A 115,343-nucleotide genomic window follows, 5' to 3' on the forward strand; every position below is an offset into this window, starting at 1 on the left:
TCGGAATAGATCAACTGTTCCACGAAACATTCGACAACTCCAATTCCCAAATAGAGCGGAATGAATTGCATCCATCCGATTTTGCCTTCAATGATAATCCCGAAGCCCCACAGGAAGATCATATTGAATAGCAAATGAAAGAAGCCCCCGTGCACGAAGTTGGAAGTGATCCACTGAAAGGGAGTCAATCCACTGCTGTGCTGCAATCCATACCGCTCGATCGCGGTTTCGATATTGCCCCCAATCACCAGATAAATGGCGACATTCAAGACGATGAGCGCCAACGTCCCGATCGGGCGGTAATAGATAGGGGCGTCGGTTGAAATAGGGATCAGAATCATCGATCAATTCACCCGGACGCGATAGCGAAATCCTTGCGATGTTGACTCCCCGCAAGTGAGAGGAATCCTTCCGCTCTCACCAGAAATCAGACCGACTTCAAAAAGAAACGTCTTCCGGATCAATTCCGGCAGACGTCATAGCTCTCTCGGGAAGCTTTCCTTAAGGATTGGAACGAGATGCCTGAGACATTCGATCAAAATCTCTCCGTGGATTCCCGCGCAATCAACGTGTTTGACGACATCCTTGTAATAGTTGAGAACCGGAGCTGTCTCCCGATGATAAACTTCGAAACGTTTTCGAGTGACCGATTCGCTCGCGTCATCGATCCGGTTTTCGAGCACCGCCCGGCGTCGAATCCGGTCAATCATCGCCTCTTCATCCTTGCAGTCAAAGTGAAGCAGAGCTTTGACGTCCACGTAATCTTTCAGCATTTCACATTGCTGAACGGTGCGAGGCAGACCGTCGAGCAGCAGAAGCTGGTCGCGCGGTCGAAATCGCTCTGCTGCTCTTTGAGCTTCCAACCAGTTCAGAAAAATCCGGATCGTCAAATCGTCAGGAGCAAGTTCTCCTCGGGCGCTATATTCGCGAACGATCTGTCCCTCTTCGGATTTCAGATCGAGTTTGCGGAAAATCACTCCACTGGAGAGATGAAAGAATCCGGGCACATTCGTCAGGATCTCGCCCTGAGTTCCTTTTCCGGCTCCGGGGACTCCAAAGATCAAGGCTGCTGGATAAGGGTAACCTCGCTTACTCTTGGAAACCGGCTTTACTTCAACAGATGACATTACAGCTTTCTTCTTGAGTTCGGCGACAGCTGCTGAACTGGCAACTGGGCATCACAGTTCGAATGCGAGCGGCAAACGCGAACAAGTTACTCCATCAGGTTGGAGAATGCGATCGAAGAATTATCGCTGCAATCGGCTTCGTCGATCAACCCAGGGGTCATTGATCGACTTCAACCGGTTATCAAGAAAGGTCAGGATCGGGGTATAAGCGATTTCGATACGTTGTTGAAGAAGGCCAATTCCGCTGTCTTTCAAACGAGGTTCCAGAAAAACCGCTCGATCCTCATTGGCTTTGACGACTGCGAACGTATTGAAGATGGCTTTTGCGTTTCGGTAGTTTTGCGTATCGTCTTGTCCAACGATCACCATCAATGAGATGTTCATTCTCGGATTCTTCAGGAATCCGATCGCTCGATTCGAATGCACTTTTCCTGCACTCGTCTTCGGAGAAATCATGACGATTGCCCGCACGTCTTGTCCTCGCGGTGTTCGTTCCGCAGGAATTGCGTGGTCGTCGAATGGCTTTCGCTTCCAGTCAAACTCTGCAAAACCAGCGGCGATCGGGGCACCCAACCCACTGCCAATTACGCCTAGCTTGCGCATGTTCAGCTTTTGTTCCTGATGCAGCGTGAAGATGAATTCCTTCACAGCTTCGAGATCGCCGAGAACCATTCTCTCATAATCCGTCGGACGAATTGGCTCTTCCCGGCCTTCGATGACGCTTTCTCCGGACTTTCGGAGATCGACCGTGATGACTGCATATCCACGTTGTTGCAATTCAGCTGGCAGGGTTTTCGGCGCATTTCGCGGACCAGCCCCCTTATCCCAGGCGATTCGGGTTTCTTCCAGATCGGGAACGATCACGACGACAGGGGCATCTTTCGGGGGACCGGCGTCGGGGTTCGCTGGGAAATAGGTAATGTGGATTGGAAAACGGTCTCCGACTGCCTCGAGAGCTACAGCCGTCGATCCGTCTTGGGCACTGCAAATCCCATGGAAAGAGAGTCCAACGATGAGTGCCAGGGCCAACTTTGATCGCATCATGGGGTTGTGCTTTGTCTGGAGTTGGAAATTGAATAGAACAATTCGTTTGCGGCATTCCGGACGTGAGAACCAGTCCGTATTCGCAACGAACATGACTGATTGGTTGAATACCTCTCTTCAAGTCTAAATCTCAAAGCAAGATCGGTCAATTCGTTGATCGATCGATCACGACGTCAGGGGCGATCTGAACGTTTTGAATCCCTATCAGACTTCTTATCGGAAACGTTGAACACGATCGAGCGGATGGCATTTCCTCCATCTTTCTTGAAGCGAAAGAAACTCCAACTTTGATTCTTCTGCAAAATCGATCAAACTGGTCGACCACACTGTGGAAGGAATTCGGAATGCGTGGACTTTTGATAACCGGAACGGACACCGACGCGGGAAAAACTTACGTCTCGTGCGAAATCATTCGCCAGCTCCGAGCTCTCGGGCATCGAGTCGGGGCGTATAAACCGGTCTGTTCCGGGGCAACGATCCGGGAAAATCAGGAGGTCGTCTGGGAGGATCTCGAACAACTCTCGTCTGTGATCGGAGCAGAGTACGAGAAGAATCTGATCTGTCCGCAGAGATTTCATGCGGCGCTCGCTCCGCCGGTCGCAGCCCGTGAGGAGGGATCGAAAGTCGATTCCGAGACGCTCTATGCCGGTCTCCGCGACTGGTCGAATCGGGTCGAAGCGGTTGTCGTCGAAGGAGTGGGAGGATGGTTTTGCCCTATCTCGGAAACGGAGACGATCGCCGATTTTGCGAAGCAGCTGCGATTTCCCGTTCTTCTGGTGATCGGACACAAACTCGGTGCTATTAATCATGCAATCCTCACGATTGAAGCAATCCGAACCTCGGGGCTTGACCTGGTTGGAATTGTCCTGAACGATATGAGCGGACAAAGTACGGTCTGTCTTTCCGATAACCAGGAACAAATCTTAAGATTTGCGCCGGTTCCGGTCGTCGGAAACGTAGAGTTTCAAGGTCGCCTGGAGTGGCAACGTCCGACGGATTGGACCACCGCCGATTTGTGGAAACGGATCACCGGCCCCCCGACCGACACCTGATGGATCTGAGACTCAGACCATCAAACACCCATACAATAATACTGGCTTGAGGCGATTGGCCTTTCACCCTCCCCGAAATCCTACCCACCACGACGCACCCTGATCGTTCAGAGTAAAAATTGGACTCTCGCATGTCATCACGAGACGAAACCCCGAACTTCGACTGGTTGGAATCACAACGCGACACAATTGCTGACGAATCGAAGACGCCTTTTCCCTCAATGGACGACTCTGAGGCCACAGAGTCACTGGAGGAAAATGAAGCGGAAATTTCGGCAATCATCGACGACGAAGATTCGCCCGAAAGTGATGAGTCGATTCATAACCCGCTGCCAGATCCAGAGTTCAATGTTTCGGACGGAACAACTCTGATCATGAAAGGCAAAGCCGAGTCGGAAGATGATTCCGATCCGTCGATTCGGGAAATGTCGACCACGGACCAAACGATCGTTCTCGGGAGAGAAAGAGAAACCTTCGCCGATCCCCACGAAACGAAAGCTGATATGGAAACGTCAACGGATCAGGAATCGGTCGAGCCCCAACCTGCCTCCCCACCGCCGAAGGTAGAAGTCGAAGCCTCATCACGACTTCCGTTCATGATCCTCGTCAGCTACGCGAGTTTGATCACAATTATTGCTCTTTTCCTGGCGCTCAGTTCCGGTCGATCGCATCAGTTAGAGAGCCTGCCGGATGTCGCACCGGAACCGATTCAGGAACTTTCCTATGTCGCTCCCAAGGAACAACTTGCGCCCGGCCACACATTGCAAATTGGCGAGAAACAACGCTTCGGAAATCTGCTCGTCGAACCGATTCGTGTGGTCATCGAGCCAATCGAATTCACTCACTATTCCGGGGAAGAGTCACGGACGCGAGAACCATCGAAGCCAGTGATGAAGCTCTTTCTGAAGTTCACGAATGTCTCCGATGATCAGGAAATCGCCCCGTTCGACCGAAATCTGACGCTTCGCTGGGTCAGAAGTTCGGATCAGGGCGAGTACTCCAACTACTATCTTTTCAACACTCAGTCCGCCGCCGATGCGAAGGCTCCGCCCGTATTGACTTATCACCTCACGAGTTCGAGCGACTGGGACATGAAAGACCAGCAACTCGGCAAAGTGCTGCAGCCGGGAGAATCGTTCGTGACCTATCTAGCGTCCAGCGAGGACGGAATCGACAGCCTTTCCGGCGAAGTCGCCTGGAGGTTCCAGTTTCGGAAAGGGTTTTCCCCAGCGGGAAACGGCGTGACGACACTCGCAGATGTCGTCTTTAACGCGGACAGCGTGTAACGCTCGTACCGGTTTCCCATCATGTTCAGACGGCGGATTTTCCTGCCCTCAGAATTGAGATCTTCTTTGGGTTGCCGAGACACAGCTTCGTAAGTAAATTACCCCTCCCAAGCCCAAGTGGCGGAATTGGCAGACGCGCTAGGTTGAGGGCCTAGTGGGGATAATACCCCGTGGAGGTTCGAATCCTCTCTTGGGCACTAATGAAAAAGGACTTCTCACCGAATCGTGAGAAGTCCTTTTTTGTGTCTTGAGAGTAGTGAAGATTGCGATCAGTGAAGATTGTTGTGTGCGAAAGTTTTGAGGGTGATTCGATGTGATGCGATGGGGGTGGTTGCTCCCTCACAACCTTGAAAGCGAATTTGCTGGGTTTGGGAAGTGTCTTGTTGGCGGTTTCTTCCGGAAGATGTCTTACACAGGTGAGGAGGCTTCGGCGGGTTGGAAGACCACCATTTCGTAGAGGCTGGAATCGAGTGAGACGGTCGTTGTGATTTCTTCGAGGGTGTTCACGACGGCGACATCGTGGCTTGACTCGCAGTCCTGTCGGATTTCGTCGATCGCTTCTTCCGGGGTGACTGTGACGGAGCTGAGATTCTGCTGAGTCAATTCGACGAACCGTCTGGTGATTCGCAGGATTCTCGCACCGATGGGGACGTTTCCGGTATCGGACTTTTCCAAGTTGCTTGTTTGGAGCAGAACCAGTGGGAAGGCTCCGTTCAGGGCTGATCCGAGTGACTTCACGAGTTCGGTTCCATGGAAAGTGCTTTCGCTGGTTTCTCCGAGATCTTCCAGTCCACCCACAGCCTGCTTGATGACTCGCGAGGTGATTTCAATATTCGACAGATCCATCAAGAGTGCGGCGACGCGAACGTCGTCCACTTCGCGTGGAGACAATCGCATTCGAATCGCTACTTGTTCAGCCAGGCGGTCGACTCGTTCAGAACGACTATGAAGATCCGGGTTGGCACTTTGCAGGTACCGTGAAAGGACTTCGACGACACCAACGTGTGCTTCGTGAAGTTCGAAGGCTCTCGCGTTTCGGTCTTCGTTCAGAGTCCCGACCATGATCGCTGTCAGTCCGAGAACGGCTCCCCAGACGAGAACACTTAAGCCGATGGTGAGAGGTGAATAGTCGAACGAGAACCGATACAGATCGAGAGTGATGACGAGTGTCGCAACGACAACCGAGAGTAGCGACAGAACTCCGGCGCGATAACGCCCGAGAAAGAATCCTGCGAGGACAACCGGGAGGAAGAACAAGTTGAGAACGACCACTTGAGACTGCTCGATCGAAAACAGGATTGCTCCCAGCCCGAGCACAGTCATCACCAGAAAAATCTCAAAGAATCGTTCGTTTCCGCGGTGCCCGGGATTCATTTGCTCGCCCTTATCGTCGAAGAAGAAGGTTGGTCGCCGTTCGTTGTGAGTGATTCACCGTCAGGAGTTGATGAGGAAGCCTGCGTCGCTGATTCGACGACTTGGGAGAGAAACTCTGCTTCCGCGGAAGAGAGTTGGTCCGGGCGACTACGATCTGCAAACCGATCGGCGATGTCCTGAAATTGAGTCGTGATTGTCAAGAATGCCTGAACAACTTCCGGATCGAATTGCTTTCCCGAGTTGTTGCAGATCATGCGAACGCACTCTTCGTGCGAGTACGCACGCTTATAAATCCGCCTGGATGCGAGAGCGTCGTAAACGTCTGCGACAGCCACGATTCTCGCAGCCAGCGGGATATCTGTTTTGTGAATTCGGTTGGGGTATCCGCGCCCATTCCACCATTCGTGGTGGTTCAAAGCGATGTCTCGGGCCATCGCGAGGAAGTCGGAATTGCCGAGGCGTCGTTCGATTTGGTGAATGCACTCGCTACCAATCTTGGCGTGAATTTGAATCTGCACTCGTTCTTCAGTCGTCAACGGGCCTTGTTTGAAGAGCAACGAGTCAGACACTCCCACCTTCCCGATGTCATGGAGGACTGAACTGATTCCAATCATGCGGATGAATTCGCCGTTGACCGTCGAGTGGAATTTCGGGTTCTTGCGAAGCGCAGTCGCGAGCCGAACCGAGTAGAGGCTGATCCGTTCGAGATGTTGTCCCGTATCGGGATCGCGAGATTCCGCGAGTTTGGCCAGCCCGAAAATGATTGCATCGCGCGTCCGAACGAGTTCGTTCATCGCGAGAAGTGTTTCTTCGTTCTTCTGTTGAAGTTGGTCGTCGACGGGAATCAGAATGTGGTTCACGACCAGCCAGTTAATCCCGAAGAAGACTCCCACCATCCAAATGAAGGTGGAAATTTTGAGCAGTGGAGAGAGGGATTGCTCTGTGCCGTAGCGCAAGAGCGAATCGATCGCGGCGTTTTCCAGATTATGGAGCACGACGACGCCGAACATCAAACCTAGTGCCTGAGCAGCGGTTAAGGTGATGACGAGTCGTTTGACAGACAACATAGCAAGCCCAATTAGAACCGATAAACACGGACACTCAGAATCTATGTCGAGTCGTCACGGCTGAAGCGAGATTCCCCAAGTTTGAGTAAGATTCGGCGATCGATTGCAACGTTTGTGCGGCCTGATCATGGCTCCGAAAGTCATTCCTGATATGATTCTTCGCTTTACGAAATATTCACGAGTCATCGAGAAAAATAGAAACGTCCAGCGGTGAGGCGTGTTTGGAGTCACATTGAAAATGGAGACGCAACGACTAACTCTTGAAATGGCAGCGACGTTTCTCAGGGAGGGCCAGCTCGTCTCCTTTGGAACAGAAACGGTTTATGGGCTCGGAGCGAATGCCCTTGATCCGGTTGCTGTTGCGAAGATTTTCGATGCCAAACAGCGACCGACGTTTGATCCTCTCATCGTGCATCTGGCCGACGCAGCAGACGCCGACCAATACGCTGTGGAAATCCCCTCAAACGCACAAGAGTTAATGGAGGCCTTCTGGCCGGGACCGCTGACGCTCGTCGTTCCCAAGAAGTCGGTCATCCCGGATTTGGTCACTTCCGGACTTCCGCGAGTTGCTTTGCGAGTCCCCAATCATTCACAGGCGCGAGAACTGATTCGCCGTGCTGGTGTTCCGCTGGCTGCTCCGAGTGCCAACCCGTTTGGAGGCATCAGTCCGACGACAGCACAACACGTCCTCGATGGTTTGGGAGGAGTCATTGACGGGGTTGTCGACTTTGGCCCCTGCCGTGTTGGCGTTGAATCAACCGTTGTTGGATTTGATGATTCCGGGGTTCCCATTGTCTTGAGACCGGGAGGAGTGGCGGTCGAAGATCTGGAATCCGTGGTGGGAACCGTGCGAACGATGCAGTCAATGCCGCACGACGACAATCTTCCTCAACTCGCTCCGGGAATGCTCAGCCGACATTACGCTCCGAACAAGCCGTTGACCATTGTTGAAGATGTCTCAGAGTTTCGGGAGGAAGCACGGATCGGTGCGATCAGCCTTAGTCCCCTGCCCGATGCGGAAGGTTTCGCGGTCGTGGAGGTGTTGTCTGATTCGGGGGATCTGGTCGAAGCGGCAGCGTCGTTCTTCTCGGCACTTCGAAGACTGGAAGCTTCCAAGTTGTGCGACCGCATTATCTGTGCTGCATTCCCGGATCATGGATTGGGAAAAGCATTGAACGATCGGCTTCGCCGGGCAGCAACTCCTCTCGTTGACTCATGAGCAATTCGCTCCTGACAATCAAGCTGGTCCATTTAGAAAGAATCTCGTGAATCGTCCCCACGTTCTTTTGATCACAACTGACCATTGGCCAGCCACTCTACTCGGGGCTGCCGGACATCAATTGATTCAGACGCCGACTCTGGATGAGCTGGCTCGACAGGGAACTCGATTCACGAATGCATACAGCGAGTGTCCGATCTGCATTCCCGCACGGCGGACACTTCTTACCGGGATGAAGCCACGATCTCACGGAGATCGAACGTTTCAGACGACTTTAGAAATGCCTTCCGCGCCAACTCTGGCACAGTCGTTTCGCGATGCTGGCTATCAGGCCTATGCCGTCGGCAAGCTTCATGTTTATCCCCAGCGGAATCGAATTGGCTTCGACGATGTTTTGTTAGCGGAGGAAGGGCGGCCCCATGATGGAGTCATCGACGACTATGATCTGTATCTGGGAGACGAGGGATTCGTCGGCCAGCAGTTCGAACATGGGATGAGCAATAACCAGTACTTCACGAGAACATGGCATCTTCCCGAACGATGTCACGTCACGAATTGGACTGCTCGGTCGATGTCGCGGATGATTCGACGTCGTGATCCCACCCGGCCCGGATTCTGGTACCTCTCCTTCACGCATCCCCATCCCCCACTTGTCCCGCTTCAGCACTATTGGGACATCTACCAACAGGTGAATCCGGCGATGCCTGAGTGTGGGGAATGGGCTCCGCCTGACTGGAGTCTCCCGGGGAGTGAATGTCATCCCGGAAAGAGTCACTCAGACTCACGAGTTCCCTGGCTCTTGAATATGGTCCACAACAAATGGACGATCCGGACGCAAACGGAGTACTTTGCAGCTTTGAGAGCCGTCTTCGCGTTGTGTACGCACATCGATCATCAGATTCGATTTGTCCTCGGGACTCTGCGGGAAGAAGGCTTACTCGATGAGACGATGATCCTCTTCACTTCTGATCATGGGGATATGTTCGGACAACATGGTCTCTGGGGAAAACGGCTGTTCTATGAGGGAGCTGCGAATGTTCCCATGATTCTTGTTCCTCCAGCTGGGCAATCGGATGATGCCTGCGGACACGTTGACTCTCGGCTCGTCGGTCTTCAGGACGTGATGCCGACGCTGTTGGAGATGTGTGCGATCGACGTTCCCGATTCGTGTGATGGCCGGTCGATGACGTCATCTCAGGAACGCAATGTTCTCTATGGAGAGTGCAACGAAGGAGCGACCGCGACTCGAATGATTCGTCGCGACCAGTTCAAACTCATCTACTACGCAGCCGGAAACGTATTCCAACTCTTCGACCTTGACGCTGACCCGAATGAGACGGTCGATCTATCACGGTCTGCGAGCCACGCTGAAGTGCTTGACGATCTGAAGACGCATCTTCGCGAGCATCTCCACGGAAGTGATGCCGAGTGGCTGGACGACAACGATGAGTGGGTTGGTCTCTCGAACGATCAGCCTCCTCTTCCGACGGAACGGGGATTGTTTCTGCAGCGTGGAACGCACTGGCCTCCCCCGTATTATGGTTGATGGATCAGTCAATACTGTTGTGAAAAAACTTGCAAGATTTTCGCGTGAGGCGAGGATGTCGCGAAGATAAGGTCGCTGTTGCGCGTGCCAAGAGCTACAATCCGTGATTCTCGACTTCGCTCCGTGCGAGGAGATTCATTGTCAATTCCGCAACAATCAGGAGCGGAATCATTTGTTCAGGATGTGTGAAAGGTCTGTCGTGATCATTGTTCTCAAGCCCGACTATACCGACGAGCAGCTACAGCATATCTGCGAAAAAGTCGAAGAAATGGGCTTTCGGTACGAGTTGAGCCGAGGTGTTCAACGGACCGTCTTGGGTGTGATTGGCGAAGAGGAAGAGCTTCGAAATGCTCCTCTGCAGGCAATCCCCGGCGTCGAAAATGTGTTGTCGGTCTTGAAGCCATACAAGCTGGCAAGCCGCGAATTTCATCAGGACGATTCGGTCTTCGAACTCGGTCACGGAGTAAAAGTCGGCGGAAAGTCGATGATTCTCATCGCTGGTCCGTGTGCGATTGAGAGCGAAGACATCCTGTTCGAGATTGGTCGAGCAGTGAAAGATTCGGGAGCGAATGTGCTGCGAGGAGGTGCATTCAAGCCTCGCACAAGCCCGTACAGTTTTCAGGGGCTTGGAGAAGAGGGGCTGAAAATTCTCCGGACTGTCGGTGACGAACTCCAAATGCCCGTCGTGACGGAAGTCATGGATCCTCGGCAAGTGGAACTGGTTGTCGAGTATGCAGACATTCTCCAGCTCGGTGCCCGAAACATGCAGAATTTCAATCTCCTGAAAGAGATTGGAAGCACAGACAAGCCCGTCCTGTTGAAACGCGGAATGAGTGCGACTGTTCAGGATCTGCTCATGTCCGCCGAATACGTTTTGGCTCATGGGAACAAACGAGTGATCCTCTGCGAACGCGGGATCCGAAGCTTTGATTCCTCGACACGAAATCTGCTCGATCTCGCGATGGTTCCCAATTCCAAGGGATGTTCGCACTTGCCGATCGTCGTCGATCCGAGTCACGCAACCGGTCGTCCCGATTTGATTCCAAAAATGGCACTTGCAGCTGTTGCAGCCGGAGCGGACGGAATTCATATCGAAGTTCACAGCTGTCCTGAGAAAGCGATGAGTGACGGCCCGCAAGCTCTCTTGCCGGGACAATTTCATGAACTCGCAGAACAAATTCGATCTCTGGCTGGGTTCTTCGAAAAAGAAGTCGCTCCGACTCCTCAAGTCGTCTAGCAAAATCTTGGTAGAAATCTGTTTGTGACTGAGCGAGTGCACCGGCAAGAGCAGCAGGCTTTCGGCGAGTGCATATTTCGCTTGCCTTGATCAATCAACGATCCTGATTCGAGTCAGCGAAGATCCTGCTCTTTCACAAGTGAGGAGTTCGGGATCAGACCGGGAGAGGACCAGCATGCAATGGTTGGCAGTCGCGTTGGGAGGTGGCCTCGGTGCGATGCTGCGATTCGCGTTGAGTCAATGGGTGGTCCGGCGTTTTCCCGTCGGAACACTTGTTGTCAATGTGCTCGGTTGCTTTCTGATCGGCCTGTTGATTTCGCTGGCTGTGAAGACAAAGTGGCCCGGACCAACGATGCAGTGTTTTCTCATCGGTGGGTTCCTGGGATCATTGACAACGTTCTCGACCTTCGCCTATCAGACGTTTGAACTCACCGCAGAAGAGAGCCTGAGTTGGGGAATGCTCAACCTGTTCTCGAATCTCATTCTCGGACTGGGACTGGTCTGGTTAGGAATCGCTACCGGGGAAACCATTGCCGCCGCATTGGAAACGTCGAGCTGATTTCGTCAGAGCGGCTTTCGTCGAGAGCGAGCGTCTTAGCGGCTCTCCTGCGGATTCCACCACCAGCTTCCTTCCGGAGCGGGAGACTCTGTTCCCGGCAATGCGGAAACCCCTTCGTCCCGGACGTCTCGCGCCACCCGTCCCGCATCAATGGTGACGCCACCGACAAGTCCGAGGAGTACGCCCCCGGCTTTCTTTGTGGTTGACTTCGAGGCAACGAAACGCGGAGGGCTGTAAACCTCTTTCGGAAGTCGAGCATCCTGCATCAGTACGGGGAAAACATCCTCAACATTCCCTCGATCCCAATTCTGGTCAATCAACGCTCCGGCGAGAGCCAGATCGTACAAGCTTTGAAGTTCTGCGAACGCGGGGTGCCGGGCTGCGAGTTCTTCGAAGTGGGCTGTGAACTGTTGAGCGAAACGTTCCGTGGATTTTCGCGTGACGGCAGAGGCCGATCTGTCTCCTGTCGCATCTGAGATTTCTTCCTGAGCCATCAATTGGGCGCGTTGACCTTTGATCGCGAAGACGGTTTTCTCGGCGTTGGTGCCGATTGGCTCGTACAGCGGCATGAACCACCATCGCTGCAAGCTGTTTCCCTGAGGGCGAAGAAGGGCGAGATGGCTGGAAATGCCCCGCACTCTTGAAGGATCCAGTCCGAGCGCAATGCGTTTCATTCTCAAGTCCGCCTCAACGAGAGCGAGGGCGAAATGGGAATCGTCGGGAACTCCCCAGATCGAAACCTGCTGGTTCCCCAGAATCGTGGCCATCGTTCGGATGCGACGTTGGGCAGATGAGGTGGACGTGACACTCGAGTTCGCACGCACGAATCGTTGAAGCTTCGACAGGTTTTCGTTCGTCGGATCAATTGAGACTCCGATTTCGTTTTGTCCGGAGATCGTCGAGCGAAGCGCCACAACAAGATCGTCCAGCTTCATCGGAGGTCGTCCGGTGGTGTTGCCCAGAATCTGTCCGTCCGGGCCTGGGCCGAAACCTTCCGCGGGGCCAACCAGTCGAATGTCTTGTTGTTCCACATCGATCACGACGTAATCAATTCGCTGAAGGCCAGCGAGATAGGCGATGGCTGGGGGGATTTCGGGATCTTTGGCAAGGCTGGAGCGGAGGGCCTGATCGAGTTGTTTCAGCGAGAGGACTCTTGCTTCATTCTGTTCGATCAATGTGGGATCACTGAGTTGCTCTGTGAACGCGGATTGCAGGTCTTTTAGCTCAGAGCGTGAGATTCTTCGTGTTGGAGAGGTCCTGACGATTCCGTCTGCGTCGATCAGAATTCCGCCGACGTTCTGATTTCCGTTGTTCCCATTGCCGTTTCCATTTCCATTCCCTCCGCCTGCCTGTTGAGCCGGGACGTTGGAAGGGAGGCTGATCACTAAAATTGCGCAGCAAAGGAGAATCTTGAGAGTGTCACACATGGATCGTTGATTCCTTTTTGCGAACTCATTTCCCCGATCGGGGATCCGGACCGTTCGTCGACGATAGGTTGATCATAACCGGCTCCCAATCAAAAACGCGAACAGAATCTCTTCCGCAACAGCTTGATCAGTGAGATTTTCGAATTGTTGAGGTTGCGGTTCTGCTCTTCGTGGCTGCTACTGCTGTCGCCAGAAGCGGGGCGTTAACAAGACCAGAATAGCGAATAGCTCAAGCCGGCCGAGCAACATCAGCATGGTCAGAAGGCATTTTCCCTGTTGCGAAAAGTTCGCGAAATTCTCCGTGGGGCCAATCACTCCAAAACCGGGGCCGACATTGTTGAGTGTTGCGGCGACGGCAGAACCGCAGTCGAGAAGTTTCTCCGCGATCCCATGGTCTCCGTGAGTTTCCCAGAGATCGTCCGGTTCGATGGTAATCAGAAGGAACCAGCTTCCCAGAAAAATTACCAGCACCATGCAAAAGTATACGACGACATCGTGGCGAATCCGTTCTTCGACAACGATGCCTCCCAGCCGAAGTGGGCGAACGACATTAGGTCGATACGCTTTTTCGATCTCGAGGATGAAGATCTTGCCGAGCAAAACCCAGCGAATGACTTTGATTCCCCCCGCCGTCGAGCCAGCACATCCTCCGACAAACATCAACACGAACAGGAGACCTTTGGCGAATTCACTCCAGTTGGAAAAGTCTTCCGTGCCGAATCCGGTTGTCGTGATGATGGAGACTGTGGCGAACAAGCTGTGCCGCAAAGCCACAAACAGATTGGCGTAATAGCCGTTGACCATGAGGCTGATGGTCAGAAGGCAAGTGACCACCAGAATGATTAACAGATACGCGCGCAGTTCCGCATCGCTCGTTAAATGTTTCAGCCGCTTGGTCCAGCTGTCTTTGTGATGCCGTCGGAAGACGAGGTAATACAGCGAGAAGTTCACACCAGCGAGCAACATAAAGATGATGATGATGAACTCAACCGGCCCTCCATTGTAAAACCCGACGCTGGAGTTGTGAGTGCTGAATCCTCCGGTCGCCATTGTCCCGAAGGTGTGACAGAGTGCTTCGTACAGTGAGACCCCGCACGACATCAGCAAAACGGTTTCGATTCCGCTGAAGACGACGTAAATCGTCCACATGACAATCGCAGATTCCTGAACTCGCGGTCGAACAGACTCAGTGATCGGTCCGGGGACTTCGCGTTTCAGCATCGCTTTCCCCCCTGCCCCGAGTTGTCCGAGGATCGCTACGAAGAGAACGATGATTCCCATCCCGCCGAGCCAGTGAGTGAAGCATCGCCAGAACATCACGCAGCGAGGAATCACTTCGGGATCTTCGAGCTCAGTCAGAAGAGAGGCCCCGGTTGTCGTAAAACCCGAGACCGACTCGAAGAACGCATCGATGGGAGTCATCTTGACGCCAGGTGCTCGCTCGCTTCCGGAAAACAGAAACGGCAGTGCTCCGAGGATTCCCGCGAGAATCCAACCCATCCCGACAGTGGCGAATGCTTCTTTCCTGAGGATCGAAGACTTGCTCTGGTGTCCCCAGGCGTACAAGGCCCCGCTGACTGCGAGGCTGCAAAGCATCGCAAAGACCAGTCCCCAAAACCCGCGAGCTTCGAAGGTTTCGACTTGTCCGAGTGCAGGGAATGCCCACGGCAGGCTGAAGGCCATGGATGCCCCCACGAGCAGTCCCAGCAGTCCAAGCATCCGTGCAACAATAGGCCAGTTCATACAAATTCGTCGTTGTAGAGTAGTGTGTGACCTGTGACGCAATGGGTCGACACAATGAATGCAGCGTAAGTGTCGAGATTGAAGATTGCGAGCGTTTCAAGGAATCTGTGAACAGCCCGAAGTCAGTCGTTACTCCCAGCTTCCCGTTTGTGATGCAGCTTAAGTTCCAGCCCGAAGGAAGATCGTGAGGCTGTAAACAACCACTCCGACCACAATCACTGTTCCAAAATTCAACAGCCAGCGGGCAGTGGCGGGCTTCTTCAACGCGATGATTTGAGCAATGACACAGACGACAACGACGAGCGAAAGCTTGAAGTAAAGCATCCCCTGAACAGGCCCCCAGCGATGCAGGAAAAACTCTGCGATGGGATTCGATTCTCGAAACTTCCCCGTTGAGAGAAGGAGATAAGTCATCAGAAAATCGAGCACGTTCACCAGAATGAACATCGCGGTTTCGGCTTCGAGTGGAAGATGGCCAATGAGCAGATCAGACCATGATCGTTCTGCTTCGTGCTCACCTTCTTCCGAAACAGCGTCAGCATTCTCGGAATCCTGGTTCATAGCTGTCCTGCTGTGAATGATCGAAATGTCTCAATGCGTCTGAATTCAATCCTGTGGGATCGATCGCCAGACGGGGAGGAATTGACTCGGAGAATGATTTCCCAACCCGATTGGGCACGGTCATTGTAAAGAGATTCGACTCTGATTCCGAGGCGACGCACGGGAAATCAGAACGGCATCAACATCCGCTATTCACTCTGATAGCGAATCGGGTCGGTGAGCCCAGCTTCCTGAAATCCGCGTTGTCGAAGTTGGCACGAGTCGCAATGTCCGCAGCTCACACCTTCAGGAGATGGATCGTAGCAGCTGTGAGTTAAGGAATAGTCGACACCGAGTTCGATGCCACGTTTGATGATTTGAGACTTTGTGAGGTGAATCAGCGGGCTATGAATTTGAAACGTTCCTTCTCCATCGACGCCCGCTTTCGTGGCGAGGTTGGCTGTCTTTTGGAACTGTTCAATGAACTCCGGTCGACAGTCGGGATATCCGCTGTAGTCGACAGCATTGACGCCGATGAAAATGTCGAAGGCGCTCAAGACTTCTGACCAGGCAAGTGCAAGTGACAGAAAGACGGTGTTTCGGGCGGGGACATAGGTTGAAGGAATTCCATCGGACATGGAGTCCTCATCGCGATCCTTGGGAACATCGATATTGTCCGTGAGCGAAGAGCCCCCGAACTTTCTTAAATCGATGGGAATCGTGATGTGTTCAGCGACGCCGAAGTGTTCTCCCACGCGATGGGCTGCCTCCAGTTCGAATCGGTGTCGCTGACCGTAATCGAATGAAAGTGCGTAACAGGTGAACCCTTCGTCCTTCGCGATCGCGAAGGCTGTGGCGGAATCAAGTCCGCCGCTGAGCAAGACGACTGCCGGTCGGTTTTGGCGCGTGATTGAATTCATCGGTCTTAATCGATCGTTGTCGTAGCGGGATGGAAACCGGTGGTGCTGGTCGAGACCCTGTAAAGTCCGGTTCCGACGGTGATGTAGAGCGACGTTTGATCTTCGTCGATGCCGAAGCAGCAATTTGTGGGAAGTTCGGGAGTGGGAAGAAATTCCAGTTCTTCTCCTTCCGGTGAGAAGACGGCAATTCCGAATCGATCTTCGCTGCGCACAGCTGCGAAGACGTTCCCGTTTGCGTCGACAGTCATGCCATCAATTCCCGTTTGATCACCGAAATCTCGGAGCACACGTCGATTGGTTACCGTACCATCTTCTCGGAGATCAAATGCATTGAACGTCATCCGCGGCGGAGATGCAGGCTCGTGATCTTCGGATTGCCCAGTCGATCCATTGTCTGTTTCCGCAACGTACAGTGTTTTCCCATCGGGAGAGAGAACGACTCCGTTCGGTTTCGAAATCCCTGTCTTCAATCGCGTCAATTGTTTCGTCTCCGGGTTAAGCCGAAAAACACTCATGTGATCAAGCTCCAACTTTTCCGGACCGACATACCGCGGATCACTGAAGAAAATGGAACCATCGGGATGAATGACGAGGTCGTTCGGGGAATTGAATCGTTTCCCGTCGAATTTCGAGACCAGTGGTTGAACGTTCCCGTCTTCCTGGATTTGACAGAGCGCGATCTTTCCTCCGTTCGCGCCACAGCAGGCGATGAGTGTGCCCGACCGGTCGAACATGAGCCCGTTGCTTTGACCACTGTCCGAACAGAAAACGTCCGTCGTGCCTGATTTTGGATCAAACCGCATGATCTTTCCGGGACGATCGGTTCTTGCAATATCGCTGAAGTAGATGCGGCCGTCGGGTCCGACAGCAACTCCTTCGGTGAACTCTCCGTCGTTCCAGAGACGTTCGAGTTTGGCGTCAGATGCGAAGATTGGTTGCGATTGTGAAGAGGGATTGTCAGCCGCAGAAGCAGCGAAATTCCCCACGATCAGCATCAGAATGAACCCGAGTCCGGTTGTTGTCGTGACTTCCGATTTCATCTGCGGTTTCCTTCGAGAACGTCAATTCTTATTGAGATCACAATTCGTATCTATTGATCAACTTCTTTATTGACCAATCTGAACAACACCGCGTCCGGAAAACTTGCCAGCGAGAATTTCATCGACTGCATTCGGGAGTTCATCGAAAGTCAGTGGGACTTTGAGTTGATCAAGGTGATCCAGCTTCCAGTCGCTGGCGAGTTTGTTCCAGATTTCCACTCGCAAGTCATCGGGACACCATGCGGAATCGATTCCGGAAAGCGTCACGCCTCTGAGGATGAACGGATAGACCGTTAACGGGAGTTCCGCGCCGCCTGTGACTCCGCAACACGCGACGCACCCTCGATGGTGGGTTTTCTTGATGAGCGTCGCGAGAGTTTCTCCTCCGACGGTATCAACTCCGGCTGCGAATTCGCCTTTCAGGAGAGGTCGCTTTTCTGGGCTCAGTAGTTCACGACCGGAAATTTCCTTCGCGCCCAGCGATTTCAACCAGTCATGTTTTTCCGTCTTTCCGGTGACTGCATGCACATGAAAACCCAATTTCGACAACAACGCAACGGACAGGCTTCCCACTCCTCCAGTTGCTCCGGTGACGACAACGGGGCCCTGCTCCGGGAGGATGTTGTGATCAAGAAGCGCGCTCACGCACTGAGCAGCTGTGAATCCCGCAGTCCCCAGAATCATGCTTTCTTCCGGCGTCATCCCGTCAGGCAGCGGAACAAGCCAGTCGCCCGGGCAGATCAACTTCTCCGACCATCCGCCCCAGCGTTCGACTCCCAACTCGTGACCGGTTGCAATGACCGCATCACCCGGCTGAAACCGATCGTGTTGACTCTCAACAACAACTCCGACCGAATCGATGCCCGGCACGTGAGGAAAATTTTTCACAATTCCCGGATGACCGGTGGCTGCCATCGCATCTTTGTAATTGAGTGAAGACAGCCTCACCTCGAGCAAGACGTCCCCTTCTTTGAGAGGCCCGAGCTTTGTCGTTGCGACAGATGCATTGACGGTTTTGTCAGTTCGATTGACGAGATAGCAACTCGTCGTTCGCTCCTGCATGTTGTCTCCAGTGGGTCAAGAATTCGCTGAGCGTTGCAGTGACCCATGATAGTCACGGAGCGAGGATTTTTCACGGACTGGGTTGTGGGAGGATTGAACGCAGTGAGGATTGTTCTCGGGGAGGATTGTTCCGTGAGACGGGTTTGATCGCCTCGAGACGGAATCCTCGCACAGCGGCAGGCCCAGACATTGCGATTCATTGATGTAATCGTCAATTTCGCAGATTTCAGAATCGCGTGCGGGCCTGTTGGGTTTGACGTTCGTCAATTGATCCACTCAACTGTGCAGGAAACATCGAACAGATTCGATGCGAGACGGTCACGACGGAGCAAGTTGCTTTCGTTTGTCCGCTCGCCTGAAACGTTGACTCGTGCCATTGGCTGTGTTTGCTCGTAGATGTCGAAGCAGACTCACACGAAAGATGCTCGAGTACCACTCATGAGGAATTCTTCTTGGATCCCCTGCTCATTCTCGCCATCGGTATTGTCACCATTCTGGGTCTCATTCTGATCCTGAAAGTCAATGCGTTTCTCGCGTTGATCGTTTCAGCGATTGTTGTCAGTCTGCTTTCTCCGGGAGCTGTCGAAGACAAGATTTCTCGCGTTGCTGATTCCTTCGGAAGCGCAGCTGGGAATATCGCCATCGTGATTGGGTTAGCTGCCATCATCGGTGAGTGCATGATGGTCTCCGGAGCTGCCGATCGAATTGTTCAGGCGTTTCTCGGCTGGCTCGGCGAAAAGCGGGCGTCGTGGGCGCTGATGGGAAGCGGATTTGTGCTTTCCGTTCCCGTCTTCTTTGATACGGTCTTTTACTTGCTGGTCCCGTTGGCCCGTTCGTTGTTCCGCAGAACGAACAAGAACTATCTGCTCTACATCCTCGCCATTGCAGCGGGTGGAGCGATTACGCACACCCTCGTCCCGCCGACGCCGGGGCCGCTCGTCATGGCGACGACTTTGGGAATTGACATCGGTACGATGATTCTTGTCGGAGCGATGGTCGCGCTTCCGGCTGCCATTGCTGGATTGGCGATTTCGGCCTGGCTCAACAAGATGATCGACATTCCATTTCGGGATGATCATGTTGTCGGGACAGAAGATGATGTTCCCGAAGTCCCCAAAACGACTCCTCCGTTGTGGCTGTCGCTGTTGCCGGTCGTCCTGCCCGTGGCCCTGATCTCTGCAAATACTGCACTCGATACGTTGGCGAACGCGGAACACACTCCCCAATTGCAGGTCGCTGATATCAGTGATTGGCCAGCGTTTGAGGCGGCATTGGTCGGACCCGGTGCCACTCCTGCTGCTCAGCGGATCGCAAGCGTCTTGCCGGAAAGCGTCCGAGAGCTCTTCGAGGAACCGAACCTCGATGAGGAACAGAAGCAGAGCGTGATTACTGCATTCAACGATGTGCTCGTTCAGAAGAGCCCCATGCTTTATGACAATCAAGCTTTTGATGAAGTGATCGACAAGAGTTGGAAGATTGATGAAGCGCTCAACGCGGACGGAGTTTCAGAGCAGCAAGCGATTGAACTGGAACGAGAGGCACTCGTCAGTTCTCTTTCGCAAACTGATCTCGATGCAATGAAAGTCCACGAACGTGAGCGATTCAATCGGCTGCTTTTGGAAGTCACCTTCCCGAAACTGATTCGTCCGCACGACTGGAATACTCCATTGCGACAGGCAGCGAATGTTTCGAAGCTGTTCGGAAATGCGAATCTCGCTTTGTTGTTCTCCACGATTATCGCAATGTGGATTGTCTTCCGACAGAAGAAGCCAACACTGAAAGCAATGTCCGAAACAGTGGAACTGGCCCTGATGAGCGGAGGAACGATTATTCTGATCACTGCCGCCGGGGGAGCGTTTGGGGCGATGCTCAAGATCGCAGGAATCGGCGATGCAATCAAAGAGATGTTCACCAACGGCGACGTCACTTCTTCGTCGACCGGGATGGCATTCCTGATTCTCGGTTATTCACTGGCCGCGTTGCTGAAGGTCGCTCAGGGTTCGAGTACGACGGCGATGATCGTCGGATCCGGAATGCTGGCGTCGATGATCAGCGGTGTCGAACTTGGGTTTCATCCCGTTTATCTCGCGACCTCGATTGGTGCAGGATCGTTGATGGGCAGCTGGATGAACGATTCCGGATTCTGGATCTTCACGAAGATGGGGCGACTCACGGAGTCCGAAAGTCTTCGGTCCTGGACTCCGATGCTGGCCGTTCTCAGCTTGGTGAGTTTCGCGACAACGATCCTGCTCTCGAAATTCCTTCCCTTGCTTCCGGCTGCATAAAAAAACGGACCTCCTCAATGACCGATTGAGGAGGTCCATCTATTTTTCAGGTCGGGCGACGGCTCGTTTGTTACTGCCGTTTTCCGTAGACGACCACTTGATTCAAGTGGAGAATCCCCTTCCCGTCCAATCCGATTTTCACGTATTGGCCAGTGGTTCCCGGTGGCAGGTCGACGACGTAATTTTCAGCCGGTTTGGATGACTTCCAGACTTGCTTCCAGTTTTCTCCATCATCGGAAATCCACACAGCCAGATCGCGTGCCCGTTCGTAGAACTGCGGGTTGCGTCGATTCTGAATTTCGATGTGACGAATTTCGGAAGGTGCCGCAAGCTGAATCCCGATCGCCGGGTCTTTTGTTGCACTGTTTGGCGAATGGAATGCGAACTCGCGGTTGCCTGGATCGACGGCACTCAGCACCAGATGGGCATATTGAGACCAATGATCGGGAAAGCCCTCGCCGAGTTGGAGGAGTGCATCCCGGGAGATCTCTTCGAAGTCGCCATGCCGTCTGAGATCCCCAACGTCGGCGAGTCCGGTTTCGATCCATCCATCGTCCCGGATCACGAAACCGGTTTGATCTGACAGAAACTCAATCAGGTCGAGGAATTCACCGGGAGCGATCGTTCGGACGAGACCTTCAGGCATCGAACTCGCTTTCATATCGCGGCGTGCATCGATGTCCTCTTTGGCAATGACTTCCTGCTTCCCTTTTCCGTCGTCAGTTGCGACTCCGAGGGTCAAGCTGTCATCGGTTTCCGCGAGAATGAATCCGTTCAGAACTTTCCCTTCGACGGTTGCGATCTGAACCGTTTCGTAACCTTTGGCGATCTTGTCGTTCGGGTACAGGATGTGAGTGATCAACTCTTCGCGGGAATAGCGTGCACCGATTCCGTCGAGTCGAGGCCCGAATTGTTTCCCGAGATCTCCAAGCTGATGACAGGCCGAACAGACACGTTCGAAGACAACTTGCCCCTGATTCGCTTTCCCTCCACGGATCGATGCCAGCGTTTGAATCGCTCGCTGTTGCTGTCGACGAGAGGCTTCGGAGTCTTGAGCGATCGCAAGCGGACGAATTGCTTTGCCGCCCGGAGTCGCTGCGAGAATGAAGTCTTCGAAGTACTTTCTGGCGGCATCGCTCGAATTGGCCAGCGGAGATTGCTCACCCTGCAGCGAGTCCGCAAATGGAGCCAGTGCTTGAAGCGTATGTTCCAGCGTATATTCGATCCAGTAGTCAAGCGGTTGATCAACGACTTGCAGTGAAACAGCGAGAGCTTCCGGAGTTTGAACGAAGCTGAGCGCTCGAACTCCTTCCAGTCGCACTCGCGGATGGGGATCACGAACAGCTGTTTTGAAGATCTCGAATGCGTTGTCGTAGCGGGCAATTTCGTTCGCAACTGCATGCACTACTGCAGAGCGGGCATGGAAGTCGTCCGCCTTCATGAGTCGATTGACGAGAGCCGGATCGAGTTGACGGAAGCTTTCCTGAATCCAGAGTGCCTCGCAGAGTTTTTCTTCGGTTCGATCTTCCTTGAGCCAGTCATTGACTGCTTTCAGGACTTCCTGTTCATCGCGAGCACGTAACTCTCGACGAGCACGATAGCGAGTACGGAGTTCGTAAGCGGTCAACTGGTTGAGAAGTTCCGGAATGGTCGCATCGCTTTGAAGGGCCGGTTCGATCAACGGCGTGTCGGTGTGAACCAATCGATAGATTCGGCCATGTTCATGATCGCGGTTCGGGTCCCGTTGGGAGTACTGCATGTGCCCGATCAAGGCATTGCACCAGTCTCCAAAGCAGAGTGCTCCATCGGGACCAATTTGAGGATCAACCGGGCGGAAGAAGTTGTCTGTTGAATCGAGAAGGTCGTCGACACGTTTCCCGTCGTAGCCAGCCGTCCCAGCTTGATCGTGAAGCGTAAATCGAGGCATTCCGTGCATGTTGATCACGCAGGCGTAAATGAATTGCCCCTGCACGTCATTCGGGAAATGTCGACTGAATAGGAACTCGTTCCCCACAGCTGGCCGCATTCCTTCGTTATTAAAAGCGGGTTGCAGCGTTCGTCGAGAGGAGACGGGGTATCCCGACAGGGGACTCGTCCAGTGCTGTTGAGCGTTCGTTCCATCTCCAATGATTCCCATTCCCCAGCGATCAAAAACCATGCACCAAGGGTTGCCGTATCCGGGAGTTCGGAAGTGACGGAACTTCCAGCTCTTGGGATCGAGGATGTAAGAACCGGAAGGTCCTTTATTTCGAAACGGTCCCCAGGGTGTTTCGAGAGTTGTCGACATCGACACACCTTCCTGCATGTAGAGCAGTCCGCCGTGAGACCATTCCCAGGCACCCATGGCGTGATGAGTATCGTCGGTCGCGATGCCGTCGAGAACTTGAGTCACTTCGTCGGCGACATCATCTCCGTCAGTGTCTCGAAGAAAGAGAATGCGCGGTTCATCGACGACGAGAACTCCGTCTTCGTAGAACTCAAAGCCGGTCGGGCAAATCAGCTGATCGTAAAAGGTCTTGCAGACATCGGCGCGGCCATCATTGTCGGTATCTTCAAGGATCAAAAGTTTGTCGCCGGGGCGGGCTGAGCCGGGAAGCCACTGCGGATAATTGATCATGCAGGAAACCCACAAGCGGCCCTTGCTGTCGAAGGTCATCTGGTTCGGGTTTGCCAGCTCCGGAAACTCTCGCTCGGAAGCAAAGAGTTTGACCTCAAAGCCTTCCGGAACACTCATCTGAGAAATGGATTCTTCAGGGGAGGGGTATTCGAGAGTCTTGGGCTCTCGCAATTTCCGAAACCCTTCGTCCCGCGTTCCGAACATCGTTTCCGGAATGAAGACTTCTCCCGTTGTGGAATCGTCCGGTTGAGGAGGGACCTCCTTGCCTGCGATCAGGTCCCAGATGTACTGATCCCGGACAGCGACCATGTTGCGGATCTTGGCATATTCTCCGGGAAATGTTTCGGTGTCCCAGGTTCTTCGGCCTCCGTACACATACCAGCCATTGAGCATGCGGTAGTCTTGCAGGTGCAGCCACGATTTGTCGTTGACCACTTTTCGTAGCTGTTCGTACCCGGCCGAACCGACGTTGATTGGATCGGCTTCAGGAAAGAGTTGCTGGTCGAGAATTGTTCCGAGGAGTTGGTCTCCTTCCTCGTTGTGATGAATCCCATTGATCGTGAATTGGGCACCCGGTTCCTGGCCGAATTCGTCAAGTGTTGGGGAGAACAGATCGAGGAACGGGGCGTCGATTTCTTGAGCGAGTTCCCGAACCGCATCGCTGTACAGTTTCAGAACGCGGTTGTTCTCTTCGCCATCAGGCAATAGCGGATTGTTGGTTGATTCAAAGGCCATTGGGCTGACAAGAATAAATCGAGCGGGCCGGTCTGGCTTCGAGTGCGTTTGTTTGGTCTGTTCGAACCAGTTCCGATACTGGTCCTGAAACTTCGCAATCGCCTCTGGGGAATCACCGGCGAAATGCTCGTTGAAGCCGAAGAAGCAGATGAAAAGTTCCGGCCCGAAAACTTCGATCGGCGTGTCAATTTTCGTGTAGTTGTCAGGTCGTTGTTGGAGGCCCACTTCATCGGCAGGCCATCCGAAGTTGCGAATGACCAGTTGTTTCTCGGGAAAACGCGTGTGAAGCATCGTCTCGAAGTGGCCGAACAAATTCATTCGCTCGGCAAGCGATCCGCCCATCAATGCGATGCGCTCGTTGTCGCGGAATTCAAAATTCTCAGGAGGGGCAGCTTGGTTTTCCGCCGGAAGGAGACAGAGCGTCGTCAGCAAGAAAATGAAGACTTTCATGGTGGGCATGTGGAAATCCTTGAAGTGGGGTGGGTGTGTTAATCGACCCGGTTCAGGGGGCAGGGGAGAGCGAGTTCGCGGATCGACCATGCTCTGTTGGGCGTTCGTCCCCGACCGGTCGATGAATGTTTGATTGGTGGACATCCGGGCAGTCTGTCTCTTCACGCTTCCTTCGGAAAGAGTACCGAGTCGCGGCTGAGACAGCATGTAGGTGCCACGGGAATCCGTCAGTGTTGCACCTGAAATCATGAATCAAGAGTCGTCGGTTTTCAACGGATCCGGGATCGCCGTCGTCCCAGTCCGCACGTTGCCGATGTTCAACAGATGCCGAATGTCTGTGAGGGTTTCGCTGTGTCAGCCGTTGGAGAACCTGGTCCCCCAACGGTCACAATCGATACAGTGAGGATGTTGGAAAGAAACGGAAGCGGCACAACCGGTACATTCAGTAATCCCTTCTTGTCTTTGCCAGGCTCGCGACATTCACTGCCCTTTCAATTTTCCCTGCTTTCTCGTTGGTCGATCATCTCTCTATCACTCAACACTTTCCACTGTCATGCAGGTCAACACATGGCGGTGAGAAGTATTCCCACTCACCTTTCCTTTTACCTTACGGACACTGGCACTCAGTCCGGAAAGGTCCCAGCGAGGAGTCAGGAAGATGCTCGTTCTTTCACGCCACCGAGATGAAAGCATTATGATCGGCGATGATGTCGTCGTTACGATTGTGGACATTCGTGGGGACAAAGTCCGCCTTGGAATTCAAGCCCCTACAGAGATCCCTGTGCATCGGCAGGAAGTTTATGAAGCCATTCAACGTGAGAAGAACCCGAACAGTCAAGCGACATCGGCAAAGTCGACAGCCTGACGGTCGTCGGTTTTCCGTTCACGATAGAGGCGTTGCCGTGTCCCCTCACGCGGCAACGCCTTTTCCCATTTTCCCTTCCAAGTCGGGCAGAAAAGTCTTGTCATGATCTGGTTCATTGTCGGATGTATTGCCCCGGCATTCTTGATTTCGTTCGTCGTGACCCGAATCGTTCAACGCTACGCCGAAACGTGGGGCCTTGTCGATCAGCCTGCTGCCCGGAAAGTGCATGTCACGCCGACTCCACTGGGAGGCGGGATCGCGATCTATTTCGGGTTTCTGCTTCCGATTCTCGCTGCTCAGATCTTTGCAGCTGCCGCGATTCAAGGCTTGATTCCCAGCGACTGGATTCCGGAGTTGCTCAGAGCGCATTTCGAAGGAATCCAGTACCGGGCTCCGCAATTTTGGACGCTGATGGCGGGGGGAACTGTGCTTGCCGTGATGGGATTGGTCGACGATCGGTTCGGTCTCTCATGGAAGATTCGTTTGGTCGTTCAATTTCTGGTTGCGGGAATGCTGGTGCTCACCGGGACATCCGCGACGATTTTTGTGTCAGTCCCCTGGTTCGGGATGCTGGTGAGCGTGGTGTGGATCGTGGTGCTGATCAACTCGCTCAATTTTCTCGATAATATGGACGGCTTAAGCGCCGGGATCGGGCTGATTGCGTCGCTGATGTTTGCGTCTGTGATGTTGAGCGGAACGAGTGAGCCGCGTTGGCTGGTCGGTGGGGCACTCCTCGTCTTAAGTGGATCGCTGGGAGGATTTCTTGTTTTTAACTGGCCGCCCGCCTCGATCTTCATGGGAGATGCGGGAAGCACATTTCTCGGGATGATGCTCGCCAGCCTCACGCTTCTGGGGACGTTTTACGATAGTGGTGTCTCGCAAACACATGTGATTCTGGCTCCGTTGTGCATCCTTGCGGTTCCGCTCTACGACTTCACATCTGTCATGCTGATTCGCCTCAGTCAGGGCAGAAGTCCGTTTCAGCCGGACAAAAGCCACTTTTCTCACCGATTGACAGGCATCGGCCTGAGCAGAACGAACGCGGTTCTCACGGTTCATTTCGCCACGCTCACAACCGGGCTGGGAGCATTGTTGCTGTATCACGTTGATGACTGGAGTGGAGCGATGCTCGTCATCGCCCTGGTTTTGTGTACGCTCGTGATCGTTTCTATTCTGGAAATGGCGGCGGGACGCGCCAACAATCAGGAGAAGCCAAACCCACCCGCTCCGTCTCAGCACAACTGACAAGGCCGTAGTGAACTATTTTACCCATGCTGTTCCGTTCCTCGGCTCGGACCTTTATGTCGTCGGTACCAGCATTCCAGACATGCTGGCTGTCGTGGATCGTCGGGCACGGCTTCGTCTCAAAGCTGTTGATCGCCGTATTGGTGTCGTCCAGCAATCGCCCAGCGACGTCGCGGAGCACGAACTTCTGAGCGGAATTCGCCAGCATCTTCTTGATGACCGCTGGTTTCATGGGACCGAAGGGTTTTATTCGGTCACCGCCAAGCTGGGGGAAGAGTTTCGAAGCGTATTGCCAGAGGCAGATTCGTGGAGGTGTGGATTTTTGGGACACCTTGTGATGGAGCTGCTCCTCGACGATGTGCTAATTGAACTCGATCGGTCTCGACTGGAAGCGTTTTACGAGAGTTTTCAACGCGTCGATCACTCGTACGTTCAGGCGATTGTCTCCAGTGTCGCCACACGGGAAGTGCCGGATCTGGCGAGGTTTCTGGGGCTCTTTCTCAACGAGCGTTTTCTTGATGACTACGCAAACGATGAACGGCTTCGCTTCCGACTCAATCAAGTCATGAAACGTGTGAAGCTCGATCCGCTTCCGGAGTCTGTCTTTCCGGTCCTCGAGTTTGGCCGCGGCCTCGTCAAAGAAAACGTGGCTGCGCTTCTCCCTCTTGAGATGTTTCCCAATCGCGACGTGCTCGGCGATCTCTCGTAACGACGCTGCGTTTCTGCTGCAGGCGATTTGCAATTGGTAGTGACTGTCGTTTCCACTGTAAGTGTTGACTCGACATCTGCGCGGGGCACCGGGGTCTCCCCAGGTGCGAAGACAGACATATCCCGACGAATCCACGAGAATGGTACGAGTCGGATCTTCCACAAAGCTGACTGTTCAATTCATATGAAGATTCGCCAACCCTTTCGTAAGTGGTTTTGACACCCTAAACTTTCGTCAATCTCAGCGCGTCTGATTCGAAGAACGCGCATTGGACTCGCGGTCACATCCAACCTTCGTTTCGATATTCATGGTAAGGCACGGACATGGCAGGGAATGATTGGCTCCAACAGTTTGTGGACGACGACACGATCAGTGCGGACCAGCTTGCCGAAGCGATCAACGTCGCTCAGGCCGGTGGAATCATGCCGGAAGATGCTCTTGTCAAACTCGGCTACGTCGACGAGTCACGAATCGCCGAAGCCAAGGCGAACGCTTTCGGATTCAATTTCACCGACCTCGACAATCTCGAAATTCCGGCGGCCATCATCGAGTTGGTCCCCGAATCGGTCGCTCGTGAAAACACGTGTGTTCCGGTTGAATTTATGGGGGAACGACTGGTCGTCGCTGTTGTCGACCCCATGAACTTCGAGGTGATGGAGAAGCTGAGGTTCATTCTAAATAAAGATGTCGAGTTGACGATGGCCTCGAAAGAGTCCATCAACGAGTCGATCAATCGACACTACGGCGGTTCAGAAACGGAATCTGTGGACTCAATGCTGATGGAGTTCACCGAAACAGCGATCGACTTCACGGAGACCGATCTCACCTCCGCCGAAGCGGATGCTTCGGATGAGGAGTCGTCGCCAATCGTTCGGCTGGTGAATCTGATTATCACAGAAGCAGCGAATATGCGGGCGAGTGATATTCATGTCGAACCATTCGAGGACCGGATTCGAATTCGGTATCGGATCGACGGCGTCCTCGTTGAGCGGGACAGCCCTCCGCGACGATTGCTCGCTGCACTGACCTCGCGTTTAAAGGTGATGGCGCGAATGGACATCGCTGAAAAGCGTCGACCTCAGGATGGTCGAATCAAAACGCGAGTCGGCGGGAAAGAGATCGACTTGCGAGTGAGTGTTCTCCCGACCAACCACGGTCAGGCGATCGTTCTTCGAATTCTGGATCGAGACAATATTAAGGTCGGGATTCGAAATCTGGGCTTCAGCGAAGAGAACTACCGAAGATTTCAAAACATTATCCGTCGCCCGAACGGAATCTTTCTGGTGACAGGTCCTACGGGAAGTGGCAAGACCACGACGCTCTACAGTGCTCTCGGAGAACTCAATCGGCCGGACAGAAAGATCATCACCGCGGAAGATCCGGTGGAGTACTACCTGCCCGGGATCAATCAGGTCGAAGTGCGGCACAATATCGGGCTCGATTTTGCCCGGATCATTCGTGCCATGCTGCGACAGGCGCCGAACGTGATTCTCGTCGGTGAAATCCGCGATACCGAGACCGGAGAAATGGCAATTCAGGCTTCTTTGACTGGACACTTGGTTTTTAGTACTCTTCACACGAACGATGCGCCCGGTTCTATTACACGATTGATCGATATGGGTGTTCAGCCATTTCTTGTCGCTTCGAGCCTGATGGCCGTGATGGCCCAGCGTCTGATTCGTGTGGTCTGTTCCAAGTGCGGAACGTCATATCAGCCCGATCAAGAAGAACTCGACTTCTTCGAACTCTCACCGGAACAGTTGGAATCTGCGAACTTCCGACACGGGACAGGTTGTGCCAATTGTCAGCACACAGGGTTTCGCGGTCGAAAAGCTGTGTTCGAATTGATGATGATGAATTCCACAATTCGAGACATGGCGTTCCGGAGTGAGCCAGCTCAGAATATTCGTCGGCAAGCACGCCTGTTTGGTATGAAATCTCTGGATATGGACGCAATCGACAAGGCTCTCGAAGGAGTCTCGACTCTCAGCGAAGCGTACAAGTTGCGAACAGGAGGCCACTAGGTTGTGTCCAGATTGCGACGAAATCTCCTCGATACTGTTGCTCGCGAGCGTCAAAGTTGTCGAGGTGTGTCGTCGTTGTGAGTTTTTGGTTTTGGTTTGGGGTCATTTTGACGTTACTCGATTAGGGAGGAGGGTGTCGAAAGTTGTCGTCGGGATGAGCGCCGGTTCGTTTGTTCGCAGAGCAGGACTGGTGAGCCAGTGTTGTTCGCCGGGCAGTTCAACGGGCGTGCTCAGATCGGACTCTGGTCAGCATTCTGGCGGTCAAATTCGCATTCTGCATTCTTGATATCGATAATTCCCTCGCTGTGGGCATCACGCCTCAGCGATCCAGTTCACATCACGAAGGTCAATATTCGGTGACAATTCAGATCGACAAACTGTTGGAGACAGTGGTCCGAGAACGCGTGAGTGATTTGCATCTCACGACGGGACAGCCTCCAGTTGTTCGCCTCTCCGGGCGAATGCAACGTTTGGACACGAAATCGCTCGAGCCCGCAGATACCGTGGCTCTGATGAAGAGTATTACCCCGGAGCGAAACCAGCAGGAACTCCAGGAAGTTGGGGGAACGGACTTTGGTTTTGCGTTCGGTGACAAAGCGAGATTTCGCGTTGCTGTGTTTAAGCAGCGTGGTCAAGTCGCACTCGTGCTCCGGCGAATTCCCAACGAGTTTCTCACCTTCGAGCAACTCGGGTTGCCGCCGATTATCTCCGAGTTGATCTCACGACCTCGTGGACTCTTCCTCGTGACCGGTCCGACGGGAAGTGGAAAGACGACGTCGCTGGCGAGTATGATCAACTGGCTCAATGATCATGAGCAGCATCACATCATTACTCTCGAAGACCCGATTGAGTATTACCACGACCATAAGAAGTCCACGATTAACCAGCGTGAAGTCGGTGTCGATGTCCCGAACTTCCCGGAAGCACTCCGCCGGGCTTTGCGTATGGACCCCGATGTGATTCTCGTGGGGGAAATGCGAGACCTTGAAACCATTTCGTCTGCGATCACAGCGGCGGAAACGGGGCACGTGGTCTTTGGAACGCTTCACACGACCGGTGCTCAAGGAACCGTGGATCGTATCATCGACGTGTTCCCGACGAGCCAGCAGGAACAGATCCGAACGCAGTTGTCCGCTGCGATTATCGGGATTTTGAGTCAGGCTCTCCTTCCCCGTATTCCAAAGGGGCTGGTGGCTGCTTACGAGATGCTGGTCGTGACTCCGGCGATTGCAAACCTCATCCGTGAAGCGAAGACGTTTCGTATCAACTCTTCGATTCAGACAGGCCGGAAGTACGGAATGCAGCTGCTCGACGATGCGTTGTACGACCTCTGGGCCAAAGGCTTGTGTGAAGAGCGGGACGTGGTTGTTCGATCCAACAACCCGGGAGAAATTCGTGCCCGAATCGCCAACGCCAAGCATGGTGAGATCGACGATGAAGAGGAAGATGATGAGGACGAGTGGGAAGATGATTGATTTCCGGCTTGCTGTTGTGTTGTAGGCCGAGTTCGTTTCCATCAATCCGTCGTCAGCGCCGCTGGAACTGTCTTCGTGAAAGGCAGTCAGCAAGTGAACATCTCCCGAAACTGAATCCAACTCCAAGTCAGACATTGAGCCAGGAAGCCACATATGGCACAGCGCAAACTCGGACAAATTCTGGTCGACCTCGGCTATCTCAATGAAGATCAGCTGTGGGATGTGCTCGAGGAACAGAAGCAGTCCCCCGGGGAAGTGATTGGCCAGGTTGCCAAACGCATGGGGCTGGTCACTGAAGATCAGATTACCGAAGCGCTGGCTGAGCAGTTTGGGATGCCGGTGGTTGCCCTGGGCGAAACCACAATCCCGCCGAAAGTGCTCGAACTCGTCCCTGAAACAATGGCGAGCGTTTACAAGATCATGCCTATCTCGCTTCAGGATAATGTCCTGACAGTTGCGATGGCAGACCCCCAGAACCTCGCGGCTCTCGACGATCTGCGAAACTTTCTGGGATACGATGTTCGCGGGGCTGTGTCATCCTTGAACGAAGTCGAAGAGTCGATCGCTCGACACTACGCTTCGCAAGAAGATGACATGGAAAACCTGATGGACCAGCTCGAAGATCTGGATTTCGGGAACAAGACGCTGCAAGTCCAGCAGGGTGCCTACGACATCAGTGGTGAAGATGAGATCACAAGCTCTCATCCGATCCGGAAGTTGCTCAACATGGTGATGTTGCTGGCGATCAAGGATCAGGCCAGCGATATTCATTTCGAACCGTTCGAAGATGAATTCAAGATCCGCGTTCGTGCGGACGGTGTTCTCTACGAAATGGTTCCTCCGCCACGTCACCTCGCTGCTGCGATCGTCAGTCGAATTAAGGTGATGGCGAACCTCGACATTGCCGAACGACGGTTGCCTCAGGATGGTCGAATCGAATTGAACGTCGGGGGAAACCCTGTCGACCTTCGTGTGAGTGTGTTGCCAACGATGTTTGGCGAAGCGGTCGTTATGCGAGTTCTGGACCGGACCGTGGTCCAGCTGGATCTTGCCAAGATCGGAATGGACCCGCTCACGCTTTCACGTTTCCGCGAGATGATTTTCCGTCCCAACGGAATTGTGCTTGTGACGGGGCCAACCGGATCGGGAAAGACGACGACGCTCTATTCCGCGTTGAATGAACTCAACGATATCGAAACCAAACTGATTACGACCGAAGACCCGATCGAATATGACATCGACGGGCTGATTCAGGTTCCGATCAATTCTGATATCGACGTCACATTCGCAGCGGCACTGCGAGCCATTTTGCGGCACGACCCCGATAAAATTCTCGTCGGGGAAATTCGAGACTTCGAGACCGCCGAGATTGCCGTTCAAAGTGCTCTGACCGGACACCTTGTGTTCTCGACGCTTCACACCAACGACGCCCCGTCAGCGATTACGCGACTTCGCGATATGGGAGTTCCGCCGTTCCTGATCACAGCGACGGTCGAGTCGATTCTTGCTCAGCGGCTTGTGAGAAAAATCTGCGTGGAGTGCCGAACAGAGTTTGAACCGAGTGACGAACTCCTGATGGAGTTGCAACTGCCAATCGAGCAGGCGCGGAAGTACAAGTTCTACTACGGCAAGGGATGCCCGCGATGTAACAACGCCGGTTACAAGGGGCGAACCGGTCTCTACGAACTCATGGAAGTCAATGATGACATCCGAGACATGATCTCTTCGAACTCATCTGTTGATGAAATGCGAAATCTCGCTCGCAGCCACGGAATGACCACCCTTCGTGAAGCGGGGCTGAAACTGATTTTCGATGGGGTCACAACCATTGATGAAGTGGTTCGCGAAACAGTGATGGAAGATATCGAATAACGGAATCCTCACCGAAGAGAACCATTTTGGTGAGGCCAGTTCACAGAAGATTTATCGATCCAACTTAATATTCCTTGGGGACGTATCACGGTGCCCCTTCCTCTGTCCTGAACAGGGATCAGCGAAATGCCAGTCTTTCAATATGAAGCGATGGACAACACCGGCCTCGAGGTCAAGGACACGATCGAGGCGCCAACGGAACAGGAAGCTCAGGCGCTGATCCGTGAGAAGGGGTTTTACGTCACCAAGATCTCGGAGAAGGTGGCGAAGAAGAAGAAAGATGCCACTAAAAAGCCCCAAGGTCCCAAGAAGAAACAAGCCTTCACGATCGGTGGAGTGAGTGCCAAGAAGCTGACCATGTTCACGCGGCAGCTGTCGACGCTTCAGGATGCGGGTCTTCCGATTCTGCGAAGCCTCCGCATTCTGGAAGGACAGGAAAAGCCGGGAGCACTCAAAAACTCACTCATGGGCGTGATTGAGGATGTCGAGTCCGGGAACACGCTTTCCGAGGCAATGGCCAAACAGCCAAAAGCCTTCGATAACCTCTACGTCAACATGGTGAAAGCCGGGGAGGCCGGGGGGGCACTCGAAGTCATCCTTCAGCGTCTTGCCGAGTTCAAGGAGCGATCGCAGACATTGAAGCGGAAAGTCCAGGGAGCCATGGTTTACCCGGTTGCGGTGATCACCGTGGCGACCGGGATTGTGGGCTTCATTATGTACTGGATTATCCCGAAGTTCAAAGAGATCTTCATGGACTTCGGTGTCGAATTGCCAGCGATTACCGAGTGGCTGATCTACGCCAGCGACTGGGTTGTTAACTACTGGTATCTGATCCCCACGATTCCATTTGCAATGTTCGTGGTGGTGAAGCTCATTAAGAAGAATAAGACGGGGGCATATATCATAGATAGGATTGTGCTCAAAATCCCGGTGCTCGGTCAGATCGTCAAGAAGTCGACGATTGCGCGAACGTGTCGGACGTTAGGGACGTTAATCGCGTCGGGGGTGCCGATTCTGGAGGCCCTCTCGATTGCCCGGGACACGGCGGGGAATGAGGTGTTTCGGCGGGCGTTCGATCATATCTATTCGTCGATTCGCGAAGGGGAGTCGATGGCCGTTCCGCTTCGTGAAACACGCATCACCGACGATCTCGTCGTGAACATGGTCGATGTCGGTGAGGAGACCGGTGCGCTGGATAACATGCTGTACAAAGTCGCCGACGTGTACGACGAAGAAGTCTCGGTGCTCGTTGAAAGTTTGATCAACCTCCTCGAGCCACTCATGGTGGTCGTGCTGGGTCTGATTGTGGGTTTTATCGTGATTGCTCTGTTTATGCCGTTGGTGAAGTTGCTCAACGAACTCTCGTAGTTCCTTTGGACACGCAGCGACACCAAAATCCTGTTTGTTTCCGCGACTTGGCACAGTCCATGCGTTACCTGAGACTGTCGTCGGTTCTGGCGGAAAAGCGAATCATGGCAACACATCAGTAAGAGCAAGACGATACGAGGGTGTAGCGTTTTGCGGCAGAAAGTCAGCCGACACGAAGTGGAGTGGAATTGATGAGACAAGCATCTTCATTCACAAGCCAACAAAGACTGAACGGCGTGCCGGCACGGTCTGAGACGGGTGATCGCCGAATGATGCAAGGCGAAAAACGATCAGCGTTCACGCTTGTGGAACTGGTCGTGGTCATTCTGGTCATCGGAATTCTGATGGCCTTCCTGTTCCCGGCCATCAATCAGGTCATCACCAATTCCCGAGTGGCTCAAGTCACCGCCGAGATCAAAAGTCTCGACAGTGCTCTGGCCGCCTTCAAAAGCAAATACGGAATCTCACCGCCGAGCCGGTTGCGCCTTTACGAAGAAGCGGCAGGGTGGGTGAATGATACTTCCCTACAAGCTCGAGAAAGCAAAGCCTATCTGCGTCAAATCTGGCCGGAGATGGACTTCACTTATGCTGCTGCCCCAACACCTGGGGAACTCGACATCGACGGGGATGGAACAATCCGAGCTGAATCGGACGGACCAATTGTTCTGACCGGAGCAGAATGTCTCGTCTTCTTCCTCGGTGGAGTTTGTGCCACTGAAGACTCAGCAGGAAACCCAATTCGTAACGCGGACGGATCCCTCGGAACCGCAGCCGCTCCGGCGAAGTGGGCTCCTCTTGGATTTTCGACAGACCAGACGTTTCCGTTTCGACGAGGCGGAAGTCGCGTTGCTCCGTTTCACGAATTTGATTCCGCGCGGTTGGTCAACGTGAATGATCCAACGTCCCAGCCTGGTCGGAACATGCCTGAGTATCTCGATTCACTGCCAGGGCAGGTTTCGCCGTACATCTATGCGAGTTCTTACGACGGTCGCGGATACAACAAAGACACCATGACGAACGTGTACCTCGACATCGATCTGGGGGCACCGTCATTCGCTTCGCCAACGTCGATTTATCTTTCCAGTGACCCGGATGGGAGTGTGAACACAGACGTCTCGAACGACGTTCCCTATCAGGCGAATTCCTATCAGATCATCTCCCCAGGTTTTGATAACAGCTATGGAGTGGGAGGACTTTACGATCCTGACACCGGATTCGATGCAAATCGAGGTGATGAAAAAGACAACATCACCAACTTCTCAAGCGGCGTCCTGGATTCGAACTAATCCCAGATCAGCCCCGATTTCAATCTCGGTACTTCTCACGTGACAGCCTCACAGGCAGGACAATGTTGAACAAGCAACCTCATCGACAACAAGATTCAAGACGCGGGTTCACGCTGGTCGAACTCCTCGTCGCTCTCGTTGTCATCGGGATCCTGATGGCGTTGATCATCCCGACCATTGGCGGGTTCATGGGAGGCTTCCGTAACAACGCTGTCGTGAACACGATTTCCCAGGTCGATGCCGTGATTCAGGCACGAGTTGACGCACTCTCCAACCTGGATGTCAGCGTGGAAGCCAAGAAGCTGGCGACCTTGAACAATTCGCTCGATGAGAAAGAAGCGGAATACCTGATTCGCAAGAACCTGTATCGTCAGGCACTGCCACAGCGAATTGAAGACCTCTTCGGGTTCAATGGGGTCGACAATTCTGGCGGGCTGGATGATGCACCCGTCCTGTCAACGTGGCGGAACGAACCTGATTTTGGAAATTTCGAAACGACCACTGATGACAACCCACGTGCGTCGGGGAAAATTTTCCTCTACGCCCTCTTGAATGGATCTCAGGTACGGGCGATTCCGGGCGGCAAATCGTATTCACTTCCGGTCTTGAATCTGGATGACTTGAATCCGAATCATCTCGGCACTGACACAACGAATGACCTACAGTTTCTTATTGACGAATGGAATCAGCCGCTGCGGTTTTACAACTTCCCAACGGCGCTCGTTCGCCCCGGTGGAGGAACCAATGCCATCAACACTCAAGATGCAGCGCTGTTGATTTCGAATCTTCCGGACGGAAACACGCTGACATCGGATCCTCTCGACAAGACCAATCTGATTCAGCCGGGAATTTCTTCATCGAACTTTTCCCTGACCTATGCACCGTCAAATTCATTGACCGCACTGGGATTCAATCAGGCGAACTACCACACTCCCGCGACCTATTACACCCCGCTCCTCGTATCGATGGGACCTGACGGGTTTCTCGGCATGGGTGAGTCCACGTCGACGACTCCTGTCGAACGACTGGGGGATGTGACAAGCCGTGAGCAATTGACAGATAACATCAGCAATCGTCAGCAGTAGGAAAGTAATGCAAACTTCGCTGCGACAATTTGAATACCCCGAACGGCCGGACTCGCGTTCCGCCTTCACGCTGGTCGAATTGCTGGTTGTTGTGACCATCTTTTCGATCCTTGCGACGCTCGTCATTTCAGGGTTCACCTTGAATGATGGAGATCGGGTCGGGAATAGCCTTTCGACGTTCAAGAACGCGATCGAAGGGGCTCGCTCACGAGCGGTCAGTTCTCAAGCTGTGCGTGGCCTGCGGCTGTTGACAGATCCGAATAACCCCCGCATCGTGCGAAGCCTGGTTTATGTCGAAAGTCCCGGAACGGACGATGGCCTTTGCGATCTGCAATACCTTCCGGGAATGCGATCCTGGAGAGTCGTCAATCTCGACGATCCCAACACGACGAATCTCAATGCTCCCGAGAACCTGACCAATGACACCTGGAATGAATTTCAGTCTCGAGGGTTGTTGCAACCGGGGCTGCGAATCGAAATTCCTCGCGATAGCGGCAATTGGTACACCGTTCGCCAATTTGGGTTCGATGTTTTGGATATACCGGACGTTCTTAGCGCACGACCGACTGAAGATCCAATGACTTTTGATGTCGCGTTGATCTCCGGAATGTATGAGCCTTCGACATTCGATCCAACTGCGGGAGCTTCGGGGAACTACGTCGCTGCCCGACGGACTCGTGTCCCTTACCGGCTCGAACTCGCTCCAGCCGTGGCGGAAGGGGCGACGCCGATTCTGCTCGATCCACAAACTTGTATCGATCTGGATGGGTCACGTTTACCGGAATCCTGGCGGCTTCGTGAAGACACGAACCGTAATGGAGTCATCGACGGGATGGAGGCGGACCTCAATGATCCGATCACCGGAACCCCGAATGGGCTCTTTGATTTCGTCAACCGCTACTCCAGTCAGATGGACATTCTGTTCGGACCCGATGGAACGGTTTACGGAGACCTCCGTTCCTCCGGAATTCTGCACTTCCGACTCTGTTACCTGAGCGATGCAATTCTTGCTGAACCGCTCCGTCAAAGAGCGTTGTCGTTCGACTATTCGGCAGTTGGAGGCTATCCGAATTTCATCGTTCCGGCGGACCCGGAACGCGAGCACAAGGCATTATCTCTCTTCCCGCAAACGGGGGCTGTTGTGATCAGCGAGATCTCGCGTAAGAACGACGATGGCAATGAGATCTTCAACGAACGTGTGGACGCAACGCCATTCGAGTTTGCAGTCCGAGGAAGGGAAGCGAACCAATGATTCAGATTCCCAAATCGATGCATCAGAAGTGTCAAAACGTCACTTCCAGCGACAGACCTCTGCCCGGCCTGACCGGTCGAAGCGGGGCCACGCTGGTGGAAGTGTTGATGGCCCTGCTGATTTTCAGCGTCGCCATCACATCCGTCTTCACCCTGTTCCCGATTTCACTGCTGACCGCTCTTCGAGCGACTCAGGCGACCAACTCCAAATTCATGGCGGAGAACGTCGTCGAAGCCGTCCGATCACAACCCGGACTCCTCCACCCACCGATTCCTGGGACTCAGGTCTATCGAGGTGTCTGGCAACCGAATTTTAACTATGCAGTTGGAGATTTCGTCAGTCCCGTCCCGGATTCAGGAGCATTGTTTCCGAAACCAAATTTTGTTTATCGGTGCACGATCGGGACCCCATCCATGCCTCCGGGGAACGAACGTTCTGGGTTTACCGAACCTGACTGGCCTCAATCAACTGGCCCCACAGTTAACGATGGAAATTACACATGGACCCGGGTTGATTATCCGGTCGGTGGGTTCAGTGCGACCGGAGCACACTACGTCGTCGATCCATTGGGGCGATATAATAACAGTATCAATCCAACTGATTTCCGTTGGTTTGGTTTTAATAGCAATGCCGTGGTGAACGGAACAGCGATGAACCCCGGGCTTCCTCGAACGAAGGGTGGGTTCGAAACTTTCGGTACTGCGATTCAGGCTTTCTCGCAACCCGATTCATGGACCGTCCTCGTTGAAACGGTTCCTGTGTCCATTGATTTGACCGGCGCAAATCCAACGGTCACGTTTCCCGATGCGGTCGAACTCGACGGAATCCCGATTCCAACAAGTGCTCCATTTCCTGCAACTCCTCCGAGTCCCAACTATCGAATGGTTCTCGTCGGAGCTAACGGAGAGCGGACTGCGGTTTCCGGGCTGCTTGGTCGAATCAACCAAACCGTCACCCTGTCGGAGACGAGTTTACCGACGTTTATCTCTGCAGCTGCGATTCCCTCAACAGTGCGGATCGAGAATTTTACACCGCGATACACCTACCTGATGACTGTTCGTCAACTCGGGGCAAATGTTCCTCCGATTGTCACGGTCGTCATGCTCTTCAATCGGTCGTTCAACCCGGATGATGAACAGGTTTACAAAGCCAATTTCGGAAACAGTTCCTATTCGGACGACACCGAAGTGACCGGTGCCATTGGTTTCGATCAGGTGAAAATCTCCTGGGCGGGGCTACAAAAGCCGTTGCTGCGGGAGGGGAATTATATCTTCGATGCCCGAAATGTGCTGTGGTACAAGATGGCTGACATCAGTGTGAATGAAGCTGGAGAATTCGCAATCATCACGTTAACGGAGTCCGTTCAGGCGTTGACGGTCGATACGGGAACACCGGCCAACAGTGTGGGCCGGGCGATTTTGATGCCTGGGATTGTCGATATCTTCGAGTTGTAACCGGCATGTCAATGAATGGTTGCGAACCGACCATACTTTAATTTTCAAGAGAGAACGCAATTCAAGAGATTGAGTTTGACCGGCCGAGTGCGGCCATGAAATTCCGAATCGAGTCCACCATGAGATTTCGCAGAACAAATCGAAGCCAGAACTTAGCCCAGCGGGCAGGGTTCACTCTGGTTGAGATGCTTGTCTCGACTGCCCTGGTCGTGCTGATCATGCTGATGTTCGCGCAAATCTATGGTTCTGCAGTCGGTTCGATCACGGAACAGCGAGGCCTTGCGAACAACGACCAAAAGGCCCGACAGTTCGACACAACGATTCGACGTGATTTGCAGTCGATGACTTTTCGACAGCCTAGTTTCCCATACGGAGAAGTACGGGGAATTGTTCCGCTCGGTCCCGGAGATGGTCCGATCGTCGATCCGGCAAACCAGCGCGGGTTTCTGTACTACTCCGAGAATGATTTCAACGATCAAACGGACGATGTTCTGCATCTCACGACCATGGTGAAGATCGGACAGCGAGGAGATGCAGAATCCAAAGATCAACGACAGGGGTTTGTTGGTCGGGCTGCGAATCTCGCGGGAACAGATACCAATCAACCGGACGCGGATGATGGAGAGATTGGAAACGGCCTTGGACTCTCGCGAGCTGCCGAAGTCGTTTACTTCATGCGAAACGGAAATCTGTATCGTCGACAGTTACTGCTGCGGGATCCGTTGCCGGTCGATCCTCGATTCGATCCACAACCGACACGAACTGACGGGTTGCGAAGATTTCGATTCGACCCTGCTTCCGGAAGCTTCAACAACGGATGGCAGAATTACGCTGGCGATTTTCTCGACGACTTTGATTACTCAGCGACGCGGGTCTATTCGGGGACGGAGGATTCGTATCTCTGGTTTAACTCTGTTGACTCACTTGCGAATCATGTGGGCTTTGCGAATGTTCCGATGGCGATTCCCTGGAATCGTTTCGGTCACTTCAACAACTTTAGTACCACGAACGACGAGTTGGCCGATCACGGTTCGCCGCGCGAGTACGCTGATCAAAGCGATCCGACCACTTTCATTGGTCGACTGACTCAGGAAGAAACTTCCAACGCCATCATCACGTATCCCGGATCTGTCACGTTAACGGGACCGCAAACAGAAACGTATGCCTTCAGACGAACCAGCGTTCCCGCGACGGCTCCAATCATTGACCGGGGAGCTTTGAACGGGCTCAACGGAGGCCCGCGAGTTGGTGAAGACATCGTTCTGACGAATGTCGAGTCATTCGATGTCGAGATTTACGATTCAGAAGTCGGACGGTTTGTGGATATTGGAAACAACGACACAGGCACGAACAACGGAACGACTCAGTTTCAAACGCTGGCCACTCCCGGTGGGTCGGAGGCGGATGATCGACTGAATGTCTTTTACGGTCCAAGACGACCTGCGGATGGAGTCAATCGCGTCTTCGACACCTGGCACCCAAATGCAGAAGTCGTTGACATCGCGACTTCCGGATTGCCTTTGCCTGCGAATCCAACGACGGTTGTCTTTCCTCCATTCCGTCCTCTGCGAACGACAAACATCAATCCAGTGGATGCGTGGGCTCCGACAACAGCTGCCACCTTCGGAGAGGTCATCTATGTTCCGGCTCTGAACCCGAACATTGGGGTCGATCCGATTAACCGCAGCATGTTTTACACAGTGGTTTCCGGAGGGACGACGGGAGAACTGCAACCGGAATTTCCTCCCATCCCCGGAACGACGGTTCAAGATGGGTCAGTCACATGGCAGTGCATTGATAATCGAATCGGAATTCAGGGGCTGCGAATCACTGTTCGTTATCGAGACCAGCGCAGCACATTGCCTCGACAGTTGACGATCGTCCATTCGTTTGTCGAGTAGACCTCACAAAATATTCCCTCGCTTCAGATCTGAAGTGAGGGCAGAACATCCAATTCTGCTCAGACAGACTCCTCAAGTGAGGCGCGTTCCAACGAATTTGGAATGGCCTTGAGCGAGGTCGGATGACCCTGCGGTTTCCTCAGGGTTCGTTCGTGACGCATCATCGTTCTGTCTGTTCAGCACCTGGCAAGTTGTTTGTCAGGCGGAGAAGTTTGCTGCTGAGTTGACCTCACCAGCGAAGGAGAAATTCCATGAGATTGATTCCGAACCGATGGCAAAGAGTTCGACGAGATTCGTCGAACGCGAATTCGAAAAACTTATTCGCAGCCCCAGATGTCGGCGAGTCCGTGGAGAACTCGAATCGGCGAGGCGGTGCGGTGATCATCATGGTCGTTGCATTGACGACGACTCTCGTGATCATCGGGCTGTTCATCTTCAACTTCTCGACGCAGGAAAAAGCGATCGCAGACGCTTTCGCGTCAATCAAACCGCTTGAGATCGATCCGGATCCGATTTTCGATTTTGGCCTCGAACAGGTTCTGGTCAAGACCGATCCGCAGTTCGAAAACAGTGCGCTGCACTTCGGGGACACCTACAGTCGCTGGTCGATGTTAGGGCATGTTGTGGGGCCGATCGATTCGACGACCGGTCAACCGGGGACTGCAAACTTCTATTCCGGTCAGGGAATCACAATTGTCCCGACTGGAGCGAACTCATTTGACGTCAACTATGACGGAGATCCCACCACCTCACGCAGCGAGGCTGACTTCGTCCTCAATTACTCGGCCATTGCCAACAGCGGAAACGCGATTGATCCCACCACGACCCCGGAACTCGGTTTCAATCCGGCTGCGGGATACACCTATCCTGACATCAACAGCTTGTTCCTCTCGATGGACTACATCGATCCAGTTTCTGAGCTGCGAGTCGTGAAACCATCGTTCGCGTTGCCTGGGTATTTTCCCGGATTGAATTTCCGGAACTGGTACACAAACGCACAGACCGAAGCTCAGGTCTTGAGACCTCACCTGCTTCATGAATACATGAACGGCGATCGTCGCTATATTTCCGCAGTGGGTGGACGAGTGGCAGAGAGTGGGGATCGCAACCGCCTGATCACACCCTTCCCGTTTCGCGTGGATGTGAATGGAGACTCCGAGGACTTGAACGGAAACGGAACCCTCGATCCGGGTGAAGATGGCTACTACGATCCGGCCTTGAACAACGGTCAGATCGACGGCGAAAACTCGATGGGAGTTTACGACGGAACAGGAACTTACGATCTGGATGCGGATCTTGATGGGGACGGGATTACCGATTCAATTGCCATCGATCTCGACCATCCGATGATCGATCTTCCGGGGGGACGACAGGTCGTTCCGATCTACTTCTGGAAAATCATTGATCAGGATGCGCTGCTCAATACGAACGTGCATGGCAATCTTGCCGACTTCAATCTCCGTTCGACGAACAACAATCAGCCGGGCGGAGTGGCGAGTATTCGCGAGCAGATTCTCAACCGCAGCGACTGGGCCCACTTTTCGAACCTGGGGATGAGCCCTTCGGAAGTGAACCCTCTGATTGCTCTCTATGCGGAACTCAACCCCATGCCCTCTACGGGGGAATTTGTGGAGCAAAGTCCTGAAGCGAAAGCAGCTGCAGCGGTTGCAATTCGTGGAATGGCAGCGGATCGATCGTCCGCCACAATCCCTTATCCCGCTCCGGCGGCCAACGTGCTGACTCGATTGCAAACGGCGAACATCGAGCACGCTTCCATGCTCCTTGGACGTCCGGAATTCGAACCGACAACACTCGCGTTCGCATCGAATGTCGACTGGTTGGGACGTTACGGATTTGACGATGGTCAACTTCGAGCAGGCCTGGCGAACGAAGGATCCGCGACTCCTTCAGGTCGATATCCGGTTCCGGGAGCCATCCTCGGAAGCGGAAGTCCACCGGATGATGACGTCGACTCGAATAACAATGCTGCGACACGCGGCGGCGGAATGATTCGAACACCGAATGCTCAATCTCGATTGCAAGTTGACATTCCTCCGTTTGTTCATCCTCTCGATTACATCGGAGTTGGAAATCAGCAGATTGCCAACGGATCTGTTGTTCATCAGACCGCAACGCCAATGCCGCCCATATTTGAAGGCGAGCGCTTTCTCGCATCCGGAGGCATCCCTGACACTCCCGTTCAGTGGCCGGAATATCCGGGTGCCGCTCCCTGGCAGAATCAGGGGCAGATCATGGCTGATGGAAACACGTTGCATCGCACTTACATCGACGCCATCTCTGATGGATCGGGAAGTCTGCAACCGTTGTCAATCGACGGGCTTGTGAATGAAGAGAACGAATTCAATCCGAATCTCAGCTTTCCGAATCAGTTCGATAGCCGGTTCACTCCGGACGAAATCGCGGCACTTCACTTGAGTGACGGGGATTGGCGACAGCTCTCGCTTGTGTCTCGTTTGCGAAACCTCGCCCCCTGGAACTTCCAGTACAATCGACAAGCAGCTTTAATTCGGTCGCAGTTCACAACGGACAGCTGGGATCGAAATGAATTGAGCTTCTCTCCGTTCGTGTCGGACATGTACCGACAATGGGAGTTTAACCCGACGACCGATCCGGACGTTCCGAACAGCTTCCCTCCAAGCTTTGGACCGATCGCAGCGAGAATTCCACCTTCGCAGCACGAACAGGGAATCATCTCCACAGCTGATCCTTATCGTCCAGAAGTTCGACGTCTGCTCACGATTCTCAACGATCGTTCAGCCTTTGCAGATCGTGACAATCAACGACCGCAGCAGAAGTTGAATCTGAATAGAATTCTGTCCGACGACACGATCGCCAACGGTGAAGACGCCTTCGATGCACAGTCGAATCCTGAATATCGTGATCTCGTTCCGCATCCTCTGGAACTTGTCGACAGTTCCGGCAATCCGCTTCCGGGGGATCCAAACTATCTGACGATTCCGCTTCCGCAAGATAACGTCATCGACGCAGCAGCCTGGAACACAGCTGGCTATCCGACACTTGATCTCATCGCGAGTGATCCATACGCCCAGGAATGGTGGGCTCAGTATGACCGTCAGCGATTGGCTCGTGACATTTATGTGTTGCTGTATACCGTCGCTGGCTACGACCCGAACCAGTTGGCTCCGAATGACAACCCGGATGGAACGGATGTGACCACCACTCCGATCGGTCCTGAAATTGCCCGTGAGATGGCACAGTTCGCTGTGAACTATGTCGATGCACTCGATCGCGACGATGTGATTACCAAATTCATCTACGATGACAATTTATCAGACGGATGGGATGCGAGTCCGTCGGGGACGGTTTATGGCGTCGAGTCACAGCCGCTGGCCTTTAGTGAAGTGTTGCTGATCGAATCCGATCCTGATTCTTCCGACAACGGACGCACACTGCACGACGAATCGAGTTCACCGGACGGGCATCGATTCCTGTATGTCGAACTGCGAAACCTGAGTCCGTTCCCGGTGGAATTGAAGAATGAGTCCTGGCGGATCGCTCGAGTTCCAGTCGGAGTCACTCCTGAGATCACCGACGTCGCTGTCGAATTCCGTGAGCGTGCGATTGGAGACTATCGCACGATTGATCCCGGTTCCAATTTCATCATTGGCTGTCATGACAACAATGTCGTGAACGGAGCAGGGTTGTCGATTGGAAGTGACTTCTACGTCAACATTAATTCCGATACTCAAAGCGATCCGCTGCAACTGATCATTCCTAAGCCTCAACCGCCTGCGGCGGAGGTGACCGATAACAATCAGGATCCGCCGTCTCGATTGAGCCTCGACCTGACTCCGTCTGGTTCCGCTGCACTGCCTGAGCATGATCCCGGATATCGACGGTTTGTTGCGGGTGACCCAACGAGTACGTTCCCGGGGAATCCAACTCCTACAAGTCTGGTCGCACAGTATGTCGTCGGAGATCCGGCAGATGACTTTTATCTGGTCCTCCAGCGACGACGTCATCTCGACGCTCAGGGAGTCGGACAAGGAGATGAATGGATCGAAGTCGATCGCATCAAGGTGACCGCTTCCGAGTTCCAGAAGGATGTTCCGTATGCTGCATTCCCAGGAAGCGGCAACCAGGCAGCTTTGACGGACTGGCTCGATAATCTGGTGAGCCACGAGCGATTGCATCCGTACGACTACATCGCCCAGGATCATCCAGGGCAGGGAGCAGGAACTTATCGAAACCATACTCTTCACGAGGACTTCCCGGTTCGAATGATGCCTGTTCCAGCGCCGCATCCGAATCCAGAGTTCAACAGCCCGAATCAGGTGTGGATCGATCAGGAAGGGGCTGGAACGCCTTATCCTTACTGGCAGCCGCATTTCGACCGGGACCTGTCGTCATGGGTTGAGTTGCTGTCCGTTCCGATCTATGGATATCTCGGTTGGACGGCGACGCAGGCGAACGATCCGTATATTCCGACAGCTGCCGAAGATCAGCAGTTCTACGGTGGACCGATCGGGAATCTTGTGCAGGGTGGGGCCATGACCGGTTCACGAACCGCTCAAGTGCGATTCCTCGATCCGACGACTGGATTGCCAAGCTTGTCGGTGATTGGAAACCGCTGGTACCGCTTGTTGAACTTCGTGGATGTTCCGCCTCCAAGCAACTGGGATGTGGCTGGCTATGAAGTGGCGAAGCATCGACGGCTCCCAGGAAAAATCAATCTCAATACGCTTCGACATGAACCGGTCCTGGCTGGCCTTGTCGATGACTGGTTGCATCATGATCATTTCGATCCTTCACGAGATCCGACCGATGATATTCTGGAATTGAATCCGGCCGAACGACGCTGGGTGGATCAATTGCTTCGCGCTCGTGATGGCGTCAACGGAGGAAATCGTCAAGCACCGGGAACTCATCTCGCCCAGCCGTTCCGGCCTTTGGGGTATATCGATCCGGTCAATCCGGCACTCAGCGTTGAAAAGACGATTCTTCGTAAGAACAACTCCAACGGAACATTGCCGAATCTGAATCAGCTGGGACTCTTCGAAGCTCGGCCAAGTGATGACTTTGGAAATGACACGGTTGACCACCATACGCGTCACCGATTGCTGGCGAAGGTCGCGAATAACTCAACAACTCGAAGCCACGTCTTCGCGATTTGGGGCGGGTTTGATTTGCATGAAGCTCACAGAATCCAGGCGTCCGGAAACATTCAAGTTGGTGGTCGAGCAGCTGATTTGCCGCGTTACCGGATGTTCTGTGTTGTCGATTTGTCTCGGTTGGAAGAAGCATACGATCCGGTGACGAACTCATTCGATTTCCGCAAGTTCATCATTCATCGCCAACTCCTTCCGTAGTCTTGACACCTGAGAATGGCATCAAAACGGAATCGAGATTGAGGAGGACGCAGGATCATCCAATTGCTCATGCGTGATGGTATGAAACTATCGTGAAATCCTGTGATCTGAGTTGTTTCCTGAAGATTTGGCTTATGAATTGCAATATTTCAGCGTAATAGACCCTGCAAGCGACCATTCGTGAGTGGATGCGTTCAGTTCGCAGTGTTTTTCACTTTCGATCGAAGATGGCAGATGTCATAATTGGAGAAGCAGGCGACAAGTGTTTAATTCTGCAACAATGTGCGGCAGTCTGCATCAGGAAATTTGCGCTACTTTTCCCTGTTCAGGAATCTTCGGAAATTCAATTCCTCAAAAGATTTCCTGTTGAAATCTGCAAGTCAATTCCGTTTTCAATGAGAGACATTTCCTTGCGACGGTCAGTTCACTGATCGACAGCAATGGCAAGAAGTGATCACGGACAAAAAGTGATCACGACAGCAATTGTGGCAAGACCGCAATGCTTTGAGTGGTCAGTCCTGAGCAGCAGGAGGTTGTCAGGTGAAGCGGGACTGAGTTTCACACGGCAATAACGTATTGGAAATTTTTACTTCTCGGCGATTTTGCCGGGGCGATCAAACCTGGAGATGCAAATGAAGAGAACTCGAACTTTCTCGGCGACGAGGAAAGCACCGCGTAGCGGTTTCACATTGATTGAATTGCTGGTCGTGATTTCAATTATCGCGACCCTGGCTGCGTTCACTCTGCCTGCCATTCAGCAGGCTCGTGCGACAGCCCGTAAAACACAGTGCCTGAACAACATGAGAAACGTTGGTCTGGCCATCATTAACTTCTCTCAAGTGAACAAGGGAGAATTGCCTCCTCTGACCGGTGGAGTCGATGTTGTTTCTGTCACCAACTTCGGTGCGACCCCGACCGTCAACGTGTTGGGACCTGCACCCTGGTCCGTGCACATCCTTCCGCAACTCGAACAACGTGCGTTGTACGATCGATTGACTGACCCAGTCGAAGCCAACCAGAATCTCTCGACTCTGGCCGATTTGGGAGCGACACGCATTGAAGTTTTCTCTTGCCCAGATGATCCCGATAAAAACGGGGCAGGTCACAAGACCTATGTCGTGAACGGTGGTTACATGACTGCCGACCGATGGGCGGGAAATGTTCAGTTCGGAAACGGAACCGTTGACTATGTCTGGCCAGCCAATGGTGCAGCAACTGCCAATCAGCGAGTCAATGTGAACACCACATCGGCGACTGGAATGTTCTTCCGAACCGAAACGAACGGAGTGATCACCAACGCCAACTTCGACAGCAGTGCACCTGATTTGTACGCACCTTCAGGATCATCCAATACTTTGGATCGAGTGAGTAACCTGGACGGAACAACTCAGACGATCATGGTGACTGAGAACATCGACGTGCGAAACTGGAACCCATCGTTCACAAACGGATCGTTCGGAACAGCTTCGATTGGTCTGGCGAACGGTGCTGGTGGATTCTGCAGTGTTTACCAGGGTGACCTTGCGGTTTCACTGAGAGTGGCTGGTGCGGGAAGTACGGTCACAGCGGATGACGGAGGAACGAATCCAAGCGGTGTCGGAATCACTGGCAACCCAGCTCGTGGATTGACCGTCACTGATCCTTCTGGTGTCATGGAGAGCAGCCAGATCAACGCCAACCTCGGATTGGGTGTTGCTGGTGAAACTCCTCGTCCAAGTGCGTTGCATCCAAACGGTGTGAACATGATCTTTGGCGACAACAGCGGAAAATTCATCAACAACAGCATTGACGATTCCGTTTACCTGCGATTGCTGTCTTCCAATGGAAACTCGTTCGGACAGGCAATCCTCAGTTCCAGCGATTTCTAATCGATTGTTGAGATTCAGATTTGATCGCAAGATGATTCGGTGTTCATTCAGCCGGATATCCAGCAGCGTCTCGCTTGAGACGCTGCTTTTTTTGTGCAGATGTTCACGGTCAGTGGAAATGCCAATCTTTCAACCGTAAGATGGTGATTGGCTCGGCGATTGATCTTTTGGTCAACGTCGATGGTATTTCGGCTGCTCAACTCACCGCTGTTGTGTCTTCGGAGACAGATCCAGGGACTCGGGTTCCTCGGGCTGACGGTTTCTGGTCGACATCGGTGTGAGCTCAAATTCCTTTTTGATCAGACATCCCAGATGTTGCTGCTTATTATACGCGCGATTTATATCGTGATTTGTGTTGGTGCGCTGGCAACGTATACGTTCAGCCAGAACTCCAATGCCCCGGAATTCGTGGTGCAACACCCCGTCGCCTCATTCTTGGTGATGTTGTCGATTGCATTGTCGATTCTGCTGGTCGATATCCTCATTCCTCGCAAACGTGTGGAAGTCATTTCGGCGATCTACTTCGGTCTGTTGATCGGAGTGCTTCTGACCTATCTGATGAACCTTGCGCTGCGCCCGATGTTCAATGAACCGAATCTTTTCGGCAGCGAAGGGGGAGCCTACGCAGCTGCTTCGACGCTGATTTCGATTTTGATCCTCCCGTATATCTGTATCACTTTCCTGCTTCAGACGAAGGATCAGTTTCGGTTCGTCATTCCGTATGTTGAGTTCTCACGCGAACTCAAAGGGGGCCGACCGATGATCCTCGATTCGAGCGCCTTAATCGATGGCCGAATCGCAGATGTTGTCGATACGAATATCGTCGACTCAGAATTCATCGTACCGAGCTTCATTCTTCAGGAAGTCCAGGACGTTGCGGACAGTCAGGATAAGATTCGCAAATCTCGCGGACGTCGCGGTCTCGACATTCTGAAACGGTTGCAGCAGCATCCGAAGATTGAAGTCAAGATGCACAACGCCATCGACGAAACTGATAAAACCGTTGATCAGCGACTTGTCGAGCTTTCGAAAGATTTGAACGCACGGCTGGTGACAAACGATGTGAACCTCAACAAGCTGGCGGGTGTTCAGGGCGTGGATGTCATCAATTTGAATGACGTCGCCAATTCGCTCAAACCTCGCTACATCCCTGGCGAGCATTTGCGGATTCGAATTATCAAAGAAGGAGAAGGGCCAGGGCAGGGGGTTGGCTATCTTGACGATGGGACGATGGTCGTTGTCGATCAGGGAACGAGACAAATGGGGCAGGATGTCGACACGGTCGTGACGAGTGTTCTGCAGAACAGCGCGGGCCGGATGATCTTCTCAAAATTGACTGACGGTCAGGCGACTTAATGTTAAACGTCGATCGAGATCGACTGGAGCGTGCTGAACAAGCGATTCGGGATCAGCTTCTTTCTCGCCGAGACGAGTCGGGTTGCTGGACGGGTCGGTTGTCTGCTTCCCCCCTCTCCACTGCCACTGCGGTCATGGCTCTGCATCAGGTCCAACTCGCACGGGGAGTTCAGGAGGGCGAGTTCACTCCATTGATTGTGAATGGCTTGCGATGGCTGTCGCAGTGTCAGAACGAAGACGGCGGATGGGGAGACACTCTCAAAAGTCACAGCAACATCTCGACTTCCATGCTGGTCTTCGGCAGCTTTCAGGCAGTCGGCCTGTCCGAAGAATACTCGGAACTGTTGCAGCGAGCGGATGAATATATTCAGCGATGTGGCGGCAGCAAAGCAGTGGTCGAGCGTTATGGTCGGGACAAGACCTTCTCCGTTCCCATTCTGACACATTGTGCACTGGCTGGGCTGGTGGACTGGAAGGATGTCTCGGCACTTCCGTTTGAACTGGCTTGCCTGCCGCATCAGTTTTACGCGACGATTCGTCTTCCCGTGGTCAGTTATGCCTTACCGGCCCTTATTGCGATTGGTCAGGTAAGACATCATTTTCGCAAGCCGTGGAATCCGTTGCTTGGCTGGCTACGAGATTCACTCATTCCGAAGAGCTTGAGAATTCTTAAACGGATTCAACCTGAGTCGGGAGGGTTTCTGGAAGCGACTCCGCTCACCAGTTTCGTGGTGATGAGTTTGGCAGCCAAAGGAAACGTTGAGCACCCGGTCGTCGAAAGTGGCGTGAAGTTTCTTGTTGACTCAGTCTGGGACGACGGAAGCTGGCCCATCGACACCAATCTGGCGACATGGGTGACGACTCTTTCAGCAAATGCGATTTCATCAACTCTCAGCGAACAGGAACGGGCAGCGATCACCGAATGGTTGCTGAGTCAACAGTATCGTGAAGAGCACCCTTACACGCATGCAGCCCCGGGAGGTTGGGCGTGGACGAATTTGTCTGGCGGTGTTCCGGATGCTGACGATACGCCGGGAGCGATCCTCGCGCTGTTGAATCTGAATCCGCAGTCTCAAGATCCGCGGATCGGTGAAGCATGCAAGTTGGCGACTCAGTGGCTGGTCGATCTTCAGAATCGGGATGGTGGCTGGCCGACCTTCTGCCGCGGATGGGGAACGTTGCCGTTCGATAGGAGTTCCACAGATATTACTGCGCACTGTTTGCGAGCCCTCCATCGTGTCCGTGAAGAATTCGAAGATCTCCCGGGCGTCGAATCGGCCATTCGCGACGGGTTCGACTTTCTGAATCGATCACAAAACTCGGACGGCTCCTGGCATCCGCTGTGGTTCGGAAACCAGTTTGCCCCCGATGAAATCAACCCTGTTTACGGAACATCGAAAGTCATTCGTGCCTATCAGGTTACGAATCGAACTGAAGCACTTCCGCTGCAAGATGGCGTCCGCTGGCTGCGATCCGCCCAGAACCCTGATGGCGGCTGGGGAGGTGTTCAGGGGGCTCCGTCGTCGGTTGAAGAGACGGCCCTCGCCGTCGATGCTCTGATCGATGATCGTGATTCAGCGAATGCGATTGAATCCGGACTCAACTGGCTCATTGATCGAGTCGAATCAAACACGATTGATGAAGCCACTCCAATTGGTTTCTATTTTGCGAAATTGTGGTATTTTGAAGAACTGTACCCCGTAATCTTTGGATCAGGTGCGCTCCGCCGCGCCGTCGAGGATTGCCAGTCCCCATAGAACCTGTCACCATTATATGACATCAATTTATTTCATGCACACTTTGTGACTTCCTTCCCAATAAGTTGATGACAGTCATTCGCCTGAGTTCGTTTCAGGTCCGAAGTGATTGAAAAAACGTTGGTGGATCGATCCGGTCACCCACTCATCGCTCCGAGTTCCTCGCTCGATCGAGGTGATAAAAGAAAAAGGAGTCGGCGTTGGATATTGCGACGAATCATTCTGAAAGCCGCGAATCAGACCAAACAGCCGCGACTGCCACGCAACAACGAAATCAGGTTGCGTCGGACGATCCCCCTCCCAAAAAACGTTCGCGCCGCAAGAGCACAGCTCACTTGAAAGCGGTCCCCGAGACGTTGGCGCTGCGCGAATTGATCAAAGCGGATGCGGAAGCGTTCGCGAAGAATCTCGACCGCACGAACGCCTTCAGTCGAGGAGAACTCGAGAAATGGGGCCGCGAATTCTTACAGAAGATCCAGCAGCCTGAGAAGTTCCTCGGATTCGCGATGGTGATGATCGGGAATTACTTCTGGAAGAAGCAGTTTCTGGCGACTTCGTTCGAGAGAAGAATGCTCCTCCTTCCGCACTGCCTGAAACATGCAGAAGGGTGCCCGGCGGAATACGATCAGTTTGGATTGGACTGCGAGAAGTGTGGTGCGTGCTCGATCGCGGACTACAAAGTTCGCGCAGAACAACTCGGCTACAAAGTTCTGGTTGCTGAAGGATCACCAATTGTCCTGAAGATCATCGTCGAGGGATACGTCGACGGAATCCTCGGAGTGGCCTGCCTCAACGTTCTTGAGAAAGCCATCGATAAAGTCTTGATCGCCGGGGTGCCGTCGTTCGCGATTCCACTTCACTCAGGTGACTGCAAGAACACATCTCTGGATGAATCCTGGGTCTGGGAAGTTCTTGAGAAGTACGAACCGATCGAGGTGCAGCAAACGCGAAGCTATGTTCCCCTGATGCGTGCATCATCGGACATCTTCACAAACAAATTCGAAGAACTGATCCCTCGCAAGAGAAGTCAAACTGCGGAACAGTCGACGTCGCCACTTGGACAGACGGAGTATGTTGCTCTCGACTGGCTTGCGAATGGGGGAAAGAGATTTCGACCATTCATTACGCTCGCAGCTTATGATGCTGCGACCGGTGGTGAGGTCGTCAATGGCCGTCACGACAAGAGTTTACCCGTTGAGTTTTCTTCGGCGGTTTCCAAAGTGGCAATGGCCATCGAAGCGTTTCACAAGGCGTCTTTGGTCCACGACGATATTCAGGACGACGATCAATACCGATACGGTCGCGAAACGCTTCATCGCACTTACGGGACTGGTCGGGCGATTAACATCGGTGACTATCTGATCGGGCTCGGATACCGACTGGTCAACGAGTGCCGCGAAGAGTTGGGAAGCGATGTGTCGTGTGACATCGTCGCAAATATGGCGGATGCCCATATCAAGCTTTGCGACGGGCAAGGTGCGGAAATGGCCTGGCAGGAATCTCCCGACTGGAACATTTCTCCGCTGGACGCTCTCCAGATTTACGCTTTGAAAACGTCGCCTGGATTCGAAGCGGCTCTCTTCTCCGGTCTTCGGATGGCGGGGTCAGTCGATCAGTATCACGAACTGATTCCCCAATTCTCGCGACATATTGGAGTCGGATTTCAAATTCTCAACGACCTGAAGGACTGGGATGGAGACGATCACAACAAACTGATCGCCGGACAGGATGCACTTGCTCTTCGGCCGACACTTCTTCTGGCACTCGCTCTTCAAAATGCGTCTGAGTCAAAGAAGCAGGAAATTCGAGAGATCTATGAGGGCAGCGAACCTGATCCAATTCGAGTTCGTAAGCTGAGAGAAATCTTCTCTGCGTGCGGAGCGTTTGAGAAAGCAGAAGGACTCGTTCAGAAGTCACGAGAGCGTGCTGAAGCTTTGGCTGACGAAGTTGAATCGGACGAGTTACGGCAACTGTTGTACTTCTTTGTCGATTCCGTCCTCGCTGAAGAAGGTGAACCGAGCCAGTTGGAACTCCAGCAAGACTCGCCTGCTCCGATGTTGGTTTCGTTGCCGATCGTGGCTCAATAGAGCACGTTCACTGTTTCACCAGCTATTGTGATTTGCGCTAGGTCCACTGGGTTTCTTCTGTTTCCGGAAATTCGTCTGCGTCGAGTGCTTCCAGGTACGAAGGTTTGAAGATTGCGCCGAGGCTGATTCGGATTGGCACCAGCATGGCGATGAACAGCGGAAACAGAATTCCGAGAGGGCTCTCTTTGACGACCCACAGGATGAGCAGACACAACAATTGAATCAGTGAGAAGAGATGAACCATCGAGATGGGGACTCGACGAGTGTAGTGCGTCGCGGGGTAAAGCGATGGCTCCATGGTCCACAAGCTCAGGCGTTCGAAGAACTGATTACCTCGCATCGAAACAATCCCCATGAACAGGAACAGGCCGTAGAGAACTGCCATCGGGATGTTTTTGAGAAGCGGAAGCAACAGGAGTGATGCTCCGATCATTAAATGAATGGCCAGGCCGGTGATTCGGTTTTCACGAACACGGAGAATTCGGTCTCGTCGCTCTCCGCCGCTGCCGACGGATTCTTCAACGGTGGCGAGGCTGCGAACATGATTCAGGGAGCGGACAGTCGCAGCGACGGTCCAGGGAAGGCCGAAAGTCGAGCAGACTCCGATCAACGCTCCCACAAGTGCCAGATCCCAATGGTAGGCACTTCCCTTCTTCAACTGATTGTCCGAAGCATTCACCAGTCTGGCGGTGATGTTCTGATCGAGAAAGACCAGAATCGACCCGACCAAAGCGGGTCCCAAAGCAGCGAAGCGTACCCACATCGGAACGGCAAATGGATTCACAAGCCAGTCTCTTCCGCTGGTGGTCTCCCATCTGTCAGGGGCGGGGAGGATATCGAGATCGACTTCATGCAGGCGAAACGCAACAAGGGTCATCGCTCCCAATGCGATCGTCGGACCGAAGTCTGCGAGAAACTCGCGCATCCAGGGGAGCATGTACCGGCTCCGCCGCATCCCTTGCAACGTAATGGCAATGTAAAACGTTCCGAGTGCCAGAAGTAAGGAGAGAAGGGCGGTGTCGTGGTGCTGATTGATGTCCAGATCGTTGAAGATGGCAATCAGTGATTCCACAGCTTTGTAGATGAAAATGAATGAAATCAGCGCTGCGAAGATTTCATCGGTGAAGCGAGTGAAGTACCTCATCAGACAACTGGCATCCGTGAGGGCGAACAGTATCGTCAACATGGACGTCCAGAGACCGACCCAGAAGAACGTTGGAAGAAACGGAACCTGAAACTGCTGGCAGAGTTCAAAGAGGATCGCTGTGAACACCAGAAGCGGACCTGTCCCACCGAGGATAATGAGCGGTTGTCCGGAGAAGAGCGCATAGATGATTCCACACAGTGCGGTGGTGGTGATCATTTCGACCGCCCCCATCGCTCCTCCTGTTTCGGCGGACATCACTCCCCCGAAAGTGACCGTGGGAGCCAGACAGGCGAAGTACAGGAAGAGAACTGAGGCGATCGACTTCGCGTTGAATCCGTCTCGAAAGTCACTCCAGTAATACGGAAGTCGGCGCTTCAAGTCTCCGATCAATCCGCCGCCAAAACGCCCCGTCCGAGTGAGTCCATCCGGAATCTGTTTCGGTGTGATCTTCGTCGGTCGAGATCGCTCGATCGACTGCTCCATCGCAGCCTTCAAGTCATCCGGACTCTCTGCCACACTCAAGTCATAGCGAAAGTCATGATCAGACATGAGCTTCACGATGAGGGCGAGCGTATCGAGATGATCCGAAGTTGCGGATTTGGGGCCGAGGAGAATGAACAGATATCGCGTCGCAAGATGATCGGGGGCTCCCATGTTGAGAGCATCATGCAGCCGCACGAAGACGACCATCTGGTCGATCATCAAATCGTCGTAGTAGTGGGGTGTCGACAACGAGTGGCCAATCGCTGTCGGACTTGTTTTCTCTCTCTGGATCAGTCCATTGACGATCTGAGCTTCCGCGCCGGGAGCGATCAGTTTGCATTCGACGAGATGTCGAATTGTTTGCTCGAATGCTGATTCAATTGTCGATGCGGACAGATCGAGGAGGCAAGTGTCTGGATTCGAGAAAGTCTTGTAGAGGCTTTTCATTCGAAGTCACCTGTCCCTGGTTTCGAGCTAGAGCAAGTTGCTTTTTTCTGTGCACTCGCGTGAACTTTTTCATCAGGTCAATGGCTGAGTTTGCTCGTGCGAGTGAGTGCAAGCCAAAACAGAAAATGCTCTTGACCATTTTCATGCGATTTCTGCACCCGCCTGAAATCGTTTCTTTTAATGAATGCGGAGTCTGCTTGGGTGAACCGGTGAAATCTCTGTTGGAAATCCTGACTTCTGAACTCTCGCGTTCAACTCCTCAGGAAGTCGCAGCGAACAGATCGACGAGTGTCAGGATGAAATTCCAATCCGCTCAGTGGCCACAACCATAGTCGTGGCATTCAGATTCACCAAGAGCGACTTGAAGAATCGGCGGTCATCAGCGGCTGGTCGAATGATGGAGCGAGAGCCAGATTGGACGGGTTGAAGCTGTGAAGAGAAGGCCGTTCGCTCGGGACGCCGCGAAATGCATCCGCGGGGCAGGTTCCGAATGCGAAACGTCGCCGTCGCAGCTACGAGTCCGATTCCGGATATTCAACGATGACCGTTGTTCGAATTCCGCCCCGTGGTGTGAATGCTGCTTCGAGTTTCATCCACTTCGGTTCAGTAACCGAAACGAGGTCATCCAGAATCTGGTTGGTGACTCTCTCGTAGAAGGCACCGTGGTTGCGATACTGCTGGAGATAGAGCTTCAGCGATTTGAGTTCGAAACACTTCTGATTCGGGATGTACGAGATCGTCAGCGTTCCGAAATCAGGCTGTCCTGTCTTGGGACACATCGATGTGAATTCGGGGCAGACCGTGTCGATCGTATAGGATCGATTCGGGTAAGGATTCTCGAAGGTTTCCAGGAGAGTGGGAGATGGGTCTGCCATGAGTGTTTCCGGTAAATCAGTCTTGCAAACAAGCAGGATACAGGCCTGTTTGTGACCGTCAACTCAGCTTGTCTTCCCGAGGAGACCGTCAAAGATTGACTTGAATAAGGAATGACTATTCCGGGAGTTCTCTCAAGAGCAGAAAGGCGCGGATCTTTTGTTCTTGCTGGCGCGTCGTGAGCGTTGGCGGAGGAGCGACTCCATCGTTGATCTGGGACGAAGCCCCCGAATTCACAGTCTTCACCCGATTCAGTGGTTCACCCGATTTCGGCGAAATGGCAGGCAGAGCGAGACGTCGTTGGCCATTTCCAGCAGCGTTCAATTCCAAGCCCTGAGACGAAGTCGCGGATGCTTTCAGCTCAAAGGAGTCCGGTCGAGCTGCAGTGACCCCGAAAGGTTCCTGATCAGAAGGTTGATCGGCATCAACTGTTTGACTCAACGCGGATTCGGTTCCGGAACTGGATGGGGTGACTGCAGGGACAACGAAACCGCCTCCTTGAGCACTCCCCTCAAGAACCAATCCTCTTGAGACGATGCCTTCTGAAACACCTCTCTGGGCACTCAGGTCGAAGTGGAATCGTCGGGCAGGCTGTCCAACGTTCTGACTCACGCTGCGATTTTCGTACTCGTTGGGATAATCTTCGGCTTCCAGGCCAGCAGAACCTGGATTCACATCGAACCGTGAAGTCGGTGACGCTGAAAACATCAACTCAGCGGCCTCTTCAGCAGATTGTGAATAGGAATCCGAAAGATCCGGTGTTTGAGCATCAGTGACTGCCGATGAGATTCCTGAATGGCGAGCGAGGTCATCGGCAACAACGCCAAGATTCGTCTCGCGAAGCAGTTCCGAAGCATCTTCTTCGACATACATGACCGCACTGACCGCTTCGACACTGTTCAAAATGTTCTCCAGCGTTGGCTCTTCGAGATCGAGTATAACGACCGTGAACTGCTGATCATCTGCGTTCTGAGTGTTGATCGCGATGTTTTGTATGTCGGCTGGCCGGGGAGTTTGCGATTTGACCAGAATCTCAACATCGCCAAGCGTCTTTTGAATGTCGACGACTGTAAAGTCGACGATAATCGGCGTCCCAGCATGAACCGTGGCCACTGAGAGGTCTTCGCCTCTGTCCGGAATGTCGGTCAACGTTTTGAGACGTTGCGCCAAATCATTGGCAGAAAGTGAAACGACCGTTGGTGTTGGCTGTTGTGGTTCCGTCGGAAAAACACCTGCCAGCGTCGACAGCTCTTCGATGGGAGATATCCCGTCAGATTCTGTGAATGCGGGACTCGGTTGATCCGCTAGCTGAAGAGAGTTGCTGACCCCGTTAGAAAGTGACTCCATTGTGCTCGCGGTGAAATTTCGGCTGCTTTCCAGGGTATCCGTTTGAAGCGAGATCGTTGAATTGAACGATGACTCTGTCGTTGGAGTCGTCGCCAACTCTTTCGATTCGATCATCGTCGGGGGCAATCGACTGGCAAGTGAGTCCGTCGGAATTTGATCTCTTTGAAGCATCCAGACTGTGACGCCGATGCCGAGGCACGCTGCAATCGACGATGCGATCCAGGTGACTTTCGACCTTTTCGGCGAAGCTGTTTGAGCTTTGTTCACGCCCGTCGAATGACTCTTGACCGCATCCAGAATCTGACTCTGTAAATCGGACGGAGCAGAAAGTCTCGGGACTTCCTGAACCCGCAAGCTGACGTTTTTGATTTCATCCAGTTCAGCCTGTAACTCCGGACTTTTCTGCAGCAATTCCTCGAGGAACTGCTTTTCAGCATCCGTAAGTTCTCCGTCGAGATAGGCGGATAGCATTTCTGGTGAATAAACGAAGGTCATCCTGAAATTCAAACTCTTTCAAAAGATATCGGGATCGAAAACGAGAGCAAGTTGCTCTTTCCTGTGCACTCGCTTGAACTTTCTCATCAGGTCAAAGGCTGAGTTTGCTCGTGCGAGTGAGTGCACACTGAAACAGAAAATGGTCTAAGTCGTGGAAGCTTCTGATTCTGGCGAGAGGCTTCGAGTCAAAATATCACGCAGATCATTTCGTGCGCGATGAATTCGGCTGCGGACGGTTCCAATGGGGCAATTGAGGATGGTTGCGATTTCTTCATAACGCATCCCTTCGATTTCTTTCATGACGATCACGTCACGGTAGTCACAGGTGAGTTGTTCCAAAGCCATTCGTACCTGACGAACGCGTTCTTCAGACTCCATTTTGTGATCCGGATTGGCGTCGGGATGGTCATCCGCAATCTCGAATCCGAGCGAGTCCTGCTTGCCTTCAAGCGATGTCGCTGCTCGGCGTTTGAGTTTGCGTCGATTGGTGATGGCAGCATTGTACGCAATACGAAACAGCCAGGAATAAAAAGATGCTTCCTTGCGAAATGTGTCGAGTTTCTCAAATGCGGAGAGAAACGCTTCCTGCGCGACATCCCGCGCATCATGAATTGAACCCAGCATGTGAACGAGTGCCGAGAACAGTCGGTCTTGGTATCGATCGACCAGTTCTCCAAAGGCTTCTGTATTCCCAGCCAGTGTTGCTTCAACGAGTCGCAGATCGTCTGTTTTAACAAACACCAAGTTTTGACGATCTTCCGTCATAAATCGTTCCGTCAAAAACGAAAACTCTCAGAAATGATCGAAAGGTGCGATCAGGAAGCCTTTCGTCCTGAGCGTTTCCAGGTACAGAACATTATTGAGAATCAGGAGTTGAGGAGATTTCACTCACTTCACGAAGCAGCACTCTCATTTCGTTGGAGACAACGGTGTCCATGTCGACTTTCACCAGTTGTCGGGCAATTTCCGATGCCCCAATCTGCGATAAATCCGCTTCCTCAAGAGAAGAGAATCGGTCAGCGGGATCGGGAGCGATCATCTTCGACAGCATCTCGACAAGAGTTCCGTTGCGTGCCACATCTTTCGGAAGAAGCTCGGGAATCCGCTTCCACATATCGTGCTTGCATCGAATCAATTCGTTGACGTCATTCACGCCGACGAAGGGGATGGTTCCGGTCAACAGCTCGAGGACCACATATCCGAGACTAGCAAGGTCCGACAACGGGGTGTGCGAATCTCCCTCGAGCACTTCAACGGGGGCGTATCGCAATGTCCACGTCGGGCGTTGTGGTTTGCGGTCGATTGAGAAGGAGGATCCGAGGTCAATGATCTTGCAGTTGCCTGTCTGCTTGATCATCACATTCGCGGGTTTCAGGTCTGCGTGAATCACGTTCTCACGATGAAGTGCAGAGAGACCGGCCAGACACTCACGGAGAATGCTCACAACAACACCGGGCATGAGTCGGCACTGAAACCCGGCGTTGGTGATAATGACGTCGTTGATGTACTCCCATCGATCAGGCTCAACACGCTTCTGGAGACTTGCCAGAAGCCCGGGAGCGAGAAGTTGTCTGAGGTCGAACCCGTCCACCCATTCGGTGACGAGCACGAGAATTCCTTCGTACTCGACGATGTTGAAAATGTCGATGACGTGGTCCTGCTGGATGCGGGAAACATCCATAGCGACCGCAGCAAGTCGAGCCATTTCGCTGCGATAGATATTCAGATCCTGATAACCATCAGGGCGAAAGAACTTCAGCGCAAGCTGAAAGGAAACATCAAACGCGCCCATGCGACGCGCGAGGAAAACGATTCCCTGTCCACCGGTTCCCAATTTACGAACGAGATCGTACTCCTGATTCCAGGAGACTCGATCGCGAGTTATGATGTTTTCGTACTTGGCAGCGAGTTCGGTTGACATCTCACTGACGAGGTTCGCAGGCTCTGGGATGTCGTCCAACAAATCCCTTTCGGGATTGAAAACTCTCGTAACATCCATGTCCTGCCCAATCCAATGGGAATCCATACGGTGTGACTCTTTCGCTTGAACAGCCCGAAGTAACTTTGGGATTATCGAATAAACGTTCGCAAAGGCAACTGAAACCTTGAGAACGGTTAGAAATGAAGTGGACAAACTCAACTTTTCAGCGGTCGAGGTTTGCCACCTAATTGTAGGGGCGAATGGGTTCGAAGAGGAGCTTTTCTGTTCGAGCCGACGATCTTTTTCGGAAAACACTCCCAACGTGAACGCAATGCGACGAAAAGTTCATTAACGTAATGATAGAAAGAGCTTACGTCTCATTGTCGAAACTTGATGATCGGTCAGTCCAATTGTAGGAAATGATCCCGTTGACGGTGATTCAGCAGCCCATGGGGGGAATCATGTAAGGGGAAATCGGAGCAAATCACTGCTTGTTCACCGATTTCGCTCGCTACGTTTCACCCTCGTTCGATCTGAAGAGACAAGAGAACTGATCATCGGTTCACCACAAAATTGAAACTCATCCGATCTCAGTGGCCATTGTCTGTTGGATGCGTTCCGGCGATCACTCAGTTGGACACGACACGTTCAATCCGCGACTGAAGGGGAATCTTCTTCGGGCGAAGCAGGGCTGTCCGAAGACGGGTCGTCGTTCGCTTCTCGCTGTTCCTCAGTCTCAGCTTCTACGGACTCGAAGTGCTGGGGAAGGAGAAGTTCGCCAAGCTGGAGAAACAGAGCTTCAAGTCGATCGTAATATTCGTCCTCGGAAAGGGTCTCTTTGACACTTCGCAATGATTCGATCTCGACCTCAATTTCGTTTCGTCGAGCGAGTTGTTCCGGAGAGAGAAGCCGATCTCGTTCGTTTGCGATCAAATGCTGTTGGTGGGCCCGCAATCCATCCAACTCCTGCTCGGAGTTCTGCGGTTTGGATTTGACCCGGAATCCCTGAAAGGCCGCTGCACGTGTTCCGATGCCATCACCGTTGTCGTCAATCAGCGCGTTCTCCGTGGGAATCCGTCCATCTGCTTCGTAGAACTCTTCGACTCGGCGAGATGCAATCAGGAATGCTTCGAGAAGCGAGACTTGCTGGTCCTTATCGAGATCCGCGTTCAAGTCCGAAATCGCCGCTGACAAGAATTCCCCGAAGTGCGAGAAACTGACCTGATCCCCGCTGCGCGTAGCGGTCACGATGATTCGATTCTCTCCGGAGAGCGCATCGAGGAACGGGGCGCTCGCCGCTGTACAATGAATTGAGACCACCAGCCGGGAGCAATCTTTCAACAGTTCTTGGACTTCTGAAGCTGTGATGTCTGGACCAGGCAAGTTGAATTTGGCTGTGCGTCCGTCGAAGGTTCCATGTCCGAGCCAGACGATCCAAAGCGGAGTATCGCTGCCCTTCGAGAGTTCCTTCAGTGTCTTGGCGAATTCTTCACGGGGCTGTTTTGAGTCGGAAAGTGTGTGGATTTGAAACTGCCCGATCGCGGCTGCTTCTTCCCAACGATTGGCCCAACTTTCGAATTGCTCTCCATACTCACTTGTTCCAGCTTCCCCGACGACGATCAATAAATCACCACGTCCAGCCGGTTCGACGTCTTCGTCGGCGGGAGCGGAATTGACAATCAGGAGGCAGGCGAGCACCCAACTCAAAAGGAAACGCTGTTTGATCATGGAAGTCCTCTTACCCTCCGTAGTCCCCATTCCGCCGTCAAACAGAGAATCGCTGCCACAAGTAACCATGGTGTATGCCAAAGAGGTGTTGTCCGTACCTGTTTCGCCGGGAGGTCTTTTTGCGGAAGCGTCCGAACAAATTCGTCGAGTGCTCCGATCTCGATCACTTCTCCGCCTGAATCCTCGGCCAGTCGATCGAGCAGCGGACGGTTGAAGCCCACGTTTCGGAACTCTTCCTCCTTCGGGTCACTCGTCCATCCCGCCTGGGCGGTGATCGGGAGTTCGGACTCTTCGTTTTGAGTGATGACAGATGCGAGGTAAGCCCCTCTCTCACGCAGAACGTAGGATGTTTCGAAGAGTCCCGGTGCCTCAAGGCTTGGCTCTGCGGTCAGTTCGAGAACCTCCTCAGACGGCGTCGTGACTTTGACCGTGACTTTAGCGTTCTCCTGGGGTTCGTAGTCCGCTTGTCTGACGTTGACCTGAATATTAATCGCGGGAATTGTGCCGAGAGAAATCGGACTGAGCGAGACTTCCACACGTTGAGGAACATCAGCGATCAGCCATCGGACGAGTTGTCTCCAGAACCGGGCGAGATCATCTTCGTCAGTTTCAGGGCGACTCAATGACCACTTCCAGAGGTCTCCAATCAGGACAGCCACGGAACGCCCTTGGCCGTATTGTTGAGCAACGACGGCGGGGTATTCGTTGGACGAGCTGTCCTGGACAGTGGCAAAAATACGTCCTCCGGGTTTTGGGTCTGTCGCTGGATTCACGAACGCAAGTTCAGGAATGTGTTGAAGCCGCATCTTTTCCTGATCTTCGGTCGAGCGAACACGCATCCACGGTTCGAGCCAACCATCCCGCGTCAAATCCCAGCGAAGCTCACCGGAAGCGGGAGGACCTTGCCGGTCGAGATAAACAGGAAAGGCGTCTCGCAATGAGGACCGGTCCCAGTCGCCATGACGAAATGCATCACGTCCGCCGAGAAGCAATAAGCCTCCGCCTCGCACGGACACAAACCGGTCAATCAGTGCCTGTTGATCGTGACTGAAAAAGCCTGCCTCAACATCATCAAGGATGATCGCTTTGTACTCGTAGAGTTCTTCTTTTGTCTTCGGAAATCCTCCGGCCAGTTCCCCAGCATCTCGTGTATTGAGACGCACCAGAACCGCTTCATCAAAGGATTCGGTTTCCTCATCGACCTCATCTTTGAACCCGCGAAAGAGTGAGTTGCTGTCTTCTCCGACTCGGCCACGGAAGTCGAATTTCGCTTCCTTTTTCGCGATCCGGATGAGCGTCACCAGGTCGACGGCGCGATCTTCCGAGAGGGCCCGATTCAGGAATTTGTATTCCCAGTTCGGACGACCTCCGACATAGAGGATTCTCTTTTGACTCGATCCACGATCGACGGTCAAAAGGCGTTCGTTGTTTTCCAGTGTCGCTTCCGAACTCGTCTCAGGATCGGTGAAGATGTCTTCTTCTGCGGCGGGGCGGATGCGGAGTCTGTAGTAACAGATCCCCAATTGCGGCGGGAGAACATCAAATTCCAGGGTCGTCGGAACTCCCGGAAGAAGAGAAACCGATTGAGAAATCGACGAAGAGGACTTTCCATCCGCTTCTTCCTCGTCAGTGGGAACACTCTCGATGGAGTCGGATAACTCTGTCCCGGGAAAATTGGTCGACGAATCACGCTCCGCCTGAACGGACTCGTGTTCTTCGTCTGCGGAGTGACCGATATTCTTGACGAGTTCGAGAGTGGCAACGACAGTTTGTTCGCTGCTGTAACTCGAGGTCACGCTCGCCACGACGGAGATCGGGGCATCTTCGAAATTCGTTTCGCGGACAGCCAGTCGTTCGATGGCGAGATCATCGCCGAGATCTTCCCAGTCCGGGCTCACGACCGGGTAGATGGGGACGCTCGTTTCCAACCCATCGAAGGCTTCGAGGTCGGTCGCGTTTCCGTCGGAAAACAGCAGGACCCCAGCGAGCGGTTTGTTTTGGAACCGCTGTTGTAATCCCTGCAAGCTTGTGGCCAGTTCCGATCGGTTGTCGCTGAAATCGACATCCTGGAAATCCTCGACTTGTCGCAGCTGATCTCCGAAGAGGTATCTCCGCAAATCGTAGTCCTGACTCAATCGTGTGAACCAGTCTTTGTGATCAGCGTGAAGAAGTTCTTCAACAACATCCCCACGCGGCTTCTGATTGGGATCGCGAATGGATAAGGAAGAACTGTTGTCGACCATCAGCAGAACGATGTTTTCTCCCGGCCGAACATCGCTCTCGCTCCAGAGCGGGTTTAAGAGGCAAAAGCAGATCAGGGCCAGACCCACCAGTTTGAGAGCAACGAGTGCAGCCCAGGTCAAAGCGGGAAGTCGTGCCGATCGGTACGACAAAATCATGCCAACTGCAACGAAGAGACCTCCGGCAACAATCGGCCAAAGCCATTGTGGATTTCCAAGTACGATGGTCCCAATCGTCAAGATGGCAATAATCAACAGCGACTCCACCGTAGCGAGATCGTTATTCGAAGGTGTTTCCGCAAACTCTTGTGAACATGCAAAAGCAGGCTGCCAAACATCACAACTCCGACGAGTACTCAAAAAAGAGAAGTCGCTCGGACTGTGTCATTCAGCACGATATTCACCGTCTACCATATCGTCCCACTCAACCCGGCATCAAGCAGGAGGCCCATTCCCGGGAACATCGCGGCAATGAACTTGGCCGAAGTCTTGAACTTCAAGGTCGTCAGCGAAGCCTCCGGTCGACATGTTTCTGAAATCGATCCCCGTCAGTTTCACGAAAATCGGCGTGCGGAGATTGCATTTCATAGAGTCCGAATGTAACGAGTGAGCTGCATTTCAAATCGAGAGTGAATTCATGGCTGAACAGCGGCTGACAATTTCCGGTCCACGCAAAGCGAAGAAGTGTGTCATACTCACACACGGAGCGGGGGAGAGTTCTGACTCACGATTCCTCACGTACTTTGCTGATGCACTTGCAGATCTTCACTATCGCGTTGTTCGATTCGATTTTCCGTACATGGAAGAGCGTTCACGGACGGGGCGGAAGCGGCCTCCCGATCGCGAAAATGTGCTTCGCGAAACATGGATGTCCGTCCTGGAACAGGTCCCGAATGAAAAAGTTGTCATCGGTGGAAAGTCGATGGGCGGGCGGATTGCGAGTCTCGTCGCTGATGAAAGTCGAGCTCAAGGGTTGATCTGTCTCGGGTATCCGTTTCACCCGACGGGGAAACCGGAGAAACTTCGGACTGAGCATCTCGCGGACTTGAAGACTCCAACGCTCATCCTGCAAGGGGAAAACGATCCGTTCGGAAAACGCGAAGAAGTCGAGCAATACAACCTTTCCGAGGCGATCAAAGTTCACTGGGCACCCGATGGTGATCACAGCTTTCGTCCTCGACGCGGAAGCGATCGAACGGAAGAACAGAACTTCAAGAACGGAATGCGGGCTATCGAGCGATTTCTTTTCGAACTCTGGGTGGACGGTTAACATCAATACAGCGTCAAGGCACCACTCTGAGATGCTATGAGCCGCTGTGGTCAATGATCAGGGACTCCCATGCTTCCACTTCGTGACGACATTCCGACCCGTCGCCTTCCAATCGCCAATTATACAGTCATCGCATTGTGTGCTTTGACCTTCCTCCTGCAGTTGCAGGATCAGCCCGGCGAACTGTCGATGGTCGAAAAGTACGGAATGATTCCGGCTCGCGTGCAGGATCCCAATGCACCTGTCGAAGTGGTTGTGGGTGAACGTCACGTTCAGACTCCGCGCGGGATCGAAAGAGAACTCGTCACGCAAACGCTCGAACGGCAAGCTGTGCCGGCCTGGATGACGCTGCTGACGTGCATTTTTCTGCATGGAGGATGGATGCACTTCCTCGGGAATATGTGGTTTCTTCACATCTTCGGAGACAACGTCGAAGACCGGTTCGGGCACCTCGGGTACGTCGTGTTTTATTTAGGGTGCGGTGTGGCTGCCAGCTTCGTCCACTTCATTAGCGGTCCGGGATCAACCGTTCCCACGATCGGTGCCAGTGGTGCGATTGCGGGAGTGATGGGCGCCTATTTTGTCTGGTATCCGCATGCCCGCGTCGAAGCACTGATCCCGCTGGGATACATCATGCAAATTGTCGTCGTTCCTGCGCCGCTGTTTCTGGGGGTCTGGTTCCTCTTCCAGGCATTTCAGGGAACGATGACGATGTCCGCCGCAGAAGGTGGAGGAGTCGCCTGGTGGGCTCATACCGGAGGGTTTGTCGCTGGTTGCGCCCTTGCATTCTTCTTAGGTCGAAGCACGCTGCTGTTTCCGAAAAATCAGCAGCGTCGGCCCGAAGAGTCGCATCGCGTGAACCTTCTAAAAAGGTGCTGACAGCGATCGAAAAACGTCAGTTCGATGACTTGACGATTCCTTGTTCGTTGCGACATTGGCCGTACAGAATGACGCTCGTTGGAATATGCGATTCCCAACGAGCGTAAAGGACCAACGAGAATAGTCGAAAGACCGATGAACACCGGTGAGCGTTATTGCTGCGGCGGTTTCTGTTCGATCTCGATGTTGAACTTCCCTTCGTTGCCAGCTTCACGGACTTCGCGAATGTCGTTGCCACGACCAGCGTATTCCGGCGGGATTTTCATGACATCTGCTGCGCTGTTTGGCTGAAGCCAGATGCGTCCTTTCCCTTTCGGTGCCCCGCGTTCTCCCTGCATGTAGTACAGGCTGAAGTAACCGTTTTCGTCCGTGACGCCGGTTGACGTTCGAAGTCTTTTCGGGCCGCCATCTGCTCCACCTTTGGTCGCATCGAGCGGCTCAAAGATGACAGTAACGTTCGGCAAAGCTTTCCCGTTCACCGTGACCGTTCCGGAGACATCGTACAGAGGAGGCAGATCAACACCTTCGCCGAAGATGGATTGCGCGATGAAGTAGGCGACGAGAATCGCAGCCAGTGCTCCTCCGATGTGGGGGGAGTAGCGAATCAGTTCTTTCTGGGCGCCGGAAAAATCGAAGGACGGTTTCTTCTCAGCTGCGGGCATCGAAGATGCTTTGACGCGACTTTCGTCCATCGTTTTGGTGAGGAGATCTCGAGCATTCGCTGAGGCATTAATGCTCGCGTCTTCTGCTGCAGCTGCGGCAGGAGACATGCTCGCCCTCTTGGCGGCGGACGCGGAGTTCGGAGTGAGGAGTCTTCGCCCCTGACTGTCGGTCGCTGGTCCCTTATCTGCGGGGGCTTTCTCGACCAATCCTGCGGAAGCTTTGGCTCCTGGACCATCCTCCATCAGAAAGTCGGCAGGATCGAACTCATCCGGATCGGCGGCAGGCTTCGTCTTTGCTTCGCTCTTCTTTGAGGCTTTGGAAGCTTTCGCTGTTTCCGGTCGCTCGGTTTTCGGACTCGAAGCTTTCTTCTTTACGGGCGGACTGTCGCCACTGGCTTCAGACGATTCATCGGAAGTTGGTTCCGGAACCACAAATTTGTTTTTACAGCTGGGACACTTAGCTGCCGATCCCGCTTTGTCGTCACGGATTTTCAGAACCTGATCGCACTCAGGACACTGGTAGCGAATCGTCATTCAGTCCGACCTTTCAAATCAGATCACCCATCTTTGATGGACTAAGAATATCACTCTGTGCGACTTTGCAAAAGAACACAGGCAATGGACCGGGTTCTAAACTGATTTTTGCTTCACTGTCACTTGTTGGAAAATGATTGGAATCGCTTCCGGCAGCTTATCTCCAGCATAGTTCTCACAGAACATACGCCAGAAAGCATCTCGTGTAAAAACGCAACAGGGTGGCATTCAGCCACCCTGTTGTGGTGCAGTTGGTCAAACCGTCAGGGTCCGACCATATTGTCATTGCGATCAACTCGACTGAACTCGTTTCGCTCGACGAATCGATCGCTTGCTCTCGCGAGTTTGCGAAAATCATCCCGGAAAACATCTTAAAACTCAACGGGAGATCCCTGTGCCATGTTCCCGAGATTGTTCCAGGTCCGCAAATCGATATTGATGCTGACGTTTCGTGCTCCGCCGTCTCCCATCAAAACGTTCACAACCTGAGGGTGAGCACTTCCAGCTTCGTCGAAGTGGCGGTTGTTGTTGTCGACGTCATTCACAACTTCAATCCGGCCAGTGTTTTGCGGAGTCAGTCGAGTTGAGAACAGCGTTGCAGGACCACCAAAGGCCCAACCGTCGCTGCTGCGTTCCTGCGGTCGGTTCTGACGGGGATTCTGAATAATCTGGCGTTCAGCGACCATGATCGTCGTCGTGGTTCCATCAGTGATGGTGGCCATTTTCGTGTTGCTGTTCACACCGAAGACCCCAACCTTGGTCGAATCCTGAGCGAATGGTGATCGAGCTGACAGTGGGCCTGTTGCTGGGAGAATCGTCGCGTTCAACTGGGCAGGTGTGAGGAAATACGTCTGCTGTTCGCCAGCAACGTCATCTTTGAATGCAATTCCGGAACCAGTGCAACCAGCGTAATCGTTGCCTCCGCTTGTCCAGCTGGGATCAACTCGAAGGGTCTGGGCGAACAGAGCTGTCGCACCCATTTCGCTTCGGCGTGATGGACAATAGAACGCTTTGATTTCTTCTCGTGGCGGAAACAGTCCGATTCCGTCATTGTCTCTGTAGAGTGGAGGTTCTTCGCCATTCTGTCGCACGTTCCCGTCGAATGACCAGGCATTGTAAAGCGGAGCCTGTTCAATCATCGGGAGGATGTGAACCATCCAGCTTGTCCCTTGTGCACCAAACCAAAGTGGTTGGTTGTTATTGTCGCGAAACTCACGAGCTTCGCCGGGATTCACGTAGTTGCCGATGTTGTCGCTGACGAAGTATTGCGGATTGGCAATTTGCCCAGGGGGAAACACAGAGTGGGCATCGTGGTAATTATGAAGAGCCAGCCCAAGCTGTTTCAGGTTGTTCAGACACTGAGTTTTCGAAGCAGACTCGCGCGCACGCTGGACAGCCGGCAAGAGAAGGGCGACGAGGATCGCAACAATCGCGATCACAACCAGCAATTCAATCAGAGTAAAACCTCTACGACGTTGTCTCATGACAACCTCCTCGCGTGGGACGGAAACTTCAGTCGAAGGAATGCAACATCTGTCCGGCCAGACCAGCGACATCCGCCTCCACAACCCATTCCCGAGGCTAGTTTCGACTGGACTGTCGAAAAGGGACGATAGCGGTGTCAGCCTGTCTGTCCATTCAGCGGATGTTAACTGCAGATGGATCGAAACAAGCCCAACTCCATTTCCATCGCCGGAATCTTCGGCCTCTATCTTCCGACCTAACACAAGTCATTGTCAAGTCAGAACTTCTGAGAAGGCTTCCGCACATGGATGTTGCCAGCATCGACGTGGCACATGGAGAGTTCAGTTCGTTTGATTTCTAATACGACAACTCGACTCAGAATGCGGTGATGATTCCGGAAATTTGACAAGAATTCCGACGTGCAACTCCATCTCAAGTCAATCGTGACTGTCAACACGAGTTCAGCGGACAGTCAAAATGGACGGAACGATTTGAAGAATTGGCCTCAATTGCAGGAATTGTTCCGCAATTTTCATTGAAAAAGCGTTCCGCGACACGTCTCGAGACGAGAACGGCTATGCCAGCCAGAGCTTGAAACGATCCGGCCGTCGAAGTGTTCTCTTCGAAGGGAACTACCGCGACTGGATCTGTGCCAGTGAACGGTCAGACAGCTGGCGGGCTTGTCGGGCATCCAGAATGACATGCTTGAGCCGTTCAGGGAACTGAATTGCTTCAATCGTCAAAAGGAGGTTTCCTTGCGCTCCAACGAGATTCAAATCGCCGACTCGATGGAACTTGTATCCCGCTCCCGAAGCGATCTCAATGTGATCGATGTCAGTGAGCGCGACCTGAGCCGTCATCGAATTTCCGAGGAATGACCGCTTCTGAACGGATCGGTTCGTCACGATGTAGCAACAACCGAAGATCTTGTTGAGGGCATAGGCGAGTAAGCCAAATGGCAACAAAACCGCTCCAAATGCGACAAGCACAATCACCCGGAGAAACGTTACGGGAATCGCTGCAGAAACGGCGCCCATGATCACACCAATCAACTGCCCCAGAATTCCGGATGCAATGGACGGATAGACCGCTTCGATTTCCGTTTCACGATTCACCGACACTCCGGCGATAGGCTGGACGACTGCAACATTCATCTGTATCAACCTGGCGATGCGTTGAGGAAGAAACTCTGCAGGCGGAATCTAGCATAGGCAGAAAGCCCATGCCACCTTACGGGATCAGTTGCTATCAACGGGAATGCTGTTTCCGACGCAGGACTTCCGGAAGAGGATAGTCGCTGATCGCAATTCCGAGCGATTGGACTTCGCGGAGCCGGTGAAAGCCTCTCGTCACAAGATCTTCTCGCTGTTTGACGTCTTCCGGGTCGAGTTCGGATTTTGAGAATGGTCCGTCAACCTTCACGGGGGGAAACGAATCGTCCACGATAAATTGCGTCAGCGTCGGGTTGCAGCGAAGATGGCGTTCCGGAGAGGCTAACAGCTCGCTGCTGTCAATCTCTCCAATGATGTAGCGCAAGTACAAATCGCTGTCAGAGATCTTGTGAACATACTCTCCACAAATTTCACAGACGTAACCTTCGTCGCACTTTGCCATCTGGGCAGCCTTGTTTTTGCCAGCTAGTATTCACTGAGGCTAATATTCACTGAGATTGTATCAGGTTCACGACCGCGTCACAGTTTGACGGTTGATCGCCTGTGCGTCGACCACCAACTCCTCAAACGTTCGAAACGGGTTTCTTCCCATGTCACTCCCGAAGTTCAGCGTCGAGAACCCAGTCTTCGTGAACATGATGATGATTGTCACACTGGTGGCAGGGTTTGGATTCGCACTGACGCTTGTCCGGGAGATGTTTCCGGAAAGCCGACCGAACAAGATTTCTATCACAGCTATCTATCCCGCGACGCAACCTGAGGAACTCGAGCGGGCGGTGACGATCAAAGTCGAAGAGGCTGTGCGCGATGTTGACGGAATCGAGAAGATCAATTCGACGGTTTCGGAAGGCATGTCAATGACAACGTTGACGCTCTACAACTCCGTCAAAGATGTCGATGTCGTCATGCAGGAAGTGAAAAACGAGGTCGACTCGCTGCAAGATCTCCCTGACGATCTCGAAAAAATCTCAATCGCCAAAATGGAACCGACACTGCCGGTGATCATGGTTTCTGTCTTTGGGGATGGCGATGAGCGATCTCTGAAACAGGCTGCGAGAGATATCAAAGATGATCTGCTGCAACTTCCCGGTGTGAGTGACGTTCAACTGTCCGGGATTCGAGATGATGAGATCAGCGTCGAAGTGCAGCCCGATCGACTCATCGAATACAACCTGACTCTCGATCAAATTGCGCAGGCGATCCGTCAAACCAATCTCGATGTCTCCGGAGGTAATCTCAAAGGCGATCGCGGTCAGGTCGCGGTCAAGACGCTCGGCGAGAAACAGGCCGGGATCGATCTCGAGGAAATCGAAATCCTCGCGTTGCCGGATGGACGAACTCTCAAGCTCGCCGATGTTGCTGTGATTCGCGATGAATTCATCGATACCGACGTCATGAGTTACTGGGAGGGAAAACGGTCAGCCACTCTGACTGTTCAGAAAACTCCGAGTCAAGATGCGATTCAGATTTCCACGTTGGTCAAAGCGTACGTCGCCGGGAAAATGGGCGAGGACTTCGATCCGGATTACGAGCCGGACAGCAATCCCGGATTTCTGACACGCGTTTCCGCTGGGCTGTCACGATTCGCTGACAGTCTTGCTGGCCGCCCGGATCCGATGACTGTCTATCAGGAGAGTCTGAGTAATCCGTTTCGGCACAACTTCAGCGTTGCCACTCACAATGACCTTGCCCGGTTTGTGGAAGGTCGACTCGACCTGATGCTTCGAAATGGAAAGTCCGGGCTGCTTCTCGTTTTGATCAGTCTCGTTTTGTTTCTGAACTGGCGAGTTGCGTACTGGACGGCGGTTGGGCTTCCGATTTCGTTTCTCGGAACGTTCATCGTGATGGCGATGATGGGAGTCTCGATCAATCTCCTTTCGATGTTCGGTCTGATCATCGTGCTGGGAATCATTGTCGACGACGCGATCGTGATCGGGGAGAACATTTACCGCCGTGTCGAGGAAGGAATGCCAGCCTATCAAGCGGCCATCCGTGGGGCGGAGGAAGTCCAGTGGCCGGTGACCGCAGCTGTCTGCACGACCATCGCTGCGTTTCTTCCGCTGATGTTCATCCGGGGGCAGATCGGCGACTTCTTCCGTGAACTTCCGCTTGTGGTCATTGCTGCGCTGTCCGTCTCGCTCGTCGAAGCGTTGATTATTCTGCCCGCACACTTGAGTCATCTTCCCCCGCACAAAGATCATCGAAAGAAAAATTCTCACACTGGGCTGTTGCGATATGTTTCGATGGTGGGGGCCGCCCAGCAACGATTTATTGAAACGTTGATGAATGTCTATTCCTCGATTCTGCGAGTCGTCCTGAAGTGGCGGTATCTGTCTCTCGCGGTTGCGGTTTCCTTGTGCATGATGACGCTGGGGTTGTTCTTCGGAGCCCCGCCCGCTCCGAATGTGGCAGATCAGCAGCAGGGGGGAACGTCGGGGCAAAAGGAGTCTTCCGACCGAGATCTCTCGACTCTCTCACCGGGCAATATCGTCAAGTGGGAGTTCATCCAGAAGATGGATGCGGAGTCGATGATTGCTCAGATCGAGCTGCCCGTGGGATCGAATACATCCGCCGTCGAAGAGCGTCTTCGCTTGCTCAGCGATGCTGCGACCAAGATGCCGGAAGTTGACGGAGTGGCGATGGATGTTGCGGTGATGATTGACGTGAACTCGACCGGAGGAATGGGAGTCGAGTTGCAATCGCATGTCGGTCAGTTGTGGATCGAGCTGATGGCCGCTGATGAGAGAGAACAGCGAGGATTGCGGTCGAGTCAGGAAGTGCTGGCGGAACTTCGAGCCGAGTCGGAAAAGCTGACCGGGGTCAACTCGATTACGTGGCAGCTTATGAGTGGAGGCCCCGGTGGAAAGGATATCGAAATCCGGCTCACCGGCAGAAGCATGGAAGATCTCAAAGTAATCGTGGAAGAGTTCAAGGAGCAACTCTCAACGTATGCGGGGGTCGTTGATCTCGGGGATGACTTTGATGATGGACGCCGGGAAGTTCAATTGACACTGCGGCCTTCGGCACGTTCGACAGGGATCACGAAAGCGTCACTCGGACAATCGGTTCGCGCGGCAACTTATGGCGTGGAAGCGAGACGAATCACCCGCAACCGCGAGGAAGTGAAGATCATGGTCCGCTATCCGAGAGATTTTCGCGAGGATGTTTTTCACATCGAGTCACTTTGGATTCCCACTCCGGCCAATCAGGATGGCGTCATTTCGTGGGTCCCCATTCAGGAAGTTGCTGAGATCGAAGAGACTCGGGGATTTACACAGATCCATCGTTCGCAACTCGATCGAGCGATGACAATCACCGGCGATGTCGACACGTTGATTGCCTCACCGACGGACATTATCGGGCGAATCAAGAACGATTATCTTCCCAAGCTTCAGAAGGAATATCCCGGCATCCGCGTCGAGTTTCTGGGAAGCAGCGAAGAGCAGGGAAAGTCTTTCAGCAGCCTGACGCTCGCCATGCCGGTCGCGCTATTGATGATCTACATGATGCTGGCTGCGTTGTTTCGGTCATACTTTCAGCCGCTCGTGGTGATGTCAGCGATTCCGTTCGGGATTCAGGGAGCGATCATCGGCCACTGGCTTACGGACAATCCCATGACCATCCTCAGCGCGATCGGCTTGATTGCTCTTACGGGAATTGTCGTCAACGATTCGCTCGTGCTGGTGGACTTCATCAATAAGAGAATTCGAGAAGGCATGAGCGAGTTCGAAGCGAGTATCGACGGAGCGCGATTGCGGTTGCGACCGATCTTGCTGACCACTGTCACGACTGCTGCCGGGCTGACTCCGATGATGTTTGAGAAGAGCTTTCAGGCAAAGTTCCTGATTCCAATGGCGGTTACGCTGACATTCGGGCTGATCTTCGCCACTGCACTGACACTCATCATCGTCCCGGTTCTCAACATGATTTTCTTCGATGTCAGGGCACTGATGAGAAAGTTGTCCGGAGAGATTGTACCCGGTCTTCAACACTCGGATCTTGTCCCGACAGGAACAGCTTCTGCGGTTCAGGGAACAAAAGATGTCGAGTGAAGCTGCGGACATCGATTGCGGCGCGACGATTCTGTTCGTTTACGGAACCCTTCAGCGAGGTGACTGCCGCAACTATTTGCTGCAAGAACAGGAGTTTCTGGGGAGTGCGGTGACTCTCCCGAAATATCGTCTGTTTGATCTCGGTTCCTATCCCGGTCTGACACATGGTCGAGGAGCGGGAGAGGCGATCCACGGAGAACTCTGGAGAGTGACCGATGAGTGCCGGATCAGGTTGGACATCGAAGAAGGTGTCGCCGAAGGACTCTACTCGCTGGAGCCGATCGAACTTCAAAGGTCGTCAAATTTGAACGTCGAAGCGGATGCGGTCGCCTACTTCTATCTCGGAGAGACTTCTCAGGCACGTCCGCTTCAAGGGCGATGGATCCCTCGCTGAAGGCCTTTGACGATCCAGTTCTTCGAGGGTCACGTCCAAGATGTGGATCAAAAGAGCGGATAGATGAACGGGGCTGCGACGGAACTGCTCAGCCAGGCAGCGACGAAAATCAAGACCAGCGCGAGCAGAATCGGAACGAGCCACCATGCTTTGTTCTCTTTCAGGAACAGCACGAACTCGGCAATCAGGCTCAATTGCTCTTCGTTTGCAGCGTCTTCAAATGACGAACCATTTTCCGGTGCATCGGCAGACGCAGAGTTTTCTGAAGTCGGCTTCGTTGTTGTGGGCTCTGGTTCATTCATGTGCTTTACCAGTTCAGCAATTCACTGCACTCACTTGTGCTCGCTTAAAGCATTTTCTGTTTTGGTGTGCACTCACATGCACGAGCAAACTCAGCCATTTACTTGATGAAAAAGCTCAAGCGAGTGCACAGGAAAGAGCAACGTGCTCTAAAACTGCCGGAAGTAGGATTCATCCGGCTTTTGGCCGGGGCGTTCCACCCAGTACGAATCGGCTTCAGGGTCGAATTCGCGATGCAATGGGTCTCCGTGCCGCCGCCTTCGAATCATACCAACTGGCGTCACGACGAGATAGTAGACCATCGCCATGATCAGGTGCGAAACAACCCAGCCGATTGGGAAAACCGCGGCCATCCAGCCGAAATAGATCCATCTCACCAGTCGCGGCTTGCTGAGCCCTACGATCATCACGATTGCAGAGATCACCAGCAGGACTGACAGCCAGCCCCATTCGATTCCTCGTCGATGAAGGAGCCAACTGATGAACAGGAAAAACGGAAACTGAAGTCCGGCAAAGAACCGCAGGTCTTTCGATGTCGGTTCTTTCAATAGGTCTTTGAAGGTCACAGGTCGCCCTTGTCAGTCCAGCTCAAACTGGTCGATATAGTCCTGATTGATTCGGTTCGGTTGTTCTGGCTGCTCTTCTTTCAGCAGCAGAAATTGACCGACGACCAGAACGTCCATATTCGTTCCCATGAAACATCGATACGCATCTTCCGGAGTGCAGACGATCGGCTCGCCGCGAACATTAAAGCTCGTGTTGATCAACAACGGACACCCGGTTTGAGCGTGGAATTCGCTGATCAGTTGATGATAAAGCGGATGCCGATCTTGGTCGACGGTCTGAAGTCTCGCTGAATAATCGACGTGAGTGATGGCCGAAATTTCCGATCGGATTTGTTTCAGCAAATCAAATCCTTGTACAGAAGACGAAGTCTCAACCGGAAGGCGGCGAGCCTCTGCGACATCGGCGACAAGGAGCATGTATGGGCTTTCCTGATCGGACGGAAAGTCAAAATACTCGCTTGCCTGTTCCTGAAGGACGGACGGAGCGAACGGGCGAAATGACTCTCGGAACTTGATCTTCAAGTTCATCTTGGACTGCATTTCGCGGTTGCGAGGGTCTCCGAGAATACTTCGATTTCCGAGAGCGCGCGGACCAAACTCCATCCGACCCTGCATCCAGCCAACAACATTTCCCTGATCGATCAACTGAGCGACTCGCTGGCAAAGCTCTTCGTTCGAACTCAATTCCGTATACACAGCCTGTTTGGAATCAAGGTGATTCCGTATCGAGTCCCGGTCGAATTCAGGCCCCAGTGCCGAAGCAGCTTGCGGCAGAACCGGATGGGGGACTCGCTCGTGATTCAGCATTTGATGTGCGATGAACAAAGCGACGCCGAGGGCTCCGCCCGCGTCTCCTGCAGCGGGTTGAATCCAGATACGCTCAAACGGTCCTTCGCGGAGCAATCGTCCATTCGCAACGCAGTTGAGTGCGACGCCACCCGCGAGGCAGAGGTTCTTCATCCCGGTTTGGCGATGCACGTGACGAGCCATTCGCAGCATGATTTCTTCAGTTGCCAACTGAACGGATGCAGCGAGATCCATTTCGCGTTGCGTCAACTTCGATTCCGGCTGACGGGGAAGACCACCGAATAGATCGTGAAACCGGGAACTGGTCATCGTCAGTCCCTGGCAATAGTTGAAGTACGACATGTCCATCCGGAACGACCCATCCTCCTTGAGGTCAATCAGCTTATCAAGAATCTGGTCGATGTAGACTGGCTGCCCGTACGGGGCGAGGCCCATCAGTTTGTACTCGCCCGAGTTGACTTTGAACCCGCAGTAATACGTCATCGCGGAATACAGCATTCCAAGAGAATGAGGAAACCGAAGTTCGTGACTCAGTTGAATTCGGTTTCCGGAGCCGGTTCCGAAACTCGCGGTCGCCCACTCGCCAACGCCATCGACGGTCAGAATCGCTGCTTCATCGAAGGGGGATGGAAAGAACGCACTGGCGGCGTGTGACTCATGGTGTTCGGCGAATGCAATTCGTTTGCGAAACTTCCCGCCCAGCCCTTTTCGGATTTCTTTCGGCAAGTGCAGCTTCTGTTTCAGCCACTGCGGCATCGCCTTCGCGAATGACCAAAAGCCCTGTGGGGCGTAAGCTGTGTAAGTTTGAAGCAGGCGATCAAACTTCAACATCGGTTTGTCATAGAAACCGACATAGTCCAACTCGGCAGGCGTCAACTTCGCTTCGTTCAAGCAATAGCTGATCGCATTCTCAGGGAAGCTTTCGTCGTGTTTTTTGCGAGTGAATCGTTCCTCTTGAGCAGCAGCGATGATTTTTCCATCGACAACAAGGGCTGCCGCAGAGTCGTGATAGAATGCCGAAATCCCGAGAATCGCCGCCACTATTGCTCCGAAAATTAATTCCTGACAATCATTGCAACGTCGATGTTGCGGTTCCGATTAGAGCAAGTTGCTCTTTCCCGTGCACTCGCTTGAGCTTGAGTGGTTGATTTCGTGGGTGCTTCGTGAGAATTGGTCTTCGGAGAGTTCATTCACTTGAGGACTGAAGTTTCGAGCAGTTTGTGGAGTTTTGGTCGAATCACATTGAAACAATACGGGTGAGATTCGTTCCGGGCGTAAAAGTCCTGATGATAGTCTTCCGCAGGGTAAAACTTCTCAGCGGGGGAAACCTCTGTGACAACAGGCTTCGAAAAGACATCGGCTTCGTTCAGAGTCGCAATGATTAACCGCGCGGTTGCTTCCTGTTCGGACGAGTGAAAGAAAATGACCGATCGATACTGTGTGCCGACGTCATTCCCCTGCCGGTTGAGAGTGGTCGGGTCATGGGATTGGAAGAAGACTTTCAGCAAATCTTCAAAGGAAACGAATTCGTCGTCGAATTCAACTTGAATGACTTCCGCGTGACCGGTTGTTCCGGTGCATACTGCTTCGTAAGTCGGGTTTTCAACAGTGCCGCCCATGTACCCCGAGGTTACCTTGGAAACACCATTGACCGACTGGTAAACGGCTTCACTACACCAAAAGCACCCACTTCCCAAAGTCGCTGTTTGTGTCGGCATGACACCTCCTTCGTTATGCTGTCAGTGCAGTAACAATTCCGATGATGTTTTCAGTTTAGCACCTCACCACTTCGGGGTCACACGAACCATGGTTTCACGACGAACAATCTTCATTGGTGTCATGCTGTTATTGCCAGTGTTGGTCTACATTGGATTTGGCGCCTACGCATTGTGGCAGACCGGTTTGTTTCGCTGGACATGGTGGATCATCCCGATCTTCTGGCTGGCTGCCTATCTTGTGAACATCTTTTGGAAGCGAAAACTCCTTCCCGACGGATCGACGCAGACGGCGAATCACTGGACTCCCAACGACGAAACCGCCAATCGGATCATTCGGAAACATCAGGAACAAGTTGAAACGCTGACGGCGCAACAGCTCACCGATATCCAGTTCTACGTCAAATCCTCTCAAGAACTCGCAGCTGATCTGGCCCGTCACTACCACCCGAACGCGAACGATCCGGTTTCGGCGCTGACAGCGGTCGAGGTGTTGGCAGCGATTCGTTTGGCTGTCGACGACCTGGAAGACTGGTTTCAGGACTCCGTTCCCGGAAGCCACATGGTCACGATCAAACAGTGGAGGGCTTTGGGCGAAGCACCGAAATGGGTCAAGCGGGTCAGCGATGCAGGATGGCTGGCGAGCGTGATCTGGAACCCATTGAATGCTGCGAAGTTTGTGACATCGCGGCTTACTCTCGGACCGATCACTGAAGACTTGAAGAGCGAGATTCTGGCGACAGTTTACCTGCAATTCATGCGCCATATGGGGTTTTACCTGATTGAGATGAATAGCGGCCGATTGCGTCGCGGCGCGCTTCGTTACCGTCAGGCGTTCGAAAGAGCTGAAGAGTCTCAAAAAGAAATCGATACCAAAATCGACGGACAAGCAGAGGCCAGCATACCGAAGTATGTTCCGGAATCGGTTGTGATTGCCGTCATCGGACAGACAAACGCAGGCAAGTCGAGCGTCATCAACGCGCTTCTTGGCCGACGGGAAACCGCGACCGATGCTGTCCCGTCCACTCATTCGGTGAGCCGGCATGTCATCCCTGTGCCCGAAACAAACGAGACAGTCACACTGCTCGACACACCCGGTTATGCCGATGCCGATGCTCCAACGGTCCATAAGAAGCATTTGAAATCTGCGATTTCCGAAGCAGACATCGTCCTTCTGGTGATTGATGTTCACCAGCCTGCACGAACAGCGGATCTGGAAGTCCTTCGATCCATTCAGACTGCGGCCGCCCAAAACTCCAAGTACCGTCCTCCGCCCATTATCCTCTGCTTGACTCATATCGATCTCTTGAGCCCGGTGATGGAATGGGACCCGCCTTATGACCTGAGCGCCCCCCAGTCAGCGAAAGCAGAAAGCATTCGCGACGCTGTGGACTCGACGCGCGAGTTGTTCCAAGATTTCGTCGTCGATGTCGTCCCCGTCTGCTCCGATGAAGATCATGACCGCGTCTACAATGTTGATCCCGGCCTCGTGAAAGCCATTTCGCAGTCCCTCAACGTTGGCAAGTCGGTCGGATTACTACGAGCCTACGAAGAAGATCTTGACCGGGACCGGTGGAGTGCGTTGCTGACTCAGCTCAAGAATTCGGGGTTGGAAGTTGTCAACCTGCTTCTCGATGAAGGGAATCAACGCACCCGATAAATTCTTTCCGCTCAGTGACTTGATGCTCATTCGTTCTGGTTCCGATCCGTCGCGATTCGTCGGGTTTCGCTTTACCTTCATCGAAGGGCATGAGATTCGGTGAGGGCATGGATTCTACTCGAGAGGGCGAATTGCAGCTTGAGTCTCAACTGCGCAATTCAATCAACACGCCGGTCAACAATCCGATCTTTCCCGTGCAAAATGTGGAAAGCTCAAAGGATGCGTCAAATGAGAGTTGGATTCTCAGACGGGTGAGGGAACGGCGAGGAACTTGCTCTTGAAAACCGCACCTTGCTGTAAGTCTGGACTTGGGATAGCATTGCTCAGATGTGTAACTCAGGATGGACACTCAGCTCGAATCTTTTTTGACTCAATAAAATTTTGTGTAGGCAAAAAGAATGGCTTGGACAGACGCTGCACGGATCAGACGCTTTACCGCACTCGCAATGGTCGTTTTGGGGATTTCTACCTACTTCGCCCAGCAACTCTCTTCCGCCGATCCGGCAGATGCTGAGACCGCGATTCTCGTCTCCAAAATGATTCCGAAATATCACCTGAATCGTCAGGAGATTAACGATGACGTTTCCAAAACGCTCATCGACCGCTTCATTAAGGACCTCGATCCTCTGAAATTGTACTTTCTCGAATCAGACATCGAGCACTTCCAGAAACACCGCACCACACTTGATGACGAAATCAAGGCCGGGAATGTTGAGTTCGCTTATGAGGTATTCAATACCTACAAAGAGCGACTCGCCCGACAGATGGAAGTTGCGAATCAGTGGGTGGAAAAGGAACACGACTTCAGCATCAATGAAGAAATCGAGACCGATGAAGACAAGCTGACCTGGGCGAAGACGACGGATGAGTTGGATGACCGTTGGCGTCGCCGAGTGAAGTACGAGCTTCTCCAGTTCAAGTTGGCTGACGAAGAATCGAAAGAGGACGGCGATGACGAAGAGTCAGAAACGCTCGATCCGAAAGAACGTCTCCACAAGCGTTACCGAAACAGTCTGCTCGCAACAACTCAATACGACATGGTCGACCAGCTGGAGCGGTATCTGACAGCTTTGGCGACCGTGTTTGATCCTCACTCTTCCTACATGTCTCCACAAAGCTGGGAAGATTTTGAGATTCAGATGCGGCTGTCACTCGATGGAATCGGTGCAGCTCTTCAGGCAGATGATGGATACACCGTTGTCGCTTCGATCGTTCCCGGTGGGGCTGCGTCAGATGACGGTCGATTGAAAGTCAAAGACAAAATCATTGGTGTCGGTCAGGAAGAAGGCGAGATTGTCGACATCTTTGAAATGAAACTGAGCGACGTTGTCCGCATGATTCGTGGACCACGAGGAACAGTCGTTCGTCTTCAGGTGAAGAGCAATGACGACGGAAAAATTCGAATCATCGAGTTGACCCGTAAGAAAATTGAATTGAAAGAATCCGAAGTCAAAGGCGAAATCATCAACACTGAAGACCGGCTCGGTCGTCCGGGGCGTGTGGGAGTGATCAGTATTCCCTCGTTCTATCGCGACTTCGCTGGTGCTTCTGGTGGAGTGGCCAACTTCAAAAGTGCTTCGGCCGACGTCAAACGCGTCCTCTCCGTCTTCGCTCGCGAACAGGTTGATGTGGTGATCATCGATCTTCGAAATAACGGCGGGGGATCACTCACAGAAGCCATTGAGATTTCCGGACACTTCATTGACCGTGGACCAGTTGTCCAGGTGAAAGAGCCGAGTGGATACATTCGAGTTCTGGAAGATGAAGATTCGGGTGTTTCCTACGCAGGTCCACTGGTTGTGATGTGTAACCGTCTCTCAGCTTCGGCTTCGGAGATTTTCGCGGGGGTGATCAAAGACTATCACCGCGGATTGATTATCGGAGACACCACAACTCACGGAAAAGGAACTGTCCAGAATCTGATGGATGTCGCTCCTCAGCGTCCGTTCCGCCTGACTCGTCCCGACGATCGCGGAAAATTGAAACTGACGATCCAGCAGTTCTACCGAGTGAAGGGTGACAGCACTCAGAACCGTGGAGTCCGGTCAGACATTGTCCTTCCGTCACTGATCGATCATTGGGATCTCGGAGAAGCGTTCCTCGACAATGCTCTGCCATTCGACAAAATTCGATCGGCGAATTACGTCGAAGAGCGTTCCGTGAATCCAGCATTGATTTCAGCCCTCGCTCAGAACAGTCAAGTGAGAGTGAAATCGGATGAAGATTTCCAACGCGTCGAACGCTCCATCGCTCGATACATCGAGAAGAAGAATCGGACGAACTTGTCGCTGAATGAAGACAAGGTCCGAGAAGAGCGTGCCGCAGATCGAGCCGCAAGCAAGGCCGATAAAGAAGCTGAGGAAGAAGAAGAGGTTGAAGTCGATGAAGATGAAAAACCGATCTTCCCAGACAACTACTACAATAACGAGGCGCTCAACATCGCACTCGACTACGTTGCCGCTTTGAGGGGCAACTTGACCGTGCTGAATTGATTCGAGTGATCGAATCAGCAATGTGTTCATCCGAGCACGCTTCAAGAATTCTTGAAGCGTGCTTTATTCTTGCTGGCTTTCCCGAATTCTCTTCCGGGCGATTCAGAAGTTGGAAGATCGAACGAGTCTCAGGCGATATTCGCTCTTCCGGTTTGTCTCGGTCGACGTCGGATCTTCTCTCGGCCTGTTACAGCCACCCGGCGGAAGTGCAGCCGATGACGATCAGTCCCAAAATGGCACAGTAGACACCAAACCAGACGATCTGACCCTTCGATACAATTTTGAGCAGCGCGTTCAGGGAAACAATCCCGACAGCGAACGATACGACACAGCCCACTGCCATTGTAGAGAGGGGAGTTCCCGAGGTGCCTTCTTCCAGAATGTCTTTGAGAGTGAGGACCGTCGCCCCCAGCAGAGCGGGAATCGCGATATAAAAGCTGAATCTTGCTGCCGCGTCACGATTCACTCCGGAGAGAAGGCCGCCCACGATCGTGCTTCCCGACCGGGAAATTCCGGGCATCGGGGCAACCGCTTGGAAGAGTCCAATCACGAGCGAATCTCGATAGGTCATTTCTTCGAGACCTTTCGTTCCTCGGTCGATTCGCGGGGTAATCAAAAGCAAACCTGCCGTGATGAGGAGTCCAATTCCCGCGATAAATGCACTCGATGAGGTTGCGGTGAAAAGGTCTTTGAGGACCAATCCGGAGAAAACGACGGGAAGCGTCGCGATCACAATCTTCGACATCATCGGAATGTCAAAGAGCAACGGAATGAGATCCTTGCGATAGACAACAAGGATCGACATCAGTGTTCCAAAGTGCAGAGCGACGTTGAGTTCGAGGTTTTCGAGCTCTCCGCCAAGCAGCGACTCGAGAATCACGAGATGTCCGGACGAGCTGATCGGAAGAAACTCTGCGATGCCCTGAACGATTCCGAGGATGATGACTTCCCAAAGTTCCATGGAATTCGATCTCAGTTGCAGCGAGGGAAAAGAAAAGGCACGAGTGCTTCGACAGAATGGTCACACTCAACAGTGACGGTTTGGACTCATATTTCACAGGTCACGCTTTGACCAGCAGTTTCTCAGTAAACTATCCAGAAATTATGAACCGAAGGAGTATTCTGTGCGTCTGTCTTATTGCACCGAGTTTAATCCTCTCGAAGCTGTGATTGCATGAGCGGCGAATCGCATCAGGGCAACGATTTCTCGCAGAGAGAATCTCGGGCAGAAGTCGTGATGAAGAGCAGCCGTTTCGAAGAACAAGCGTTGCGAAGTGCAAGTTTGGCGAAGATATGGGCAAAAGATATGGGAAAAGTGTGCTCTGAGACTTTCAGAGCACAGGGGCGGGCCGACCCGGTGTCGAGTTTCGACACCGGGATTTTCTTCATCTCCTGCGAGCCTGTTTCCTCGACGCTCCTGCACTTAATTCAGAAGCGTCCGATCGCCATCAGTCGGAGATCCGGCTCAGCGGAATTTCTCCAAAAACCGACTGCGGAAAGTTTTAGACTTCCAGAAGCAGGCGGGTTGGATCTTCGATCGTCTGTTTGATTCTGACGAGGAACGAAACCGCTTCACGACCGTCAACAACGCGGTGGTCATAGGTCAACGCGAGATACATCATCGGGCGAATGACGACCTGTCCGTCGACTGCGACGGGACGATCTACGATTCCGTGCATTCCGAGCACACCGGACTGTGGAGGGTTCACAATCGGAGTCGAGAGCAGCGATCCGTAAACTCCACCGTTGGTGATTGTGAATGTTCCGCCTTCGAGTTCATCGAGGCCGATCTTGTTCTGCTTGGCACGTTGAGCGAAGTCTGAGATCGTCTGTTCAGTCTCCGCGAAGCTGAGCCGTTCCGCACTTCGGATGGCAGGCACAATCAAGCCTTTTCCGGACCCGATCGCAACACCGATATCGTGGTAGTTGCGGTAGATCAACTGGTTTCCGTCGACCTGGGCAGCCAAGGCTGGGAACTCGTTGAGTGCGTCGATCGTGGCCTTCACGAAGAAGGACATGAACCCGAGTTTGATGTTGAATTTCTTGACAAAATAGTCCTGGTATTCCGAACGAAGTTCTTTGATTGCGCTCATGTCGCATTCGTTGAATGTCGTGAGCAGGGCTGCCCCCTGTTGAGCTTCAACGAGACGACGAGCGATGGTCTGTCGCATCGGAGACATGGGCACGCGGCGTTCGTCGCGTGCTCCCGCCACGGCGACGTCAGCGGTTTGTCCTGTCGTTAACGCCCGCTGCACATCTTCCTTGAGAATTCGTCCGCCCGGTCCGGAACCCGAAACCTGACTGACGATGATGTTGTTCTCGCCAGCGAGGCGTTCCGCAGCTGGCATCGGATGACCGCCGGGTGATCCTGAAGGAGCTGGTGCCGGAGCTGCGGATGATTTTGGGGCATCCTGCGTCGCCTGAGTCGACTTCTGTCCGTCACTCTCGGAGCCGGCTCCGTTTGGATTCGGACCCGGTTCGAGCATCGCGATGACTTCGTCGATCTCTGCGGTTTCGCCTGCGGTCTTCGTGATCGATGTAATCGTTCCCCCTTCGGGGCACGGAACGTCGAACGTTGCTTTGTCCGTTTCAAGTCCGACCAGATCCTGATCGGCGGCGACCCAGTCCCCTTCCTTGACGTACCACTCACCGATGAAGACCTCGGTGATCGACTCTCCAACGGACGGGACTCGAATTTCAACAGCCATGCTGCATCGACCTTTAGACAACTGAGCAGATTCCTCGTGATGAGGGGGTACTGCAAACCACGACCACAATCTGGATGAAACTGATTTCGCCGTTCAGGCGCACCCTCTCCGAGAGCGCACCCCGGGAAGATGAGTTTCTGAATGATAGTGATCGGATTCCACCGGCTGGAGTCCAAGTGAACAAGAATTTTGAAATCCTCCCCGGACTTATTCAAACATGCTGATCGCACAGACACCCTCGCGCAGTTGACTCGCAACGAGTCTGGTGTTCGAATAGGTCCGTCGAAAGCTCAATGGGATGCTCGCCTCAGCAGGAACAAATATCGGTGACAGTTCAACTTAGCGAATTTGCCAAATCTCTTACTGTCGAGACAGCCTTTACCGTCCTGGCGGTTGCCAAACAGTTGAAGGCGTCCGGGAAAGATGTTGTGGAACTGGAGATTGGTGACAGTCCCTTCGAAAGTACCGCTTCGGCCAAGCGATTCGGCGTTTCGGCCATCGAATCCAATCAGACTCACTATTGCCCATCGCCCGGGCTTCCCGAGTTTCGAGCAGCAGCTGCCGAGTTTGTGAAGTCAGAGTTTCACATTCCCGCAGCCTCTGAGAACATCGTCGTCGGTCCGGGGGCAAAAGTTTTTGAGCAGTTTTTCTGCGAAGCGTTTCTCAATCCGGGTGACGAAGTTCTCGTCTTCAGCCCGTATTTCCCCACTTATCTGCCGAATATCCTCCGTCGAGGGGCCAAGCCGGTTTTCAGCAGCCTTGAACAGTCGAACGAATTCCGTCCCAATCTCAAGGATGTCGAAAAGTTCCTGTCTGACTCGCCAAGTCCGAGAGCGATTTTCCTGAACACGCCCCACAATCCGACCGGAGGAGTCGCGACGGACGAAGACCTCGCCGGGCTTGCCGATTTGATTCGCGTGAAAAATGTCGCTGTTTTTAGTGATGAACCCTATTGTCATATGGTCTGGAGAGGACGGCATCGGTCCATTCTTGAGTATCCCGGAATGATGGATCAGTGCGTCGCTGCCTACACGTTCAGCAAGTCGTACAGCATGAGTGGATGGAGGCTCGGATTCGCTGTGACTGCGGAGCCGATCGCCACTTCGATTGCCAAAATGATCAACACGACACTTTCGTGTACCCCTCCCATCGTGCAGATCGCCGGGATGCACGCATTGCAGTCCGATCAGGCAGAACGCGACCAGCAGATGGCGAAATTTCAGGAGAAAGTTCAGCTGCTCGCCCGGGGACTCAATGAAATTGATGGAATCCACACACTCGATCCGACAGCAACTTTTTACGTCTTTCCGAACGTTGCTCCGATTTGTAATCGCTTAAAGATCACCAGTCATGGATTGGCGCTTTATCTTCTCGAAGCTGCTGATGATGATTTCGGTGTTGCCTGTTTGGGAGGCGAGTGTTTCGGCGAAGCTGGTCATGGGTTCTTGCGGTTTAGTTGTGCGGAACCGAATGACCGACTGGCGAAAGCGTTGGAATTTCTGCCGGTCGCGTTCTCTCGAGAGGATCGCGTGAACGAGTATCTGAAGAATCATCCGGAATTCCAACTGGAAAACCCTTATCCTCAGCCGTAAGCTCGACCAGAGAGAACGCTCCCCCGCGGAACTGATTTCGGAAATAAAGATGAGTCGTGTGCCGGACAATCTGGAGAGCCCTTCCCATGCGGTTTGGGGGATTCGAATCGTCTGGGTGTGTTACACGGCAGCACTCTTCTTTTTCACGCACACTCCTGTTCCTGATGGTTTTCAGGGAATGACGAGTTCCTACGACAAGGTCTTGCATTTCGGTGCTTACTTTGTGCTCGCAGTGCTGGCTGGAGTCGTTTTTCTGGAGCGAAATCAGCTGCGAATCCCGATGGTTCCGCTGATGATCGGTTTATTGCTGTTCGCAGCTATGGACGAGATTTTGCAGGGGCCTGTGGGTCGCCAGCCGGACTTTTTCGACTGGGTTTTTGACAGTTTAGGAGTCATGGCTGGTCTCGTTGGGCTGCATCGCGTGCTGATCTGGCTCCCTCAAGGTTCCGTGCGGATTGCCAATGTTCTTGGGCGTCGTTCGCATTCAGGTTCGGTCGACTCTGTCGCCAAATAAGACATTCTGAGATGTTGCGAACCCCCTATCTTGTCCGCCTCGGAAATCGTCTGGCGGATGGTCTCTCCGGAACGTCTCCCGATTGGCGCGCACGTCATGCGGAATTTGTTCTCAGCTTTCAACAAGACGACGGCGGGTTCGCCGGTCGCGAAGGAGATTCTGATCTCTATTACACCAGTTTCGCCGTTCGGGCGCTGGTGATGCTGGGGCAAATGTCAGAAGGAGTGACGAACTCGGTTGCCGAATTTCTCGCCCGACATGACCCGCTGCGGTTGGGGGTGATCGATCTCATGAACTGGCTTTCAACTGCCTTGGCCGTTCAGGTGGCCACTGGTCAGGACCTGCTCGAAGGGTTCGGGGCCGATTTTGCGGATGTCGTTTCCGCTCGGTTGGAGGAAGTTCGAACAAAAGATGGGGGCTACGCGAAATCAGTCGAGGGGTCTTCCGGGAGCACTTACCACTCGTTTCTGGTTCTTTTGACCTATCAGTTGTTGGGGAAAGAGGTTCCGCGGCCGAATGCGCTCATTCAGTTCTTGTACGATCGCCAACGCGATGATGGCGGGTTCGTCGAGATTGCTCCAATGAGGCGAAGTGGTACGAATCCGACCGCGGCCGCAGTTGCGATTTTGCAGGAATTGAATGCGGTCGATGATGAAATTCGGGCTGATGTGAGGGCGTTTTTGAAAGATGTCCGAGGAGATGAAGGCGGCTTTCAGGCCAATTCGCGTGTTCCGTTCACGGACAGCCTCTCCACATTCACCGGGTTGCTGACCATTCAGGATCTGGGACTGGCCGAAGTCCTCAATCCGCAGCAGTTGCGTGAGCTTCTTGAATCTCAGCTGGAATTCCCGACCGGGGGGTATCGCGCAGCGACATGGGATGAAGCTGCTGATGTCGAGTACACGTTCTACGGTTTGGGTGTGAAAGCTCTTCTCGGCGAAGAAGCTCCGGCAGGGGAAGAAACTGCGAACCTGACGTGATAGACGTGGTCTTTTCTGTCGTCCGGTTTGTCAGTTTGCTTTCGAAGTGCGGGTTTCGACTTCGCCGAATTTCGAGTGTCGGGCATCTGACGGGAAGGCGAACAGGTTGATCTGGACGTTTTTGAACCGAGGTTGGGCGGTGAATCTCAAATGTCCGCGATTGATGACAAAACGAGTGGCAAGACGACTTGAAGCATCGCAAGGACCTCGCTATAAATCGCGGTTCGCCGGAACTCCGTAAGCACTGATAGGATTAGTCCTTGCACACGGAAGAGTCACCGCTATACTTCGCGGCTTGCAACCCGGTCGTCCGCTAGCGTAGCTCAACGGCAGAGCACCGGTTTTGTAAACCGGCGGTTGTGGGTTCGAATCCCTCCGCTAGCTCTTGCAGAGAGGGGACGGAATGTTCTCTGGTTTGCATCAAATACTTTGGGGGTGTACCCAAGCGGCCAACGGGGTCAGACTGTAAATCTGATGGCTTAGCCTTCGTAGGTTCGAATCCTGCCGCCCCCATGTTTTTTAATGTTTTGTCATGTGCGAGATTTCTCGCGTTCGTTGGCAACGTTGTGGTGAGTGTTTCTGTCGTTGATTCGGCAGTTTTGTTGCTGTGAGGTTTGTTGTTTGCGGCAACATGTTTTGTGGAAGCAGTGGGAATTTCTGCTTGATTTTCACGCGACGTGTCGTGTGAGTTGACAGGAGTGCCCTTCGGTTTTCATGATTCCAGCAGATTGCTGTTAGCGGGTGTAGCTCAATGGTAGAGCTCCAGCCTTCCAAGCTGGTGGTGAGGGTTCGATTCCCTTCACCCGCTCTTTTCCGTGGGTGGCGAGCTTCGGCTTGCTGTCACGGATTTTTGTTTATGCTGCTGTGGCTCAGTTGGTAGAGCGCGTCCTTGGTAAGGACGAGGTCGCGGGTTCAAGTCCCGCCAGCAGCTTACCGGCACCCACCCGGTTTTGCCGTGTCGACGTAGTCAGGCGTGCTGCAAGCGTCGAAGCTGACTGTCGCGACTGTGTTGGTCGCATGGTACCACTTATGAGAACTTACGGAGTTTTGGAGCGCTAGTCATGGCGAAGGAAACATTTCAACGGACAAAGCCGCACGTCAATGTTGGGACGATCGGTCACATCGACCACGGAAAAACTACTCTGACAGCGTCGATTCTGGCTGTGCAGGCGACAAAGGGGCTGGCTGAGGCGATTGATTACTCAGAGGTTGCAAAGGGCGGGACGGTTCGTGATGAAACCAAGACCGTGACTATTGCTGTGAGTCACGTCGAGTACGAATCGAACAATCGTCACTACGCACACATTGACTGTCCTGGTCACGCGGATTATGTCAAGAACATGATCACCGGTGCGGCTCAGATGGACGGTGCAATTCTTGTGGTTTCGGCTGCGGATGGCCCAATGCCTCAGACTCGCGAGCACATCCTTCTGGCTCGCCAGGTTGACGTGCCTGCTCTGGTTGTCTTCTTGAACAAGTGCGATCTCGTCGACGACGAAGAGCTTCTCGAGCTTGTCGAGATGGAAGTTCGCGACTTGCTGAACACATACGACTTCCCAGGCGACGACGTGACAATCGTTCGTGGTTCTGCGAAGCCAGCTCTCGATGATCCAGGCAACGCAGACAAGAATGCCTGTATCGGTGAGTTGATGGATGCTCTGGATGCCGATATTCCAGAACCAGCTCGCGAAGCTGACAAGCCATTCCTGATGGCGATTGAAGACGTGTTCTCGATCGAAGGTCGAGGAACTGTTGTGACCGGTCGTATTGAACGAGGAATCGTCAAGGTCGGTGAAAAGGTTCAAATCATTGGTCTGCGTGACACTCAGGAAACCACCGTCACCGGTGTTGAGATGTTCCGTAAGATTCTTGATGAAGGAAAAGCTGGCGACAACGTCGGTATCCTTCTTCGCGGAACTCGTAAGGAAGACGTTGAGCGTGGGCAGGTTCTGGCTGCTCCGAAGACGATCAATCCTCATACGAAGTTCGAAGCTGAGATCTACGTCTTGAGCAAAGAGGAAGGTGGTCGAAAGACTCCATTCTTCAGTGGCTATCGACCTCAGTTCTACTTCCGTACAACAGACGTGACTGGTGCGGTCAAGCTTCTGGGTGACGCAGAAATGTGTATGCCTGGCGATAATGTCAAGCTTGAAGTTGAGCTGATTAAGCCAGTCGCTCTTGATGATGGTAGCCGTTTCGCGATTCGTGAAGGTGGCCGGACTGTTGGATCTGGTGTGATCACCAAGATCCTCGAGTAGAGTCAGCCGGGGAATTCTTGAGTCAGCATCCGACGCCTCGACCGAGTCGTCGGATCGCTGCGATTTTTGGAGGTGGGAAATGGCCCGGGAATATGTGTGGCTTGAATGCACAGAGTCGGGGATGCGCAATTATCGTGTCATCAAAGAGATGCGCGGAACAGAGCGTTTGGAGTTGATGAAGTTCTGTCCAAAGTTGCGTAAACACACTCTGCACAAAGAATCTCGCAAAAAGTAGCGTGGTTTACGGGCGTAGCTCAATTGGCAGAGCAGCGGATTCCAAATCCGCAGGTTGGGAGTTCAAGTCTCTCCGCCCGTGTTTCAGTCTTTCTGGCGGTCTGTGATATTCCGTCAGAGAGTGCGGCGGCGATGTTAAGATTGCGGAGGTTCTGTCGAATCTCTAGAGTGCGCAGCCAAGTCAAGCGTGAACTGGCTTGTTGGTGGTCGCTGGTGCCGACTGTGCTGTATGTGTGTCCTGCGATCGATTGCGTTTCAGGAGTTTGGCGCAACTGGTAAGTGGTCAGGGAGATCGCTGCCGCGTTGTGGTGTTTTTGTGAATAAGGATCGCCCAGGATGGCAAAAGCGAAGACAGAAACGACATTTTTCGGCAACTTCCTGGTGCCGGGGCTGTTCAAGCCGAATCAGGGAAGGGTTGTCCGTCAAGTGACGGCCGCCTTTGTTGGCATTGTCATGGTTGCAATCGCTTGGCGGTTGCGTGTGACAGTTCTGTCTGATTTTTCGCAGGCCGTTGCATTATTTGTCCCGCTGACCATTGGCGTTGCGGGATTGTGGTTTGCTTACCGGTTGGTGAATTGGCCACCGTTTGCCAACTTTCTGATTTCAGTCGAAGCGGAGCTCGACAAGGTTTCCTGGGCAGACTGGGAATACCTCAAGCGTGCGACTGTTGTCGTGCTGGTAGTGATGTTCGCGATGGGTGCCTATTTGTATCTTGCAGGCTTCCTTTGGCAGCAACTGTTTGGTCTTGTCGGGTTCCTTGATCTGGACACGCTTGATTAGCGCGGTCTGAAGAGTCGTCCGTGTCAAATGGGCACGGTGAAACGAAAATAGAATTGTCCACTCGTTCGCTTGAATTTCACACTGCGATCGATCAAGATGCGTGGCTCGCCATGGATAAGGAAGAAACCAACACCGACGATGCACAACAAGCTGGGTCCGGCAATCCCCGGAAGTGGTTTGTGCTCAAGGTGCAGAGTAATCGGGAGCGGTCAATTCGCGACTCGATCCTTCGTCGAATTAAGATGGAGGGGATGGAAGAGCACTTTGGTGAAGTCTTCATTCCTACGGAAAAAGTGGTGGAGACAAAAGGTGGCGGACGACGCGTTCGTGAGCAGAAGTTGCTGCCTGGATACATGATGATTGAGATGGAGATGACTGACGAAAGTTGGCATCTCGTGCGGTCGACAAGCGGCGTGGGTGATTTCACCGGAGCGGCAGGCAAGCCGATCCCGATGGAAGACGAGGAAGTACGCCGCTGGTTGGGTCAGGATGTTGCCGCAGAAGAGGAGAAGGAAGTTGCTCCTCGGCCTGTTGTGAAGTTTGATGTGACTGTTGGTGACCAGGTGAAAGTCAAAGAAGGGGCTTTTGCTGAGTTTGAAGGTGTCATTGACGGCATGGATGATGCGACGGGAAAAGTGAAAGTGATTATCGAAATCTTCGGCCGGCCAACCGAAGTCGAATTGGAACACTGGCAGGTTGAGAAGGCCTGATTCGCCAGAAAGGCTCTCCGCTCTGGACGCGCAGAGTGGCTCAGTGTGTGGTTAATTGGCGATGACGGTTTTGAATGACTTAGATGTCATGAGGGATGAGGCTGGAGATGGCCAAGCAGTTAGTAGCGGAAATTAAGGTTCAAGTGACTGGTGGGCAGGCAACTCCAGCTCCACCTGTGGGGACAGCCCTCGGACCGCACGGTGTGAACATCGGGCAGTTCGTGCAGCAGTTCAACGACCAGACTCGAGAAATGGCAGGGACAACTCTCCCTGTTGTGATTTCGGTCTTCAATGACCGTTCGTTTACCTTTGTGATCAAGAGCCCGCCGGCTGCTGTTCTTCTGAAGCAGGCTGCCCAGGTTGCAAAAGGTGCGTCGAATCCATTGAAAGACAAGGTCGGGACCGTCACTCAGGCGCAACTCAAAGAAATCGCTCAGGTGAAACTGGCCGATCTCAATGCGTCAAATATCGATAATGCTGCGAGGATCATCGCAGGAACGGCTCGGAGTATGGGAATTACTGTGGTTGACTGAGTCGTCGCCCGGTTCGGTTTGTGGCGAGTTGAATTCGGCGATGTTTCGTCGGTTCCTGTCAATTGCGAGCACTTTTTCCAGTTCAGTTGTGTTTGTTGTATGTCGCACTGTGTTGACGTGCTCGGTCCTAATTAGAACGTCGTCGCGTTAGTGAAGCAGTCTGCATAAGGCAGCGAAAGAAGATTACAGTCATGTCAAAAGTATCGAAGCGTCAACGAGCGTATCGAGAAGCTCTTTCGGGGCTGGGGGCAGTCTCTGTTTCTGAGGCGGTTGAAGCCTTGAAGGGTTTGGATTCGAAGCTTCCGAAAGGGGTTGAACCAAGCAAGGCAGATCAGTCTGTCGAGCTGGCTGTTCGGCTCGGAGTTGATCCAAAGCATGCCGATCAAATTGTGCGTGGCTCGATTGTCCTTCCTCATGGGATTGGAAAGTCTCAGCGAGTTCTCGTTTTCTGTAAAGATCAGAACGTAGAAAAAGCTCTTGAGGCGGGTGCTGATCACGCAGGCGGCAAAGAGCTGGCCGATAAGATTGTCGGCGGATGGCTCGATTTTGATGTTGCGATTGCGACGCCGGATATGATGGGTGTCGTTGGTCCGCTGGGTCGAGTGCTTGGCCCGCGAGGGTTGATGCCGTCTCCGAAGGCTGGCACTGTGACGCAAGATGTCGCGACAGCAGTGAAAGAGTACAAGGCTGGTAAGGTCGAGTTCCGCGTTGACGATGCCGGGAATGTGCACTGTCTCGTCGGGAAGCTTTCGTTCGACAGTTCACAGCTTGTGGAAAACATTGACACGCTGCTGAAGTTGATTGAGCAACTGAGGCCGCAGGCAGCGAAGGGAGTTTACATGCGTTCTGTGACTGTGTCGGCGACGCAGACACCGGGCGTGCAAGTGAGTCCAACGCAAATGGCTGGTTGATCCTGGATTGATTTTGGGATCGTTCGATTGAATTACAGCTGAATTACAGCGGCGAGAGTGGAAAAGACTGATGAGTAAAGTAGTCAAAAAGATGATGATCGATGATCTCCAGGAGCGCCTGGCTGATCGGAAAGATTTTCTCGTGTTGGACATTTCCAAGCTCGACGCGATCTCAAATAACAACTTGCGGATGGAGTTGGAAAAGAAGGGGATCACTCTTCTGGGTGTGAAGAACTCGCTGTTGCGTGTTGTTCTTCGCGGTGCCGGAATGGATACCCTGGATGGTTCGTTGTCTGGACCATCTACGATCGCGTGGGGTGGCGAGGACATTGTCGGTCTATCTCGGGAGATGGCCGACTGGGCGAAGAAGATCGAAGAGCTTGAGATCAAGGGCGGTGCGGTCGACGGTCAGGAAGTTGATTCTGACGGTGTGACAGGCATCAGTAAGGGGCCAAGTCGAACGGAATTGATCGGTCAGATTGTTGGACTGGCTTTGAGCCCGGGTGCAACATTGAGTGGTGCACTGCTCGGACTAGGTGGAACACTGGCTGGTCAGTTGAAAGCAATTGCGGACAAAGAGAACAACGAAGACGAAGGCGGCGACGCGGCGTAGCGTCCCGGTTCGGCCGAGTGAGGCCGAGATTTGTTGAGTTTATGGGAAGCATTTGCCAGTGACATAATGAGCAGACAGCTCTTCGAAAACGGCAGATTTCCATGGACGAAATTTTCACTCTACCGAGCCGGTGCGACGTGTTTACGCACGCCGGCATTTGACACTGGAGAATTGTGATGTCAGCTGAAGCCCCAGAAGCCCCAGCAAAAGAATTCGATGACGAAACCAAAAGCCTCGGCGATCAACTCGTTGGGTTGACGCTTCTTCAGGCGAAGGCTTTGTCTGATTACATTAAAGAAGTTCATGGCATTGAGCCTGCCGGTGGCGGCGTTGTCGTGGCTGCTGGTCCTGCAGCTGGTGGTGGCGAAGGTGCCGCTGCTGTTGAAGAGAAGACCGACTTCGACGTGATCCTGACCAGTTTCGGCGATGCAAAGATCAACGTGATCAAAGTCGTCCGAAGTATCACTGGCCTGGGCTTGAAAGAAGCCAAGGAACTGGTCGAAGGTGCTCCGAAGCCAGTCAAAGAAGCTGTGCCAAAAGAAGAAGCAGAAAAGCTCGTCAAAGAGATCGAAGGTGCTGGCGGTTCTGCTGAGTTGAAGTAACCGTATTTGCGGACAATAACGGCATGGCAAGATAGTGTCATGCCGTTATTTTTGTTATGTGGTCAAGCATTCTGCGTGCCACACGGTTGCAATATGCGCCGGAATCGGTAACTTTATGGTTGCCGCCGATATACGGAGATCTCCAAGGACGTTTCATTTGACACACTGGCGCATTGTTCGTAAGTCTCCTCGATTGGACCCGACGACAGCAGAAGTTAGTCCGAATTCCGGATTTCGGAAAGATGGAATTGCTGATTTTGTTCGGGCGATGGGGGACGATCACTTGAGTCTAAGGACGCTGTTTTGGTCCTTGGTACGCTTGAGGTGCGCTTTACGTGACCTTCTAACTCAGGAAGGAAGGCATGTGCGAGTGTGTTTTCGGGCTGAGAGACAACTCGTGAGGCATCTCCATCTGCGAATTTTCGAACACTGGAGCAGAGTAAGGCACAAGATGTTGCACTCACGGACGTCCCCACGCTGTTCAAGGTTTTTGGATCAACCGACCGTTGCCCGCGTGGCCGAACGGTTGGGCTCTGACAGGATACAGTTGTTGCGCTCCAGGGGCTGTTTGCTTTCAGCTTCGATTCGGTTGTCTGCCTGCTGAAGGCTCTCTTGCTTGAGAATGACCGAGAAACCGTGTAGGTCTCGGTCTGTTGAATACGTTCATTGTTTGTCATCGCTTGCTGAGAATCCGACGAATGCCAATTCCCCATCAACGAATCATCGCGACAGACTCTGTTCGAAACTTCGGTAAGATTGAAGCTCATTATGAGCTTTCTGATCTAACACGAATTCAAACGGAATCGTATGCACGATTTCTTCAACTCGATCGCAAGCCAGAAGAGCGACGGGACGAAGGTCTCGAAGAGATTCTGCGAGAGGTCTTTCCGGTAGAAAGCTATGACGGCCAATACCGGTTGGAGTATGTGCGCTACGAGTTGGGCAAGCCTCGCTATACCCCAGTCGAATGTCGCCAGTTGCGAATGACGTACGGACGGCCGTTCCGCGTGACGCTGCGTCTCGTGAAAGAACAACCGATTGAGGAAGAAGTCTATCTCGGTGACATGCCCATTATGGTGGGCGGTGGTGAGTTCATCGTCAACGGTGCCGAGAGAGTGCTCGTGAGTCAGTTGCACCGGTCTCCGGGTGTCGATTTCGTGATGTCCAACGAACCGGGCGAGCGGAAAGAGTACTCTTGCCGCGTCATTCCGGAGCGAGGAAGTTGGATTGAATTCATGGTTTCCAAGAAGGAAACCCTCGGCGTTCGAATCGACCAGAGCGGTCGGTTCTCGGCGATGACGTTGCTGCGAGCGATGGATGAAAACTTTAGCGATGATACTTCTTTGCTGAAACTGTTTTACAACATCAAATCGGCCAAGGTTGGGAAAGACGGTTCGGAACTGGCTGGGCAATACGCAGCCGAAGACATCGTCTATCAGACCGGTGAGCGAGCTGGGGAAATTATTGTCGAGTGTTGCAGCGTTATTTCAGCAACGCAGGCGGCAGAAATCTCGGAAGCTCAGATCAAAGAGGTTCAGGTTGTCGATGAGGTGAGGGACACTCTGATTCTCGACAGCGTGGCAGAGGATCCGACCCTAAGCCACGAAGAAGCCCTGTTGAAAATTTATCAGCGACTTCGTCCGGGGACTCCTCCGTCGCTGGAAAAGGCGCGAGATCTCTTTGCTGAGAAGTTCTACGACGTCAATCGTTATCGACTCGGTCGTGTTGGGCGTTTCCGTATCAATCGGAAGTTCGATCAGGATGTCCCTGATGACGAAATGACGCTCAAGTCCGAGGACATGGTCAATGCAATTCGCTATCTCGTGCGATTGCGCTGCGATGATGACTCAGCTTATGTCGACGACATCGACAATCTCGGAAATCGTCGGCTCCGTACAATCGATGAACTGGGGATGGATGAAATCCGAAAAGGCTTCTTGAAGCTTCGGCGGACTGTCCAGGAGCGGATGAGCTTGAAAGATGTCGAGGAAATGACACCTCGGACGTTGGTGAATCCGAAGAGTGTTTCCGCAGCGATTGAATACTTCTTCGGGCGGAGCGAACTCTCTCAGGTTGTCGACCAGACGAACCCATTGTCGATGCTGACTCACGAGCGTCGATTGAGTGCATTGGGTCCTGGTGGTTTGAACCGAAAACGAGCTGGCTTCGAAGTTCGTGACGTTCACATTTCTCACTACGGTCGAATTTGTCCGATTGAGACTCCTGAAGGAACGAACATCGGTCTGATTTCGAGTTTGAGTATCTACTCGAAAGTCGATGACTATGGTTTCTTGATTACGCCTTATCGAAAGGTGGTTGAAGGCCGGGTCACTGATGAAATCCAATGGCTTCGTGCGGATGAAGAGTCGAACGTTCACGTTGCTCCAGCGGATACGCATGTTGAGAAAGGAAAAATTCTCGACGAGCGTGTTCTCTCTCGCTATCGCAATGACGTGCACTGGATTTCCGTCAACGAAGTGGAATACATCGACGTCGCTCCAGCCCAGATGGTTGGGGTTTCGGCGGGCTTGATTCCGTTCCTCGAGCACGATGATGCGAACCGTGCTTTGATGGGTTCGAACATGCAGCGGCAGGCGGTTCCGCTTTTGATTGCGGAAGCTCCGCTCGTCGGAACGGGGATGGAGGACGAAGTTCCTCGATACTCCGGGATGGTCGTTCGATCAGATCGAAACGGCAAAGTGACCTATGTCGATGCGAACGTCATCGAAGTTGAAGGCAAACGATTTCCGCTCCGGAAGTACACCGGATTGAACGAACGAACCTGCCTGAATCAGAAGCCGATTGTTTCGGTTGGACAGAAAGTCAAAAAGGGCGAGATCCTTTGCGACTCGGCTGCCACACGAAATGGGGTTCTGGCTCTCGGCCGAAACGTGCTCGTCGCGTTTATGTCGTGGGAAGGTTTCAACTTTGAAGATGCGATCATTCTTTCTGAGCGGTTGGTGAAGGACGACGTCTATACGTCGATTCACATCGATGAGTTCGATGTTGAAATTCGAGAGACCAAGCTGGGACGAGAAGAGTTCACCCGTGATATTCCGAATGTCAGTGAGAAGGCACTTCGCCATTTGACCGACGAAGGAATTGTGCATGTCGGAACTCGCGTCAAACAGGGGGATATTCTTGTCGGAAAGGTTGTTCCGAAAGCGAAGGCAGAACTGACTCCCGAAGAGAAGTTGCTGCATGCGATTTTCGGAAAAGCTGGTGAAGACGTTAAGAATGAATCTCTTGAGGTCCCCAGTGGCGTTGAGGGAATTGTCATCCAGACTGAGAAGTTCTCTCGACGAATGAGTCTTTCTGAGGCGGATCGAAAGACCTTCGATCAGGAAGTCAAGAAAGTTGAGCAGGCAGGTCAGGAAGCGATCGCTGCGAAGTTCAAAGAGTTTCTCGTTGAGTTCGAAGAGTCTATCGGGAAACACCTTGTTGACGATGATGGACGCGAATTGCGAACCATTGAGGATGCAAAGTTCCTGGCTCAGTACGCACGGGACTTCGAAACGCATCAAGACAATCTCGACATCCGCAGTCCGCAGAAAAAAGCCGACCTTCGCAAGTTGATGACCGAGCGGTGGCCGTTTGTTGAAGACACAATTGATGAGCAGGACCAGAAGCTCAACAGTATGAAGCGGGGTGATGAACTCCCGAATGGTGTCTTGCAGATGGTCAAAGTCTATGTCGCCTCAAAGCGACAGATTTCGGTCGGGGACAAGATGGCGGGTCGCCACGGAAACAAAGGGGTGATCTCGAAGGTGCTGCCTGTCGAAGACATGCCTTACCTCGATGATGGAACACCCGTCGATATCGTCCTGAACCCGCTGGGGGTTCCGAGTCGTATGAACGTCGGGCAGATTTTGGAAACTCACCTCGGGTGGGCAGCTGGAAAGCTTGGCTTCCGAGCGATCTGCCCGGTCTTCGATGGAGCTCCAGAAGAAGAGATCAACGAATGTCTTCGCGAAGCAGGTCTTCCAGAGGAAGGAAAAGTTCGACTCTTTGATGGTCGAACCGGTGAACGAATGGAGCAGAAGACGACCGTCGGTCACATCTACATGCTCAAGCTTCACCACCTGGTTGATGACAAGGTTCACGCCCGTGCGACCGGTCCTTACTCTTTGATCACTCAACAGCCACTCGGCGGAAAAGCCCGCTTCGGTGGACAGCGATTCGGAGAGATGGAAGTCTGGGCTTTGGAAGCCTACGGGGCAGCCTTCATTCTGCAGGAGTTGCTCACTGTGAAGAGTGACGATGTCGAAGGTCGTACAAAAATCTACGAATCGATGGTCAAGGGTGAGAACACTCTCGAAGCCGGAACACCCGCCAGCTTCGACGTGCTCAACAATGAAATCCGGGGTCTCTGCTTGAACATGCAACTTGAGAAAGCTCATTCGTGAGCCGGGCTCATTGTATTGAAGTGCCGGTTTCGGCTGCAGATTCAACTTAGAAGACAACTCATTCACTTCAACAGGGGAGTTCCCAGTGAGCGTTGGAGAAGGTGCTTACGATCGCGTTAACGATTACGGAGCCGTCAAGATTAGTCTGGCGAGTCCGCATGACATTCGAAGTTGGTCTTTTGGCGAAGTGAAAAAGCCGGAGACAATCAACTACCGAACCTATCGTCCTGAACGCGATGGATTGTTCTGCGAGCGGATTTTCGGACCTGAAAAGGACTGGGAATGTGCGTGTGGAAAATATCGCGGAATGAAGTACAAGGGGATGATTTGTGACCGCTGCGGAGTGAAGGTCACACATTCCCGCGTGCGACGAAAGCGAATGGGGCATATCGAGCTCGCTGCGCCCGTCGTCCACATCTGGTTCTTCAAGAGCATGCCGAGCCGTCTGGGCGCAATGCTTTCGATGAAGACAACCAGTCTTGAGAAGGTCATCTACTTCCAGGAATACGTTGTTACCGATCCCGGTGACACTCCGCTTCGTAAATGTCAGCTTCTGACAGAAGATGAAGCGAAAGATGCGAAAGAGAAGTACGGCGACGGCGAGTTCAAGATCGAAATGGGTGCCGAGGCGATCTTCTCTCTGTTGACCGATGTCAACCTTGTTGACGAGTCCGTCAAGCTGCGTCAGGAACTGCGCGAAACCGGCAGTCAGCAGAAAGCCCGTGATCTCATCAAGCGATTGAAGGTCATTGAAGCTCTCCGCGACAGTGATAACCGTCCGGAATGGATGGTGCTGCACTGTATTCCTGTGATTCCACCGGATCTGCGTCCATTGGTGATGTTGGAATCTGGAAACTTCGCGACCAGCGATCTCAACGATCTCTATCGTCGAATCATCAACCGGAACAATCGGCTGAAGAAGCTTGTCGATCTGAATGCTCCGGAAGTGATTGTCAAAAACGAAAAGCGGATGCTTCAGCAGTCCGTCGACGCTCTGTTCGACAACGGACGGTGTAAGCGTCCAGTGCTGGGCTCTTCGAATCGCCCGCTCAAGTCTTTGACAGACATGATCAAAGGAAAGCAGGGACGATTCCGCGAGAACTTGCTCGGGAAACGTGTCGATTACTCAGCGCGATCGGTCATTGTGGTCGGTCCGGAGTTGCGACTGCATCAGTGTGGTCTTCCTAAGAAGATCGCTCTGGAATTGTTCCAGCCGTTTATCATCCGTCGGCTCAAAGAACTTGGGCATGCGGATACGATCAAGTCGGCGAAGCGAATGCTGGAACGACGAGATGAAGAAGTCTGGGATATTCTTGATGAAGTGATCACGAATCATCCTGTGCTTTTGAATCGTGCTCCAACTCTGCACCGAATGGGAATCCAGGCATTTGAGCCGGTTCTCGTCGAAGGTCACGCGATCCGTGTGCATCCTCTCGTCTGTAAAGGGTTCAACGCCGACTTCGATGGGGATCAGATGGCGGTCCACTTGCCGCTGTCGATTGAAGCTCAAGTTGAAGCGACGACATTGATGATGTCGACGAACAACATCTTCAGTCCGTCGAATGGTGCCCCGATTATTTCCCCGTCTCAGGATATCGTGATGGGTTGCTACTACTGCACCCTGAAACGACCGGGACGTGAAGGAGAAGGGCTTATGTTCGGCTCCCCGGATGAGTGTATTACTGCCTATCAGTTGGGAGTTGTTGAACGTCACGCCGCAGTGAAAGTTCGACTTCCAAAAGACAAACGCGTCAAAGGTGATGGGGCGGAAAGTTACAAGGCTGGCGGTCTGATTGAGACCTCTCCCGGCCGAGTGATTTTCAATGATACCCTTCCGACGCGGATGGCCTTCTACAACAAGACGTTGACGAGCAAAGACCTGTCGAACGTCATTTCAGATTGCTATCTCGAAGTTGGTCAGCGTGAAACCATCGATCTTCTCGACAACATGAAGAAGATTGGGTTTACGGAATCGACTCGCTCCGGCCTTTCGTTCGGAACAACGGACCTCGTTGTCGCTCCGAACAAGGAAGAAGTGATTCTGAAGGGTGAAGGCGAAGTTCTTAAGCAGCAGAAGCTGTATGACCGCGGGGTGATTACCGGTCAGGAACGTTACAACAAGGTCATCGACATTTGGACTCACGCTCGGGAAGAGATTACCGAAGCGATGAAGGTTCGACTTGAACACGACGTTCGAGAAGACGGGGCTTATGTCAATCCGATTTATCTCATGGCAGATTCCGGTGCTCGAGGGGGAATTGAACAGATTCGCCAGCTGTCCGGTATGCGTGGTCTGATGGCCAAGCCAAGTGGTGAGATCATCGAAACCCCGATCAAATCGAACTTCCGTGAAGGTCTGACGGTTCTCGAGTACTTCTCGTCAACGCACGGTGCTCGAAAAGGACTGGCTGATACGGCATTGAAAACTGCCGATTCCGGTTACCTGACTCGAAAACTGGCGGATATCTGTCAGAACCTCGTTGTCACTGAACGCGATTGCGGAACGACCAAGGGTGTGACTCGCGGAGTCCTTTATCGTGGCGAGAAAGTCGAAGTGAGTCTGGCCGAGGCGATTCGAGGTCGCGTCAGTCGAACGAACATCGTCGATCCGATCACGGACGAAGTCATCGTTCGCGAAGGTGAGTTGATCACCGTCGATATCGCTCGGCGAATTGAAGATATGGGGCTTGAGCGAATTCAGGTTCGAAGTCCTATGGCTTGTGAAGCAGAGCTTGGAATCTGCCAAAATTGCTACGGGATGGACCTTTCGACCGGGCAACTTGTCGAAGAAGGTCTCGCAACCGGGATTATCGCTGCACAAAGTATCGGTGAGCCTGGAACGCAGCTGACGATGCGGACGTTCCACATCGGTGGAGTGGCATCGAAAGAGTTGGAAGAGAGCGATCTGAAGACCAAGAAAGCTGGTCGTGTCAAATTTGCTCGTGTTCGAAGCGTCGTCAACACTGAGGGGCAGAACATCGTTCTTGCTCGTCAGGGTGAGATTATCATCATCGACCCGAAAGATCGTGAGCTGGAAAAATACAACATTCCGGCCGGTGCTTATCTGAAGGTCAAAGAAGATGAAGAAGTGAAAGAAGGTCAGGTTCTGTGTGAATGGGATCCGCACTCGGTTCCAATTCTGGCAGAAGTTGGTGGTCGCGTCCGATTCGAGGATCTGATCGAAGGTCGATCGATCCGAACTGAAAAGGACTTGAGCGGACACATTCGTACGACCGTGATCGAACACAAGGGCGACCTGCATCCGCAGATCATCCTTGAGGATAGCACCGGAAAAATTCTGGATTACTACTACGTTCCAGAACGTGCGAACATCGAAGTTAAAGAAGGAGCACAAGTCTCAGCTGGGGCCGTGCTTGCGAAACAGCCTCGTGAAGCGTCCGGAACACAGGACATCACCGGGGGTCTTCCGCGTGTCACCGAACTCTTCGAAGCACGAAAGCCGAAAGATCCGGCCGTTGTTGCTGAGATCAGCGGGGAAGTGGAACTGATCGCCGAGCGAAAGCGTGGCAAGCGAGTCATCGTTGTCCACGGAGAAGACGGCACCGATGTCGAACACGTGATTCCGCACGGTAAGGCACTTCTGGTTCATACAGGCGATCTGGTCACCGCCGGGGATGCTCTCGTTCGTGGTCCGCTTGTTCCTCACGACATTCTTCGCGTCAGTGGAGAAGAAGCGGTTCATCAGTATCTCTTGCATGAGATTCAGAACGTGTACCGGGCGCAGCGTGTGGGAATCGACGACAAGCACATCGAGCTTGTTGTGTCTCAGATGCTTCGAAAAGTTCGAATCGACGATGTTGGCGACACTGATTTGCTTCCTGGCGTCGTTGTCGACAAGTGGGAATTCCGCCGCGTCAATCGTGCTCTCATGAACTGTGTGCGAATTGTCAGTGCAGGTGCGACTGAGTTTGTCGTCGGCGACGTCGTTCCGCTGGAAACAGTGGAAGAGGTCAACGAGCACCTCGAAGCTGCTGGCGATGAACTCATTGAGTACACGGCTCCGCGTCCCGCGAGTGCCAGTACTCAGCTGTTGGGGATCACGAAAGCTGCTGTCCAAAGTGAGAGCTTCATCTCCGCTGCGAGTTTCCAGGAAACGACCAAGGTGCTGACAGAAGCAGCACTCGCTGGAAAGTCAGACGGTTTGGTGGGTCTCAAAGAGAACGTCATCTTGGGGCACCTGATTCCAGCCGGAACTGGTTTCAACATGCATCAGGAATCGACCGTTCGGATTCGTCCAGAAGCCCAGCAGGAGTTGCGTGATGAACATGCTCGCATTCTTGCAGCTCGGCGTGAAATGCTGAGTGAAAGCGATCAGCTTGCTCAAGACCTCGGATTGGTGGATCAGCCACCTGCTCCACCTGCGTTCGGCGACGTTCCGTCGTTCACAGATTTGTCTCCAGAAGAGTAAGCTGCGAAGACATTTTGACGTCAAGAAACAAGGCGTTGGTCGAATTGATCAACGCCTTGTTTGCGTACACGTATTCGTTAAGCTGACAGAAGATTCGCGGTTCAATTGGCAGGCAGGTTGATCGTTGTTTCGTGACTGGCCTTGTCTGTGTCAGCAAGTGGAAGAGATTCGCCGAAGACGGATGTCTGTTCAAATCGCCGAATCGAAAAGTCGTTCAGTGAAATCAGCCGGGATAGAGTGAAATGGTTGCCGCATTGGGAACAAAGATTGATGAGATCCTCGCCAAATCGGTGTCGGGGGAACGGCTGACTCCTGAGGAAGGTCTTGAGCTTCTCAAAACGACTGACTTAACAGCTCTCGGAGTTGCTGCTGATGAGGTGACTCGCCGGCTTCATCCGGAGCCGTACAGAACGTTCAACATCGATCGGAATATCAACTACTCCAACGTTTGCGCAGCTGTTTGTGACTTCTGTGCTTTCTATCGACCAGTTGGGCATGCCGAAGCGTATGTTCTGACCGAAGAGGTGCTCGATCAGAAGATGCAGGAAACCCTCGATCTCGGGGGGGATCAGATACTTCTGCAGGGCGGGCTGCATCCTGAGTTGCCTTTGGAATGGTACGAAGACTTGCTGCGAGGAATGCGAAAGAGATTTCCGGGGATCAACGTCCACGGTTTCAGTCCTCCGGAGTTGTGGCACTTTCACAAGATGAGCAAGTTGCCACTGCGGACCGTGCTCAAACGACTCAAAGACGCCGGACTCGGGAGTTTACCGGGTGGGGGCGGGGAGATTCTCGTCGATCGGGTTCGCAAACAGATCACACGCGGTAAGGTGTTGTCAGACGGATGGCTGGAAGTCAATCGCGTCTGGCATGAGATCGGCGGGAAGAGCACTTGCACGATGATGTTCGGGCATGTCGAAACGTTGGAAGAACGAATCGAACATCTCGAACGGCTTCGTCAGTTGCAGGACGAGACCGGTGGATTCACTGCGTTCATTTGCTGGACTCATCAAGCTCCCGAAACGGCTCCCTGGTTCGGTGGACCGCGAAAGGGTGGGGTCGACATGTCAGTCGTTCCCGAAGCGGGAGCTTTCGAGTATTTGAAGACTCAAGCAGTTGCTCGATTGTACCTCGACAACATCCCCAACATTCAATCGTCCTGGGTGACTCAGGGTGAGAAAATCGGGCAGCTGGCTCTGTACTTCGGAGCCAACGATATGGGCAGTTTAATGATCGAGGAGAACGTTGTTGCTCAAGCGGGGACGGTGTTTCATCTCTCGCTGGAATCGATCAAACGCTGTATTTCGGATGCTGGCTACATTCCGCGTCAACGCAATGTCTTTTACGAGTACGTCGACGACGTGGAGAACGGATAGTCTTCGGTCGCGTAGGAGCTGAAGATCGACGGCCGGCAACAATTGAATCAGCGATTACGGTTGTATCGATTGAGCAGAATTGACAGGAAATTGTTCAGGTAACATGACAATCGCTCCCTCGATTCGTCGGGATTGTTCAGCAATTCCGATTTGACTTTGGAGTGAGTGGAATCGGAAACTAAGATAGCTTGCAAAGAGTTTTGGAAGATGGTCCGAACCGGTTCTTACGAACATGGTCGGGAAAGTCTGGGTCTTCCAGTGCAAAGTTGTTCTCGAGTGCGGATTGAAAAAGACAGCTTGCCTCAGTCGAGCAGAATACAAATTCAAGGTGTGTGATGCGGATTAAAGACGTTTACGAGAAATCTCCTTTTGGAATCTCGTTCGAGATTTTCCCGCCGAAAACGGAAGCTGGTGATGTCGCGCTCCTTGAAGGTTTGCAGCGACTCACCGCTCGTTCTCCCGACTTCATCTCCTGCACTTATGGTGCGGGGGGCAGCACTCAAGATCGGACTCTTGAACTCTGTGAGATGATCCAGCGGGACTTTCAAATCCCAGCCACAGCTCATTTCACTTGTGTCGGGTCGACCATCGAGCAACTCAACAACTGGCTCGATGCAGCTGATCTCCGGGGAATCCAGAACTTCATGGCCTTGCGGGGTGATGCTCCCGCCGGAAGCGATTCGTTTGAGGCGGTCAGTGGAGGTCTGAAGTACGCCAACGAACTCGTTGAACTGATTCGGTCACGGTTTCCGGACGTTGGGATTGGAGTCGCCGGATACCCGGAAAAACATCCGGAAGCATCAACGATGGAATTCGACCTCGACAATCTCGTTCGAAAGGTCGACGCCGGAGCAGATGCGATTTTCACTCAGCTCTTTTATCACAACGAAAACTTCTTCCGTTTTCGTGATGAACTGGAACGACGGTCAGTGTCGATTCCCGTTGTGGCTGGAATTATGCCGATCACTGAGTTCGCTCGTATTAAGCGGATCACGGCAATGTGCGGGGCGATCATCCCGGATGGGCTGGCGGGTCAACTGGAAGCTGTTCAGGACGATGCCGAAGCCCAGCGTGCGATCGGTGTCGACTACGCAATCAAACAGTGCCAGCAATTGGTCGATGAAGGGGTCCGTGGGATCCACTTCTACGTGCTCAATAAGTCGGAAGCCTGCGAACGGATTCTCGATGCCGTTCAGATTCCGCGATCGGTCTGACGCAACTGAACGATGGCGAAAATCAGTTTGTCGGTCTTCTATGCGGTCTTCGCTGCGTTGACCGGGGATTGATTCTTCGCCTGGCGGATTTGTACGTCGAGACGCTCTACTTCATCCCGGTGAAGCCGCGAGCTGCCATTGGCATTCTGCGACCTGTTCCGAAAGCAGTTTGTGTGACTTTGACGCCCGGTGGAATTTGCCAGCGTTTGAACTCGTTTCGGTCAAGTTTCTGGACGACCCACCGCACTGTCTCTTCGGGAAACTCGCCGACCATCTCGGCGGGGTTTCGATTCTGTTCGATCAAGCCGTAAAGAATGGCATCGAGAACGGGGTAAGGGGGGAGTGAGTCCTGATCGAACTGGTCCGGGGCAAGCTCGGCGCTCGGCGCCTTTTCGATAATGTTGGAAGGGATCATTTCCCGTTCCGCCGTCTTGTTGATGTAGCGGGCAATGCCGTAAACGTCTTGTTTATAGACGTCGCAGAGTGCTGCGAAGCCCCCGCACATGTCTCCGTACAAGGTGCAATAGCCGACCGCCAGTTCACTTTTGTTTCCCGTCGCAATCGGGAGCCAGCCGTGTGTATTGCTTCGCGTCATGACCATTGCTCCCCGAATCCGTGCCTGCAGGTTCTGATCAGCAAGGCCCAGGGGGGCAGAGGAGAGGTCGTCACCGACAACGACCGTTGATTCATAGGCTCGGTGAATCGCGTCGATGGGAATTTCTTGAGCGTCGAGTTGGTAATTCCGGGCGAGTTCCCAGGAATCTGAGAGGCTGTGCTCGCTGCTGAATCGACTGGGCATGAGCAAAGCATGAACGTGCTCGCCGCCGAGGGCCTCCGCAGCGATTGCGGCAGCCACGGCACTATCAATTCCTCCAGAAAGTCCCAAAACGCAATCAGTGAATCCTGACTTCATTGCGTAGTCAGCAAGCCCCATCGTGAGCGCTTCGAAGAGTTGCTTTTCTCGCGAATCTATGACGGAATCAGCGGAGGTAAGGTGATCGAGATCAACGGTCACAGTTTGTTCCCGAAATCCTTCGAGAATGGAGGCGAGTCTTCCGTTGGAGTCGAGGACGAAGCTTCTTCCGTCAAAGACGAGATCGTCGTTGCCTCCAACCTGATTCACGAAGATGACCGGTCGTTGGTGTGTCGAAACGTGCTGACGGATAATCCGACAGCGGCGGGAAAACTTGTCGACTTCGAATGGGCTGGCGGACAGATTGAAGAACAGATCCGCGCCCTGATCTGCAAGAAGTCGAACCGGGTCTTCTCGTTCGAGAGGCGGAAGGTGATAGAATGTCCCAGGTTCGCCGTACCAGGCATCTTCGCAAATGTGTACTCCCAGCCTCTTCCCGAGAAACGTCATCGGCTCGGGGTTGGTATCGGGGGAGAAATATCTCTCTTCGTCGAAAACGTCGTAGTTCGGAAGAAGGGACTTATGAACCGTTTGTTTGCAGTTTCCCTCAGCGAGCAACGTCGCTGCATTGTAGGGGCGTGCGTCCTGGTTGCCTGAATGTGTGGGATGGCCGACGAGAATTCCGAACTCGGCTGACGCTTCGTCGGCCAGTTGGCTCACTGCGGCGTCACAGGCTTCCACGAATCCGGATCGCAACAACAGATCTTTGGGGGGATATCCGCAGATGGCGAGTTCCGGCGTGACCAGAAGTTGTGCGCCCTCGCGTTTTGCCAATTGCGCAGCTTGTCGAATCTTCTCAGAATTTCCGGCAATATCCCCGACGATCGGATTGATCTGGGCGATGGTGACTTTCATAGAGCTGTCCGTTAAGCACCTGTATTTCGAGCGATGATTGTAGAGCATTCATCATCGCAAATCGCATCGGAACAGTGAGGTTGCGGCGGACTTTTTGAATTCGCATGCGCGGCGGGATGTTGTTGAAACAGGAACCAGTTGGGAGTGGAGCGACGTGGGCAGTCCAGCAGGATCGTTAACTCTGGCTGGAGCGGGGTCGGAGCCCATTCGGCGCCAGTGTTTCTTGTCGTAACTATTTGTTGAGAATGAGTTTACCTGTTTTCGTCTGGCGCAATCGGTAGGTTTGCCCGTTGTGTTTGATCGTAATCTCTTCACGCCCATGGAAGAGTTCGGTCGACTCATAGTCACCTTTTGGTGCGTCGTCTCGATGATCGTCTTCTGGTCGGTCCGAGTCATTCTGTGACGAATTCATGAATCAGGACTTTTTCTATCTTGCAGAATTTCGGCAGGCTGCGTTGAGCTTGCACTCGATGCTCACTACATTACCTGCAATTGAGACTCAGTGTCAATAGTGTTCGCTTGTTGGCTTCTGAATTCGATGCGTGTCGAGTTCAGTTCGTCGCAGTCACTGATATTTGCAGGCTTTGAAGAATGTCAAAGAATTCCCGACGTCGTGGTTTCACGCTGATTGAGCTGTTGGTTGTGATCGCAATCATCGCAATTCTCATCGCATTGTTGCTTCCGGCCGTTCAACAGGCTCGAGAGGCAGCACGCCGAACGCAGTGCAAGAACAATCTCAAGCAGATCGGTCTTGCCTTGCACAACTACCTTGACGTGAACAACGGATTTCCGCCGTCGTTCGTCTCGGATGTCTCCTCTGCAGGGGACAATCCAACTGCAGGAGGAGAGTGGTCGGCACAGGCTCGGATTCTTCCGTACCTCGAACAGGCTGCGATTTACAACATCGCGAACTTGTCTCTCGCTTATGATGATCCGATCAATGCTGAGATTCCGACAATGCGAGTGGCATCGTTCCTTTGTCCCAGCGAAGTGAATGACCGAACTCGTGCCGACTCAAATGGCGTCGCTGAACACTATCCCCTGAGCTACGGGTTCAATGGGGGAACGTGGCGTGTGTGGGTCAACGGTTCTCGCCAGCCGGGTGACGGAGCATTCGCTCCGAACACCAGCTTCAAGCCGCGTGAATTCGTTGATGGAACAAGCAACACTCTTTGCTTCTCCGAAGTGAAAGCGTTCACGGCATACAATCGCGATGGCGGAACCGGAACGGCCACGGTTCCTGAATCTTCTGATGTTGTGTCCGGATTGATCAGTAGCGGAGGAAGCAACAAGCCGAACAGCGGTCATACGGAATGGGTCGACGGACGCGTTCACCAAACTGGATTCACCGTGACACTTCCTCCTAACGCAAACGTGATTGTTCCAGGCGGAGAACGTCCGGATGAAGGCGACTATACTTCGTGTCGCGAAGACAAGAGTTGCAGCGGCCCCACCTATGCAGCGGTGACTTCTCGGAGTTGGCACATTTCCATCGTCAACAGCTTGCTGACGGATGGCTCAGTGCGATCGATTTCAGAGAACATCGACCGCAATACCTGGCGTAAACTGGGCCAGCGAAACGATGGTCAAATTGTCGGCGAGTTTTAATTGTTCGGAATTGTTTGAGAGGAGACTTCGAGCGATTGTTTGAAGCTTCCTCCGCAAACTCTTTGCCGTTCAATTCTGTGCGGGACTTCGGCAACCCCGAGCTGATTTGTGCAGACAGAGTCGAGTTCGCATTGCGGTCACTCGCGTACGAACTCAACACTCAAAACGGAATCACTGAAGAAGTTCCGGTTCGGGTTCGGCTTCCGAGGAATCTTGGGTTGTTTGAAGTTCGACGAACAATTTGAGAGCGTCCATGTAACGAGGGGCTTCTTCCAGAGCCTGAAGCGAGCTACGAATGGCTCGTGGTTTGTCTCCGAGTTTCTGGTATTGGGCAGCGGCTCTGTAATGAATCCCGGCGGGGTCTGCGGGATTCATTTGAAGGAGTGCTTCGAGGCTGCTTGCTGCTTCGTCGGGGTGATTCAGTTTTTCACCGGCGAGTGCCAGTCCCGCGTGTGGCTGCGGGATGAGCGGTTTGATAGCGAGTAGTCTTGTGGAGTATTCGGCGAGCTTGTCCCAGTCTTCGTTTTCCTGAGACAATTCCATCAATCTCATGAGTGGGCTCACAGCATCTGGATCACGATTCACGATCTCGTTGAGGATGTCCGATTCCTTTTCGATCATGTCTTGAGACCGGTAGATCTCAGCAAGCTGCATCGACGGGCTGTCAGGACCGGTTTCATACGGGAACAGTTCGACCGCTTTCTCGAGAACTTCTGCAGCTGCGGTTCGTTCGTCTGCTTCGAGCAGAATCGAAGCACATTGCTTGAGTCCAACGTAGTTGGTCGGGTTCGCCTCGACCCAGGCGATGATTGCCGTTGGTCCCAGTGGACTCGAGATGACGTCGGCCAGTTCTGGTTCTGACCAGTCGACTTCGCCACCAAAATCATTCGCCAAAGCGAGTGCGTGCTCTTCGAAAGCTTCGTCGATTTCAGCGATCGGGGCTGTGTGTCGTTCAATGGCTTCATTGGTATTCATGCCGATGGCAAGGTCGTCCAGAATGGCCAGAATCGCGTCGAAGCCGTAGCGGTCGATCAGGAATTTCACGACCAGCGAGCTTTGAAAGTATGCAAACTGAACGTGAATCGGGGACTCCGGAGAAAGAAACAGGTCGCTCATGTTCCGAATTGAAGACAGACTCCCTTCGAGGATCATCTTTCGGTAAGTCGAGTTCATCTGCTCGCCCCAACTGGGGTCTTTCATTCGCTCTTCGTAAACAGAAAGGCCCTCGCTGAGCCAGCGCGGCATCCGGTTGTTGGTTTTGTTGAGCGTGATCACGTGCGCGAACTCGTGCCAGAGAACCGATTCGAGGTTCACCGGATTCTGTGATTGTGACGCTGGACTGTTCGCGGTAATCACATCGCCGAAACAAACTCCCAGAAAGCCGGGGATGCCTGGCATCCCGAAGGTGCGAACTTCAAAGTCAGCAGGCTTGGGAAAGATTTCGACAAGTATCGTCTCAGGCAGTTCGATTCGATATTTTTCGGTCAGTTGTTGTCTCGCCTGAGTCAGCAATTTGAGAACTCGTTGACCGTAGATTTCTGCTTCGGCCGGCTCCATGCGAATGAAGAAATTGTTCTCGCTGATCGTCGTGAAGTTTTCCAACTCGTGGCGGAGAGTGACAAGGTTGTACATGGCGATGTCGTAAGGATCGTTCTGATGAAGTTCCTCGGCGAGTCGCCAGCCTTCGTCTTCTCGCCCCAGACGCATGAAGTCCTGAACGAGTTGCTTCTTCGCCGCGAGATAGGTTTGATCAAACTCCAATGCCTGTTGTTGTCGTTTGGATCCTTCTTCGAAGCGGTACTTCTGTGACAACTCCCGTCCGATGACATGGTCGACAAGCGGGTTCGTTTCCCAATGTTCAAGAGCGGCTTCGTAGGCATCGATTGCTTGTTCGTCCCGGCCCTGAAGCGAAAGGATTGCCGACCGAAATGCCAGTGCTTCCGGGTGCGATGAATTGACGTTGAGAATCTGATCGATCACCTGATTGGCTTCGTCATACTGTTCGCGGTCAATCAGGCTGTCAACTTGCATCAAATGTGCCCCAACGTGATGGGGATTAAGTTTCAGCGTCTTTTGCAGGGCAGCAGTCGAGACTTCGGAATCTGATTCACGAAAGGCTCTTGCGACTCCAAAATGGATATCAGGATCGTCCGCGTGATTTTCGAGGGCTCCTTCGAAGATTTCCGCTGCGAGCTGGAAGTCGCGTTTGTCGAGTGCGAGTTCTCCTAGTGCGAGGATCGGAGATCGATGGAGAGGATTGTTGCGACGGGCACGGGCGAAGAATGTTTCCTGCACCTGTTTGGCGTCAGCACCGCGTTCGAGAATGAATCGCCCAAGCGTGATCAAGTTCTCGGCGTCGGTGTAACGCCACGGAGAACCCTGCACCAACTGTCCGATTTCTTCGTATAGCGTCTCGATGCGGTCGGTCTGACCGGTAAATTGGCAGGCTTCAATTGCAGCTGTCCGAAGTCGAATGCTCCAGCTGTAACGTTCGAGTGCCTGATCGATTGTTGTGAGTGAATCTTGGTAGCGGCCGAGATCGAACTGGGCTTCTGCTTTCAGAATGTGCCAGGACTCACCGTAGACTCCGTCTTCAATCGCTGCTTCTGTCTCGTTGAGGCATTCTTCGAGTTGCCCGGTGATCAACAGGCGGCGGCACTCGTTGATGTCCGCAGAGTGTGCCTTTGACGCGGTGATGGAAAACAGCGTACTGACGATCAGGATAATGAAGACTGGTGACGGCACCCTCGTACGAGTCATGACTCTCTCCTCGACCATTTTCATGGTTTCCCTGTACTCGCCTGAACCTGTTTCTTCCGCTGCATACTGCGACGTCTCTGCGAATCGCTGCAAACTGAAGATCAAGGTGCTCTTGGTGAGATTCCGCGCGTTTACATCCTACGCCATGTTCCCCAGAGATGGAATCTCGCAAGGATTTCGAAACGGGTTAAGATTCTGAGTGATCCGGTTTTGGAGAACGTGTGAGTTGAGGAAAGACTCCCAGCAAGAATGTTGCGAGTGACTTCGCTGCACTTGTCGCCTGCTCGCGGATTTGCCAAAGATCTTTCACACACTCTGGGCGTTTGAAAAGGCTTCCCACCAATGCACCTGCTCGAATGGTTCCTTTGTTCCCGAAGATCGCGAGGACTTCAGAAGGAAGATCTGCGTCGAGGGCATCGCTGATCGATCGAATCACCATGAACGGGACCTGACGTTCACGACAGGTGCTGGCGACCGCGAGCGATTCCATGTCGGCCGCGATGGCTTCGGTCGCGTTTCGAAGTTGCTTCTTTTGTTCGACCGTTCGGACAATCCGATCCACAGTGCAGACACGTCCCACGTGCAAACCTTCACCGGGTGAGTCCTCCATTTCGATCGGAATTCGAATTTCCTGCGGACCGTTGCTGTCCACGACTTCGTTCGCGACAACGATATGCCCGGTCTTCATCGATTCTCTGAGCCCTCCGGAAAGACCGACTGACAACACCCAGTCAGGGGAGAAGGCATCAATCGCTGCGTTTGTTGCTCCTCTCGCACGCTCTCGGCCAGCACCTCCTTCGACGACGATGACCCGCGTGGAATCGAGAAAGCAGTTTCGAAACTTGAAGCCGTTCCCATTGACGGACTTCCTCACATCTAGCTGTCTCAGCAGTGGCGCCGTTTCGAGAGATAGGGCAGCGATGACGACAACAGTGACGCTTGCAGACTCGGAACGGTCATTCGTTGGAGGAACTGTCATTCAATTCTCGATTCGAAGTGGGCTTTTTTTGAGTGGCCGATTTCGTGAATTCCGCTTCGCTTTCGTTGACCTTTTCGATCATCCAGTCGATCGAATCACGGCGTCCGAGAAATTCTGCGAACTCCGAGTAGTCGTGCGGGTTCAGCACTGCAGTGGCAATCGGTTGGAAAAAGTGCAGTGCTTGCGAGCCGAGATAGTTCAAGGGGCGAGACATTTCCAGAAACGCGATCGCTGGGGTCGTCAATTCTCGACGAGCCACTTCACGCGCGAGTCGTTCAACGATCTCTAATTGACGTTCGGTTGGCTTTGCTGATTCGGAGGGCATCGCAAATGCGTGACGAAGCCATGATCGGAAGGTCATGCTGATTCGCTCCAGTTGAGCGTACTCTTCAAGTGATTCATAGGGGGTGATCAACAGATGTTCGTCGAAGCAGTGTGCATCAACATTCACAACGACATTCAAATGTAGCAGGTTGATTGACGTTGCGGACAGTGACGAGCGGCCAGCGTGAGAGTTGCTTTCAATGGGCTCCTGTCGTTTTGGGAAAACTTCTCTACAATTCTTGCTGATGGTCTTCTGCAACTGGGAAAGATTCGAGATGAGTGACGACACAGGGTTCTTGCTGCTTCATCCTTCTGACAACATTGTTGTCGCACGCCGTCATCTGAAACAGGGTGCCAGCTGGAGCGGGAATTCCGTGACCGTCGAAGCTCGTGAGAGAGTTGATCTCGGCCACAAAATGGCGATTTCTCCAATCGCTCAAGGGGAAGCGATTCGAAAGTTCGGACAACCGATTGGATTTGCGACGCAGCCAATCGACCCGGGCGAGAATGTCCATACACACAATGTGGGACTCGGACATTTAGGTCACTCATACGAATACTGCACGTCGCTGGTGACTTTGCCGCCCCCGAAAGAAGAAAGAACGTTTCAGGGAATTCGCAGACCGGACGGCCGCGCAGCGACTCGGAATTACGTCGGAATCATCAGCACTGTGAACTGCTCAGCGACTTCGGCTCGCTACATCGCCGACGCATTCGACGAGCAACTTCTCGAACAATACCCGAATGTCGACGGAGTGGTCGCGCTTTCGCACAAAGGGGGATGTGCGTTCGAATACGGCGGATCGGATCACCGGCTTCTCGCACGAACACTTGCCGGATTTGCTGAGCATCCGAACATCGGTGCGTATCTGATTGTCGGGCTCGGGTGTGAAACAGCCCAAGCTTCGTTCCTCACCGACGAACACAATCTCGTGGAATTGAATCTGCCGGGGAATGATTCACGTAAGCCGCTGGTGATGAACATTCAAGATCAGGGAGGAGTCGCAAAGACCGTCGAGCGCGGAATCGCCATGCTCAAAGAGCTGCTTCCCGAAGTGAATCGAGTCGAGCGAGTGCCGATTCCAGTTTCGGAATTGATCCTCGCGACTGAGTGCGGAGGAAGCGATGGAAACAGCGGAGTGACCGCCAACCCAGCTGTGGGCATTGCCAGTGATCTTCTCGTGGCAGCAGGAGGAACTTCGATTCTCGCCGAAGTCCCCGAAATTTATGGTGGCGAGCACCTGTTAACACGCCGGGCAGCGACTCGAGAGATTGCCGATAAGTTGCTCGAACGGATTCAGTGGTGGGAAGATTACGCTAAAAAGTTTGGGGCACAGATCGATAACAATCCCTCTGTCGGAAACAAAAAGGGCGGCCTGACAACGATCTTCGAGAAGTCACTCGGAGCGATCGCGAAGGGGGGAAGCTCACCGCTTCGGGCTGTCTATGAGTACGCTGAGCGAGTCCGTGAAAAGGGATTCGTCATCATGGATACTCCCGGCTATGATCCTCCGTCAGTCACAGGCATGGTTGCTGGGGGAGCCAATCTCGTCGTCTTCACGACCGGTCGAGGAAGCTGCTTTGGATGCAAGCCGGTTCCGACCATCAAAGTCGCGACCAATTCGCTGATGTATCACCGGATGGTTGATGACATGGACCTCAATGCCGGAAGAATTCTCGACGGGGAAGCAACTGTTGAACAAGTGGGAGAAGAGCTCTTCGAAATGCTGATCGCAGTGGCCAGCGGCGAACAGACAAAGAGTGAACAGCAGGGGATTGGCGACGAAGAGTTCTGCCCCTGGACACCCGGCCCGGTTTTCTAAGCGATTGACGTCACTTCTCTGCACGCGACGAAATGAGTTTCGTTTGCTGAGTTCTCGTTGAATTGGTGTTCTGCTGAATTAGCGAACAGAAGCCGAAGAATGAAAAAAGCCTCGTCCGTTGCGGGACGAGGCTTTTCCTTTTGATCCGTCAAAATCAGCAGCAAGCATCCTGCTCGTTTACGAGTCGAGAGCTGCCTGGGCTGCAGCCAAGCGGGCGATTGGAATTCGCCGTGGTGAGCAGCTCACGTAGTTCAATCCGATTTCGTGGCAGAAGAAGACCGACTTTGG

82 protein-coding genes and 6 tRNA genes (2 of these 88 running past the window's edge) are annotated in these 115,343 nt (G+C 53.1%); 53 read left to right on the plus strand and 35 right to left on the minus strand.

Translation table 11 applies throughout. The annotated features are described in order from the left end of the window. The 3 genes from KOR42_RS08615 to KOR42_RS08625 all read right to left on the minus strand — a co-directional run. On the minus strand, positions 1-341 hold the beginning of the coding sequence (locus KOR42_RS08615; RefSeq protein WP_146508840.1) for a rhomboid family intramembrane serine protease. The gene continues 844 nt to the left of window position 1, outside the view; the window shows 341 of its 1,185 coding nt (coding positions 1-341); it begins with the start codon at positions 339-341; the stop codon falls past the left edge of the window. Positions 342-476: 135 nt separating this feature from the next. Next, complete coding sequence (locus KOR42_RS08620) at positions 477-1,127, minus strand: adenylate kinase family protein (RefSeq protein WP_146508842.1); 651 nt, start codon at positions 1,125-1,127, stop codon at positions 477-479. Between the two features lie 120 nt (positions 1,128-1,247). Continuing rightward, positions 1,248-2,171, minus strand: coding sequence for an alpha/beta hydrolase (locus KOR42_RS08625; RefSeq protein WP_146508844.1), 924 nt, complete (start codon positions 2,169-2,171; stop codon positions 1,248-1,250). Positions 2,172-2,515: 344 nt separating this feature from the next. Here KOR42_RS08625 and bioD point away from each other — a divergent pair, with 344 nt between their 5' ends. From bioD to KOR42_RS08640, 3 genes are all read left to right on the plus strand, one after another. Further along, on the plus strand, positions 2,516-3,223 hold the full coding sequence (bioD, locus tag KOR42_RS08630) for a dethiobiotin synthase (RefSeq protein WP_146508846.1): 708 nt from the start codon (positions 2,516-2,518) through the stop codon (positions 3,221-3,223). Between the two features lie 131 nt (positions 3,224-3,354). Then, positions 3,355-4,509 carry a hypothetical protein gene (locus KOR42_RS08635; protein WP_146508848.1) on the plus strand — a complete coding sequence of 385 codons (1,155 nt, stop codon included), beginning with the start codon at positions 3,355-3,357 and terminating at the stop codon, positions 4,507-4,509. Positions 4,510-4,620: 111 nt separating this feature from the next. Continuing rightward, positions 4,621-4,706, plus strand: a tRNA-Leu gene (locus KOR42_RS08640). Between the two features lie 211 nt (positions 4,707-4,917). Here KOR42_RS08640 and KOR42_RS08645 read toward each other — a convergent pair. Then, a complete protein-coding gene (locus KOR42_RS08645) occupies positions 4,918-5,883 on the minus strand; it encodes an HD domain-containing phosphohydrolase (RefSeq protein ID WP_146508850.1) in 966 nt (321 codons plus the stop codon). Continuing rightward, positions 5,880-6,950 (minus strand): HD-GYP domain-containing protein, encoded by a 1,071-nt coding sequence (locus KOR42_RS08650; protein WP_146508852.1) that lies wholly within the window; start codon positions 6,948-6,950, stop codon positions 5,880-5,882. Before KOR42_RS08650 ends, KOR42_RS08645 begins: the two co-directional genes overlap by 4 nt. A 238-nt stretch (positions 6,951-7,188) precedes the next feature. On the opposite strand from KOR42_RS08650, the gene KOR42_RS08655 reads away from it, so the two are divergent. The 4 genes from KOR42_RS08655 (at position 7,189) to crcB (ending at position 11,511) form a co-directional block, all read left to right on the plus strand. After that, complete coding sequence (locus KOR42_RS08655) at positions 7,189-8,169, plus strand: L-threonylcarbamoyladenylate synthase (RefSeq protein ID WP_146508854.1); 981 nt, start codon at positions 7,189-7,191, stop codon at positions 8,167-8,169. Between the two features lie 46 nt (positions 8,170-8,215). Next, positions 8,216-9,715 carry a sulfatase-like hydrolase/transferase gene (locus KOR42_RS08660; protein ID WP_197440991.1) on the plus strand — a complete coding sequence of 500 codons (1,500 nt, stop codon included), beginning with the start codon at positions 8,216-8,218 and terminating at the stop codon, positions 9,713-9,715. A 199-nt stretch (positions 9,716-9,914) separates the two neighbouring features. Beyond that, positions 9,915-10,952: a 3-deoxy-7-phosphoheptulonate synthase gene (aroF, locus tag KOR42_RS08665; RefSeq protein WP_146508858.1), complete on the plus strand. Its 1,038-nt coding sequence runs from the start codon at positions 9,915-9,917 to the stop codon at positions 10,950-10,952. Positions 10,953-11,127: 175 nt separating this feature from the next. Further along, positions 11,128-11,511: a fluoride efflux transporter CrcB gene (crcB, locus tag KOR42_RS08670; RefSeq protein WP_146508860.1), complete on the plus strand. Its 384-nt coding sequence runs from the start codon at positions 11,128-11,130 to the stop codon at positions 11,509-11,511. Positions 11,512-11,546: 35 nt separating this feature from the next. Here the strand turns inward: crcB and KOR42_RS08675 are convergent, their stop codons facing one another. The 6 genes from KOR42_RS08675 to KOR42_RS08700 all read right to left on the minus strand — a co-directional run bounded on the left by KOR42_RS08675 (position 11,547) and on the right by KOR42_RS08700 (position 18,243). After that, entirely contained in the window at positions 11,547-12,938 is a 1,392-nt protein-coding gene (locus KOR42_RS08675; protein ID WP_146508862.1) for a DUF1598 domain-containing protein, read from the minus strand. Positions 12,939-13,115: 177 nt separating this feature from the next. Then, a complete protein-coding gene (locus KOR42_RS08680) occupies positions 13,116-14,681 on the minus strand; it encodes a TrkH family potassium uptake protein (protein WP_146508864.1) in 1,566 nt (521 codons plus the stop codon). Positions 14,682-14,840: 159 nt separating this feature from the next. Then, complete coding sequence (locus tag KOR42_RS08685; protein ID WP_231740799.1) at positions 14,841-15,242, minus strand: DUF5658 family protein; 402 nt, start codon at positions 15,240-15,242, stop codon at positions 14,841-14,843. Positions 15,243-15,430: 188 nt separating this feature from the next. After that, on the minus strand, positions 15,431-16,141 hold the full coding sequence (queC, locus tag KOR42_RS08690) for a 7-cyano-7-deazaguanine synthase QueC (RefSeq protein ID WP_146508866.1): 711 nt from the start codon (positions 16,139-16,141) through the stop codon (positions 15,431-15,433). Positions 16,142-16,146: 5 nt separating this feature from the next. Then, on the minus strand, positions 16,147-17,181 hold the full coding sequence (locus KOR42_RS08695; protein ID WP_146508868.1) for an SMP-30/gluconolactonase/LRE family protein: 1,035 nt from the start codon (positions 17,179-17,181) through the stop codon (positions 16,147-16,149). Positions 17,182-17,247: 66 nt separating this feature from the next. Then, a complete protein-coding gene (locus KOR42_RS08700) occupies positions 17,248-18,243 on the minus strand; it encodes an oxidoreductase (protein ID WP_146508869.1) in 996 nt (331 codons plus the stop codon). Positions 18,244-18,695: 452 nt separating this feature from the next. On the opposite strand from KOR42_RS08700, the gene KOR42_RS08705 reads away from it, so the two are divergent. Next, entirely contained in the window at positions 18,696-20,528 is a 1,833-nt protein-coding gene (locus KOR42_RS08705; protein ID WP_146508871.1) for a GntP family permease, read from the plus strand. A 70-nt stretch (positions 20,529-20,598) separates the two neighbouring features. On the opposite strand, the gene KOR42_RS08710 is transcribed toward KOR42_RS08705, so the two are convergent. Then, a complete protein-coding gene (locus tag KOR42_RS08710; protein WP_197440992.1) occupies positions 20,599-24,339 on the minus strand; it encodes a PVC-type heme-binding CxxCH protein in 3,741 nt (1,246 codons plus the stop codon). Between the two features lie 649 nt (positions 24,340-24,988). Here KOR42_RS08710 and csrA point away from each other — a divergent pair. From csrA to KOR42_RS08795, 17 genes are all read left to right on the plus strand, one after another. Next, positions 24,989-25,195 (plus strand): carbon storage regulator CsrA, encoded by a 207-nt coding sequence (csrA, locus tag KOR42_RS08715; protein ID WP_146508873.1) that lies wholly within the window; start codon positions 24,989-24,991, stop codon positions 25,193-25,195. Positions 25,196-25,297: 102 nt separating this feature from the next. After that, positions 25,298-26,440, plus strand: coding sequence for an MraY family glycosyltransferase (locus tag KOR42_RS08720; RefSeq protein WP_197440993.1), 1,143 nt, complete (start codon positions 25,298-25,300; stop codon positions 26,438-26,440). A 10-nt stretch (positions 26,441-26,450) separates the two neighbouring features. Further along, complete coding sequence (locus tag KOR42_RS08725) at positions 26,451-27,149, plus strand: hypothetical protein (protein ID WP_146508875.1); 699 nt, start codon at positions 26,451-26,453, stop codon at positions 27,147-27,149. A gap of 323 nt (positions 27,150-27,472) precedes the next feature. After that, entirely contained in the window at positions 27,473-29,173 is a 1,701-nt protein-coding gene (locus tag KOR42_RS08730) for a GspE/PulE family protein (protein WP_146508877.1), read from the plus strand. Positions 29,174-29,529: 356 nt separating this feature from the next. Then, positions 29,530-30,648: a type IV pilus twitching motility protein PilT gene (locus tag KOR42_RS08735; protein ID WP_146508879.1), complete on the plus strand. Its 1,119-nt coding sequence runs from the start codon at positions 29,530-29,532 to the stop codon at positions 30,646-30,648. A gap of 153 nt (positions 30,649-30,801) precedes the next feature. After that, positions 30,802-32,520: a GspE/PulE family protein gene (locus tag KOR42_RS08740; RefSeq protein WP_146508881.1), complete on the plus strand. Its 1,719-nt coding sequence runs from the start codon at positions 30,802-30,804 to the stop codon at positions 32,518-32,520. Positions 32,521-32,646: 126 nt separating this feature from the next. Beyond that, the gene (locus tag KOR42_RS08745; RefSeq protein WP_146508883.1) at positions 32,647-33,888 is read left to right on the plus strand and encodes a type II secretion system F family protein; all 1,242 of its coding nucleotides are present in this window, start codon (positions 32,647-32,649) and stop codon (positions 33,886-33,888) included. 269 nt (positions 33,889-34,157) lie between these two features. Continuing rightward, positions 34,158-35,174: a prepilin-type N-terminal cleavage/methylation domain-containing protein gene (locus tag KOR42_RS08750; protein ID WP_231740800.1), complete on the plus strand. Its 1,017-nt coding sequence runs from the start codon at positions 34,158-34,160 to the stop codon at positions 35,172-35,174. Between the two features lie 62 nt (positions 35,175-35,236). Further along, positions 35,237-36,259 carry a prepilin-type N-terminal cleavage/methylation domain-containing protein gene (locus KOR42_RS08755; RefSeq protein ID WP_146508887.1) on the plus strand — a complete coding sequence of 341 codons (1,023 nt, stop codon included), beginning with the start codon at positions 35,237-35,239 and terminating at the stop codon, positions 36,257-36,259. 7 nt (positions 36,260-36,266) lie between these two features. Then, positions 36,267-37,511, plus strand: coding sequence for a pilus assembly FimT family protein (locus KOR42_RS08760; protein ID WP_146508889.1), 1,245 nt, complete (start codon positions 36,267-36,269; stop codon positions 37,509-37,511). Beyond that, positions 37,508-38,965 carry a type IV pilus modification PilV family protein gene (locus KOR42_RS08765; protein WP_146508891.1) on the plus strand — a complete coding sequence of 486 codons (1,458 nt, stop codon included), beginning with the start codon at positions 37,508-37,510 and terminating at the stop codon, positions 38,963-38,965. Before KOR42_RS08760 ends, KOR42_RS08765 begins: the two co-directional genes overlap by 4 nt. Positions 38,966-39,084: 119 nt before the next feature. Continuing rightward, complete coding sequence (locus KOR42_RS08770) at positions 39,085-40,866, plus strand: hypothetical protein (protein ID WP_146508893.1); 1,782 nt, start codon at positions 39,085-39,087, stop codon at positions 40,864-40,866. Positions 40,867-41,117: 251 nt separating this feature from the next. After that, positions 41,118-46,217 carry a hypothetical protein gene (locus KOR42_RS08775; RefSeq protein ID WP_146508895.1) on the plus strand — a complete coding sequence of 1,700 codons (5,100 nt, stop codon included), beginning with the start codon at positions 41,118-41,120 and terminating at the stop codon, positions 46,215-46,217. A gap of 632 nt (positions 46,218-46,849) precedes the next feature. Then, positions 46,850-48,085, plus strand: a complete 1,236-nt coding sequence (locus tag KOR42_RS08780; RefSeq protein ID WP_197440994.1) for a DUF1559 family PulG-like putative transporter — start codon at positions 46,850-46,852, stop codon at positions 48,083-48,085. Between the two features lie 312 nt (positions 48,086-48,397). After that, positions 48,398-49,441: a PIN/TRAM domain-containing protein gene (locus KOR42_RS08785; protein WP_146508897.1), complete on the plus strand. Its 1,044-nt coding sequence runs from the start codon at positions 48,398-48,400 to the stop codon at positions 49,439-49,441. Continuing rightward, complete coding sequence (locus tag KOR42_RS08790; RefSeq protein WP_146508899.1) at positions 49,441-51,198, plus strand: prenyltransferase/squalene oxidase repeat-containing protein; 1,758 nt, start codon at positions 49,441-49,443, stop codon at positions 51,196-51,198. The genes KOR42_RS08785 and KOR42_RS08790 overlap by 1 nt, the downstream gene beginning before the upstream one ends. A gap of 200 nt (positions 51,199-51,398) precedes the next feature. Further along, entirely contained in the window at positions 51,399-53,285 is a 1,887-nt protein-coding gene (locus KOR42_RS08795) for a polyprenyl synthetase family protein (protein ID WP_231740802.1), read from the plus strand. Positions 53,286-53,322: 37 nt separating this feature from the next. On the opposite strand, the gene KOR42_RS08800 is transcribed toward KOR42_RS08795, so the two are convergent. The 7 genes from KOR42_RS08800 to KOR42_RS08830 all read right to left on the minus strand — a co-directional run bounded on the left by KOR42_RS08800 (position 53,323) and on the right by KOR42_RS08830 (position 64,221). Continuing rightward, on the minus strand, positions 53,323-55,362 hold the full coding sequence (locus tag KOR42_RS08800) for a PTS sugar transporter subunit IIA (RefSeq protein WP_146508901.1): 2,040 nt from the start codon (positions 55,360-55,362) through the stop codon (positions 53,323-53,325). 512 nt (positions 55,363-55,874) lie between these two features. Next, complete coding sequence (gene queF, locus KOR42_RS08805; RefSeq protein WP_146508903.1) at positions 55,875-56,237, minus strand: preQ(1) synthase; 363 nt, start codon at positions 56,235-56,237, stop codon at positions 55,875-55,877. Between the two features lie 115 nt (positions 56,238-56,352). Continuing rightward, positions 56,353-58,077 (minus strand): anti-sigma factor family protein, encoded by a 1,725-nt coding sequence (locus KOR42_RS08810; RefSeq protein ID WP_146508905.1) that lies wholly within the window; start codon positions 58,075-58,077, stop codon positions 56,353-56,355. A gap of 144 nt (positions 58,078-58,221) precedes the next feature. Beyond that, positions 58,222-58,842, minus strand: coding sequence for a sigma-70 family RNA polymerase sigma factor (locus KOR42_RS08815; RefSeq protein ID WP_146508907.1), 621 nt, complete (start codon positions 58,840-58,842; stop codon positions 58,222-58,224). A 91-nt stretch (positions 58,843-58,933) separates the two neighbouring features. Beyond that, entirely contained in the window at positions 58,934-60,103 is a 1,170-nt protein-coding gene (locus KOR42_RS08820) for a serine/threonine protein kinase (RefSeq protein ID WP_146508910.1), read from the minus strand. A gap of 543 nt (positions 60,104-60,646) precedes the next feature. After that, positions 60,647-61,726, minus strand: a complete 1,080-nt coding sequence (locus KOR42_RS08825; RefSeq protein ID WP_146508912.1) for a hypothetical protein — start codon at positions 61,724-61,726, stop codon at positions 60,647-60,649. Further along, complete coding sequence (locus KOR42_RS08830; protein ID WP_231740804.1) at positions 61,723-64,221, minus strand: hypothetical protein; 2,499 nt, start codon at positions 64,219-64,221, stop codon at positions 61,723-61,725. Before KOR42_RS08830 ends, KOR42_RS08825 begins: the two co-directional genes overlap by 4 nt. A gap of 382 nt (positions 64,222-64,603) precedes the next feature. On the opposite strand from KOR42_RS08830, the gene KOR42_RS08835 reads away from it, so the two are divergent. Both KOR42_RS08835 and KOR42_RS08840 read left to right on the plus strand, forming a co-directional pair. After that, positions 64,604-65,236 carry an alpha/beta fold hydrolase gene (locus KOR42_RS08835; RefSeq protein ID WP_146508915.1) on the plus strand — a complete coding sequence of 211 codons (633 nt, stop codon included), beginning with the start codon at positions 64,604-64,606 and terminating at the stop codon, positions 65,234-65,236. A gap of 69 nt (positions 65,237-65,305) precedes the next feature. Next, the gene (locus KOR42_RS08840) at positions 65,306-66,115 is read left to right on the plus strand and encodes a rhomboid family intramembrane serine protease (RefSeq protein ID WP_146508917.1); all 810 of its coding nucleotides are present in this window, start codon (positions 65,306-65,308) and stop codon (positions 66,113-66,115) included. 152 nt (positions 66,116-66,267) lie between these two features. Here the strand turns inward: KOR42_RS08840 and KOR42_RS08845 are convergent, their stop codons facing one another. The 4 genes from KOR42_RS08845 to KOR42_RS08860 form a co-directional block, all read right to left on the minus strand. Next, positions 66,268-67,311: a transthyretin-like family protein gene (locus tag KOR42_RS08845; RefSeq protein ID WP_146508919.1), complete on the minus strand. Its 1,044-nt coding sequence runs from the start codon at positions 67,309-67,311 to the stop codon at positions 66,268-66,270. Positions 67,312-67,682: 371 nt separating this feature from the next. Further along, positions 67,683-68,795: a DUF1559 family PulG-like putative transporter gene (locus tag KOR42_RS08850; protein WP_197440995.1), complete on the minus strand. Its 1,113-nt coding sequence runs from the start codon at positions 68,793-68,795 to the stop codon at positions 67,683-67,685. Positions 68,796-69,407: 612 nt separating this feature from the next. Beyond that, entirely contained in the window at positions 69,408-69,929 is a 522-nt protein-coding gene (locus KOR42_RS08855; RefSeq protein ID WP_146508923.1) for a hypothetical protein, read from the minus strand. 94 nt (positions 69,930-70,023) lie between these two features. Then, positions 70,024-70,389, minus strand: coding sequence for a hypothetical protein (locus KOR42_RS08860; protein ID WP_146508925.1), 366 nt, complete (start codon positions 70,387-70,389; stop codon positions 70,024-70,026). 148 nt (positions 70,390-70,537) lie between these two features. On the opposite strand from KOR42_RS08860, the gene KOR42_RS08865 reads away from it, so the two are divergent. Further along, positions 70,538-73,999, plus strand: coding sequence for an efflux RND transporter permease subunit (locus KOR42_RS08865; RefSeq protein ID WP_146508927.1), 3,462 nt, complete (start codon positions 70,538-70,540; stop codon positions 73,997-73,999). Beyond that, positions 73,989-74,393, plus strand: a complete 405-nt coding sequence (locus KOR42_RS08870) for a gamma-glutamylcyclotransferase family protein (protein WP_146508929.1) — start codon at positions 73,989-73,991, stop codon at positions 74,391-74,393. Before KOR42_RS08865 ends, KOR42_RS08870 begins: the two co-directional genes overlap by 11 nt. Positions 74,394-74,440: 47 nt before the next feature. Here KOR42_RS08870 and KOR42_RS08875 read toward each other — a convergent pair whose 3' ends face one another. The 4 genes from KOR42_RS08875 to msrA all read right to left on the minus strand — a co-directional run bounded on the left by KOR42_RS08875 (position 74,441) and on the right by msrA (position 77,784). Further along, complete coding sequence (locus tag KOR42_RS08875; RefSeq protein WP_146508931.1) at positions 74,441-74,695, minus strand: DUF5989 family protein; 255 nt, start codon at positions 74,693-74,695, stop codon at positions 74,441-74,443. Between the two features lie 147 nt (positions 74,696-74,842). Next, the gene (locus tag KOR42_RS08880; RefSeq protein ID WP_146508933.1) at positions 74,843-75,259 is read right to left on the minus strand and encodes an SxtJ family membrane protein; all 417 of its coding nucleotides are present in this window, start codon (positions 75,257-75,259) and stop codon (positions 74,843-74,845) included. A gap of 12 nt (positions 75,260-75,271) precedes the next feature. Then, positions 75,272-77,107 (minus strand): carbamoyltransferase family protein, encoded by a 1,836-nt coding sequence (locus KOR42_RS08885; RefSeq protein ID WP_146508935.1) that lies wholly within the window; start codon positions 77,105-77,107, stop codon positions 75,272-75,274. Between the two features lie 149 nt (positions 77,108-77,256). Beyond that, the gene (msrA, locus tag KOR42_RS08890; protein ID WP_146508937.1) at positions 77,257-77,784 is read right to left on the minus strand and encodes a peptide-methionine (S)-S-oxide reductase MsrA; all 528 of its coding nucleotides are present in this window, start codon (positions 77,782-77,784) and stop codon (positions 77,257-77,259) included. An 88-nt stretch (positions 77,785-77,872) separates the two neighbouring features. Between msrA and KOR42_RS08895 the strand changes: the two genes are divergently transcribed. Further along, a complete protein-coding gene (locus KOR42_RS08895) occupies positions 77,873-79,441 on the plus strand; it encodes a GTPase family protein (RefSeq protein WP_197440996.1) in 1,569 nt (522 codons plus the stop codon). A gap of 398 nt (positions 79,442-79,839) precedes the next feature. Further along, positions 79,840-81,933, plus strand: a complete 2,094-nt coding sequence (locus KOR42_RS08900) for a carboxy terminal-processing peptidase (protein WP_231740807.1) — start codon at positions 79,840-79,842, stop codon at positions 81,931-81,933. A gap of 187 nt (positions 81,934-82,120) precedes the next feature. Here KOR42_RS08900 and KOR42_RS08905 read toward each other — a convergent pair whose 3' ends face one another. Further along, positions 82,121-82,894 (minus strand): undecaprenyl-diphosphate phosphatase, encoded by a 774-nt coding sequence (locus tag KOR42_RS08905; RefSeq protein ID WP_146508941.1) that lies wholly within the window; start codon positions 82,892-82,894, stop codon positions 82,121-82,123. A 541-nt stretch (positions 82,895-83,435) separates the two neighbouring features. Next, complete coding sequence (gene odhB, locus KOR42_RS08910) at positions 83,436-84,641, minus strand: 2-oxoglutarate dehydrogenase complex dihydrolipoyllysine-residue succinyltransferase (RefSeq protein WP_146508943.1); 1,206 nt, start codon at positions 84,639-84,641, stop codon at positions 83,436-83,438. 326 nt (positions 84,642-84,967) lie between these two features. Between odhB and KOR42_RS08915 the strand changes: the two genes are divergently transcribed. The 20 genes from KOR42_RS08915 to metF all read left to right on the plus strand — a co-directional run bounded on the left by KOR42_RS08915 (position 84,968) and on the right by metF (position 105,793). Beyond that, a complete protein-coding gene (locus tag KOR42_RS08915; RefSeq protein WP_146508945.1) occupies positions 84,968-86,233 on the plus strand; it encodes a pyridoxal phosphate-dependent aminotransferase in 1,266 nt (421 codons plus the stop codon). A 49-nt stretch (positions 86,234-86,282) separates the two neighbouring features. Next, positions 86,283-86,747 (plus strand): VanZ family protein, encoded by a 465-nt coding sequence (locus tag KOR42_RS08920; protein ID WP_146508946.1) that lies wholly within the window; start codon positions 86,283-86,285, stop codon positions 86,745-86,747. 11 nt (positions 86,748-86,758) lie between these two features. Further along, positions 86,759-87,727 carry a prenyltransferase/squalene oxidase repeat-containing protein gene (locus KOR42_RS08925; RefSeq protein WP_146508948.1) on the plus strand — a complete coding sequence of 323 codons (969 nt, stop codon included), beginning with the start codon at positions 86,759-86,761 and terminating at the stop codon, positions 87,725-87,727. Positions 87,728-88,039: 312 nt separating this feature from the next. Continuing rightward, positions 88,040-88,111, plus strand: a tRNA-Thr gene (locus KOR42_RS08930). A 47-nt stretch (positions 88,112-88,158) separates the two neighbouring features. Beyond that, positions 88,159-88,240: transfer RNA gene (locus tag KOR42_RS08935), tRNA-Tyr, on the plus strand. A gap of 224 nt (positions 88,241-88,464) precedes the next feature. After that, positions 88,465-88,535: transfer RNA gene (locus KOR42_RS08940), tRNA-Gly, on the plus strand. A gap of 50 nt (positions 88,536-88,585) precedes the next feature. Further along, positions 88,586-88,658: transfer RNA gene (locus KOR42_RS08945), tRNA-Thr, on the plus strand. A 130-nt stretch (positions 88,659-88,788) separates the two neighbouring features. Then, entirely contained in the window at positions 88,789-89,985 is a 1,197-nt protein-coding gene (gene tuf / locus KOR42_RS08950; RefSeq protein ID WP_146508950.1) for an elongation factor Tu, read from the plus strand. A 79-nt stretch (positions 89,986-90,064) separates the two neighbouring features. Continuing rightward, on the plus strand, positions 90,065-90,220 hold the full coding sequence (gene rpmG, locus KOR42_RS08955; protein WP_146508951.1) for a 50S ribosomal protein L33: 156 nt from the start codon (positions 90,065-90,067) through the stop codon (positions 90,218-90,220). Positions 90,221-90,228: 8 nt separating this feature from the next. Beyond that, positions 90,229-90,301, plus strand: a tRNA-Trp gene (locus KOR42_RS08960). Between the two features lie 254 nt (positions 90,302-90,555). Next, on the plus strand, positions 90,556-90,999 hold the full coding sequence (secE, locus tag KOR42_RS08965) for a preprotein translocase subunit SecE (RefSeq protein WP_146508953.1): 444 nt from the start codon (positions 90,556-90,558) through the stop codon (positions 90,997-90,999). 53 nt (positions 91,000-91,052) lie between these two features. Then, positions 91,053-91,709: a transcription termination/antitermination protein NusG gene (nusG, locus tag KOR42_RS08970; RefSeq protein WP_231740812.1), complete on the plus strand. Its 657-nt coding sequence runs from the start codon at positions 91,053-91,055 to the stop codon at positions 91,707-91,709. A gap of 107 nt (positions 91,710-91,816) precedes the next feature. Further along, positions 91,817-92,242, plus strand: a complete 426-nt coding sequence (rplK, locus tag KOR42_RS08975) for a 50S ribosomal protein L11 (RefSeq protein ID WP_146508955.1) — start codon at positions 91,817-91,819, stop codon at positions 92,240-92,242. Positions 92,243-92,433: 191 nt separating this feature from the next. Next, positions 92,434-93,153 carry a 50S ribosomal protein L1 gene (gene rplA, locus KOR42_RS08980; protein ID WP_146508957.1) on the plus strand — a complete coding sequence of 240 codons (720 nt, stop codon included), beginning with the start codon at positions 92,434-92,436 and terminating at the stop codon, positions 93,151-93,153. Between the two features lie 70 nt (positions 93,154-93,223). Next, positions 93,224-93,766 carry a 50S ribosomal protein L10 gene (rplJ, locus tag KOR42_RS08985; protein WP_146508959.1) on the plus strand — a complete coding sequence of 181 codons (543 nt, stop codon included), beginning with the start codon at positions 93,224-93,226 and terminating at the stop codon, positions 93,764-93,766. A 176-nt stretch (positions 93,767-93,942) separates the two neighbouring features. Then, on the plus strand, positions 93,943-94,368 hold the full coding sequence (gene rplL / locus KOR42_RS08990; RefSeq protein WP_146508961.1) for a 50S ribosomal protein L7/L12: 426 nt from the start codon (positions 93,943-93,945) through the stop codon (positions 94,366-94,368). A 698-nt stretch (positions 94,369-95,066) separates the two neighbouring features. Next, positions 95,067-98,774, plus strand: coding sequence for a DNA-directed RNA polymerase subunit beta (gene rpoB / locus KOR42_RS08995; protein ID WP_146508963.1), 3,708 nt, complete (start codon positions 95,067-95,069; stop codon positions 98,772-98,774). 85 nt (positions 98,775-98,859) lie between these two features. Next, positions 98,860-103,203 (plus strand): DNA-directed RNA polymerase subunit beta', encoded by a 4,344-nt coding sequence (gene rpoC, locus KOR42_RS09000; RefSeq protein WP_146508965.1) that lies wholly within the window; start codon positions 98,860-98,862, stop codon positions 103,201-103,203. Positions 103,204-103,445: 242 nt separating this feature from the next. After that, positions 103,446-104,579, plus strand: a complete 1,134-nt coding sequence (gene mqnC, locus KOR42_RS09005; protein ID WP_146508967.1) for a cyclic dehypoxanthinyl futalosine synthase — start codon at positions 103,446-103,448, stop codon at positions 104,577-104,579. A 335-nt stretch (positions 104,580-104,914) separates the two neighbouring features. Beyond that, positions 104,915-105,793, plus strand: coding sequence for a methylenetetrahydrofolate reductase [NAD(P)H] (gene metF, locus KOR42_RS09010; RefSeq protein ID WP_146508969.1), 879 nt, complete (start codon positions 104,915-104,917; stop codon positions 105,791-105,793). A 106-nt stretch (positions 105,794-105,899) separates the two neighbouring features. On the opposite strand, the gene KOR42_RS09015 is transcribed toward metF, so the two are convergent. Both KOR42_RS09015 and hemP read right to left on the minus strand, forming a co-directional pair. Continuing rightward, positions 105,900-107,561, minus strand: coding sequence for an NAD+ synthase (locus tag KOR42_RS09015; protein ID WP_146508971.1), 1,662 nt, complete (start codon positions 107,559-107,561; stop codon positions 105,900-105,902). Between the two features lie 232 nt (positions 107,562-107,793). Further along, positions 107,794-107,973 (minus strand): hemin uptake protein HemP, encoded by a 180-nt coding sequence (hemP, locus tag KOR42_RS09020; RefSeq protein ID WP_146508973.1) that lies wholly within the window; start codon positions 107,971-107,973, stop codon positions 107,794-107,796. 179 nt (positions 107,974-108,152) lie between these two features. Between hemP and KOR42_RS09025 the strand changes: the two genes are divergently transcribed. After that, positions 108,153-109,169, plus strand: coding sequence for a DUF1559 domain-containing protein (locus KOR42_RS09025; RefSeq protein ID WP_146508975.1), 1,017 nt, complete (start codon positions 108,153-108,155; stop codon positions 109,167-109,169). Between the two features lie 171 nt (positions 109,170-109,340). Here KOR42_RS09025 and KOR42_RS09030 read toward each other — a convergent pair whose 3' ends face one another. The 3 genes from KOR42_RS09030 to KOR42_RS09040 all read right to left on the minus strand — a co-directional run bounded on the left by KOR42_RS09030 (position 109,341) and on the right by KOR42_RS09040 (position 113,359). Further along, positions 109,341-111,929, minus strand: a complete 2,589-nt coding sequence (locus KOR42_RS09030) for a tetratricopeptide repeat protein (RefSeq protein WP_197440997.1) — start codon at positions 111,927-111,929, stop codon at positions 109,341-109,343. Between the two features lie 187 nt (positions 111,930-112,116). Further along, on the minus strand, positions 112,117-112,908 hold the full coding sequence (locus KOR42_RS09035) for a phosphorylase family protein (RefSeq protein WP_146508979.1): 792 nt from the start codon (positions 112,906-112,908) through the stop codon (positions 112,117-112,119). Next, the gene (locus KOR42_RS09040; protein WP_146508980.1) at positions 112,886-113,359 is read right to left on the minus strand and encodes a hypothetical protein; all 474 of its coding nucleotides are present in this window, start codon (positions 113,357-113,359) and stop codon (positions 112,886-112,888) included. The genes KOR42_RS09035 and KOR42_RS09040 overlap by 23 nt, the downstream gene beginning before the upstream one ends. Positions 113,360-113,507: 148 nt before the next feature. Here KOR42_RS09040 and KOR42_RS09045 point away from each other — a divergent pair, with 148 nt between their 5' ends. Beyond that, on the plus strand, positions 113,508-115,055 hold the full coding sequence (locus KOR42_RS09045) for a UxaA family hydrolase (RefSeq protein ID WP_146508982.1): 1,548 nt from the start codon (positions 113,508-113,510) through the stop codon (positions 115,053-115,055). A 177-nt stretch (positions 115,056-115,232) separates the two neighbouring features. Here KOR42_RS09045 and ppdK read toward each other — a convergent pair whose 3' ends face one another. After that, positions 115,233-115,343, minus strand: the final stretch of a protein-coding gene (ppdK, locus tag KOR42_RS09050; RefSeq protein WP_146508984.1) for a pyruvate, phosphate dikinase. It continues 2,613 nt past the right edge of the window; only the last 111 of its 2,724 coding nucleotides appear in the window; its start codon lies off the right edge, out of view — the gene reads right to left on this strand; the stop codon is at positions 115,233-115,235.

The sequence above is a fragment of the Thalassoglobus neptunius genome, from assembly GCF_007859735.1.
GTDB classification, from domain to species: Bacteria; Planctomycetota; Planctomycetia; order Planctomycetales; family Planctomycetaceae; genus Thalassoglobus; species Thalassoglobus neptunius.

Bases quoted from the DNA above. Each gene is read 5' to 3' on its own strand.
- KOR42_RS08905 (WP_146508941.1), bottom strand. From the start codon at position 82,894: ATGGAACTTTGGGAAGTCATCATCCTCGGAATCGTTCAGGGCATCGCA.
- KOR42_RS08625 (WP_146508844.1), bottom strand. From the start codon at position 2,171: ATGATGCGATCAAAGTTGGCCCTGGCACTCATCGTTGGACTCTCTTTC.
- csrA (WP_146508873.1), top strand. From the start codon at position 24,989: ATGCTCGTTCTTTCACGCCACCGAGATGAAAGCATTATGATCGGCGAT.
- KOR42_RS08760 (WP_146508889.1), top strand. From the start codon at position 36,267: ATGCAAACTTCGCTGCGACAATTTGAATACCCCGAACGGCCGGACTCG.
- KOR42_RS08730 (WP_146508877.1), top strand. From the start codon at position 27,473: ATGGCAGGGAATGATTGGCTCCAACAGTTTGTGGACGACGACACGATC.
- KOR42_RS08650 (WP_146508852.1), bottom strand. From the start codon at position 6,950: ATGTTGTCTGTCAAACGACTCGTCATCACCTTAACCGCTGCTCAGGCA.
- rpmG (WP_146508951.1), top strand. From the start codon at position 90,065: ATGGCCCGGGAATATGTGTGGCTTGAATGCACAGAGTCGGGGATGCGC.
- KOR42_RS08700 (WP_146508869.1), bottom strand. From the start codon at position 18,243: ATGCAGGAGCGAACGACGAGTTGCTATCTCGTCAATCGAACTGACAAA.
- KOR42_RS08845 (WP_146508919.1), bottom strand. From the start codon at position 67,311: ATGACGATTCGCTACCAGTGTCCTGAGTGCGATCAGGTTCTGAAAATC.
- KOR42_RS08675 (WP_146508862.1), bottom strand. From the start codon at position 12,938: ATGTGTGACACTCTCAAGATTCTCCTTTGCTGCGCAATTTTAGTGATC.
- rplA (WP_146508957.1), top strand. From the start codon at position 92,434: ATGTCAAAAGTATCGAAGCGTCAACGAGCGTATCGAGAAGCTCTTTCG.
- tuf (WP_146508950.1), top strand. From the start codon at position 88,789: ATGGCGAAGGAAACATTTCAACGGACAAAGCCGCACGTCAATGTTGGG.
- KOR42_RS08780 (WP_197440994.1), top strand. From the start codon at position 46,850: ATGAAGAGAACTCGAACTTTCTCGGCGACGAGGAAAGCACCGCGTAGC.
- KOR42_RS09035 (WP_146508979.1), bottom strand. From the start codon at position 112,908: ATGACAGTTCCTCCAACGAATGACCGTTCCGAGTCTGCAAGCGTCACT.
- secE (WP_146508953.1), top strand. From the start codon at position 90,556: ATGGCAAAAGCGAAGACAGAAACGACATTTTTCGGCAACTTCCTGGTG.
- KOR42_RS08635 (WP_146508848.1), top strand. From the start codon at position 3,355: ATGTCATCACGAGACGAAACCCCGAACTTCGACTGGTTGGAATCACAA.
- KOR42_RS08825 (WP_146508912.1), bottom strand. From the start codon at position 61,726: ATGATCAAACAGCGTTTCCTTTTGAGTTGGGTGCTCGCCTGCCTCCTG.
- KOR42_RS08790 (WP_146508899.1), top strand. From the start codon at position 49,441: ATGTTAAACGTCGATCGAGATCGACTGGAGCGTGCTGAACAAGCGATT.
- KOR42_RS08820 (WP_146508910.1), bottom strand. From the start codon at position 60,103: ATGGATTCCCATTGGATTGGGCAGGACATGGATGTTACGAGAGTTTTC.
- rplK (WP_146508955.1), top strand. From the start codon at position 91,817: ATGGCCAAGCAGTTAGTAGCGGAAATTAAGGTTCAAGTGACTGGTGGG.
- KOR42_RS08800 (WP_146508901.1), bottom strand. From the start codon at position 55,362: ATGAAAAGCCTCTACAAGACTTTCTCGAATCCAGACACTTGCCTCCTC.
- bioD (WP_146508846.1), top strand. From the start codon at position 2,516: ATGCGTGGACTTTTGATAACCGGAACGGACACCGACGCGGGAAAAACT.
- mqnC (WP_146508967.1), top strand. From the start codon at position 103,446: ATGGTTGCCGCATTGGGAACAAAGATTGATGAGATCCTCGCCAAATCG.
- KOR42_RS08620 (WP_146508842.1), bottom strand. From the start codon at position 1,127: ATGTCATCTGTTGAAGTAAAGCCGGTTTCCAAGAGTAAGCGAGGTTAC.
- KOR42_RS08835 (WP_146508915.1), top strand. From the start codon at position 64,604: ATGGCTGAACAGCGGCTGACAATTTCCGGTCCACGCAAAGCGAAGAAG.
- queF (WP_146508903.1), bottom strand. From the start codon at position 56,237: ATGGCAGACCCATCTCCCACTCTCCTGGAAACCTTCGAGAATCCTTAC.
- KOR42_RS08870 (WP_146508929.1), top strand. From the start codon at position 73,989: ATGTCGAGTGAAGCTGCGGACATCGATTGCGGCGCGACGATTCTGTTC.
- rplJ (WP_146508959.1), top strand. From the start codon at position 93,224: ATGAGTAAAGTAGTCAAAAAGATGATGATCGATGATCTCCAGGAGCGC.
- KOR42_RS08785 (WP_146508897.1), top strand. From the start codon at position 48,398: ATGTTGCTGCTTATTATACGCGCGATTTATATCGTGATTTGTGTTGGT.
- KOR42_RS08895 (WP_197440996.1), top strand. From the start codon at position 77,873: ATGGTTTCACGACGAACAATCTTCATTGGTGTCATGCTGTTATTGCCA.
- KOR42_RS08745 (WP_146508883.1), top strand. From the start codon at position 32,647: ATGCCAGTCTTTCAATATGAAGCGATGGACAACACCGGCCTCGAGGTC.
- KOR42_RS08655 (WP_146508854.1), top strand. From the start codon at position 7,189: ATGGAGACGCAACGACTAACTCTTGAAATGGCAGCGACGTTTCTCAGG.
- KOR42_RS08855 (WP_146508923.1), bottom strand. From the start codon at position 69,929: ATGAATGTTGCAGTCGTCCAGCCTATCGCCGGAGTGTCGGTGAATCGT.
- KOR42_RS08775 (WP_146508895.1), top strand. From the start codon at position 41,118: ATGAGATTGATTCCGAACCGATGGCAAAGAGTTCGACGAGATTCGTCG.
- KOR42_RS08810 (WP_146508905.1), bottom strand. From the start codon at position 58,077: ATGACCTTCGTTTATTCACCAGAAATGCTATCCGCCTATCTCGACGGA.
- KOR42_RS08850 (WP_197440995.1), bottom strand. From the start codon at position 68,795: ATGAGACAACGTCGTAGAGGTTTTACTCTGATTGAATTGCTGGTTGTG.
- KOR42_RS08765 (WP_146508891.1), top strand. From the start codon at position 37,508: ATGATTCAGATTCCCAAATCGATGCATCAGAAGTGTCAAAACGTCACT.
- KOR42_RS08875 (WP_146508931.1), bottom strand. From the start codon at position 74,695: ATGAATGAACCAGAGCCCACAACAACGAAGCCGACTTCAGAAAACTCT.
- KOR42_RS08750 (WP_231740800.1), top strand. From the start codon at position 34,158: ATGATGCAAGGCGAAAAACGATCAGCGTTCACGCTTGTGGAACTGGTC.
- KOR42_RS08680 (WP_146508864.1), bottom strand. From the start codon at position 14,681: ATGAACTGGCCTATTGTTGCACGGATGCTTGGACTGCTGGGACTGCTC.
- rplL (WP_146508961.1), top strand. From the start codon at position 93,943: ATGTCAGCTGAAGCCCCAGAAGCCCCAGCAAAAGAATTCGATGACGAA.
- KOR42_RS08900 (WP_231740807.1), top strand. From the start codon at position 79,840: ATGGCTTGGACAGACGCTGCACGGATCAGACGCTTTACCGCACTCGCA.
- KOR42_RS08720 (WP_197440993.1), top strand. From the start codon at position 25,298: ATGATCTGGTTCATTGTCGGATGTATTGCCCCGGCATTCTTGATTTCG.
- odhB (WP_146508943.1), bottom strand. From the start codon at position 84,641: ATGGCTGTTGAAATTCGAGTCCCGTCCGTTGGAGAGTCGATCACCGAG.
- KOR42_RS08685 (WP_231740799.1), bottom strand. From the start codon at position 15,242: ATGAACCAGGATTCCGAGAATGCTGACGCTGTTTCGGAAGAAGGTGAG.
- msrA (WP_146508937.1), bottom strand. From the start codon at position 77,784: ATGCCGACACAAACAGCGACTTTGGGAAGTGGGTGCTTTTGGTGTAGT.
- KOR42_RS08710 (WP_197440992.1), bottom strand. From the start codon at position 24,339: ATGCCCACCATGAAAGTCTTCATTTTCTTGCTGACGACGCTCTGTCTC.
- KOR42_RS08840 (WP_146508917.1), top strand. From the start codon at position 65,306: ATGCTTCCACTTCGTGACGACATTCCGACCCGTCGCCTTCCAATCGCC.
- KOR42_RS08645 (WP_146508850.1), bottom strand. From the start codon at position 5,883: ATGAATCCCGGGCACCGCGGAAACGAACGATTCTTTGAGATTTTTCTG.
- KOR42_RS09015 (WP_146508971.1), bottom strand. From the start codon at position 107,561: ATGAAAGTCACCATCGCCCAGATCAATCCGATCGTCGGGGATATTGCC.
- metF (WP_146508969.1), top strand. From the start codon at position 104,915: ATGCGGATTAAAGACGTTTACGAGAAATCTCCTTTTGGAATCTCGTTC.
- hemP (WP_146508973.1), bottom strand. From the start codon at position 107,973: ATGAATTCGTCACAGAATGACTCGGACCGACCAGAAGACGATCATCGA.
- KOR42_RS08815 (WP_146508907.1), bottom strand. From the start codon at position 58,842: ATGACGGAAGATCGTCAAAACTTGGTGTTTGTTAAAACAGACGATCTG.
- KOR42_RS08740 (WP_146508881.1), top strand. From the start codon at position 30,802: ATGGCACAGCGCAAACTCGGACAAATTCTGGTCGACCTCGGCTATCTC.
- KOR42_RS08695 (WP_146508868.1), bottom strand. From the start codon at position 17,181: ATGAAATCGGAAGTCACGACAACAACCGGACTCGGGTTCATTCTGATG.
- KOR42_RS09030 (WP_197440997.1), bottom strand. From the start codon at position 111,929: ATGACTCGTACGAGGGTGCCGTCACCAGTCTTCATTATCCTGATCGTC.
- KOR42_RS08865 (WP_146508927.1), top strand. From the start codon at position 70,538: ATGTCACTCCCGAAGTTCAGCGTCGAGAACCCAGTCTTCGTGAACATG.
- KOR42_RS08755 (WP_146508887.1), top strand. From the start codon at position 35,237: ATGTTGAACAAGCAACCTCATCGACAACAAGATTCAAGACGCGGGTTC.
- crcB (WP_146508860.1), top strand. From the start codon at position 11,128: ATGCAATGGTTGGCAGTCGCGTTGGGAGGTGGCCTCGGTGCGATGCTG.
- rpoB (WP_146508963.1), top strand. From the start codon at position 95,067: ATGCCAATTCCCCATCAACGAATCATCGCGACAGACTCTGTTCGAAAC.
- queC (WP_146508866.1), bottom strand. From the start codon at position 16,141: ATGAATTCAATCACGCGCCAAAACCGACCGGCAGTCGTCTTGCTCAGC.
- KOR42_RS08860 (WP_146508925.1), bottom strand. From the start codon at position 70,389: ATGGCAAAGTGCGACGAAGGTTACGTCTGTGAAATTTGTGGAGAGTAT.
- KOR42_RS08925 (WP_146508948.1), top strand. From the start codon at position 86,759: ATGTTGCGAACCCCCTATCTTGTCCGCCTCGGAAATCGTCTGGCGGAT.
- KOR42_RS09025 (WP_146508975.1), top strand. From the start codon at position 108,153: ATGTCAAAGAATTCCCGACGTCGTGGTTTCACGCTGATTGAGCTGTTG.
- KOR42_RS08920 (WP_146508946.1), top strand. From the start codon at position 86,283: ATGAGTCGTGTGCCGGACAATCTGGAGAGCCCTTCCCATGCGGTTTGG.
- KOR42_RS08770 (WP_146508893.1), top strand. From the start codon at position 39,085: ATGAGATTTCGCAGAACAAATCGAAGCCAGAACTTAGCCCAGCGGGCA.
- KOR42_RS09045 (WP_146508982.1), top strand. From the start codon at position 113,508: ATGAGTGACGACACAGGGTTCTTGCTGCTTCATCCTTCTGACAACATT.